Annotated in this window: 115 protein-coding genes (2 of these 115 cut by a window edge); 22 read left to right on the forward strand and 93 right to left on the reverse strand. The window is 62.0% G+C overall.

The features are described 5' to 3' along the window. The 38 genes from tnpC to Mame_RS13075 form a co-directional block, all read right to left on the reverse strand. Positions 1–613 carry the beginning of an IS66 family transposase gene (gene tnpC / locus Mame_RS12895; protein ID WP_079920784.1) on the reverse strand. It extends 980 nt beyond the left edge of the window, so 613 of the gene's 1593 nt are visible here — the first part of the coding sequence; its start codon is at positions 611–613; the stop codon falls past the left edge of the window. Between the two features lie 129 nt (positions 614–742). Further along, positions 743–1087, reverse strand: a complete 345-nt coding sequence (gene tnpB / locus Mame_RS12900; protein ID WP_079920786.1) for an IS66 family insertion sequence element accessory protein TnpB — start codon at positions 1085–1087, stop codon at positions 743–745. Beyond that, positions 1084–1431 (reverse strand): transposase, encoded by a 348-nt coding sequence (locus Mame_RS12905; protein WP_236953503.1) that lies wholly within the window; start codon positions 1429–1431, stop codon positions 1084–1086. Before Mame_RS12905 ends, tnpB begins: the two co-directional genes overlap by 4 nt. Before the next feature lie 70 nt (positions 1432–1501). Next, positions 1502–2056: a hypothetical protein gene (locus Mame_RS12910; RefSeq protein ID WP_018066393.1), complete on the reverse strand. Its 555-nt coding sequence runs from the start codon at positions 2054–2056 to the stop codon at positions 1502–1504. Next, positions 2053–2325: a hypothetical protein gene (locus Mame_RS12915; RefSeq protein ID WP_155122110.1), complete on the reverse strand. Its 273-nt coding sequence runs from the start codon at positions 2323–2325 to the stop codon at positions 2053–2055. The genes Mame_RS12910 and Mame_RS12915 overlap by 4 nt, the downstream gene beginning before the upstream one ends. Positions 2326–2428: 103 nt before the next feature. Further along, positions 2429–3646 (reverse strand): tail fiber domain-containing protein, encoded by a 1218-nt coding sequence (locus Mame_RS12920; protein ID WP_018066395.1) that lies wholly within the window; start codon positions 3644–3646, stop codon positions 2429–2431. After that, complete coding sequence (locus tag Mame_RS12925; RefSeq protein ID WP_018066396.1) at positions 3646–4023, reverse strand: hypothetical protein; 378 nt, start codon at positions 4021–4023, stop codon at positions 3646–3648. The genes Mame_RS12920 and Mame_RS12925 overlap by 1 nt, the downstream gene beginning before the upstream one ends. Then, complete coding sequence (locus tag Mame_RS12930; RefSeq protein WP_018066397.1) at positions 4020–4490, reverse strand: hypothetical protein; 471 nt, start codon at positions 4488–4490, stop codon at positions 4020–4022. Before Mame_RS12930 ends, Mame_RS12925 begins: the two co-directional genes overlap by 4 nt. 2 nt (positions 4491–4492) lie before the next feature. Next, a complete protein-coding gene (locus tag Mame_RS12935; protein ID WP_018066398.1) occupies positions 4493–4933 on the reverse strand; it encodes a hypothetical protein in 441 nt (146 codons plus the stop codon). Continuing rightward, positions 4933–7560: a phage tail protein gene (locus tag Mame_RS12940; RefSeq protein WP_018066399.1), complete on the reverse strand. Its 2628-nt coding sequence runs from the start codon at positions 7558–7560 to the stop codon at positions 4933–4935. Before Mame_RS12940 ends, Mame_RS12935 begins: the two co-directional genes overlap by 1 nt. After that, positions 7560–7985, reverse strand: coding sequence for a DUF6950 family protein (locus tag Mame_RS12945; protein ID WP_026173754.1), 426 nt, complete (start codon positions 7983–7985; stop codon positions 7560–7562). The genes Mame_RS12940 and Mame_RS12945 overlap by 1 nt, the downstream gene beginning before the upstream one ends. Positions 7986–7987: 2 nt before the next feature. Next, entirely contained in the window at positions 7988–8617 is a 630-nt protein-coding gene (locus Mame_RS12950) for a hypothetical protein (RefSeq protein ID WP_018066401.1), read from the reverse strand. After that, positions 8614–9252 carry a hypothetical protein gene (locus Mame_RS12955; RefSeq protein ID WP_155122111.1) on the reverse strand — a complete coding sequence of 213 codons (639 nt, stop codon included), beginning with the start codon at positions 9250–9252 and terminating at the stop codon, positions 8614–8616. Before Mame_RS12955 ends, Mame_RS12950 begins: the two co-directional genes overlap by 4 nt. Beyond that, a complete protein-coding gene (locus Mame_RS12960) occupies positions 9252–13208 on the reverse strand; it encodes a phage tail length tape measure family protein (RefSeq protein ID WP_018066403.1) in 3957 nt (1318 codons plus the stop codon). Before Mame_RS12960 ends, Mame_RS12955 begins: the two co-directional genes overlap by 1 nt. After that, positions 13208–13549 (reverse strand): DUF1799 domain-containing protein, encoded by a 342-nt coding sequence (locus tag Mame_RS12965; RefSeq protein WP_018066404.1) that lies wholly within the window; start codon positions 13547–13549, stop codon positions 13208–13210. Before Mame_RS12965 ends, Mame_RS12960 begins: the two co-directional genes overlap by 1 nt. A gap of 23 nt (positions 13550–13572) precedes the next feature. After that, a complete protein-coding gene (locus Mame_RS12970; protein WP_018066405.1) occupies positions 13573–13947 on the reverse strand; it encodes a hypothetical protein in 375 nt (124 codons plus the stop codon). 56 nt (positions 13948–14003) lie between these two features. After that, positions 14004–14933 (reverse strand): phage tail tube protein, encoded by a 930-nt coding sequence (locus Mame_RS12975; RefSeq protein WP_018066406.1) that lies wholly within the window; start codon positions 14931–14933, stop codon positions 14004–14006. Positions 14934–15075: 142 nt separating this feature from the next. Beyond that, positions 15076–15501 (reverse strand): phage tail terminator protein, encoded by a 426-nt coding sequence (locus tag Mame_RS12980; RefSeq protein ID WP_018066407.1) that lies wholly within the window; start codon positions 15499–15501, stop codon positions 15076–15078. Further along, the gene (locus tag Mame_RS12985; RefSeq protein ID WP_018066408.1) at positions 15498–15923 is read right to left on the reverse strand and encodes a gp436 family protein; all 426 of its coding nucleotides are present in this window, start codon (positions 15921–15923) and stop codon (positions 15498–15500) included. The genes Mame_RS12980 and Mame_RS12985 overlap by 4 nt, the downstream gene beginning before the upstream one ends. Positions 15924–15925: 2 nt before the next feature. Continuing rightward, entirely contained in the window at positions 15926–16420 is a 495-nt protein-coding gene (locus Mame_RS12990; RefSeq protein ID WP_018066409.1) for a hypothetical protein, read from the reverse strand. A gap of 65 nt (positions 16421–16485) precedes the next feature. Further along, complete coding sequence (locus Mame_RS12995; RefSeq protein ID WP_018066410.1) at positions 16486–17418, reverse strand: major capsid protein; 933 nt, start codon at positions 17416–17418, stop codon at positions 16486–16488. A 26-nt stretch (positions 17419–17444) separates the two neighbouring features. Then, positions 17445–17825 carry a DUF2190 family protein gene (locus Mame_RS13000; RefSeq protein WP_018066411.1) on the reverse strand — a complete coding sequence of 127 codons (381 nt, stop codon included), beginning with the start codon at positions 17823–17825 and terminating at the stop codon, positions 17445–17447. Positions 17826–17835: 10 nt separating this feature from the next. Continuing rightward, entirely contained in the window at positions 17836–18942 is a 1107-nt protein-coding gene (locus Mame_RS13005) for a peptidase (RefSeq protein WP_018066412.1), read from the reverse strand. Between the two features lie 236 nt (positions 18943–19178). Next, the gene (locus Mame_RS13010; RefSeq protein ID WP_018066413.1) at positions 19179–19682 is read right to left on the reverse strand and encodes a phage virion morphogenesis protein; all 504 of its coding nucleotides are present in this window, start codon (positions 19680–19682) and stop codon (positions 19179–19181) included. A 212-nt stretch (positions 19683–19894) separates the two neighbouring features. Continuing rightward, complete coding sequence (locus Mame_RS13015; protein WP_018066414.1) at positions 19895–21136, reverse strand: PBECR2 nuclease fold domain-containing protein; 1242 nt, start codon at positions 21134–21136, stop codon at positions 19895–19897. Beyond that, on the reverse strand, positions 21129–22604 hold the full coding sequence (locus Mame_RS13020; RefSeq protein ID WP_018066415.1) for a DUF935 domain-containing protein: 1476 nt from the start codon (positions 22602–22604) through the stop codon (positions 21129–21131). The genes Mame_RS13015 and Mame_RS13020 overlap by 8 nt, the downstream gene beginning before the upstream one ends. Before the next feature lies 1 nt (position 22605). Beyond that, positions 22606–24225: a hypothetical protein gene (locus tag Mame_RS13025; RefSeq protein WP_018066416.1), complete on the reverse strand. Its 1620-nt coding sequence runs from the start codon at positions 24223–24225 to the stop codon at positions 22606–22608. Continuing rightward, complete coding sequence (locus Mame_RS13030) at positions 24222–24806, reverse strand: DUF3486 family protein (protein ID WP_018066417.1); 585 nt, start codon at positions 24804–24806, stop codon at positions 24222–24224. Before Mame_RS13030 ends, Mame_RS13025 begins: the two co-directional genes overlap by 4 nt. Before the next feature lie 3 nt (positions 24807–24809). Next, the gene (locus Mame_RS13035) at positions 24810–25109 is read right to left on the reverse strand and encodes a VpaChn25_0724 family phage protein (RefSeq protein ID WP_018066418.1); all 300 of its coding nucleotides are present in this window, start codon (positions 25107–25109) and stop codon (positions 24810–24812) included. 1 nt (position 25110) lies between these two features. Further along, on the reverse strand, positions 25111–25440 hold the full coding sequence (locus tag Mame_RS13040; protein ID WP_018066419.1) for a DUF2730 family protein: 330 nt from the start codon (positions 25438–25440) through the stop codon (positions 25111–25113). After that, positions 25437–25655 carry a TraR/DksA C4-type zinc finger protein gene (locus Mame_RS13045; protein ID WP_018066420.1) on the reverse strand — a complete coding sequence of 73 codons (219 nt, stop codon included), beginning with the start codon at positions 25653–25655 and terminating at the stop codon, positions 25437–25439. The genes Mame_RS13040 and Mame_RS13045 overlap by 4 nt, the downstream gene beginning before the upstream one ends. After that, complete coding sequence (locus Mame_RS26700; RefSeq protein WP_155122112.1) at positions 25645–25962, reverse strand: hypothetical protein; 318 nt, start codon at positions 25960–25962, stop codon at positions 25645–25647. Before Mame_RS26700 ends, Mame_RS13045 begins: the two co-directional genes overlap by 11 nt. Continuing rightward, a complete protein-coding gene (locus tag Mame_RS13050) occupies positions 25895–26230 on the reverse strand; it encodes a hypothetical protein (RefSeq protein ID WP_155122113.1) in 336 nt (111 codons plus the stop codon). The genes Mame_RS26700 and Mame_RS13050 overlap by 68 nt, the downstream gene beginning before the upstream one ends. A gap of 38 nt (positions 26231–26268) precedes the next feature. After that, a complete protein-coding gene (locus Mame_RS13055; protein WP_026173756.1) occupies positions 26269–26514 on the reverse strand; it encodes a hypothetical protein in 246 nt (81 codons plus the stop codon). A gap of 11 nt (positions 26515–26525) precedes the next feature. Further along, entirely contained in the window at positions 26526–27227 is a 702-nt protein-coding gene (locus Mame_RS13060; RefSeq protein ID WP_018066424.1) for a peptidoglycan recognition protein family protein, read from the reverse strand. An 86-nt stretch (positions 27228–27313) separates the two neighbouring features. Then, positions 27314–27673, reverse strand: coding sequence for a hypothetical protein (locus Mame_RS13065; protein WP_018066425.1), 360 nt, complete (start codon positions 27671–27673; stop codon positions 27314–27316). Next, positions 27666–27938 carry a hypothetical protein gene (locus tag Mame_RS13070; protein ID WP_018066426.1) on the reverse strand — a complete coding sequence of 91 codons (273 nt, stop codon included), beginning with the start codon at positions 27936–27938 and terminating at the stop codon, positions 27666–27668. Before Mame_RS13070 ends, Mame_RS13065 begins: the two co-directional genes overlap by 8 nt. After that, entirely contained in the window at positions 27935–28558 is a 624-nt protein-coding gene (locus tag Mame_RS13075) for a regulatory protein GemA (protein ID WP_018066427.1), read from the reverse strand. The genes Mame_RS13070 and Mame_RS13075 overlap by 4 nt, the downstream gene beginning before the upstream one ends. 104 nt (positions 28559–28662) lie before the next feature. On the opposite strand from Mame_RS13075, the gene Mame_RS13080 reads away from it, so the two are divergent. Further along, a complete protein-coding gene (locus Mame_RS13080; protein WP_026173758.1) occupies positions 28663–28986 on the forward strand; it encodes a hypothetical protein in 324 nt (107 codons plus the stop codon). A gap of 8 nt (positions 28987–28994) precedes the next feature. On the opposite strand, the gene Mame_RS13085 is transcribed toward Mame_RS13080, so the two are convergent. From Mame_RS13085 to Mame_RS13115, 7 genes are all read right to left on the reverse strand, one after another. Continuing rightward, the gene (locus Mame_RS13085; RefSeq protein ID WP_155122222.1) at positions 28995–29612 is read right to left on the reverse strand and encodes a DUF3164 family protein; all 618 of its coding nucleotides are present in this window, start codon (positions 29610–29612) and stop codon (positions 28995–28997) included. 149 nt (positions 29613–29761) lie between these two features. Continuing rightward, entirely contained in the window at positions 29762–30001 is a 240-nt protein-coding gene (locus tag Mame_RS13090) for a hypothetical protein (protein WP_018066430.1), read from the reverse strand. After that, positions 29998–30300 (reverse strand): hypothetical protein, encoded by a 303-nt coding sequence (locus Mame_RS13095; RefSeq protein WP_018066431.1) that lies wholly within the window; start codon positions 30298–30300, stop codon positions 29998–30000. Before Mame_RS13095 ends, Mame_RS13090 begins: the two co-directional genes overlap by 4 nt. Continuing rightward, complete coding sequence (locus Mame_RS13100; RefSeq protein WP_018066432.1) at positions 30300–31328, reverse strand: AAA family ATPase; 1029 nt, start codon at positions 31326–31328, stop codon at positions 30300–30302. Before Mame_RS13100 ends, Mame_RS13095 begins: the two co-directional genes overlap by 1 nt. A 94-nt stretch (positions 31329–31422) precedes the next feature. After that, positions 31423–33381, reverse strand: coding sequence for a transposase domain-containing protein (locus Mame_RS13105; RefSeq protein ID WP_018066433.1), 1959 nt, complete (start codon positions 33379–33381; stop codon positions 31423–31425). Beyond that, complete coding sequence (locus Mame_RS13110) at positions 33378–33836, reverse strand: hypothetical protein (protein WP_018066434.1); 459 nt, start codon at positions 33834–33836, stop codon at positions 33378–33380. Before Mame_RS13110 ends, Mame_RS13105 begins: the two co-directional genes overlap by 4 nt. After that, complete coding sequence (locus Mame_RS13115) at positions 33833–34642, reverse strand: ParB/RepB/Spo0J family partition protein (RefSeq protein WP_018066435.1); 810 nt, start codon at positions 34640–34642, stop codon at positions 33833–33835. Before Mame_RS13115 ends, Mame_RS13110 begins: the two co-directional genes overlap by 4 nt. Before the next feature lie 120 nt (positions 34643–34762). On the opposite strand from Mame_RS13115, the gene Mame_RS26705 reads away from it, so the two are divergent. Beyond that, entirely contained in the window at positions 34763–35032 is a 270-nt protein-coding gene (locus Mame_RS26705; RefSeq protein WP_155122114.1) for a hypothetical protein, read from the forward strand. Here Mame_RS26705 and Mame_RS13120 read toward each other — a convergent pair. The 3 genes from Mame_RS13120 to Mame_RS13135 all read right to left on the reverse strand — a co-directional run bounded on the left by Mame_RS13120 (position 34979) and on the right by Mame_RS13135 (position 36031). Beyond that, a complete protein-coding gene (locus Mame_RS13120) occupies positions 34979–35182 on the reverse strand; it encodes a hypothetical protein (RefSeq protein ID WP_155122115.1) in 204 nt (67 codons plus the stop codon). The two genes, Mame_RS26705 and Mame_RS13120, sit on opposite strands and share 54 nt — an antisense overlap. Further along, on the reverse strand, positions 35179–35532 hold the full coding sequence (locus Mame_RS13125; RefSeq protein ID WP_018066437.1) for a hypothetical protein: 354 nt from the start codon (positions 35530–35532) through the stop codon (positions 35179–35181). The genes Mame_RS13120 and Mame_RS13125 overlap by 4 nt, the downstream gene beginning before the upstream one ends. A gap of 211 nt (positions 35533–35743) precedes the next feature. Further along, complete coding sequence (locus Mame_RS13135; RefSeq protein ID WP_018066439.1) at positions 35744–36031, reverse strand: helix-turn-helix domain-containing protein; 288 nt, start codon at positions 36029–36031, stop codon at positions 35744–35746. Positions 36032–36174: 143 nt separating this feature from the next. Here Mame_RS13135 and Mame_RS13140 point away from each other — a divergent pair, with 143 nt between their 5' ends. The 4 genes from Mame_RS13140 to Mame_RS13155 all read left to right on the forward strand — a co-directional run bounded on the left by Mame_RS13140 (position 36175) and on the right by Mame_RS13155 (position 42806). After that, positions 36175–36858 carry an XRE family transcriptional regulator gene (locus Mame_RS13140; RefSeq protein ID WP_026173759.1) on the forward strand — a complete coding sequence of 228 codons (684 nt, stop codon included), beginning with the start codon at positions 36175–36177 and terminating at the stop codon, positions 36856–36858. 252 nt (positions 36859–37110) lie between these two features. Next, positions 37111–38169: a DNA cytosine methyltransferase gene (locus tag Mame_RS13145; protein WP_085986578.1), complete on the forward strand. Its 1059-nt coding sequence runs from the start codon at positions 37111–37113 to the stop codon at positions 38167–38169. Next, positions 38162–41125 carry an ATP-binding protein gene (locus Mame_RS13150; RefSeq protein WP_033410784.1) on the forward strand — a complete coding sequence of 988 codons (2964 nt, stop codon included), beginning with the start codon at positions 38162–38164 and terminating at the stop codon, positions 41123–41125. The genes Mame_RS13145 and Mame_RS13150 overlap by 8 nt, the downstream gene beginning before the upstream one ends. Continuing rightward, positions 41070–42806 (forward strand): response regulator receiver domain, encoded by a 1737-nt coding sequence (locus Mame_RS13155; protein WP_155122116.1) that lies wholly within the window; start codon positions 41070–41072, stop codon positions 42804–42806. Before Mame_RS13150 ends, Mame_RS13155 begins: the two co-directional genes overlap by 56 nt. Positions 42807–43442: 636 nt before the next feature. Here Mame_RS13155 and Mame_RS13160 read toward each other — a convergent pair. The 4 genes from Mame_RS13160 to Mame_RS13175 all read right to left on the reverse strand — a co-directional run bounded on the left by Mame_RS13160 (position 43443) and on the right by Mame_RS13175 (position 49775). After that, entirely contained in the window at positions 43443–44987 is a 1545-nt protein-coding gene (locus Mame_RS13160) for a hypothetical protein (RefSeq protein WP_155122117.1), read from the reverse strand. Between the two features lie 106 nt (positions 44988–45093). Further along, the gene (locus Mame_RS13165; RefSeq protein WP_018066445.1) at positions 45094–45888 is read right to left on the reverse strand and encodes a DNA adenine methylase; all 795 of its coding nucleotides are present in this window, start codon (positions 45886–45888) and stop codon (positions 45094–45096) included. Positions 45889–46244: 356 nt separating this feature from the next. After that, positions 46245–48974: a DUF2339 domain-containing protein gene (locus tag Mame_RS13170; RefSeq protein WP_018066446.1), complete on the reverse strand. Its 2730-nt coding sequence runs from the start codon at positions 48972–48974 to the stop codon at positions 46245–46247. A gap of 276 nt (positions 48975–49250) precedes the next feature. After that, positions 49251–49775 (reverse strand): DedA family protein, encoded by a 525-nt coding sequence (locus Mame_RS13175; RefSeq protein ID WP_026173762.1) that lies wholly within the window; start codon positions 49773–49775, stop codon positions 49251–49253. 315 nt (positions 49776–50090) lie between these two features. Between Mame_RS13175 and wecB the strand changes: the two genes are divergently transcribed. Genes wecB through Mame_RS13195 form a run of 4 tightly spaced genes read left to right on the forward strand, consistent with a single transcriptional unit; the run spans position 50091 to position 57856 of the window. Further along, on the forward strand, positions 50091–51290 hold the full coding sequence (wecB, locus tag Mame_RS13180) for a non-hydrolyzing UDP-N-acetylglucosamine 2-epimerase (RefSeq protein WP_210162278.1): 1200 nt from the start codon (positions 50091–50093) through the stop codon (positions 51288–51290). Then, positions 51287–53530, forward strand: a complete 2244-nt coding sequence (locus tag Mame_RS13185) for a cellulose biosynthesis cyclic di-GMP-binding regulatory protein BcsB (RefSeq protein ID WP_018066449.1) — start codon at positions 51287–51289, stop codon at positions 53528–53530. The genes wecB and Mame_RS13185 overlap by 4 nt, the downstream gene beginning before the upstream one ends. Before the next feature lie 10 nt (positions 53531–53540). Further along, the gene (locus Mame_RS13190; protein ID WP_018066450.1) at positions 53541–55715 is read left to right on the forward strand and encodes a glycosyl transferase family protein; all 2175 of its coding nucleotides are present in this window, start codon (positions 53541–53543) and stop codon (positions 55713–55715) included. 2 nt (positions 55716–55717) lie between these two features. After that, entirely contained in the window at positions 55718–57856 is a 2139-nt protein-coding gene (locus tag Mame_RS13195; protein WP_033410787.1) for an NfrA family protein, read from the forward strand. Between the two features lie 33 nt (positions 57857–57889). Here Mame_RS13195 and Mame_RS13200 read toward each other — a convergent pair whose 3' ends face one another. From Mame_RS13200 to Mame_RS13230, 7 genes are all read right to left on the reverse strand, one after another. Further along, positions 57890–58738 carry an MOSC domain-containing protein gene (locus Mame_RS13200; RefSeq protein WP_026173763.1) on the reverse strand — a complete coding sequence of 283 codons (849 nt, stop codon included), beginning with the start codon at positions 58736–58738 and terminating at the stop codon, positions 57890–57892. Between the two features lie 13 nt (positions 58739–58751). Further along, entirely contained in the window at positions 58752–59771 is a 1020-nt protein-coding gene (locus tag Mame_RS13205) for a mechanosensitive ion channel family protein (protein WP_018066453.1), read from the reverse strand. Between the two features lie 54 nt (positions 59772–59825). Then, positions 59826–60368 (reverse strand): tyrosine phosphatase family protein, encoded by a 543-nt coding sequence (locus tag Mame_RS13210; protein WP_018066454.1) that lies wholly within the window; start codon positions 60366–60368, stop codon positions 59826–59828. Continuing rightward, complete coding sequence (locus Mame_RS13215; RefSeq protein WP_018066455.1) at positions 60365–60997, reverse strand: YfbR-like 5'-deoxynucleotidase; 633 nt, start codon at positions 60995–60997, stop codon at positions 60365–60367. The genes Mame_RS13210 and Mame_RS13215 overlap by 4 nt, the downstream gene beginning before the upstream one ends. A gap of 4 nt (positions 60998–61001) precedes the next feature. Continuing rightward, on the reverse strand, positions 61002–61829 hold the full coding sequence (gene ygfZ / locus Mame_RS13220; protein WP_026173764.1) for a CAF17-like 4Fe-4S cluster assembly/insertion protein YgfZ: 828 nt from the start codon (positions 61827–61829) through the stop codon (positions 61002–61004). Positions 61830–62021: 192 nt separating this feature from the next. Further along, on the reverse strand, positions 62022–62279 hold the full coding sequence (locus tag Mame_RS13225) for a hypothetical protein (RefSeq protein ID WP_018066457.1): 258 nt from the start codon (positions 62277–62279) through the stop codon (positions 62022–62024). A 126-nt stretch (positions 62280–62405) separates the two neighbouring features. Beyond that, on the reverse strand, positions 62406–62849 hold the full coding sequence (locus Mame_RS13230; protein ID WP_026173765.1) for an NUDIX hydrolase: 444 nt from the start codon (positions 62847–62849) through the stop codon (positions 62406–62408). Between the two features lie 78 nt (positions 62850–62927). Here Mame_RS13230 and Mame_RS13235 point away from each other — a divergent pair, with 78 nt between their 5' ends. Beyond that, positions 62928–63671: an SOS response-associated peptidase gene (locus Mame_RS13235; protein ID WP_018066460.1), complete on the forward strand. Its 744-nt coding sequence runs from the start codon at positions 62928–62930 to the stop codon at positions 63669–63671. 283 nt (positions 63672–63954) lie between these two features. Here Mame_RS13235 and pssA read toward each other — a convergent pair whose 3' ends face one another. The 4 genes from pssA to Mame_RS13255 form a co-directional block, all read right to left on the reverse strand. Further along, on the reverse strand, positions 63955–64839 hold the full coding sequence (gene pssA / locus Mame_RS13240) for a CDP-diacylglycerol--serine O-phosphatidyltransferase (protein WP_018066461.1): 885 nt from the start codon (positions 64837–64839) through the stop codon (positions 63955–63957). Further along, positions 64839–65537 carry a phosphatidylserine decarboxylase gene (locus Mame_RS13245; RefSeq protein ID WP_018066462.1) on the reverse strand — a complete coding sequence of 233 codons (699 nt, stop codon included), beginning with the start codon at positions 65535–65537 and terminating at the stop codon, positions 64839–64841. Before Mame_RS13245 ends, pssA begins: the two co-directional genes overlap by 1 nt. A 96-nt stretch (positions 65538–65633) precedes the next feature. Continuing rightward, positions 65634–67520, reverse strand: a complete 1887-nt coding sequence (locus tag Mame_RS13250; protein ID WP_018066463.1) for an ABCB family ABC transporter ATP-binding protein/permease — start codon at positions 67518–67520, stop codon at positions 65634–65636. A 177-nt stretch (positions 67521–67697) separates the two neighbouring features. Continuing rightward, complete coding sequence (locus Mame_RS13255; RefSeq protein ID WP_018066464.1) at positions 67698–69158, reverse strand: LysM peptidoglycan-binding domain-containing protein; 1461 nt, start codon at positions 69156–69158, stop codon at positions 67698–67700. Positions 69159–69331: 173 nt separating this feature from the next. Between Mame_RS13255 and Mame_RS13260 the strand changes: the two genes are divergently transcribed. Beyond that, positions 69332–69952 carry an LOG family protein gene (locus Mame_RS13260; protein WP_026173767.1) on the forward strand — a complete coding sequence of 207 codons (621 nt, stop codon included), beginning with the start codon at positions 69332–69334 and terminating at the stop codon, positions 69950–69952. A gap of 6 nt (positions 69953–69958) precedes the next feature. Here the strand turns inward: Mame_RS13260 and rarD are convergent, their stop codons facing one another. The 6 genes from rarD to cysS form a co-directional block, all read right to left on the reverse strand. Next, positions 69959–70885 (reverse strand): EamA family transporter RarD, encoded by a 927-nt coding sequence (rarD, locus tag Mame_RS13265; protein WP_018066466.1) that lies wholly within the window; start codon positions 70883–70885, stop codon positions 69959–69961. A gap of 102 nt (positions 70886–70987) precedes the next feature. After that, positions 70988–72607, reverse strand: a complete 1620-nt coding sequence (gene cimA / locus Mame_RS13270; RefSeq protein ID WP_018066467.1) for a citramalate synthase — start codon at positions 72605–72607, stop codon at positions 70988–70990. Positions 72608–72656: 49 nt separating this feature from the next. Beyond that, positions 72657–73127: a GFA family protein gene (locus tag Mame_RS13275; RefSeq protein ID WP_018066468.1), complete on the reverse strand. Its 471-nt coding sequence runs from the start codon at positions 73125–73127 to the stop codon at positions 72657–72659. Continuing rightward, entirely contained in the window at positions 73117–73614 is a 498-nt protein-coding gene (locus Mame_RS13280; RefSeq protein ID WP_018066469.1) for a GFA family protein, read from the reverse strand. Before Mame_RS13280 ends, Mame_RS13275 begins: the two co-directional genes overlap by 11 nt. Beyond that, complete coding sequence (locus Mame_RS13285; protein WP_079920795.1) at positions 73611–73973, reverse strand: endonuclease domain-containing protein; 363 nt, start codon at positions 73971–73973, stop codon at positions 73611–73613. Before Mame_RS13285 ends, Mame_RS13280 begins: the two co-directional genes overlap by 4 nt. Before the next feature lie 566 nt (positions 73974–74539). Continuing rightward, positions 74540–75934 (reverse strand): cysteine--tRNA ligase, encoded by a 1395-nt coding sequence (gene cysS / locus Mame_RS13290; RefSeq protein WP_018066471.1) that lies wholly within the window; start codon positions 75932–75934, stop codon positions 74540–74542. A gap of 389 nt (positions 75935–76323) precedes the next feature. On the opposite strand from cysS, the gene Mame_RS13295 reads away from it, so the two are divergent. The 3 genes from Mame_RS13295 (at position 76324) to Mame_RS13305 (ending at position 79367) form a co-directional block, all read left to right on the forward strand. Beyond that, positions 76324–77031, forward strand: coding sequence for an outer membrane protein (locus Mame_RS13295; protein ID WP_018066473.1), 708 nt, complete (start codon positions 76324–76326; stop codon positions 77029–77031). Positions 77032–77352: 321 nt separating this feature from the next. Continuing rightward, positions 77353–78057, forward strand: coding sequence for an outer membrane protein (locus Mame_RS13300; RefSeq protein WP_018066474.1), 705 nt, complete (start codon positions 77353–77355; stop codon positions 78055–78057). Positions 78058–78215: 158 nt separating this feature from the next. After that, positions 78216–79367, forward strand: a complete 1152-nt coding sequence (locus tag Mame_RS13305; RefSeq protein WP_018066475.1) for an MFS transporter — start codon at positions 78216–78218, stop codon at positions 79365–79367. On the opposite strand, the gene Mame_RS13310 is transcribed toward Mame_RS13305, so the two are convergent. The 16 genes from Mame_RS13310 to Mame_RS13385 all read right to left on the reverse strand — a co-directional run bounded on the left by Mame_RS13310 (position 79368) and on the right by Mame_RS13385 (position 96336). Beyond that, complete coding sequence (locus tag Mame_RS13310; RefSeq protein WP_018066476.1) at positions 79368–79931, reverse strand: DUF1349 domain-containing protein; 564 nt, start codon at positions 79929–79931, stop codon at positions 79368–79370. Between the two features lie 12 nt (positions 79932–79943). Next, positions 79944–80687, reverse strand: coding sequence for an SDR family NAD(P)-dependent oxidoreductase (locus Mame_RS13315; RefSeq protein WP_018066477.1), 744 nt, complete (start codon positions 80685–80687; stop codon positions 79944–79946). A gap of 20 nt (positions 80688–80707) precedes the next feature. After that, positions 80708–82198, reverse strand: coding sequence for an amidophosphoribosyltransferase (gene purF, locus Mame_RS13320; RefSeq protein ID WP_018066478.1), 1491 nt, complete (start codon positions 82196–82198; stop codon positions 80708–80710). Positions 82199–82251: 53 nt separating this feature from the next. Continuing rightward, positions 82252–82842 (reverse strand): CvpA family protein, encoded by a 591-nt coding sequence (locus Mame_RS13325; protein ID WP_018066479.1) that lies wholly within the window; start codon positions 82840–82842, stop codon positions 82252–82254. A 66-nt stretch (positions 82843–82908) separates the two neighbouring features. Further along, the gene (radA, locus tag Mame_RS13330) at positions 82909–84315 is read right to left on the reverse strand and encodes a DNA repair protein RadA (protein WP_018066481.1); all 1407 of its coding nucleotides are present in this window, start codon (positions 84313–84315) and stop codon (positions 82909–82911) included. Positions 84316–84339: 24 nt separating this feature from the next. Continuing rightward, a complete protein-coding gene (gene alr, locus Mame_RS13335) occupies positions 84340–85506 on the reverse strand; it encodes an alanine racemase (RefSeq protein WP_018066482.1) in 1167 nt (388 codons plus the stop codon). A gap of 62 nt (positions 85507–85568) precedes the next feature. Next, entirely contained in the window at positions 85569–87050 is a 1482-nt protein-coding gene (locus tag Mame_RS13340; protein WP_018066483.1) for a replicative DNA helicase, read from the reverse strand. Positions 87051–87295: 245 nt separating this feature from the next. Continuing rightward, entirely contained in the window at positions 87296–88231 is a 936-nt protein-coding gene (locus Mame_RS13345; RefSeq protein ID WP_079920699.1) for an IS110 family RNA-guided transposase, read from the reverse strand. Between the two features lie 329 nt (positions 88232–88560). Then, entirely contained in the window at positions 88561–89187 is a 627-nt protein-coding gene (gene rplI, locus Mame_RS13350) for a 50S ribosomal protein L9 (RefSeq protein WP_018062976.1), read from the reverse strand. Continuing rightward, the gene (locus Mame_RS13355; RefSeq protein ID WP_033409384.1) at positions 89178–90164 is read right to left on the reverse strand and encodes a YybS family protein; all 987 of its coding nucleotides are present in this window, start codon (positions 90162–90164) and stop codon (positions 89178–89180) included. Before Mame_RS13355 ends, rplI begins: the two co-directional genes overlap by 10 nt. Before the next feature lie 188 nt (positions 90165–90352). Next, positions 90353–90601 (reverse strand): 30S ribosomal protein S18, encoded by a 249-nt coding sequence (gene rpsR / locus Mame_RS13360; protein WP_018062978.1) that lies wholly within the window; start codon positions 90599–90601, stop codon positions 90353–90355. A gap of 29 nt (positions 90602–90630) precedes the next feature. Next, a complete protein-coding gene (rpsF, locus tag Mame_RS13365; RefSeq protein WP_018062979.1) occupies positions 90631–91068 on the reverse strand; it encodes a 30S ribosomal protein S6 in 438 nt (145 codons plus the stop codon). Positions 91069–91493: 425 nt separating this feature from the next. After that, positions 91494–92738: a hypothetical protein gene (locus Mame_RS13370; RefSeq protein WP_018062980.1), complete on the reverse strand. Its 1245-nt coding sequence runs from the start codon at positions 92736–92738 to the stop codon at positions 91494–91496. 509 nt (positions 92739–93247) lie between these two features. Then, a complete protein-coding gene (locus Mame_RS13375; RefSeq protein WP_235726782.1) occupies positions 93248–93910 on the reverse strand; it encodes a siderophore-interacting protein in 663 nt (220 codons plus the stop codon). Between the two features lie 143 nt (positions 93911–94053). Beyond that, complete coding sequence (locus Mame_RS13380; protein WP_018062982.1) at positions 94054–94974, reverse strand: calcium/sodium antiporter; 921 nt, start codon at positions 94972–94974, stop codon at positions 94054–94056. 315 nt (positions 94975–95289) lie between these two features. After that, complete coding sequence (locus Mame_RS13385) at positions 95290–96336, reverse strand: aldo/keto reductase (RefSeq protein WP_026173168.1); 1047 nt, start codon at positions 96334–96336, stop codon at positions 95290–95292. A 225-nt stretch (positions 96337–96561) separates the two neighbouring features. On the opposite strand from Mame_RS13385, the gene fabD reads away from it, so the two are divergent. The 7 genes from fabD (at position 96562) to gmk (ending at position 103295) form a co-directional block, all read left to right on the forward strand. Then, positions 96562–97506 carry an ACP S-malonyltransferase gene (fabD, locus tag Mame_RS13390; RefSeq protein ID WP_018062984.1) on the forward strand — a complete coding sequence of 315 codons (945 nt, stop codon included), beginning with the start codon at positions 96562–96564 and terminating at the stop codon, positions 97504–97506. Positions 97507–97555: 49 nt separating this feature from the next. After that, positions 97556–98293 (forward strand): 3-oxoacyl-[acyl-carrier-protein] reductase, encoded by a 738-nt coding sequence (fabG, locus tag Mame_RS13395; protein WP_018062985.1) that lies wholly within the window; start codon positions 97556–97558, stop codon positions 98291–98293. A gap of 277 nt (positions 98294–98570) precedes the next feature. Next, a complete protein-coding gene (locus Mame_RS13400) occupies positions 98571–98807 on the forward strand; it encodes an acyl carrier protein (protein ID WP_018062986.1) in 237 nt (78 codons plus the stop codon). 236 nt (positions 98808–99043) lie between these two features. Continuing rightward, entirely contained in the window at positions 99044–100306 is a 1263-nt protein-coding gene (gene fabF / locus Mame_RS13405; protein ID WP_018062987.1) for a beta-ketoacyl-ACP synthase II, read from the forward strand. A gap of 224 nt (positions 100307–100530) precedes the next feature. Further along, the gene (mltG, locus tag Mame_RS13410) at positions 100531–101682 is read left to right on the forward strand and encodes an endolytic transglycosylase MltG (protein ID WP_051085063.1); all 1152 of its coding nucleotides are present in this window, start codon (positions 100531–100533) and stop codon (positions 101680–101682) included. A gap of 84 nt (positions 101683–101766) precedes the next feature. After that, a complete protein-coding gene (locus Mame_RS13415; protein ID WP_026173169.1) occupies positions 101767–102654 on the forward strand; it encodes a YicC/YloC family endoribonuclease in 888 nt (295 codons plus the stop codon). Positions 102655–102656: 2 nt separating this feature from the next. Next, positions 102657–103295 carry a guanylate kinase gene (gmk, locus tag Mame_RS13420; RefSeq protein WP_018062990.1) on the forward strand — a complete coding sequence of 213 codons (639 nt, stop codon included), beginning with the start codon at positions 102657–102659 and terminating at the stop codon, positions 103293–103295. A gap of 47 nt (positions 103296–103342) precedes the next feature. On the opposite strand, the gene Mame_RS13425 is transcribed toward gmk, so the two are convergent. The 8 genes from Mame_RS13425 to Mame_RS13460 all read right to left on the reverse strand — a co-directional run. Continuing rightward, positions 103343–104743: a sulfatase family protein gene (locus Mame_RS13425; RefSeq protein ID WP_018062991.1), complete on the reverse strand. Its 1401-nt coding sequence runs from the start codon at positions 104741–104743 to the stop codon at positions 103343–103345. Next, on the reverse strand, positions 104722–105690 hold the full coding sequence (locus Mame_RS13430) for a carbohydrate kinase family protein (RefSeq protein ID WP_018062992.1): 969 nt from the start codon (positions 105688–105690) through the stop codon (positions 104722–104724). Before Mame_RS13430 ends, Mame_RS13425 begins: the two co-directional genes overlap by 22 nt. Positions 105691–105699: 9 nt before the next feature. Continuing rightward, positions 105700–106701: an ABC transporter ATP-binding protein gene (locus Mame_RS13435; protein ID WP_018062993.1), complete on the reverse strand. Its 1002-nt coding sequence runs from the start codon at positions 106699–106701 to the stop codon at positions 105700–105702. A 4-nt stretch (positions 106702–106705) separates the two neighbouring features. After that, positions 106706–107539, reverse strand: a complete 834-nt coding sequence (locus Mame_RS13440) for a carbohydrate ABC transporter permease (protein ID WP_018062994.1) — start codon at positions 107537–107539, stop codon at positions 106706–106708. Further along, positions 107536–108480 carry a carbohydrate ABC transporter permease gene (locus Mame_RS13445; RefSeq protein ID WP_018062995.1) on the reverse strand — a complete coding sequence of 315 codons (945 nt, stop codon included), beginning with the start codon at positions 108478–108480 and terminating at the stop codon, positions 107536–107538. Before Mame_RS13445 ends, Mame_RS13440 begins: the two co-directional genes overlap by 4 nt. A 66-nt stretch (positions 108481–108546) precedes the next feature. Next, positions 108547–109815 carry an ABC transporter substrate-binding protein gene (locus tag Mame_RS13450; RefSeq protein ID WP_018062996.1) on the reverse strand — a complete coding sequence of 423 codons (1269 nt, stop codon included), beginning with the start codon at positions 109813–109815 and terminating at the stop codon, positions 108547–108549. A 182-nt stretch (positions 109816–109997) separates the two neighbouring features. Beyond that, positions 109998–111551 (reverse strand): hypothetical protein, encoded by a 1554-nt coding sequence (locus tag Mame_RS13455; protein ID WP_018062997.1) that lies wholly within the window; start codon positions 111549–111551, stop codon positions 109998–110000. Then, positions 111548–112789, reverse strand: partial view of a Gfo/Idh/MocA family protein gene (locus tag Mame_RS13460; RefSeq protein ID WP_018062998.1) — the 3' portion only. The gene runs 24 nt beyond the window's last position; only the last 1242 of its 1266 coding nucleotides appear in the window; its start codon lies off the right edge, out of view; it ends in the stop codon at positions 111548–111550. Before Mame_RS13460 ends, Mame_RS13455 begins: the two co-directional genes overlap by 4 nt.

A 112789-nucleotide genomic window follows, 5' to 3' on the forward strand; every position in this document is an offset into this window, starting at 1 on the left:
AGACGGCAATCTGCGCCAGAAGCGCCTCTGTCGGAATGCCGCTCTCGATGATGTGTGCCGGCGCCGGCGCCTGAACAACACCATCTTCATTTCTGAAGGCATATTTCGGCCGGCGGGTGACGATGACGCGGAACTTCGCCGGCACAACATCCAGCCGCTCGCTGACATCCTCCCCGATCAGCACCTTTTGCCTGCCGGCATGCTCCGGCAGCTCTTCCGGCTCGATCACCACTTCGACCCGTTCCAGATGCGGGGCGAAGCCTTTGCGCGGCCGCGGCGGACGCTTGCCATCAGCACGCTCGTGGCTCTTCTTGAGCCCGGCCTTGATTGCAGCAATGCCGGTCTCGATTTCCTCGAAGACGAAAGCCTGCTGTTCGTTGTCGGCGGCGTGCAGGCCCAGCTTTTCCGATCGCCGGCCGAAGCGGGCACGATCGAACGCTTTCAGGATCTGCATCAGCCGCCCAATGCGCTCATCGGCATCGGCGGTTTGCGCCTTGAGATTGGCAACCTCGACTTCCAGAGCGTCGGCGCGCGCCGCCTTCTCCGCCATGGAAAGCGCAAACGCTTTCAGCGATTCAATGTCATCAGGAAGCTGGAAGGCGGGCGGTGTCATGGAGCTACCAGAGCATACTTCTCGCCGTTTTTCCTGCCTTTTCAGGCTGGTGATTCACTTCGCCGCAGGGCCTTTTGTTTCGGCGCATTCCCGGACGGTAACCCGGTGTCCACTTCACCTGGAATTGCTCTAGCCAACGATCTCCGGCGGCTTGACTGGCCGAGATCGAACCCGCTTCCAGTCCATGCCATCAATGAGAGCCAGAAGCTGGGCGTGGTTGAGATGAATCCGGTTATGGCCGATGCGGGGCCAGCAGAACTGCGCTTTCTCCAGCCGCTTGGCATAAAGGCACACGCCGGACCCGTCCCACCAGACAATCTTGATCCTGTCCGCGCGTTTGGCCCGGAAGACATACAGCGCGCCGTTGAATGGATCGCTGCCGGCATCCCGCACCAGAGACAGCAAACCGTCCGGTCCCTTGCGGAAGTCGACGGGATGGCTGGCAAGGAAGACCTTCACACCCGCGGGGATCATGCCGAACGCACCGCACGGATAACCCGACGCAAGTGCGCTTCGCTGACATCTGCCCGAGCACGTATGATCGCCTCACCGATGACAACTTCGATCAATGTGTCGCTGGCTTCTGTCACTGCAGCTTCACGACGTGCCGGTTCCGTCAGACCCGCCTGGGCATTCAGGACTGCACGACGCCAGCCAAAGAGCTGGGATGGATGGATGTCCAGTCGACGAGAGATTGCCGAAACATTCGCTCCTGGCTCGAGCGCCTCCGCCACCGCTCGGGCCTTAAAATCATCAGACCAGCGTCGACGTAGCTGCCGAGGCGCACCCTCGAAGCGGCCGGCGACAGCTTCAATCATATGGAAAGTTCTAGTTTCAGGACCAGGCGCAGACATAGAAGCTCACTGCAGTTCAATATGTCCGATACTGTTATCCCAACGCCAAACCACTCGGCCAGATGGGGCCAGCTTGTCGCTTACGAAACAGATTGTTCTCGGCGGCGGCGCCTCCTATCAGCGGGCTGCCGATTTCCGCCATATCGGTGACGTCCCACGCGCCGAAATGGCCGCTGTCGCGTCCGAACCGCTGCGCCCCGTTGATAGGATCGAACCCGGTCGTCAGATGAGCGGATGCGCCGTCGCCCAGCATGCCGACATAGGCGGCGAAGGCCGGAGAATTGACGAGCGCTGCCTTGTTGGTAGCCGGGTTGATCAGGTTGACCAGCGAAACCTTGCTATCGTGTCCGCGCAACAGGTGCAGGAAGTCCAGCCGGGACCAGAGGCCGGCCGCGTTCAGGCCATCGACCAGAGCGTTGACGATGCTCTTATAAGCGTCGGGAGCCGCAACGCCGCCATCCGCGATGCCGGCCGCGAAATAGGCTCGGGTCGCGGCCAGCAGGCCGCCATCGCCCCGAGAAAGGGCGTCAGGGAAATCCAGCGGTCCGGCACGCGTGAACAGCGGAAGCGTGAGGGGGAGTGCGCTCATGGCGTATAGTCCACCACCGTCACCTGTTCGCCGCCCTTGTTGCCGATCATCACCAGCTTCAGCGACGGGAACGGCGGCAAGCGCACCATCGGGCTGCTGGTCTTGTGCAGCCTGGCAATGGTTGCGTGGTCGGCCGCCCCGTCGAGCCGGGCCTGCACCTCCACCAGAACGCTGGTTTGCGTCGTGGAAAGCTGCAGATAAGTCTCGCCCTCCGGCGTCCAGCTATCGGATACTTTTGTCTGCTCGGTACTATCCAGTCTCAAGGTCATGTCACGCTCCATTATGTTCAGCCACAAAACCCATGTCCTGGGGTTGCGGCGATCGCCGTAATTCACGTCCCGCCATGGCCGTGAGGTCATGGCCATCTGACCGCTATGCCTCGGAAGAAGCCGCTGCTTCGAGTTCCGCCACGCGATCGCTCAGCGCACACACCGCCCGCCACATATGGGCGATGAGCTGCATGTCTGCGTCGTCGGCAAGCGCGAGGTAGGTTTCACCCGATTTGTCAGGAACGGTTGTTTCCCGCACCATCGCTGGGTCGAAAGCCTGCAAGTCCTGAGCGAAAAAGCCGAGTCTGTCCCCCTCGGGCAGACCGACAGGGATGTTGTCTTTCCGCTGCCAGCGAACGGGCGACAGGCTTTCGAGCGCCTTGTTCGGCTCGCCTTCTTCGACCACGTCCTTGAACTTGGCATCAGAGGGCAGGGAGTTGATCAAGACAAAGTTATTGCCGTCGATCGAGTAATAGAAGCCGCTGTCCCAAGCGAAGCGAACGTTGTTACTGTATATGACGGAAATGCTGGAGCCGCCCTGAAAACCTACCCTGGTTGCTCCTGGAGCAAAAATCCTGTCTCCAGCTGCCTGTGCCAGATTGGCTAGGCTTTTTCCTCCGACCGCCCCTGCATTGGAGGCATAGGCCGCATTTCCGCTTACACTGATCGGCCACAAGCCTCCAAAGTCGGTATTGTCGACTTGCAGGCGTAAAACGCCGGCATCGGACCAGCCTATCTTTACCCCGCTTCCGGGGTTTTGGCCTGCTCCCGTTCCCTGTTGAACCGGCGTATAACCAAGAGCCGCCTGGGCCCCGAGCGTTGTGCGCGCCGCCGCCTGATCGGCGTCATCAAGCAGCGATCGGGCGAAGTTCGAGATCCCAAGCGTGTTTAGCGCAGTGGTGGCGTTTCCCGCGGCAATCAGTGCGCGTCCGAACGCCGTCAATGACGTTAATGTGGCCGAATCTTCGCCATTGAAATACGGCAGCCTGTCGGCCGATGGCGTCAGGGCGGCGATTGCGGAAAGGGACCGGTTGTCGAGCCGCTGGATATAGTCCGCCAGCGCCGCCGCATTGGCGATCACCTGGTTGGCGTCATCCTGCCGCTGAAGCGCGTAGGCATAGGTGCCGGATGCCCCCACCCATTCTGTCGCCGCCGTGATCGCGGTGTCGCTGTCGACGCTTGCGATCGGCAGCGGGTTGCCGGCGGCCTGCGGATAGATCACGCCGCCGGCAATGAGAGCCGTTGCCCAGCCCGTGCCATCGCCGGTCACGGCTCTCGATCCGTTGGTGAGCGTGATTGTGCCTGTGGCGTAAGCGGTCATCAGATAACCTCGTCGAAGATGAATGCGGAGATGGTCAGCGGCCGGCCGAGCAAGTTGTAGAGCCTGATCCGATCGTAATAGGGCTCGAAGCGCGCATAGAAGGTCTTCTCGCCGGGAATGGTGTTGTCGGATGCCTTGAGCACGATGAAGGGCGGAAGCCCGTAGTCTTTCTCCGTGTTGATCATCACCGTGGAGGGCGGGCCGCCGGAAGGGCGTGCGGCAACCCATGCGGTCACGATCTCCTTCGGCGTCAGCGGCGACATGCCCTCCTTGATGGTCAGATGCTGATCGGCCGCCGTCAGGGCGTCGTGACCGGGCATCGAGACGCGAAAGCGGAACGCGCCATTGTCATTGCCGATATAAACCCGTCGCGTCATGTCGCCCTCTTCAGGATGATGTAATAGAAGTCGAAATCCGCGTTGCGCGGGCCGGTGTCGGCGTAGGCCTTGGCCTTGATCGTCCAGTTGTTCTCCAGCCAGACGCCGAAGAAGAACGGCACCTCGCCGAGGGTCGTGTCGCGATTGACGCAACTGCTTGTCGGGTAATAGCTGGAGTCCACCGGGACCGCGTTGGCGTTGTGCGGATTGGCATAGGTCATCGAGCCGTAGAACAGCGGCCTGTATCCGAGGTCGGGAAAATTGACCGTCGCCCACCATGTCGAATAGCCGTCGCCGGTGGTGCGGCCCATGCGAAAGCGGCCTTCGGCGTGCACCGCCACGTTCTGGTAACGGGAGTCGAGCAGCAGCGCGCCGGTCGGGTTGACGACGTCGTCGCCGGGCCGGCTCAGGAACGCGCCGGAAACGCCGAAGGTCGGATGCCTGCCGATGATGATGCGTCTCGCCATCGTCAGACCCCGAACACGCGATAATGGATCAGGCCGCGATATCTGCGATAGCCGCCGCCTGAGATCGACGGCCGGGAAAGCTCGAGCCGATCGGCATAGACTTTGGAGCCGTCCTCCACGGTGCTGTCTTCTATCCGCAGCTCGCCGAAGCCAGCGCCGTCATAAGGCGTGCTGGCGCCCTGGTTCTCGAACGTGACATAGGCGGCCGGCACATAGCCGGGCGATGGAAAATGGATGACCAGCGGCGATGATGTCGAGGTCAGGCCGTCATTTCCGTTGACCGGCGCCGGGTCGGTAATGGTCCCGGCCGCGATCAGAACGCCCGAGAAGTTCCAGTTGGAGTCAAACAGCTTGTGCCTGTCGGAAAGCCCGCCGTCATGGGCATCATATCCCGGCTTCGTCAGCAGGATGCGGCCGGCTGTCATCAGAAATCGCGTTGCCATCAGTCGCTCACCGAAAGGTAGTCATTGTCGAGATCGAGCCGCGTCTTGCCGCTGGAGCCGCGCAACAGACCGGCGACGATCGTGCCGATATGGCTGGCGTTGAGCTTCAGGACGCCGCCCTCAAACAGGAACGGGCGCTGGCCATTGTTGAGCACCACGAACTGGTCGGCGTTGACGGCAAAGCGCGAGCGCTGAACGCCGCCCTCGGTATAGATTTCGAGGTAGAGGCCGCTTTCATGATAGCCGCTGCCCGTGCCGGCTCTGAGAAGGACGGAAAAGCGGGCATTGACGCCGCTCTGGTTGGCGGTGGCGGCGAACTTCACCTGACCGGCCGCGAAGTTCTCGTTCAGCAGCGCGGTCACCGACGATGTCTGCTGCGCTATCGCTTCGTCGGCCGTCACGCGCGCCTGGCGCTCCTCGACAACCGATGCGGAGACGCCAGCGATCTCGGCGCCGACCAGTTCAAGCGTCTGGGCAAGCGCTTCGTCCTCGCTCGCGCGCACCAGCTTTTCCTCGATGATCTGCGCCAAGGCTTCGCCGCTCTGCTGGCGCAAGACCTGACGGTCGAGAAGGCCGACGGAGCCTTGAAGCGAAAGCGCTGCGGCAAGTTCCGACGAGTTTCTGATCGTGCGGTCGAGATCGGCCTGCAGCTCCTCGAAGCGTTTGCGCACGTCCTCGCCGACCGTATCCAGCCTGACGCCAAGCTCCTCCATGACATTCGGCGTTCCGACCTCAAGCCAGTCGGACCATGCCTGGTTCCGCACCAGATCGGAGATGAACCGCCCGCGCGCCTCGACCCATGTCTTCGACGGCAGCGGGCCGATCAGCCAGGAGTAGGGCTCCTCGTAAGCCGTCGTATGACCGGAAAACAGCATCTGGCCGGTGTCACGGACCCGGACCTGCACCACAACGGCCGTCACGCCATCGATGCCGGCGCCGCAGGACACCTTGATCGCGGCAAGCCGGCCGACGCCATTGCCATCGGCCATGGACGCCGGTTCCACGGTCCACCCTTTCATGATCTGCACCGGCGGCGTGCCCCGGCCAAGCAGGCCGGTCGTCGGCGGAATGACGATCGCCGGCGGATCGTAGTCGCCGGGATCGATCTCCTTGATCGTGACCTGGCTGAGCGAGCCGGGCAGGCGCGTCAGCGTGGTGATCTGGAAAGCCTTGTCCTGGTAATTGTTGCGCGCGCTCGTCCAGGCGATCACGTCGCCGGCTTCCAGCAGGCGCGAGGGCGGCGGCAGAACCAGCGTATGCACCCGCATCCGCCGTCCGTCCTCGATCATGGTTTTCTGCAGGTGCTGGACCTGCTCCGACCACGGCACGGCGGTGAAGGTCACCGATTGCGCCAGGCTGCGGCCATCGGCGGCAACCGCCGCGTCCTGGGCATATTCCGGCGCGTCCTTGCGCGCCCATTTGTCGCCCGGCTCGGGATAGGAGGCGGAGATCGTGTTGTGGGTATCGGACAGCGAAGGCCAGGGATCGAGCTGCTGCGGCTTGGTGATGATGACATCGGCGTCGGTGAAGGCATAGACGGCCGCGCCCGGTCCGCCGACCGCGAGCTTCAGCACGCCGCCGCCCTCGACAAAGACGCCGTTGCAGGCGAGCCGGAACTGCTCCAGCACGTCGAGCGGCTCGGCGCTGACATCGATCTCCAGGCCGGCCTGGTATTGCGGCCTCCCGAACACGGAGATGTCGCATTCGTTGGCGGCCGCCATCCAGTCGGACGGCGGAAGCCGGAGCGCCTCGACATTCTGGCCGCCATAAAACCAGCCCCCGGAGTGCCGCATGCCGCGGGCGATATTGTAGGCGATCACCGCCGGATTGAGCGTCGGCGTCCAGGTGGCGGGATTGTCGAAACGCTGCGGGCCGGAACCGCCGACGGTATCGTCAAAGCGCAGGTCGTAGAAGGGCAGCGGCGGCGGCTCGACGAGCACGGCCGGATTGCCGGAAAACAGATCGTCGTTCTTGCGGAAGGTGACGATGACGGCCTGCTTTCCCCGGCCGATCATGGAGGGACGATAGGGCTTTTCGACGTTGGCGAACTTTGCGAGCAGAAAGGCGTCGGCTTCCGTCTGGGCCCCATCGAGATAACGCACCCAGGCATGATCCTTGCCGTCCTGGCGGAACTCTGAAATCGGATAGCCGCGACCATCGCCATGAGGCTCGCCGTAGAGGATCGTGCACTTGTCGCTGTCGATCCAGAGATGCGCAAGCGCCTGGCCGCCGGCGAAGGAAGGCAGGGAGCCGATCTCGATAAGCTTCGTCAAATAGGCGTTGGGCGTTTCGCCGTCATTGCCCCACGTGCCCCAATATTTGAGCTTGCCGGCGGTGGCATAGCGGCCGGCCACGACCGACAGCGGCTTGTCGTCGCCGGTCTCCATGGAAAGCTTGACGCCGAAGCTCTGCTGGCTCTTTTTCTTTCCGGCGAAGGCGCGCGAAATCAGATTGGTGACCGCGCCGAAGGCGACATTGACGATCAGCCCGCCGATCCAGCTCGACGCCGCAAACGCCCCGACCGCCTGAAATATCCCCACGGCCAAGCCGAACACCGGGGCGGCATACGCCGGCCCGGCTCCGAGCGTCAGAAAGACAAGCAGCGTGAGGAGGGTTTTAACGCGCATCAACCCACCTTGAAGGCCGTGTCAGCGGCCGTCAGCCGCATCGTGCCCGTGCCGATCTGGCGCAGCACGACGATCCGCGCGCCAATCACGACGCCGAGCGCGCCGCCGACTTCATTATCGTCGGCAATGAGCGCGATATCGCCGATGCGCGCCATGGCGACCGGCGTCTCTGGCATCATCGACTGCATCAGGTCGGCAAGGCCTTCATGGCCAAGCTCGGCCAGCAGCGCGCCGGCGCTGACGGCATCATGATAACGGCCACGAAGCGGCGCGGCCGGGTCGATCCCGGTCATCGTCTCGACCGCGCCAGCGGCAAGGGCCGCGAAGCAATCGTCGCTGCCCCATTTGAAGTCCATTGTCTTCAGACCGGAGACGAATGCGAACAGCCTCGGCCGCCAGTCGGGTCGTCGTGTCAGATCGAGCATTGTCATTCGCCTTTCTGTCCCCACCAGATCGTCCAGTCGCCGGCGGTCGAGGCGTAGAGCGACCACTCGTCGCCATTCGCATGCGCCTTCTGGTCCTCGTAGGAGCTTTTGCGGGGATTGATGCGGGTCAGCATCGACATCAGGTCGGGCACGCAGGTGAGCGCGATCGCGCCCTCGTCGCCGGCGGCCGGCGTCGACAGCGGCGCCTTGTCGACCTCGCCGACGAAATCGAGCAGCGAGCCGATCATCGCGCCGGTGGCCGGATCGAGATAGAGCGTGTGGACCTCGACGCGGGCAAGCCGGATATCGAGCGTGCGCAACAAGGCCTGGGCGACATCGGCGATCTGCGACAGCTTGATCGTCAGCGGCCGGATGGTCATGTCGGTGGCGCAGACGATATTGCCGACATCGATGAGCGTGCCGCCGCCATAATAGGCGCGCGTCTCGGCAGCGCCCGTCAGGCCGGAAGCGACGGTGATGGAGAGGTCCTCGTCGCCCGCCCAGACGCCCATTCCGCTCACAAGCCCGGTAACGCGATCGCGGGCATGGACATAGACGAGCTTGCGTTCCGAGAGCCCGTTTTCGGCGGCGTTCTCCAGCGCCGCGATGATTGCCTGGCTGGCATAGATCATGACGGCTTCCTTTTCTGGATGATCTCGATTTGCGCGCCGCGCGTCAGCGCCGAGGAGGCCGTTCCGGGCTTGTGGCCGCCCGGCGAGACGACCGCGGCGAAGGCCGGGCGGATCAGCGTGACCACGGCATTGGCGGTGAGCGAGAAGGGCAGCATCGGGAAGACAGGCAGGTTCATCGCGCCCGCGCCATTGGCGGCGACCGTTGCGCCGACCTCGTGATAGCTGAGAAGCGCGCCATCGGTGAGCTGGAGCTTGTCGCCGACGGTCATCACATAGCCCGCCGGAAAACCGGAAAGCTGCGCGACCGACCGATCGGCGCCGACCGTGCGCAAATGGACGTTTGCGCCCGCGAGCGCCGCGCCCTTGAAATCCGCCTGAGGCCAGAGCGATGTCGGATCGCAGACCATGAAGGCGTCGCGCATGCCGCCAAGCGCGCGGATCAGGGCGGCGGCCTGTTTCAGCTCGTTGTTGCGGGCATCGCCGAGCGTGATCGTCGCGGTCCAGAGCGGCGGGGCGAGCTCGACGCCGAGCAGCGCGCCGGAGCCCTGTCCGGACAATTCATCATTGCGCTTGATGTCGAGCTCAAAGCCCGAGATCGGCAGACGGTCGAAGATGGCGGCAAGCGGATGTATCATCAGCGCCACCTCGGTCGATCGACGGCCGCCGCGACCTTGTCATTGAACTGAGCGTCATATTCATCAAGCGCCTGCTTCATGCCTGCATAGGCGGCCTGCCGCGACTTCTGCTCGATCTCCCGGTCGCCCTGAGCGCCGTCAAGCGAGATGCTGATCGCGATCGACGGCCGCGCGGCCGATCCGGCGTTGTCGTTCGAGGCTGGCGCTGCAAAGGGCAGGCTCTCGACCACGCCGCCCTTGGCATAGCCGCGCTTGCCAAGCCGCATGGCCTCGACGACGCGCACGCCGCCAGCGCGGGCGATATCGCTCTGCGACCAGACGACTTCGCCCTTGTGCACGACGCCGGCCGGTTCATGAACGCCGCCTGGTCCCGTGTAGCCACCGACATTATAAAGCCCGGCCGTTCCGGCGGCGATATTCGCCCGCGCGATGTCCAATTGCGAGGTTCCGCCGCCGATGCCAAAGAGCGAGCCGAGCGCCGAAAGCAGGCCGCCGCCCGCGCCGCCCGAAGGTTGGTAGGAGGAGAGAAGGCCACCGAACTGGTTGAGGCCGTTTCCGAGCGTGCCGAGCCCGTCTGTGGCGATCCCCGCATTGCCGGCCAGGCCGGAAAGCGCATTGGCGGCTTCGGTCGCGCGGCGGACCTGAAGATCGGCGGCATTCGCCCAGGAGAGACCGACGCCGTTCGACGTGTTGCCGGAGAGCATCTGAAGCTGCAGCCCGTCATCGAGAAGGCGCGAGGCGCCGGTGGCGAGGCCGACATGGCCGCCCATTTCGCCGGCGCCGAGGCCGCGCGTGTTCAACAAAACGTCGCCGCGCATCAGGCTTGCGGGATCGACCTGAACGCCCCAGTTCTGGAAGGCGTTGGCGACCAGTGAGCCCGAGCCGTCAATACCGACCTGCGCCAGGGCGGAATTGACAAAGCCCGCGCACCATTGCGTTTGCGCGGCATTGATATCGACGCCGCCGGCACGGAGAAACGCATTGATATCCGAAAGCCCGTTGCTCTCTGTCGCGCCGATCAGGCCGAAGGCCTTGTCAACGCCGCTTGCCGCCAGACCGCCGCCGAGACCGGCTGCATTGTCATTGGCGGCAAAACCGGAAAGCAGCCCGCCGGCGCCGGAAGCAATCCCGCCATTGACGATCACGCTTGCCGCCTGGACATTCATGGCGCCGACGCTCTGACCGGTGAAGGCGGAAAACAGGCCGCCCGCCGGCCGGTTCATCACGTCGCCAAGCGTGCCGTAATTGGTGCCGAGCCAGGCGTTCTTCAGCGGATTGTTGAGGGTAAGGTCCATCAGGCTCTGGCCGAGCGACGAGGTGAGATTGTCGAAGATCGAGCCGAAATCGCCGTCCTTGAGGTCCTGGAAGTTGAAGATCGCGTCGATCGCGCTTTCGCCGGCGGATTTAACCTCGCCCCAGGCATCGCGCATGCGTTCCAGTTCCGCCGTCTGGTCGGCAATAACCCGGACATTCTGAATACGCTGCTGCGCTTCTTCGCCGCCAAGAGACAGACCTTCGCGGCGGATCGCCTGCATTTCCTCCAGCACCGCAAGCTCGCGCCGCCGCGCGGTTTCGCTGGCGCCGACAAGGGCGGCCTCAGCGCGGAGCTGCTCGATGCTTTCGGCATGGTTCAGCGCGCGCTCCCGGCTGGCTTCGGCCCGCTCGACGGCGCTCGCGACCTCGGCCTCGGCGGCGGCAAGGCCCAGCCGGGATTGCGCGGCCGCGCTATCGAGCGCGATGCCCTCGCGGATGAGCTTCTGCTGTTCCTCGAATACCGCGATCGCGCGCCGGCGCTCGGCCGAGGTTGCGCCGATCAGGCCGAGCTCAAGCTTCAGCCCGGCAATGCTTTCCTGCCGCGACCGGATTGCATCGCGATTGCTTTCCGCGCGCGCCTCTTCAGCCGCCGCCGCGTAAGCCTCCTTCAGCCCGGTGACGATCCCTTCGAGCCTGCGCTTTTTCTCGCCCTCGGCCTCGGTGGCTGCAGCGATCAAGGGCCGGAGCTGCAGCTCCTCCTGCAGGATGCGATTGGCGTCGGCCGCCGAGAGCGCGCCGGCGGCGACCTGGGCCTCGAGGCTGGCGCGGATCTCGGTCTCGGCATTGATCTGGTCAATCTGGGCTTTTCCGCTCGCGATCGTGGTTTCGATGACCCGGTCATAGGCGCGCTGGACCTCGGCATCGGCCGTCGCCTGGGCGATCTCCTGACCCTGCAGCTCCAGCCGCTTGCGCCGCGCCTCCAGCTCGGCCTGGAGCACTGGATTGCGCTCATTGGCGATCTGGATATCGAGCCGGTCGAGATCGTTGAGCCGCGGCTGTTTGGTCAAAAGCCCGTCGAGCGCGCGCTCCTTGGCTTCGAGCGCCTTGTTGAGACGATCGCCTTCGCCGGCATCGATGTCGGCGGGCGTCAGACTGCCGATCCCGCTCTGCAAGGCGGCGATCTGGTTCTGATAGGCTTCAACCTGGTTGATCGTCGAAAGCGCCGGCGACGCGTCGGCGATCGTCGAGGCCGCCGTCACTCGCTGGCGCGCCTCGGCCTCCGCGCGCTTCGTCTCAGCTTCGTTCAAGCGCGATGTCAGAACGCCGATCTGCAACTCGATTTCCGCGACGTCGCGATACATCTGACCGCGAACGGCGCCGGCGAGAAGCCCGTCATCGGGTCGCCTGATCCGCTCATAGAGCTCGGCCTGCTGTTCCCGCAGCCGCTCCAGCCGCGTTTCATCGGAAGGGCCGTCGATCATATAGTTGACGCCCGCGCCGACCGCGCCAAAGAGATTGGCCGCGTCCTCCCGCATTGCCTTCCACGCCCGGCCGAGACGCGTCGAGGCCTCGCCGGCATCGGCGAGTTTCCCAGGCAGTTGATCGAGGATCAGCGCCTGGGCTTCGATCAGCCGGTTCTGTGCGGAGAGATTGCGCACCTGTCGGGCTGTCGCGGCATCGATCAGGTTATACTGCCGGGACAATGTGTCGGCCGCCTTGGCGGGATCCGAAAACAGGTCGGCAAGCGCGTCACCGGCTTCGGCCGAGGCCATGCCCATCGTCGCGGCGAAGTCGTCGGAAAGGCCGATCAGCTTCTCGAAATTCTCCGATCCGATCTTGCCGGTGCGCAGGAACGCCGTCTGCATTGACCGCGCCGCGGCGACCGATATGCCGGCTGCCGCGGCGCCGGCTTCGGCCGAGGCCTGCATCTCAGCGGCCGTGCCCGCTACCGTGCGACCAAGGCCGGCGGCCGCCGTCTCGACCGCCTTGGTCGACGACAGATAGGAGCCGTAGGCGGCTGCGCCGATTCCGACGGCGGCCGTCAGTCCGCCAATGCCGAGCGTGACCGGATTGATCAACCTTGTCAGCCCGCCGAGGATCGACCCGAAATCCTTCAGCGCCATGTTGACGCCGCCCTGGCCGGCATAGAGCTGGACGATCTGAGGCCCTTGCTGCGCCATGATCATCGCCGGGTTCATGCCCATGGCGGCCGTCTGGCCGATGTCGAAGAGCTGGTAGGTGAGGTTCTGGCGGCGAAAGCGCGCGCCGTTGTCGTTGACGCCCGCGAGGCCGCCCATTGCCGTGCGGCCCTTGATGCTGTCGATCGCGGCAAGCGTCGCCTGGCGCTGGCGGCTGATGGCGGTGGTCATCTCATCGGTCGAGATCGCCCCGAGGCGCTGGGCCTCGCGGATCTCCGCTACCTCCTGACGATAGCGCTGGGTGACCGCGAACAGCGGATTATACTTCGCGCGCAAACCGTCGAGCTGGGCGCCATAGGCGGCAATGTCTTCGCCGCGATTGCGGTTCGCGCTCTGGGCGCGTCCGAGGCCGGTGGTCGCCTCGACCAGGCGCTGGACATGCGGCTCCGCCGATCGGGCCGCCGCGCCCGTCGCATCGAAATCGCTTTGCGTCTCTTTGAGACCGCGCCTTGCGTCCGAATTATCGACGGCGAGGAGGATCGAGGCTTTCATCGGCTGGGCCATCATTCGCCTCCGTTCAGGATGGCAAGTGCCTCGGCTTCCATGGTCCGAAGATCGGCGAACACCGCGTCGGGCATCCCCTGCCGGCGCATGGCGACGTCGACGGCATTGTAATCGAGCCCGAGCCAGATCATGCCGGCCATGGTCGCCGCGACGCGCCATTGCGTCTCGACGGCCAGAAAGCCCAGCATGCTGTCGCGATTGTCCGCCATGATCTCGATTGCCTCGGCCTCAAATGCATCCGGCGCGACCTCGACCGTCACGCCCATTTTCTGGAAATCCGCCGCCGTTTCGTCATCAACCGAAACCGGCGCGCGCGTCTCCGTCTTGCCGGCCCGCGCCAAAGCCCAGGCGCGGGCCGCCGCCTTCAGTTTCCCAGGCGGGCTTCCTCGCCGTTCAGACTGTCGGCATAGGCGCTGTAGACGGCCTGGCGAAACCAGGACTGATTGATGGCGCGGCCGAAATTGTCGGCGTTGAAGGTGAGGGCGCGTTCGTCGTCGTCTTCGACGCCGCGCCAATCCTTGCAGACGTCGAAGAGCTGCTTGCGCTCATGCTCCATGCGCTCGCGCGGCGCGGTCAGCTTGGCGGCCCCCTCCAGACGGGCGATTGCCTTGTCCTGGCTTTCCGGCTCGAACAGGATTTCCAGCTCATAGGTGACGAACTTGCCCGGATTGTCGGTGTCGGGCATGCGCACCTTGACCGGCCACCAGTAGCGATTGGTCTCGTTGAGGATGAATTTCATGACGGCTCTCTTTTGAAAGGGCTTCAAAGGGTCTTTGAAGGGCGCTTGAAGGGGCTTCAGCGGATGGTGATTTTCAGCTCGTCGAGGCCCGCGACAGGGCAAAGGCCAAGCGGCAGCGAATAGTTGACGATGTTGTTGGTCTGGCCTTGCGTCGGCTTACCGATCTCGACCGCCGGTGCTGCGATCTCGACGATATTGCCGGCCGTCGTGCCATGAACGAGGGAAAGCGCGCCGCGCGTGCGGTTGCGGGCGGCGTCAAACCAGTTGATCTCGGCAAGGCTCTTGGCCTCGACAACGGCCGTGCCGGTCGCGGAACGATCCGAGATCGCCACCAGCTCGTCGCCGATCAGGAAGCGCGGCGTGACCGTGTTGCCGAGATCGAGCGCGAGGCTTTCGGCAACCGACGACCAGCCGTGAAGCGTCATCGTCGTGTTCGCCTTGGAGACCGCGAGCGGCGTCTTCCAGCCGACCTGAGAAACGGCCGGCATGGCGCCGATGTCCGAGATCGTGCCGATCAGCCCGGTCATGGTGACGGTGTAATGCGGGATCTGCGATGGCGTGAAGTTCAGCCGCATCGTGCCGCGCGCGCCGAGCAGAACATGCTGGACCTTGTCGGAGATGAAGTAGATCGAGGCAGACTCTTCCTCGTCCTCGATGATCTCGTATTCGACCGAGGTTCCGGCCGTGACCGTCTGGGCAAGGCCGCAGGCCCGCAGGATCGCGTCATATTTCGGGGCGGTGCCCGCTGTGCCGGAGCCCGCGATCTCGATGTCAAACTGCAGCGTCGCGTATTGCCCGGTGATGATCATGCCCTGATTGCCGAGAAAGGGCAGGATCAGGTCGCGGCTCACTTCCTGGCCTTCAAGCGGCGTGAAGGTTACGTTGGAAAAGATCATCGCGTCGGCGGCCGCCGGCGCGGCGTCGCTGGCATAATCCTCCTCGATCTTCACCAGGGCGGCCATTTTCTTGTAGCGGCGGACGGCCATGGTCAGGCTCCTTTGTTCTTCGTCGTCTCGGCCTGAGCCTCAGAGCGGGTTTCCGTTTCGGCGTTAGCCGCGGGCTTTGCCGCCGGCGTCAGCTTTCCGGTCTTCGGATCGCGGACGTAGCATCCGCCTTTGGTCGGTCGTTTCACGTGTCGCTCCCTTCAAGAAACCGGCTTGTCTGCCAGGTCTGGACATAGATGCTCGCGCCGTTTCCAAGTGCCGTTGCCTGTCCGCCGACGAGCTCCAGCGGCTCCTCGGCCGAGGGCGGTGCCCAGCCGGCAAGCGCCCGCTCGATCGCGGATCGGAAATCGTCGAAGGCAAGCGCCCGCTTTCCGCCGCGCGCGTCGTATTGGCGGATGACGAAGGCGACCAGGAACTGGACCGCCACCATCTGCAGATGCCCGCCGGTGGCGCGCTGGTTAGGCTCGGCGCGCTCTCGATAGGGCAGCACGAAGGCCGTGCCGCTCTTCGGCGCCGTTGCCTTCGTCAGACGCTCGATGTCCTCGGCCGGCAGTGCGTCGGCGAGCTCCGGCGCGGCATCCTTCAGCCGAGTAACGATTTCCGCGATCACAACCAGCCCTCCAGTCGATCCTTCGAGAAGGCTGGCTCCGGCCCGGTGATCCCGACATCGCCGGACTTCGAGGAGGCGGGATCGTCGCCGCTTGGAAGCGGCAGTCTGATCCGGCCGGACGAGACCTTTTCGAGATCGGCGTTCGCGGCTTTCCAGTCGCGCACGACATGATCGGGCGCGCCGTCGCGGTGGAGGTGATAGCGGGCGATCGAGACCGCCCAGCCATTGACCTGTGACGGAACGACGGCGAGCGGCAGGCGGTAGCGCACGGCGAGATAGCCGTCGATCGCGCTTGCCGCGTCGGCGATCGCCTTGGCGACCACGTCGGGATCGGCAACGCCATCGCCGTCGCGATCGGCCACCATAAGGATTTCGTCCTGGCCGGCGCGTTCGATCAGATCGTCGAGGGTGGCGTAGTCCATGCTCACTCCGTCTCGACTGGCGTGCCGTGATCCCAGACGGACGAAACCGCGCCGAGGCCGGCGAGCTCATCATGGTCGGCGCGGGTGACGGTCACGCGGCCGCCATGCGGAATGCGCTTGCCCTTGAAGCGGATCGTCTTGAACACGATGAAGCGGCGTAGGTTCGGCTTGGGTGGCGTGCCAAGCACGGCATCCAGGATCGCATTCGCCTGGGACGTGCTCAAACCTGCACTCGGCTGTCCGGAGGGCAAAGCCGTTTCTTCTGGTTTCTCGATCGGCTTATCGGCGGCGTTGTCATCGGCATTCGCTGCCTGGCCTTCCGCATCCGGAGTAACGGAAGCCGGCGTGGCATCCGCCTTTGGACCTTCCGTCTCTGCATCCGCAGGCGCGGCGGAACTACCGTTTGCGTCGGTGCTGACGTTGTCACTCGATGCTGCGGCATCGGCTGTCGCCTTCGCGTCTTCCTCGGGTTTCTCTGCCTTTTTCCGTCCTGCCATTATGGCCTCCTGATCGTAGGGATTGGTGTCGCCCGGCTTTTTTCGCCGGGCGTACGGGTCTGGCCTCAGGCGACGTTTTCGAAGAAGTAGCCAAGGTCCGGCGCGGAGATGACTTCCTTCACGCTCTCGCCGGAGCGGACGCGATCGGAGCCGCGCAGGCCGATCTTCGGTTCGGGGATCGAGCCGGAAACGCGGGTGCCGAACTGCGCCGTCCAGCCGAAGGTCGGCGTCGCCGAAACGCTGTCGGCAAGACCCGCCTTGTGGAACAGCGTGCAGTGATTGCCCCAGCAGCGCCGGCGCTGAACCTGCTGACCGGGCTTGGCGATATTGACCCAGCCTTCGCCGATGATGATGTCGTCGAGCTCAAGCAGGTCGGCGACCGCGCGCTTGTTGGCATAGCCGTCGGCGGCGCCGGACGGGGTAAGCGCCCGCAAGACGCTCTGATTGGTGCGAAGCGCCGTCCAGGAGCCGCGCCCCATCACCGCATTGTTGGGCCGCATGACCATACTGTCGGCGGCTTCGGCAAAGGCGATGATCGGCTTGGAGTCCGGGCTCGTCCATTTGTCCGCGCCGGCAAGCGTTTCCTTGTTGTCGTCGCCGTAAAGATCGGGATCGAAAACCCTATTGGCGACGCGTACCTCGCGATCGAGCAGCACCAGATCGATCAGGCGCTGGGCGGCGAAGGCGCGCGGATCGTAGCCCGCCGGCGCATTGGCGCTGTCGGCGATCGGCACGACGTCATCGAGGCCGTAATCCTCGGTGCGGTCTTCCTTCTCCTTCGCCTCGAACTCGACTTCGTTGGGCGAGGATTTGCGGCCGACTTTGGTGTCGTGCAGCGTGATGAACTGGCCGAAGTCGAAGAACCACCACTTGAACTGCTCGCGCGGCAGAAGCGGGCTGAGGCGCGGAAGAACCTGATCGGCGATGAGCGCGCCATTCTTGTAAGCCTGGACGATGCCGACAAGAACGGGATCGACGGGAAAGGGCTGACCGGACATTGATTGCTCCTGGGAAAGGTTTGGGGTTAGGCCGCAGCGCCAGTCAGCGTGCCGCGTTGAACGATGGCGCGGGCGAAATCACCGCTTTCGGCGCCGGTGAGGAGATAGCCGGCAGTTGCGGCATTCACGCCTTCGGCCGGCGCTGCGGCAATGGCCGCGCCATTGGCATCGGCCGTGATCGGATCGCCCGGCATGATGTCGCCGCCGCAGACCACTTCGGCCGGGCCGAACAGCACGACATCGATGCGCTGGCCGGCGGTCGCGCCGGAGGGAATGTCAACGACGCCGGCGATCGGATCGTCCGGGCTGGTGGCAAGCGCCACCTCGCCATCATTGGCGGTGAAGGCGACCAGGCGGCGGTGGCCGATCGCGCCGGCCGCGACGAAGGTCTTGACGATACGGGTCATGAAAAAATCCTCAGTTGCGCGCCGTCAGGCGCATCGCGGCCTGGGCCGGCGAAAGGGTCTCGCCCTTTTCGGCCGCCTTGGCGATTTCGGTTTCGATGGCGCTGGCGACATAGACCGGGTCGGAGAAGTCCGGGCCGTCGCCGGTGGCGAATTCGCCGGTCATCAGCGGCTTGGGCAGTTTGGCGAGCAGGTCGCGGAAGGCGGCGCGTGGCGAGGTCTCGACCGTCTCGTCGCCTTCGGAAAAGGTGAGATCGTCGTCGCCAAGCTCGGAAAACAGCGCGGTCGCGGTCGCCTGAAGGCCGACCGGAAGACGGCCGTCCTTCACGATCCCGCTCACAAAGGCTGCATCGTCATCGGCGCGGCGCTTGCGCTCGCTCTCGGCAAAGGCGGTCTCGCGATTGTTGAGCTCGGCCTCGCGCGCATCGAGCGCGGCCTGCCGCTCCTCGGCAGTCTTGTCCATGGTGTCGTCCTCGGTTGTGGTCTCGGAAAAGGCGGGCCGGGCCTCCTGGGCGCGGCCCTCGGCGCGCATGTCGGCCGCCGCCCGTGCGAGATCGTCGATCTCCCAATCGGGCAGGAACTTCTCGGCCGTCTCGGCGTCGGTGGTTTCGATGAAATAGTCGCGCAGGCCGCGAAACAGCTTGGTGAGGCTTTCGAGCGCCCAGGCATTGCGGAACACGAGGTCGCTGTCGGAAAATTCGATCACCACGGCGTCGCCATCATCGAACTCGACCGGCTTCAGACCTTTGACGGAGGGCGGCTGGGCGCCGAGGAAGCCGACATGGCGCAGGTGATAGCGGCCGGGCGTCGGATTGCCGGCGCTTGCCGGCGCATAGAACGCGGCCGAAACCTTCTTGAACGCGCCGGTCCTGACGAGTTCCGCGAAATCGGGGTTGAGCTGATCGGGTTCGGCCACCAGCCGGTCGCCCTCGACCTTCAGGCTCTTGATCCAGCCATAGGCCGGCGCATCCTGTTTCGGATGGCCGACGACGATCGGGGCGAGATGCGCTTCCGGATCATAGCCGGTGGCGATCGCGCCGAGATCGGCATCACCGAAAGAGAGCGTTTCGCCCTTCGATGTGGTATGGGTGCCGGTGCGGAAGATTTCGAATGTTTTCATGCCGCCGACAATGCCAGCGGCGCTTAGCGCGAAACATTCACAAGCGCCTTGCGAGAGAGCCCCGATTTGGGCTCAAGGGCCGGTTTCAGTCTTAAACCCGCAGGTCGCCCCTGGCAATCATATGCCGGATCAAATTCGAAGCCCTTTCAAAGCCGCTGGGCGCGCGCGGCCAAATTTTACGGATGACGAAGCGGGCAGGGGAGGCTTCGCGCGTCCTGAGGCAAATATGAGGGTTTTCACTCTGCGCTCGCGAACGGGGCAAAATGGTCCTCGATGATGTCGAGAATATCCGCGCGGTCCTTTTCGGAGAGGCCGAGGAATTGACGCTTCGGAATGGTGACCGATTTCACCTTGATCGTCTTGCCGCCCATCGAGAACACCAGCGCTGGCGCATCCTTCGCCTTGATCACGCCGCCCTTATTGTGGATGCGGGCATAGACTTCATTCGAGCCGACCTCGACGGACGTGTCATCGACCAGTTGCCAGCTGATCTGCGACAGCGACCGGCTTTCGCCCCTGAGGATCCCCGAGCCCTTCTTGGTCTTTCGATAGAGCGGATTGAGCGGCTTCCATGCCCGGCCTTGCGTGTCTTGCTCATCGACGAAGCGCCGGCGCGTGACCTCCGCCTCGTGCTCGCCGATATTCTTCAGCGCCGGCGTGATCGTCTCGGCGGCCTCATAAAGCCGCGCCAGCCCGGCGTCGATCGTCTCGTCGCGGATCGTGAGTGTTGCTCCGGCCATTTGAAACCCTTGCCTCCTGCGGTATGATGCTCGTGTCCGGACGAGGCTTTCGGGAGCCCTCCGTAGGCCGGACGCTGAGCGCGCCGCCCGACACGACGCGTTTGAAGTTTTCCTCGGGTTTGACTACATTTCCTCTTGCGAGCGCGTCTGGCTGTTCCGGCCACGATCCGTAAAGCGCGTCGCCAGGGCGGCCGGGCCGGAGTGGCCGCCCTCTACTTTCTGCGATAGAGCATCGCCCCTTTCCTGAAGTTGCGGATATAGCGCGCGTTCGTCTGAAACCCGGTCGTCGCGATCCAGCCCTTCGAACTCCATTCGAAGCGTACGAATAGCGACTTCTCGTCCGGTAAGAGAAAGCTGCGCAGGTAGGAGCGCTTCAGCACGACGCCCGAGGCAACGCGCGCCCAGTCCGCCCAGATTTCATCGGGATCGCGGATGGTGTCGGCGAGCAGCAGCATATAGGGACCGCGATCGAACTTGTTGGCTTTGCTGCCGGTGATTGCGCCGCTCTGGTCGCGGGTCAGAAACAGGCGCTCCGAGAGGGTGACAATCCCGCCCGAGGCATCGCGGAAATAGCCATACCCGCCCGGATCGATGCCGAATTCCCGCAGGAAGCGGGCGGCATAATCCTCGTCCGAAAGCCCTTCGGACAGCAACCGCGCGGCAGGCACGGCCGTGGCGGCGGGAAGCGGCGGCAGATTGGGATCGGGCTTTGTTGCCGGATCGAAAGGCGGAAGCGGCTTATGCAGCTCCGACGGCACGACGCCATTGAGCCATTCCTCGCCGACGTTGTAGGCCCAGCCGCGATCGATCCCCGGATAACGCGTCTCGGGTTCGCCGGTGCGCGGATCGGCGTCCTGATAGGCGCGAAGGTCCGGCGCCTGATCGGGACCATCCTTTCCGAGTGCCTTTAACTGCCGCTCGGACAGCGCCTCGATGTCGCAGCCGCAGCCCCAGCCATTCGGTGGAAACATGATCCGCCATGCCGGATCGGTGGCGGCGAGCACAAGCCCGTTCCATGAGAGATGCAGCTTGCGCGGATGAAGCGCGCCCGAATGGACGTATTTCCAATAGGGCCGGTATTTCAGGACATCGGAATCGGTGAGCTGCTTGTAGCGCCCGGCCATATAGGACGTGCGCATGTTCGTCGTGTAGATGATGCGCGCGCGCCAGGCGCGACGCTCTTCCTCGGTCTTGCCATGCGAATTGTAGCGCCAGCCCGTTCGGTCGACGATGGCGTCGAAGTCCTTGCGGAATTCCTTGAGGCCGGTTCCTGCTGCCTCCGCTTTTGCCATCGCCGCCTTGAAGTCGGTCAGCATGTCGTCGCGGGTCACGCCGGCGACGGAAAAGCCGCGAACATGGGCGGCGTGCTTCAGGTCGTCATGGCGCCTCGTCGGCAGGTTGACCTTGCCGGTGAAAAACTCGATCGCCTCCTTGAACGGGATCTGATCAGCCATCGGAGCCCGCGCTGTCGTGGCCTTCAAGGCGGGCGAGCATCATGCCCTGTTCCATCAGCTCCGCGAAACCGTCGACGTCCATTTCGGCCGAAAGCCGGGCGAGCCGCAGCGACAGATCGTCGAAGTCGGTTGCCGCGTTCACCTGGTTGCGGATTTCCTCGATCATCGCCGCGATCACCGGATCGCCGAATTCTTCCATCTGATCGGCGATCTCCGACGCAGCGTCGGGCAGGTGCGAGTGTTCGGCGAAGTCCGTCGCGTCTTCAGCTTTCGGCGTCTGCTTTCCAGGAGGAACGGCCGTCGGCTCCGGCGTCTTCCGCTTCACCCAGGCGCCGCCATAGGTCTCGTTGAAATAGTCCTCGTCCTCGGGCTCATAGCCCATCTCATAGATCGTCTTGTCGCGCTCGACCTTCTCGTTGAGGTCTTCGGCTTCCGAGAAGTCGCGCCAGACCTCGGGAACCGCGGCGCCCGGCCAATTGAACTCGACAAACCAGCGGATCAGCGTGTCGCGCACCGTCTCGCAGACGAGATCGGCCGCCGCCTTAGCGATCGCGATGCGGACCTCATTGTGGATTTCGCCAAGGGAGCGCGCGCCGCGTTCGCCCGAATTGGTCGACAACGTCTCGCCCAGCACCGCCTCGCTCATCAGCTCGTCAAGATAGCGCGACAGCGCCTCGAAGACGCCATTGCCGGCATTTTTGGCTTCAAGCAGGCTGACTTCGACCGTGTCCGGCACGGCAAGGCCGGTGTCGCTCGCCATTCGGCGCAGCGCATCGAGCAACTGATCCTGCTTCGCCTGGTCGAAGCCGCCGCTATATTGCGCAAGCGTTGTCGGCGTCGCGTGCTTTTCCGCGCCGCGCAGCCAGTGCGCCAGAACCTGCCGCTTGAACCAGGCCGGCCAGAACAAGACCGAGCCGATGCCGACGCCATAGGGATCGTCGTCGTCATCGTCGATCGAATGGCGATGGACGATGAACTTACGCTCGGGCACGGCCTCGCCGTCCATCGTGCTGGAGCGGGTCAGCATGCGCAACTCGCCCTCGACGGTGAAGCGGAAGCGCCGCTGCTTCTTCACCTTGACAGCCGTCGCCTTCCACAGGCTGTCGTCATGGGTCCAGATGACTTCGGCAACGGCGAAGCCCTTCAGGAAAGCGCCGAGCAAGCCACGCGTCAGTCTGTCAAAATTGATCGCCTTGAGCTGGGCTTCGACGGCCTCGGCGATCTTCTTGTCCGCGCTCGCTTCCGACGCCGGAAACACCGCCCACTCGCGCGAGACGACTTCCAGCTTCAGCTTGGATAGAACCGCATGGGCATGCGGGTCGCGCCTGATCTCGTCATAGAGCTTGAGCGCGCTTGCTCCGCCGCGCGCGGCGAGCACTTCGTCCATCGGCTGCAGCACGCCCTGAAACGAGGGGATGAAAGGGTCGCTTGCCGCAGTCGCGATCTCGGTGCGATCGGGTTTTGCCATGTCAGAACCTCGTGAAGCTAAAGAGATCGGTGAGGCGATCGACGAGATTGAAGCCCTTGCCGAATTCGCTCATGGGCTCGGCGCTCGGCCGTTCGCCGGTCGTTCCCGCGCCGACCTCGCCGCTATCCTGCTCGCTGGCGAAGACCGCGAGCGCGCCGGCCGGGGCCGCGTCGCCATGCCGCTCGAAGCCGTCGGCGCCCATATTGTGGAAATCGACCGGCACCTTGGCGATGCCGCGCTGCATTTTCAGCGCCCGGTAATCGTTGAGGATGTCGTCATCCTTCGGAAGCTCGATCAGCCCGTCGTCAAAGGCGGCTTTCAGCTTCGGCATGTTGACCATGTACCAGACCTCCGAAAGCTTGATTTCGGAGACATAGACCGCGCCGAATTCCTGGCGCGCCAGCTCCGCAAGCGCGGCGCCATTGCCGGTCGCGTCAAACGCCGCATGGAAGAAGCGCGGCAAATGCTCCTTGATGAAGCAGACGATCTGGAACTGCGAGGTATAGGGCACGTCGCGAAGTTCGAGGACGAATGGCGTGGCCAGCGTCAGGTCAGGCCTCACCTGCAGCGGGTGGATGACCGAAAGGTCGGCCGTGCGCCCGAAGTCCTGGCCGAGGCAGGAACGGTAATGCCGATCGAGCTTTGCAAGATGCGGCAGGAGCTGCTCCTTGCAGAACGCCTCGACCTCGGCCTCGCGCAGATCCTTCGGCCAATCGACGAAGCCCTGCGGCGGATGCCAGCGGATGACCGGGATATCGTCCTTCATCCGCGACACGATGAGCGCCCGCGATAGGTAAGCTCCGGAGGACAGCGAGGGAATGCAGAACAGCTCCTCGTCCGCGCCGCTACCATAGAACTTGATGATCGAGGCGCGCCACGCGGCCTCGGCTTCCGGCGACCATTCCTTGCCGGTGACGAGGCAAATGCGCTCGTAGAGCCCGTCGCGCAGCGCATCGTCGAAATCGATCCGAAGATGCGCGTAGCTGGACTTGCAGGCGAGGATATCCTGGACCTGCTCGTTGAAATGGTTCTCGAAGCCGTCATGGGTCGAGCAGACGATCACCTGGCCGCCCCACATGAGAAAGGCCAGCGCCGCCTTGAGGAGCTGTTCCAGGCTATCGACGAAGGCCGCCTCGTCGATCATCACCACGCCCTGCTTGCCGCGCAGCGTGCGCGGGGCGGACGAAAGCCCGACGATCTCGAAGCCGGAGGCGAACTTGATGCGAAACGCCTGGATCGCCCGCTCGCCATCCTTGTCGCTGTCGTCGAAGAGGAATTCCTCCATCTCCATCGCGGCCGAGGAGAAGGATCGCGCCCACATGGCGGCCGCGTCGATGAATTCCCGCGTCATCTCCTGGCTATAGGAGATGTACATGAAATCCATGCCGCCAGCCTCGCGGGAACGCGCCGCGCGCAGAACGGCATAGGCGGCGCAGGCCCAGGTGAGCCCGATCCGGCGCGACTTCTCGACGAACAGGACCGGGCAGACGCCCTCGAGCAGCGAGACCGTGCGCGCCTGATAGGGCAGCAAAGCCTTGCGGCGCTCGATCCTCTCAAGCACCGCATCGGTCGACTGCCTTCGGGCGAGCGCCCATTCTTCCTCGGAGATCGGGCCGCTCATGTATTGACCCCCAGAAGCTTGTCGAGGATCTCGCCGGCGGCTTCATCGGACAGGCCGCGCGCTTTCGCCACCGTCTGAACCGCCTGCTTCGCCTTGTCCGCAAAATCGGCCTCGACCTTCTGGCGGCGCGCGGAGGAAACGCTTTGCGCCTGGACGGCCGAGCGCAGCGCATTGGCAAGCTGCATGGCGCCCTTCGGATCAAGACCGCCGTCCTCGGTCGCCTGCAGCAATTCGTAGATCAGCATCTTGATTGCCTCGGCTGTGATCAGCGTCAGCTCGTCGGAGGCCTCGGCGTCAATGCGTTGGGCAATGGTGGCGGCGATCTCACGAGTCTCCTGGATTCGCTTAGTCATCCTGGCAAGGTTGACTGAATAGCGGTTGAAGGCCGTGAAGGAGGGAATTTCGAAGCTGATCTCGTACTCGCTCTGGATCGCCAGCAGCCTGTCGCGAAACTCCGTATAAATTTCCGTCTGGGTTCGCTTTCGCATCGCCAACTCCTGCGCCGCCCAGGCGACGACGTCGTCGCACTCGGCGGGTAGAAGATCGATATTCGAAAGCCTTCCGCGTCCTCGCTTTGCCATGGCTCAGACCTCCGGGGAGGGGCGGGCAATGCCCTCGATGATTGATCGGCGTTCGACGTGATCGAGGCCGGCCCTGGTGATCGACGGGATCAGCACGCTGCCGGCTTCCGTCACCGTGACAGCGCCGAGCTCCTCCATCTTGCGGATCTGCGTGCGCACGTAATCGCGGCTGCGGTTATGGCCGAAGGTGCGCAAAAGCATGGTCAGCAGCGTCTCATTCAACGTGCCGTCGGTCTCGACCGACAGCCCGCGAAGGATGATCAGACGCGCGTCGCGGGCGGAATATTCTTCAAACGAAACCATGTCAGTCTTCACCCCTCGTCCTCAGATAATCGTCAATGCGGGTTACGGTGGCGCCCATGCCGGCAAGCCGTTCGGTCAATGCCGACATCGCCCCTTCGACCTTCGCCATCGCGATCTTCAGGTCGACCACGCTGTCCTTGTCGGGAAGATGTCGCAGCTCCCCCTCGATCTCCTGAATGCGCCGCTCATGCTCGATGACGATCTTCTCGATGGTCGTGAGCTTCTCGCTGTTGCCTTTCGCCCGCGCCGTCAGCCAGGCGTAGATGAACGAGCCGAGCGCGATCAGGCTGTTGATGGCCGTGAGCCACGGCAGAAGCGGGTCGATGGTCATCGGCAGTAAAACTCCCGCTCGCGCTCCGACTGGCAGGCCGCGCACCGTCTGGCGAAGGGGGCCGCCTTGCGCCGCGCCTCCGGGATAAGCTCGCCGCAATCGGCGCACTCTTTCGCGCCCGAGGCGGCGAGCGCCCGGCGCGCGCTTTCAATCCTGCGCTGGCGCGCTGCGTCATGGCCCTCGGTGACTGCCTCCAGCCTGTCTTCACGGTTCATGCTGTCTCTCGCTCGCTTGTCTCAATGCGGCATTCGCCGCGTCGATCGCCGCAACCGCGCCAGCCCGGCGCTGATCGCAGATCTTCACCGCCATGCGGTCGTTCCCCCATTTGTCGACGACCGTGCGCTCTGACAGGTCGCCTTCCTCCGGCAGTTCGGAAAGCAACGGCCCGCACGGCCGGCGCGCGCTTTCCGGCGCCTCGACAGGCGTTTGAACCAGCTTGATCGTGGGGGCCGGATCATCGGGGGAGGAGCTGCAGGCGGCGAGCGCTAACCCCGCAACCATCGCCGTCAGGCAATGCCGCATTGTCGACCTCCATCTGTTTGAGCTGATCGTGCGCCGCGGCCTCGGCGGCCCGGATTTCGCCATCGGCGCGCATCGCCTGGCGGGCAAGTTCGGCGATCGCGCCGGAAAGCGCGGCATTGGCTTCGGCCACCTCGGCGCGCCAATGGGCATCGCGCTCGGCCTTTGCCGTGGCGATCCGATCGTCAATCATGTCGGAAACCTTGCCGACGGCCGCGCGCGTCGCGATGCCGGCCACAGCCAGAAGCGCTGCGATAAGGATCACAGGCACCATCTGTTTCGTGAAAAGTGCGGACAGCCAGGCCAACGCTATTCGCCCCCTCGGTCATGCCTTTGACGCGCAAGCGTCTGCATGTCCTTCGAGCCCGTGACCCGGTGAATGCCGAGCATGGCGGCAACCAGACCGGCCATGATCGGAATGACGGTCGGCGCAAGCGACAGCGCGCCAGCGGAGTCCAGACAGGCGGCGATCACGATGGTGAAGATCACGATCCAGGCCGCAATCTGCGAAGCCAGCATGTAGCGCTTAGACGTGCGGTAATGGGGTTTTTGCATCAGAGCCCGCCTCATGCCGCAAGCGCCAAGTAGGGCGCCTGACCGGCAAGCGCGCGCTCCATCTCGTCGCGCGTCTGCGGCCCGACGACGCCGTCGGCGAGGATGCCCCGGCTCTTCTGGAACCAGATCGTCACCATCTCGATCGTATGGTCGAAGGCATCGGTCGGCTGGACTGGCCATTCATGCCCGATCAGTTCGCGGTAACGCGCAAGGTCATCGACCCAGGCGGCGACGGTCGGGCCGCGATCGCCACGGCGGAGCATTTCGTCCTTGTCCGGAATGGCGTCGGTCATGCCGCTGAACAGATGACCATAGTCGGCGCGGGCATCGAAGCACGGGCAGGCCTTGCCCTTGTCGTAGTCGCGATGGCCGCTGATCCGGGTGATCCCGAAACGGTCGCGCAGGTCGATGATCTCGGCGGTGAGCGCCTTTTCCTGCTCAAGCGTGCGCGTGTCGGTCGTGCGTTTCATATCGGCGGACCTGCCGCCCACATAGACGACGCCGACCGTGCCGGTGTTATGCCCGGCGACATGCGCGCCGATCCGCTCGATCGGCCGTCCGGCCTCCCGACGGCCGTCGAGATGAACGACGCGGTGATAGCCGATGCCGGACCAGCCGCGCTCAAGGTGCCAACGGTTGATCTCGGCGACGCTGACGGACCGGCCAACCGGCGTGTCGGTGCAATGGATGATGATTTCCTTGATGGGGCGCATGCTGGCTCCGGCTGCCTGTTTGGTGCTGCTCGGAGGATGCAGAAATCGCTTCGGGATTACCTGTCACAAGATGCTTATGACAGAGCTCAATCCTGATCGAAAAAGGAGAGCTGACGCTTGTCTTCGTCCTTGAGATAGGACCGGACGGTAACGTCCGAAACGTGCAGCGCGCGGGCGATTGCCAGAACGGAATAGCCTTTGTCTTTCATGGCCCGCGCGAGCCAGCGCCGGTTGATCGGCACGCGATATAGATGACCCACACCGAGCGTTTCGGCAAGAGCCTTTACCTTATCTGGGCCGATCACTTGCGAAAGGTTCGAGCTCGAGTGAGGGTTTTCCGAAAGGTAGGCAGGCGCGCCTCCGAAATTCAGGAAGAAGGTGATGGCGAGCTCCTCGCCAAGGACCGCGACATAGGGCTCCAGATTGGCAGGGATCGGATCACCCATCCGCGCCTCCCTCGCGATAATCCCGCGAAGGCCAGTGCTTCGGATAGCAGGACACGACAGTGTCGCCGCGCAGGATGAATTTCGCGCCATCGGAGATCACGGCGGATGCGCCATACCTGACGCCATCCACGCATCGCCTCTGGATCATCAGCCGCATGGTCTCGACATCGATGCCGTGAAAGCGTTCGACAAAGCGCAACACCGCGCGGTCGGTGACGATCGGAACGATGAAGCCGGTTTCCGGCATGTGACGCCGGCCGCTCATCGTGCTTCTGCCTTCATCTTCCGAATACCTTCGCCAAGGCTGTTCATGACCTTGATCCATTCTCCACGGGTCAAGTCCCGCACGCCCGGATCAGCGCCCGACAGAAGCGATGCAACGCTCCAGAAATCCTTGGGGTCCTGTTGCAGCAACGCCCATTGCGCCACGGCGATCTTGTAACCTTCGGCCTGACGCCAGAGCGGCATCTTGCGATGAACGCGCCAGTCCACGTTCGCCTCGCGGGCTATCCACGCCTTCAGCGCCTCGATCGCCTTGGCCGCGTCATCGGCGTAATAGAGAAACCGCGTATGATCGATCCCGGTTTGACGCTTGACGAAGGCAAGCAGCGCCTTGTCGTCGCGGTTCTCGACAATCCCGAGGTTCCAGGCGCCGATCCACAACGCCTGGAGTTTCGGTGCAAAAGGACCGGAGAGCTTCTTGCGGCCATCGGGACGCCGATCTCCGCCAAGCCGCCGAAACTCGGCAGCGACGGCGTCTTTCTCCGTGTCACTCATCAACGTGAGCGTCGGCTTGCCGGTGACGCGCTGGTAGATCGTGCGCCTGGCTTCATCATCTAGGCCGAGCGTGTTCGAAATTGCGTGAATTCTTCGATAAACGCTCATTGCATTCCACCGTGTGATAGCGAAAACTGCTGCCCGAAGGCCGGAACTGCGGTAGCGAAGATGTGAAGCTGCTTTATCGCTGTCACCACCATGGGGGAATCGAGATGAATAAACTTGTTATGATTGGAATGACCTTTCTTTTGCTGGGTGCGAACGCACAGGCCCAAGATTTTGAAATGATGCAGCTTGCTCAAAACCTTGGCGACGTTTTGGCTTCGGAAGAGCCTTGCGGCCTGACTTACGATCAGGATGCCATAGCGGCCTTCATCGCGGATAAGGTTCCAGCCGATGATATGGGCTTTAACTCCGATCTCAGCACCATGACGATGGGAGCATCGTACATGTTCGCGAATATGAGCGGTTCGCAGAAAACCGCTCACTGCGCCCAGACCGAGCGCGTAGCGAAGAGCTACGGCTTCATTCAGTAGGCGAGCCATCACGCACCAGCCCTCGCCAAATCGATCGTGATCGCCTGCCAGCGGTCCTCTACCGTGCGCCGGTGATAGAACCGGACATACTGCTTCGATCCCGTCACCCGCATCGCGTCTCGGATCGCGCCCATGGCCCGCTGCCATCGCGCGTCCTCGATGTTGTGGCGGAGCAGGCCGAAGATTTCGGCGCGGTTGATCTGGCCTTCCTTGTCGGTGTTGAAGGCGCGGGTGACGATCGCCTGGATCTCCGGCCGGCTTTCCGCCGACCATTCGTTCAGGCATTCGTCGATCAGCCCCTTGGCAATTTGCAGCTCCGGGCCGAAGTCGATCCGCTCGGCGACCTGCACCTGGACCTTTAGCAGCCCGTCATAGGACTGATAGGTCCGGTTGCCCTTCTTGCCGCCCTTGGTGACCTCGTATTCCTGCGCCAGCAGCGCGTCGAAGCCGTCGAGGTCAATCATGGTGTGTTCGAGGAAACGGCTGATTTGGGCGGAAAGGTCGAAGGCGAAGGCGATGACCTTGCGCACCACCTCGTCCTCAAGCTTGTGCTGCGGCTTGACCATGTCGAGCGGCACCAACCGGGCGCTGGCATCTGTCATGAAATCCCGGCCGTTCACCAGCATCACGCCGGTTCCAATCTCGCGGACCTGCGCCTGGTAAAGCGCCTCCGGCACGAACCGGCCGCGCACGTCCTCGACATAGCGCGCCCCGCCAATCTCGGCGACGCGGACCTGCCGCTCTTCGTTCTCAAGAATGCATGCTTCCATCGCGTTCATGCCGCGTCGCCTCCATTGGTGTCTTCGGTCAGGGTCAGTTTCAGCGGCGGCAGGTGCCGCTTCGTTTCAGCGAGGAGGCGGTGTTCCGCCTCCAGCTCCTCGGTGAGCGCGATGCCGGTGTTGAGCCGCGTGAGGATACCTTCAAGTTCGTTGACCGTCGGGCGCTTCCGCGCGCGGATGAACAGCCGCATCTCGTCGCGCACGCCGCCGAGATAGTCGGATGCCTGCAGGTTCATCTTCTTCCTCCCGTGAAATCCGGCCGGACGATCTTGCCCTCCGGGTCGGCGACGAGCTGACCGAGTTTGCGGCCGGCCTCGTGGTCGAGCATGCTTCTTTGCGCGTTGCGCTGCTCCGTGATCCGATGGATCGCGACTTCTTCTTCCATCGACCGGGCAAGCCGGCGCATCGCCTTGAGCTGCTTGACGAAGCGGAAGGTCTCCTCGGCCGAAAGCGAGCAGCCGGTATGGGAGCAATCCTCGAATTGAATGGCGTAGTGCGCCAGCGTGTCGCTGAGCGTCGTGTCGAGGTGGCTCATCAGGCGATGTCCTCCACGTCACGGTTCTTCCAGGCAGTCTCGACATGACGGGCGTTGATCGGCTCGTCATTGGCCATGGCCAGCATGGCCGCAAGCTTCAGCGTCTTGTCGATCTGCCCGAGCGCGCCGCCTTTCAGCCCCATGCCGATCAGCGTCTTGACCGCGACCGGATCGGTCACGCCCCAGGCATCGATAAAGGCTTCGAGATCCTGCCGGAGCGGCTGGCGGCGATTGAGCCGCTTGCCGATGCGCCGGCGAAGCTGGGCATAGGAGCGGCCCTCGGATTTGCTGGCAAAGCGCCCATAGACCTCGTCATTGCCGACGAGCGCGACGCCGCAGCCATAGATATCGACGAAGTGCCGGAGCTGGTTGATCGCGTCATCGACAAGGTTCTGCGCCTCGTCGATGATCAGCAGCGTGCCGCCGCCGATGCGCTCCAGCTTCTTGCCGATCGCCCGCGTGAGCTTGGCCGGATTGTGCTCCTGCACGTTCAGCTCGGCGGCAAGCTCGATGAGCATTGCATGCACATTCTTGGTGTGCGGGCTTACGGTCGCGAGATAGGCATGCGGGCGGGTCGCGCAGTAATGCCTGCAGGCCATGGTCTTGCCCATGCCGGCGGCCAGCGTGACGATCACGAAATCGGAGGTGACCTGCGCCCAGTTGAGCGTTTCCAGCACCTCATTTGCGGTGCGGGTTTTGAGGAAGGTCGGCGATTGCGGGACTTTCGCCGCGAACGCCGCTTGGTCCTCGACGTCATCGAGCCATTGGCGCACCGTCTGGTTCTGCTTGTCCAGGCGGCCGTTATATTTGCCGGAGACCCATTGCGAGAATGTGCCGTCGGCCATGCCGCAGCGGCGCGCCACCTCGGCCTTCGTCCAGCCGTTGCCGTTGGCCACCTCGATGGTGCGGTCGATCAGCGACCACCACTGGTCGATATCGTCCTGGCTGCGGTTTGCGGTAAGCTCCGGTCCCGCGACGGGGCGTTCCCAGAGTGTCTTGGTTTGGCTTGTGCCGGAATAGATGTTCATTTATGGTTCCTTTGCTACATTCTGGGGCGGGGGTGACCCCGCCCTCTTTTTTTGGAACCGTACGCACTACATTTCGGTTGTCCGCCGGACATGACTAGGCGTCCGACGCCTTCCCTTTCGGGAACTTGATCACCCCGCTATCGCCCCGGATCATGGACATGGCGCGGGAGAAACTCTCTTCGAAGTCGATCTCGTCTTCCTGCTGCCGCGGCTTCATCTGCGGCACGGTGGCAATGCGCGTGACCACCGGGCGCTGAGGCTCGACAGGCGAGGGGGCTTCGGGCTTTTCGCCGCGATAGATGATCTCGCCGAGCTCGCGCGCGGTGAGCTTCTTCTTGGCGGCAAGCGCGGCCTTGTTGGCGCGCGTGAACTCGCTGCGGGTTCTGTTGTGCCGTCTGGCCTCGCCCATAGTGAGGAAGCCCGCATCGTCGATGCAGTTTGCATCGCAGATCAGCCTGTCCTGCAGATCGTAGATCCGCACCGGCTGGTGCAGATTGTCGGGATCGAAGCGGATGGTGACCTTCTTGCCGGCATATTGGGTGAGCTCGGGCGACCAGTAACGGTTCTTCTGGAAATGGATCATGCCATTGCCCTTGGAAGCCTTGATGCCTTCGGAGGCGAGCAGCCAGAGCGAGCGTTGCGCCGCCGATGGCCAGCGAACGATGCTGGTGGGCTTTGCAAGGCTTTCCTCGAACGTTTCGTCGAAACTGCGGCCCTTGCAGGTCTCGGCACGGCGTCCTGTCTGGGCGTTGTGCTCGGCGATCTGAGCGGCCACATGCGCCTTGAACTCATCGAGCGGGATTGCGCGCTCGCGATAGTTTTCCGGCTTTGCATCGGGCTTGTTGCCTGTATAGGCGCCCGAGCAGAACGGATGCTTGCCGATGAGTTCGGCCAGATCCCGCCAGGCGCGCTCGATCGGCTTGGACTGGCCGGAATAGGGCAGGGACCAGTGCAAATTGATCCCGAGCGTCGTCACCAGCCCGCGCGGGTCTTCCTCGCGAACCTTGTTGCGGAAGCGCGTTGGCGTCTGGCCGGAAATCCACTTGCTGGCAAAGGCACGGCCATTATCCAGCACCATGTCATCGGGAATGCCGAATGCCTCAACCATGTCGCCGATGACCAGGCGGACCGCCGTCCATGTCTCGGCCTCCGAAAGCCGCCATGCGACGATCTTGCCGGAGTAGACGTCCTGAATGGCAATCAGATACATGCGCGTCGGGTCTTTCGCCCAAGGTACGGACACGAAGACATCAACCTTGTGGCCGTCCATGTTCACGACCTGCATCGCGTGGAGACCGGCCCGGCTGCGTCGTTGCGCCGGATAAAGTGCCTTCGCCTTTTCCTTGCCGTCGCGGGCAATCACCTGTTCGGCGCGCGGCACTTCCGCCTCCAGCCGGCGGCGCAGCGAACGTTCTCCAGGCACGGGCGTCCATCCCTCGCGTTTGGCAACCTTGGCCATGCGGCGGTAGCAGGCTGAAAATGCCGGGCGTTCCGGCCGCAGATAGTCGGAAATCAGCATCTTCCATGCATCCTCATGGCATTCAGCCGCTCGCGTCGCGGAGGCAAAAGAGGGCGCTAGCGCGGCCAGCCAATCGGCGCGCGGCGCTTTGTCGGCAAGCGACTGCCAGTAGTAGAGAACGCGCTGGCTGACGCCTTCCATCTTCGAGACGACCTCGAAGGCTGTCCGCGCGGTCACGCCCGCGTCGATCATTTCACGGACCTTCAAAAGCGCCTTCAAACGCCTTTCACAGGCCTCTTTATGGGGCTTTGAAAGGGCTTCATATCTCGCCCAAAGCTGCTTGCGGGCGGCAGCGGCTTCCCGGTCCTGCTTATGCTCGGCCTCGAAATGACCGACCTTCAGCCGCGCCTGAGCGGCGTTCGGCAGAAGCGAGATGTGATATTCAAACCCGCCGCCGCGCCCCGCGCGCTTGCGAACATGGGCACTGGTGCGCCAGCCCTGGCGTTCGCCGAACTGCTCGATGCCACGCCGCGTGCCCGGCATGTCCGGCAGCTTTGCCTCGGCGAGCTCGGTAGAGGTAAACCACTCCTTCATGTCCGCCCCCGCCGAATGTTCACGGGCCGCGCCGTCAAGGACTTCAGCTCGGCGGTCAGCTTGCGCCGTTCCTGTTCCAGCCGGGCGATCTCGGCAAGCCGCGCCTCGTCGCCTTCCAGCAACAGCAGCCCGTCATCGGAAACGATCTCGTCCCAAAGCCAAACCGCGCCGGTTGCCCGCACGAATGCCTTGAACCGCGCGAGGCTGATATCGTGGCCGTTCTTGCTTTCCGCCGTATAAGCATCGAGCGTCGCCTTGGAGATGCTGGCGAGCCCGAGATAGAGTGCCATCCGCGCCGCGATCGTCGGCCGGTCGTAAGGGCATTCGCGGATTGCCCGCGCCATCGCCCGCTTCACCCGCGCCCGGAAGCGCTCAAGGTCGATGGATTGCGCGGCCTCGCGCACCGGAAACAGCGGCGCGGCAAAGAAATCGAGCTGATCGGGATCGGGCTTCATGCCGCATCCTCCCGGCCGATTTCCGCCAGAAACGCCTTGCGCGTCGCATCGTCAGCCTTCGACCAGATTTCCAGCAGCGCCTTCAGCATGCCGTCGCGCTTCGCCTCGGGCTTTTCCGAGGGGCGGACGGCTTTGACATGGCCAAGCGCCTTCTTCAGATCGCCGCCCTCGGCGCGAAGCGCGATCGCCGCGCGCCGCTGCTCCTGCGGCTCCATCTTGGCAAGCTTCAAAAGCGCCGCCTGATTATCGGCGACGGGCGTGCCTCGCACGGCTGCGCGGAGATCGGAGTGCAGGCGTTGGGCTATTAAGTTCAGTCGTTTGACGACATCGGTCGAGATGCCCATCCGGGAGGCGACATGCCTTGAAAACCCGGCCTTTGCTTCGCCTTCGATTAATTGGTGCAAGTTGCACCTATTTTCGGGGCGACCACTCGATATCTTGCCGTACTTGCTCTCCCAGACATCGCGGTACGTCTGCACAAACACGGCCCGGTCGATCACCGAAAGCTCATTGCGAAACAGGTTCTCGGTGATTTCCAGAAGAACCGACTCCTGTTGATCCGCATCGACGACAACCGCGTCGATCTCCATCTCGTCCAGCAGCTCCATGGCGCGCAGCCGGTGCGCGCCAGCCACCAGCGTATATGCCCCGCCCTTGGCGGCGGGTGTGGCCCGCACCGTCACCGGGTTCAAAAGCCCGTGCTCCACAATGGAGGCCGAGATCGCCAGCGCATGGTCTTCCTCAACCGCGCGAAGCCGCTCCGGCACATGGATTTTGGCAATGGGAATGGTCTTGGAAACAGCCATCAGAGCCGCTCCTTGCTTGAAACAGATCGAGAATCACTTGAAAGTTGTGGTCCCGGGGCGCTTACACCCGCCCCGGAACCGATCATCCCCAAACCCAAATTCCAATTGGAGACGATGAGAATGAGCGACAAAAAAGAAAGCAAGCAAGCATTCGCGGATCGCGTCGTCCGCACCGTGAATGATGCGAAACGTGGCGATGAGACGCTGTGGCGCCATCCCGTGGCCGAGGCGGTCATGGCTCTATTCGCTGCGGGCAGGCCAGTCACGCCGGAAAGCTTGATCGAGCAGATCAAAAACACAATGCCGACCGGCGACCCAGTCTTGGGTGACAAAACTTCAGGAGCGGCCATTGAACGTCTCCAGCAGTTCGTCGGCATAGAGAAACAGTAGCGTCGTGAAGACGCTAAACGCCTTCTCCTCATCGTCTTGGCAGCCCAGAAGCTCCAGAATGCTGGTGAGCGACTGAAAGCCGTCGTACTCATCACGGCCCTTTCGGTCCATGTACTCGACGATGCCTTCGATGATTGGGGACTTCATCACGCCGCCTCCTCGTAGATCGAGGTCAGTGCCGCGTCGGCGCGCTCCGCCATGGCGGCGTAGTAGGCCAGAAACACCGGGTTTTCGCAGCGATAGTCGATGATGCGCAGAGCCCGGTATACGGACTCTCGGGATCTTTCCTGCATCCGCGCCACGCGCCGTTTCGGCACGTTGAACTTGCGGATCAATATGTGCAGCGCGATCTGCCGCGCCAGCGCCGCGTCGAACATCTCATGCGGCGGGTCGATGATCTCGCTGATCGTCAGATAGGGAAAGCCCTCCCGCACCGCCATGACGCAGGCATGGTAGAGCGCGTGTTCGCGTTCATGAGCGCTGTGGAGATTAATGGTCATGCGTTTCTCCGGCATGTCGAAGTCGCAAACGCCATGTCTAATTCGCCGTGACGATTAGACTTGTGGTTGCGGCGGAAAACGGAAAAGATGCGAGCCGTGGAACGGAAGGACAGCTTGCGTCGGCCGGGCTCAAGCGTCTCGACAGAGATGAGCCTCTTCGGAAAACCGGAGAAACTGGCCAGAACCGTCTGTTCCTTCCGCTCCACGTTCATCAGGCGGCGTCCTTCGTGGTCTTCTCGCCTGTGGACTCTGCCGCGTATTCGCGCGACAGAATGGTGTTCGACCGTTTGGGATAGCGGCCGGGGAAAAGCAGTTCGACGGGAACCTTGAGAAAGCGGGCGATGGCACGCTCCACTTTCTGATTTGGCCGCTTCCATACGGCGCGGAAGGTTCCGGGGTTGAGTTTGTTGATCTCGGCGAGCTTCGTCAGCGTCATACCGCGACGATGAAGCTCCGCCTTGATCGCGAACTGATCCCACGTTCTGGGCTTATCCGGCATCTGTCTCTCCGGTCTGGGGCTGTTGGCGCAGCCCTTATTTTTGGTCAAACAACGCGCATTTGCCGTCAGCGAGTGCGCTACAGACATAGGGATAAGACATAATCCGGACTTTGTAAACCCGGAGTTTGTGTTTTAGGGGTTTTGTGGCACGCCAAGAGATATTCAAAACCGAGCTCGGTCGACGGCTGAGAGAAGTCCGGACGGCTCTTGGAGACCAGCAACGGGATGATTTTGCTAATATTTTAGGAATTCATAACCGTAGCGTCGCCAACTATGAGCGAGGCGATAACCAGCCAAACAGCGACGTGCTTTTGGCCTATCGGCAAAAGCTGGGCGTTAATGTCGATTGGATTTTGACAGGGGAAGGGGAGATGTTCGAAGAACGATCCCCGCGTTTAAAGTCCGAAAAGACCCTTATCACTTTACCATTTTTCGCTGCCGAGGCCGCCGCCGGCTTCGGCCGCATCGCCCTGGACGAACTGCCAGCCGGTTCCGTGGCCTTCGAACGTTCCTTCTTGCGCAGCCTCGGCGCATCGCCAGACAACTGCTTCGTCATGAAATCCCGCGGCGACAGCATGCAGCCCACAATCCCGGACGACTCCATCCTGGTCATAGACCAAAGCCAGACCGAAAAGATCGAACACGGCTGCCTCTACGTCTTCAGAGTATCGGACGTGCTCCTGGTAAAGCGAGCAAGGTGGCACATGGACGGCAAACTGGAACTAAGCTCCGACAACGCGGCCTATCAACCGGAATTCCTCGACCAGACACACGCGGATACGCTGAGCGTGCTGGGGCGGGTAGTGTATTTTTGTCGGGTCCCGTAATTGCAATGCACACTTTTCATTTTTTTATAGACCTGAAAGTGCTGTATAAATGCAGGTTGATACGAAATGACTCTATTGGTTGGGCTGTTGCGGGAAAACTCGAATCTCCTTGGGGTGAAATAACTGGGTGAATGGAGTATTTGGTATCATTATCGTGTATTCCACATGTGTAAACTTTAATGTTCTGGAAATGGGGGTAAATATTGTCTCGAGTTAATTGCGGCGATTGTGTAAACGAGACGCCTGTTTGTCATGATTAATGTAGTGGATTTTTTCTGCGGCTGCGGTGGGACCAGTGCGGGCTTGCGGGCTGCAGGTATGAATATTGTTGCAGGAATCGATATTGATGCGCAGGCGGGGCAGACCTACGCGTCGAATTTTCCGACTGCTCGATTTCTGATGAAAGATATTCAAACCTTCGATCCATCAGAACTCCAAAGTATATTAGGAGGCTATCAAGGAAAGTTGCTTTTTGCAGCTTGTGCCCCGTGTCAGCCTTTCACGAAGCAACATACGCATAAGAAAGTGGGCGACAACCGCAGGCAACTGCTCGATCATTTTCATAAGTTCGTGAGGGATTTAAGCCCAGACTATCTGTTGTTGGAGAACGTCCCCGGTCTGCAGAAAATAGCTTCCACGGATGGTCCACTTGGTCGGTTTGTCGCGCTGCTAAAAGAGTTAAAATACAGCTTTGATATTAAAGTGATCTCTTCACAAGACTACGGTGTCCCGCAGATTCGCAAACGCCTTGTTCTGATTGCGAGCAAGGTTGGTGATATCCGAGTTCCGGTTGCTACTCACGACGGCTCCGAAGAAAGGCCCTACCTGACCGTTTGGGATTGCATCGGAGACCTTCCTCCCATCGAGGCTGGCGGTATCCATCATAGTGTTCCGAATCATCAAGCTGCCAATCTGTCCGACCTTAACAAGGAACGAATTCGAAATACGCCGATCAACGGTGGGCGCATGGACTGGCCAGCGGATCTTGGTCTCCGATGCCATCAAGGTCATTCTGGTCATACCGATGTTTACGGACGGATGTCCAAGGACCGACCGGCATCCGCGCTCTCGACGAGGTGCATAAGTCTTTCGAACGGCCGTTATGGACATCCTACCCAAGACAGGGCGATCAGTGTGCGGGAGGCCGCACGTCTGCAGACTTTTCCCGATGATTTCCAGTTCCAGGGCACGTTGATTTCTATGGCGAGACAGATTGGGAACGCAGTGCCGGTAAAGTTGGCTGAAGCAATGGGCCGTGAAGTCACTAGACATCTGGCTCTCACAGATAATGAAGCGGTGGAAAATGGCTAAATTTCGCGTGCGAGCTCGCACCATTGACATGCTGGGCCGTCAGCAGATCGCCGGTATTCCGACCGCTCTCAGTGAACTTTTCAAGAATGCTCACGACGCTTACGCGAAAAGGGCGGAGGTTGATTACTTTCGAGACGAGAGGATTCTGGTTCTGCGGGATGACGGCCTCGGAATGACCCGCGATGACTTTGAGCAGCGCTGGCTTACTCTCGGTACCGACAGTAAGGTTGATAGCACTTCAGGGCTTACTTTGCCCCCCGTCGACAAGACACAGAAGCGGCGCCCAATCCTTGGTGAAAAAGGCATCGGGCGTCTTGCGATCGCAGTCATCGGACCTCAGGTTCTGATTCTAACCAGGGCTAGGCGCAACGACATCCCTGAAATGACAATAACCGCAGCGTTCATCCATTGGGGCATGTTTGAGTTGCCCGGTATTGATTTGGATGAGGTATCTGTCCCCATCAGAGAAACGAGTGCAGATGCGTTGCCCGATGAGGCCATGGTTAAAGAGATGATTGCAGAAGCTAGGGGCGCCATCGTTGCTCTTGGCTCACGTATTGAAGCTTCTCATAGGGAGCAGATTCTTTGCGATCTCGACTCCTTTAATGCAGTACCCGCAGAAATGGCAGGCTATTTGAATGAACCGAGCCTGACTGGCGAGGGGTGTGGAACACACTTTTATATAACCCCGGCAGATAGCCTTATCGACAGCGATATCGACGCGAGGGATGCCGACAATAAGGCCACCCGGTTCGAGAAGCATCTGATCGGCTTCACCAATACGATGACAGCCTCAGTTCAACAAGCACCCCCCATCATAACGCGGTTTCGAGACTATGTAGACGAAGGTCCGCCAATTGAGCGCCTTGGGGAGCGGGCCTTCTTTACATCCGACGAATTTAAAGAAGTTGATCACCATATCTCAGGGCGCTTCGATCAATACGGACAGTTTCGGGGCGAGATAGGCGTCTACCATCTGCCGCCTGAAGAGTACGTACTGAACTGGCCCGATGGTGACGGTCGAGCTACCAAATGTGGTCCATTCAATATTGAGTGTGGGGTGCTTCAAGGCACACCTAAAGATAGCCTTGTCCCACCTGACGAGTACGCGAGGCTTTCGCGTAAGCTTTTCAAGCACGGTGGTTTATATATCTACAAGGACGGAATTCGTGTTCAACCATACGGCGATTCTGATTACGATTTCATCGACATTGAAAAACGCAGGACGTATGGGGCGTCTTACTATTACTATTCATACCGTCGATTGATGGGTGTCATTGAGCTTGATGGAATTGAGAATGGTGAGTTGTCGGAAAAGGCTGGGCGCGAAGGGTTCAGAGAGAACGTCGCTTATCGCCAATTTCGGTCCATCCTGATGAACTTTTTCTTGCAAACCGCAGCGGACTTCTTCCGTGAAGACGGGCGGTATTCCGAGAAGTGGGAACTCTCACGCAGTGACCTACAGAAAAATGCAGAAATCCGCGCCAAGAAAGCCAAGCAATCGACGCAGAAGAAAAGATGGCTGCAGAGCGAGTTAACTCAGTTCTTTGAAGTATTAGAAAACCATGCGCCGGAGCGCGAGGTGCAGACGAAGATTGGGTATCTAGAGACGCGGGTTGGAGAAATCGCCAACAGTTCGCGAGACGGCCCCTCGAAGGCGCTTGCTCTGATGAGGGTCGAGAAAGAAGCCAAGGACGTTATCTATGGCTTGCAGTCGTCCCTCATCATTCAAAAACCTCGCGGAGTCGGTCTTAACAAGCGGTTGAACAACGAGTGGATCGCCTATCAAGCGGAACGAGAGCGTCTCGATGAAAAGATCTTCAAACCCGCAGGCGATGCCATTTCTCAAATTGTTTCGAAAGCTGCCACTGAATACAGCATCGAGGTCGACCCTGCCAGTCGCTTCATAGGAAATGTAAAGGCGACGGCAGATCGCGCACGAGACGAGATGAAGGCGACCAAGAGCAAGGCTGATGGAGACCTGGCGGCTTTCCATTCGCTTGCGAAAGCAAATAATTCGGATGCGCTTCGAACCTTGAATAAGGCGTACGACGAACTGATGGTAACTGCCACATCCATGGTGGGGACCACGAAGCCGGAGAATCTTGACTCGGGCCGAGACAGTCTTTTGAAGGACTTCGAAGATCTATTTATTGAGCAAAAAAATCGGATTCTCGGACTTCAAAATCAAGTCTCACAGATTCAGCTTTATCTTGAAGGCGACGGCTTCGACATCGACGAACTGACTGAATCGCTCGAAGAGGAACTGGAAGAACTGCGCGATCGCAGGGCTTCCGAACTCGAGCTTGCTCAAATTGGCCTCGCGATCAGCGCGGTGAATCATGAATTCGACAAAACCGTACATGCTTTGCGGGACGGTTTCCGCAGGCTCGAAGGGTGGGCGAAAGCAAACGACGATCTTGCTGAATTATATCAGTCGATGTTCTCAAGCTTTGAGCATCTCAACGGATTTCTTTCGTTATTCACTCAGATGGACATAAGGTTCAATCGCGATGAAACAGTTATACTAGGTAGTGACATAACTAATTTTTCGCAAAACTTGTTTGAGATGGCGCTGAAAGAAAGCGGTGTAGAGCTTACGTCGACCGAAAAATTTGAACATTTTGAATGGAAAGGTTTTACATCGACGTTCTATCCAGTTTTCGTGAACTTAATAGATAATGCTATCTACTGGTTGCAGGACCGGAAGATAGAAGACAAGCGCATTACGCTGGATGTAGAAGGACAAGATTTACTAGTAATCGATAACGGACCGGGCATCAGTGCTCGCGATCGGGAAAATGTCTTTAGTCTGAATTTCACAAGGAAACCCGGAGGAAGAGGGATGGGGCTTTACATATCGCGGCAAGCTCTTGAGAAAGTAGGATACTCGTTGGACCTTGATCCAACTGAAAGTGGAACAGTATTCCGTATTTCTTCCAATGAGAAAGCCTGATGCCATGCGTAACTTCAGCGAGTTCCAGCTAGAGGCGACAAAGCAGTTTGCTCATACTTTGATAGTGGTCGACGACGAGGCGGCAGCAGATCTGGATGAGCCAGTGAAGTCAGCCGCTAAGATAAAAAAGCCAAGCCGACGAGACCTAGCAAAACCGGTTGCTGTAACACCTTCAAAGTCGACTGATCTGAAACACCCCTTGCGAGCTGACGTGCTCGTAGAAACCTCAATGTCGCTTGGCCTAATCTGCTCGGTCGTTAAGCCGAAGCCAAACGACGGGGCACCTGAGCGTGTAGCGAAGGCTTCGCAGAAAGCAGATATATTGTGTGTAGATTGGGAAATGCATAGAGACAATGGTAAAACCGCAGTTGATATCATAACCAGAGTTATTGCTAGCGACGAGGCCAACGGCGGTCGGTTCAGGCTGATTGCAATATACACTGGTGTGGCCGACAAAGTGAGGATTCTGAATTCGGTCCTTAAGTCAATCCCGAAGACGACACGCGATCGAAAGTGCCTGGCGATCAGGGAAAACTATATCGAAAGTGCAGACGGTCTTCGGATTGTTTGGCTATTTAAACAAGGCGGCACTTTTCCAGCGAATATGGCCGAATTCGCGATTCCCGAGTCAGCGCTACCTAGTAGATTGCAGAAGGAGTTCTCCCTGCTTTCACGAGGTGTCCTCACGAACGTAGCGATCGCGACAATCGCCTCCATCCGAGCAGCTACGCACCATGTTATTTCAAAGTTTGGGAAGGAAATGGATGGTCCATATTTTCAGCATAGGAGCACTATTCGCAGTCCAGAGGACGCTGAGGAGTACGCGACCGCTATCATCCTAAGCGAACTAAAAAATGCGATCGATAGGTCTTCAATCGCGGCAAAATTTGCAGGAGCTGAAGCGCTCGACAAAGCTCTCGACGATTTGCCGGCAGATGTGGAGCTCGGCGACGGTAACAACTTCTCAACAATAGACCGAAGTCTTTATAAAAAGCTTATTATCGATGGTATCAAGCCAACTCTCAAAACGAACCAGCCGTTACAAAACAAGGGCGCAAAATTTTTCACGGAGCATCTCGCTCAGCCTCTTCGTGCTGACGAAGACGGACGGAAGCTCGATCTGCTCAAATTTGCTGCGTTGACGGGGCTCTCCGCAGATGCAGAGGCTCCCTACGCCTACCATAAACCCAGCCTTTCACTGGGCACATTGGTGCAAGATGCAAGTGGTAACTATTATCTTTGTGTGCAGGCATCATGTGACTCCGTCAGAGTAATTGCCCCGCAGCCCTTCCTTTTTGCAAAGCTCGAGGTCGTACCTGAAGAGTCAATCAGTAGCCATAAGGATAAAATTGAATTTGTGGTGCCCCGAAAGAACAAGGGTATAGGAAAAAGCTTTGTTTGCCTGAAGCTATCGGACAAAGCACCATATGCTGCGCTAATTTCGATTGTGTTTCCTCCAACTGAGGACGAAAAAGTTGTAGCAAAAAAAGCGCGAGACGGCACGCTTTATTTTGAGGCCGCTACGCTTCCCATAGGGAAAAGGGCAGAGAAACATAAACGCTATCTATGGATAGCCGATGTTAAGAGAAAAAGGGCGCTTCGCACGGTTCAGTTTATTGGCCAAGAAATGGGCCGGATCGGTTTCGATGAATTTGAGGCTTTCCGCCGGAAATACCGCTAATCGATCGGGCGCAGCTGGCGGGTGATGCGCTCGCATGGGCAGAGATCAGTGCGCTGAATTGCCTCAGTTTGGGAGTACATCAGTCAAGTTTCCTGTGAACAGTGACCAACCGTCACTTCCATGTTTGGCGGACGATTTTTTTAACTAAGGCATTGAAATGTTTAATAGACCTGTGAAGTTGGTAGCCGCTTCCATGTCTAGGTTGGAATTTGGCTTTGATTGTTGAATTTTTGGGTCTTTTTCGAGAGTTTCCTAGGCCTCTCTGAAGCGCGTTTGAAGCAGGTCCGTGAAAACGCCGCCAGAGTCCGTGAAGCCCTATATCACGGGCGCTTGGCGGGCAGGGGGCTGCTCAGTTCCATAAGCAAGCTTATCGCGCATCCGCGGCGGATGCTTCTGTTTTCACGCTTTTTGAAAGGGTGGAGTCCGGCCGGGCCATGATCGTGCTGAGGGCGGGCCCCTCAAGCCCTCAGCTGTCAAAGGCGATGCCCGGTGCCGCCGCCCGGAATATTGACAGATCGCTTGAGAAATAAGGCATTCGCGTGGATTCCCGCCTGTTTCCGCATATTCCCGGTCATTGCAGCCTCATCTGTCAAACAACAACCAAAACATCAGTTGAAGGGCGACTGTCTACTGCATTTAAGTCTTTGTATTCGGAAGATGCCGGCCGACGTGCCCTATCGCGATCTTTTTTCGTTCTGAATCGAAAAGGAAGTGAATGGAAGCGCATGAATTCGTGTCGCCTGCGCCGATTGTAATATGTGGCTCGAAAAGCTGCTTTTCCCCGCGATATTCAAACTCATAGTGATTCTTGTATTTTCCTTTCGTCGTATCTGAGATGTGCATGCTACTCCGTTTGCCCCACCCTCTATTCCTCAGGTGCAGGAGAATATCACCTCCACTTCCCTTTTCGCGACGGTTTCGCTCCCAATCGTCGACAATTTCACTAAGGTCTTTTAGCGCCCTGAATATATCGTCCGGGCGCTGAAATGGACAATCATCGGCAGAGGATAGTGCTGATGGCAAAATTTCTAAGTTGCTAAATTTTGTAGCTGCTTCGCGCGTTGCCTCTGCCACCGAGTGGAAAGAAACGACATCATCGTCTCCGCCATCAAGCTTGTCGTCCGGCCCATCTTCCAGGGAAAAGAAGACCTGCTGGTTTGCTTTCAGGTTGGCATTCTCCGCCTCAAGTTGCTCAATTTTCTTCTCTGCTAAATCAAGGCGTTCCAGATCACGTTCGTAGTCCGCCCAGAAATTGTCCCCTGTCTCTCTCTTCTCTGATAAGAGCCTTTGCCGCTCGGCCGCCTCAGCCCTTCGGATGAGATCGGCTATGCGAGGATCTGGAATGTATCGAAAGGCTGTGACGGCAAATATCGATTGTTCGATTTTGCGGGAGGCAGAATTTGAGCCGATTTGGTCAATCCAACTGCCAAGAAACAAGCGATGACTACGAGGAGACGATTCTGTTGAGAAACCGGGCCAATAAATCCGCGCAGCGCCGTTGAAGCACGAAAGTTCGCGACCGACCTCGTCAACGAAGTCCCACGTAAGTTCAGGATCTTCAATGCAAACAATGACGGCCACTCCGGCAAGATTTAGAGCGAGTTTTTGAGGATCAATTCGATTGAGGTCACCTCGTGCGTAAGGGGAGAGGAGCACGATAGGGAGCTTCCTTAACTCGCTATTCAGCAAGATCAGGAAATCCTGCAAGCTCTCACGCCGAACAATATAGGGCTCCGCTTGAATTTGCATATCGCCCACAAAAGCTGGCGATCGGGAGCAGATATCGCGAACAACCCGCGGTGAACCGAACGCTAAACGGGCCGGCGAAACGCTATACTCCACAGACTCGATGGAGATCAGGTGTTCGACACCACATCGATCGTTAAATTGTCCTACTCGAATTTCGTTTAGCCACCTAAGCCCTGCGTCTTGATCGTGAGGCAAAACCCACCTTATTCGCACAGCGCGCTCGCTACCGTCCTGAAACAAGGCGGAAGCAAGCTCATGTCCCTCTGGAAGGTCTATGAGAGGTTCCGACGAACTGGGATCAAAATCGAACTCGGGCATATTCCTCCAGTCCCGATAATGTCCGACTACCCAATCACGATAGCTCGAGAGCACCTCTTGCATGCCTGCTTTCGTCTGAACTTCAAAACGAGATGCGTATACCAGTCTCGGCATTTCTCCTCCCCCTTGAGAAATAGATTCTTTACGCGATCAATCCCTGAATACTGTCCGTCAAGTATTCTGGGCGCAACATGTAAATTGTCTAATTTACTAAAGCACTTCATCCGACGATAATGACCTCCTTCACGCCCTTCCCATTCCCCTCCGAGATTGAATAGGTGCAGTCGACCTCCTCGATGTCGAACCGTGAGAAGGTTTCGAAGACGCCTTGAACGGCGTTCAAGGACAGTATGAAGGTGCCTTGAAGGCCGGCTAAAGCCTCCGCCATCGCCTCGAAATCCTTGCCGCCGAAGACGTCCGCGCCATAGTCGGCCTCGTTTCCCCAATAGGGCGGATCGAGATAGAACAGCATGCCCGGCCGGTCATAGCGGCGGATGAAGTCCTGCCAGGGCAGGCATTCGATGACGACGCCGGCGAGGCGTTCGTGGATGTCCTCCAGCGTCGAGGCGAGCTTGACCAGGTTGAAGCGGGCGCCGGTGGTCTTGCTGACCCCAAAATTCCGGCCGGCGACCTTGCCGCCGAAGGCGAGACGCTGGAGATAGAGGAAGCGGGCGGCGCGTTCGAGATCGGTCAGCGTCGTTGGATCGGTCTTCATCAGCCGCTCGAATTCCCGCCTTCCGGAGATCTGGAAGCGGAGCGTATCCATGAACTGCGGAAAGTGCCGCTGCAGGATGCGGAAGAAGTTGGCGACGTCGCCGCTGATATCGTTGATGACCTCCGTCCTCGGCTGGCGATCGCGGCGCAGGAACACGCCGCCCATGCCGACGAAGGGCTCGGCATAGCCGTCATGCGGGGTCGCGTTGATCCTGGCGATCACGGTCTTCGACAGGATGCGCTTGCCGCCGATATAGCCGGCTGCGGGAACGGTCGGAGCGACCGGGCGCTGATTTACCATTTCAAATATCCTACGAATCGCTCACAACGCGCAGGCCCTTCGGGGTGCGGGTGTGGCGGTTATCGTAATGTGCTGCCCGGCGGGTCCTTGACGCCAATCTTTGGCCCGTCGCGCCTTGGCCTCGTCGGCTGACGATGTCGCGGTTTTGACCTTTAGACAGCATGGGGCGTAGAGCGCCATGCCCATGGCGTCGGGCACGATTTTCAAAAGGCCTTTCAGTTGATAGTGAAGGCCGGGATATAGCTGCCGTCAGATCATCCGCGGCGGATACTGGCACCATCCCAACAAGGGCTCGATTTGTCCCGCGCTGCCTATTCCCGTGGCGGATGAAACCGGGAGGAACGGCGGCGAATTTGTTATAAGTCTCCACCTTCGCCAGGCGTTTCGGCCTTGTCTGACATCCTGTTCCAGCGCTGGTTCATGGCGCGGTCGAGCCAGCCGAGGCCGGCCAGCGCCAGGCCGAGGCCGATGAAGGATACGACGCGCAGGAGCCCTTCGAGGCCGGAAATATCCACCAGGAAGACCTTCGCGATTGTCAGGCCGGTCGCGGCCATGGCGACCTTGCGCAGGGCATGGGAATGGCGGGAAAAGCTGATCAACAGAAGAACCGCGCAGATGATCACCAGCGCGATCGTGTAGCTGTAGAGTTCCGGCTGGGTGACGCCCGGGACCGAAAGGTCGTTGCCGCGCCAGAACCGCCGGATTTCGCAGGCGACATAGAAGCCTGCAAGCAGGCTCGAGACGCAGGTGAAGGCAATCCGCAATCGCCGGCCGAGCGTGTCGATCTTCCAGGCGCCGATCGCCAGCACGGCCGCGAGCGGCAGGTAGCTGAGCGCCAGGCTGTCGAAGATCGCCGGCCCCGCTACCGGGTTGAGGCGGAACAGAACCGGATTGGTGACTGTGAGCGGCACGGCAATCAGGGCGGTGGCGACAAGGCCGAACAGCACGGCAAGAGCCGCCCGGAAAATCCGCAGCCACCTGCCGGTCGTCGGCAGGCGGTTGATCTGGGCGAGCATGGCGATCGCCATCACCGCGGCGAGCAGCCCCGGTTCGTCCGGCACCAGCCGTTGCAGCAATGCACAGGCGAAGACGGCTGCAATCGTCCATGTGGCGGTCTCGATCGCCGCCTGCACGGATAGCCGCGCGCGGGAAACGGTCAGCCGCCACCCGACATATAGCAAGGCCAGCGTGCCGCCATAGGCCTCGATGAAGGCCAGCCATGGGGTGGTGCTGCGCACCGCCCAGAAAAAGCCGGGGCTCGCGATCAGGCGGAAGGCGATGATGGCGAGCGCCACCTTGGTGAAGATGCCGATGAGCGCAAGATCGAAACGCCGGTCGAGCCAGATGGTGAGGATCACGACCACGCCGAGCGCCAGCGTCAGCGCCGTCTGGGTCAGCACCACGAACAGCGCCAGCGCCAGCATCGACAGCGCGGCGATTGCGAAGAGCGCCGCGCGAAGCTGTCGCTGGTTGGCATCGCCGCTCCGCAAGGTTCGATCCGTCAGCACGGTCATGACCGCCGCGATCGCGAGAATGTGGAGGCTCCAGAGATAATCCCCGAAGGCGGCCGCCGGCGACCAGAGAAACTGGAAGATGAAGGCGCTCGCCGGCGCAAAGGTCGCGGCCCCCAGGGCAAAACCTAACGCCGCGCGGGCATCATCCGCGGACCGGGGCATCCGCCAGAAGGCCATGATCGATGCAACTGCCGAGAGGACGAGGGCCAGTGTTATGAAGGAGGTCGCGGGTGTCGTCGCAGCTTCCCGCATTGCGAGGAACTGAGCGAAAAGCGGACCGTATTCGACCGCTTGCAGCGCAAGCACGGCCAGAAACGCGGCGGTGGGCAGGAGCGGGATGTCTTTCAGCGCCTCGGCGCGGTGCATCCATATCAGCGTCGCGCCAAGGACGAGGGCGACGAGCAGGAAGGCGACAGTCGCCTCTGTCGCGGACGGCGCTTCGAGAGACAGGTAAATGCCGGCCGCGCTGACGAACAGCGTCATCGCCGCGACAACCCGGGTCGGGAAATCCGCGCGCGGGCGAAGGCCGGCAAGCGTCGCCAGAACCGTCTGGCCGGCATGCGTCGGCACGAAGCTTTGAACGGGGATGGTGACGGACGCCAGCCAGGAAAGCGCGAGAAACGCCGTATAATGGATCAGGCCGCCGGTCGCGACATAGAGCAGCGTGGCCGCGCTTGAGGTCGCGATCAGCACCACGGCGGAGACCCAGGCCCAGCGCTTGACGCTGTCGACGGCAAGGCCGGCAATGGCGATGAAGGCGAAATAGTAGAAGAACAGCCAGCCGCTCTCGGATTCGCCGCCGACAAGAAAGGGCGCGGCTGTGGCGCCGATAATGCCGACGGCGCTCAGCACCGAGCCATAAAGCCAGCCGAGCGCCACCGCCAGTATGCTGACCAGAACCAGCCCGGCGAGCGTGGTTTCGGGGGAAACGAGGCCGTAGAGAAGACGGGCGGCGAGCACGGCGGAAAAGAGCGTCACCAGTCCCGCCCCGGCGAAGACCGAGGGGAGGGCTGCCGTGGAGGCCGTCCGCTCGTCGCCGTAGCGGCGGCGGATCGCCTCGCCGACGGCGATCATCAAGGCGCCCAGCGCCAGCGCGCCGACCACGCGCCAGACCGGCGTCAGCAACCCGTTTTCGACGCCATACTGAACCATGAATACACCACCCAGCGCCAGCGAAAGCGCCGCCAGAGCGATCGTCCAGTTTTGACGAAGCCACTGTGTGAACTGCCGCATGACCTCGCCGGTAAAGACAAAGGCGCGCGGCGGCCCCTTGACGGCGCTGGATGATTTTTCTGCTTCGGCCGGCGGCGCACCTTCCGGCGGCGCGACGGTTTCGACTGCGGGCGGCTCCACGCTTTCGACCGGTTTTCCGGTTGGCGTTTTTTCCGTGCCGTCTGCGACGGCGGCAAGGTTTTGTTCCGCATCGCCCTGCGCCTGGCGCTCCAGTAGTTCCAGCCGTTGGTGGGTTCGCTGCTGCTGATCCTCCAGTTTCTTGAGACGGCTCCTCACCCTGGAATGCGACATGGCGAACGCCACGAGGAGGATCACAAGAAGCCAGAAAACCGAAGTCATATCAAAATATTCCACTTGCAGCACAATGCGACAGTTTAACGGAGGCAACTGTTACCGTGCGCAGAACACGTTGTCGACTGGCCACAAAACCGCCTGACGGTCGTCTTCTGTTTCCAGTGTCTCATGCCGTCGAGCGGCAGAACGGCCAGCCATGCAAGACGCGTAGTTTCACTAACGAAGCCACCGATCGCAGCGGACGCTTCATGCTGGTCGAGCCGGAAGGCCCGCCGGGCAGGATTGCGCCGGTCCGCGCGCCTTCGCCTTTCCGCCAGGCTATCACGACGGCGCGCCGTGCAGGTCGAGGTGGAGGCGCTCGGCGATGACGTCGCCGAACATATAGGGCCCGATGGTCCAGACCGCGGCCCACAACAGGCCGCCGACGATGTTGGCGGCGAGGAAGGACGGCCAGCGCATGCCCATCGAGCCCGCCGCGATTCCGTTCAATTGCCGCAGGATGACGACGAAGCGGGCGCCGACCACCACCCATGCGCCGCGTTTTTCATAGAGTCCCTCGATCCATTTCTGACGGTCTTCCGTCATGCCGACGTAACGTCCGTAGCGCGAGATCACCGCCCGGCCGCCAAACCGGCCGATCAGATAGCCCGTGCTGTCTCCCATTACGGCCGCGCAGACAACGACGAAGAATATGCCCACGATCGATAGCTGTCCGTCTGCCGCCAGCAACGAGGCGCCGATCAACGCGCTTTCGCCCGGCATCGGCGCGCCGAGCGATTCGAGATAGATGATGATGAAGAGCGCGAGCAGCCCGTAGTGGTGGAGGTAAGGTTCGATGAAGGTGATCGAGTCTTTGATGAAATGCGCCATGGGACCTGCTTGCTTGAGACGCCGGCATGTACTTGACGGCCGGTTTGGTTGTCCTTTGGTTGCTCGTGGCTCACCTTGCCCGATTTTCGTCCACGACGCCACAACCCTGTTTCGCCTGCGAGACCCACGGTCTGGCGCAAACTTCTGCCGGCTTCCGATCTGGTGGCGATTTCCGACGCGCAAAGCGGAAGGTTAACAAAAAGTAACCCGCACAAAAGACACGTTTCCCCAATAGCAGGGTCTCCCAATCCGGGCTCACCGGAAGCATCTGTTTTGGATCGGAGTAAGAATTTGACCAGGATTCTCTGTGTTTTCGGCACCCGCCCTGAGGCCATAAAGATGGCCCCGGTGGTCAATGCTCTGAGGTGTGATAGCGCTATCACAACTGAGGTTTGTGTTACCGGCCAGCATCGCAGCATGCTTGATCAGGTGCTGTCGCTTTTCGCAATCAAGCCGGATTTCGATCTTGCGGTCATGGCGCCCAACCAGGGGCTGAATGCGCTCAGCGCGAAGATGATCGCCGGTCTCGACCAGGTATTCGAAGAGGCGCGGCCTGATGTCGTCCTGGTTCACGGCGATACCACCACGGCAATGGCGGCGGGCATTGCCGCCTTCCACCGCGGCATTGCCATCGGGCATGTCGAGGCGGGGCTGAGAACCTATGATCTTTCGAAGCCCTGGCCCGAAGAAATGAACCGGCGGCTCGTCGATGTCGTCTCGGCCTACCATTTCGCGCCGACGCTTTCGAGCGCGCGCAATCTCGCGGGCGAGCATCTTCAGGGCAGGGTCGTCGTCACCGGCAATACGGTGATCGACGCGCTGACGGAGGTTGCGGCCCGCATTCGCGGCGACGCGGCCCTCGGGGCCCGGCTGGACGCCGATTTTCCGTTTCTGGATTCCGAGCTGAAGACCCTGCTGGTCACCGGGCATCGTCGCGAGAGTTTCGGCGGCGGTTTCATCAATATCTGCAAGGCGTTGCGCGAACTTGCACGGCGCGAGGATCTGCAGATCGTCTATCCCGTGCATCTGAACCCCAATGTCGCGGGGCCGGTCCAGGATATGCTGGGCGGGCTGAACAACGTGCATCTGATCGCGCCGCAGGCCTATCTCGAATTCGTCTATCTGATGGAACGATGCCATATCATCCTGACCGATTCGGGCGGCGTGCAGGAAGAGGCGCCTTCGCTTGGAAAACCCGTCCTGGTGATGCGCGATGTCACCGAGCGACCGGAGGCGGTTGCGGCCGGCACGGTGAAACTGGTTGGAACCGACACCGCGAGAATCATGCGCGAGGTCGTGCACCTTCTGGACGATCCCCGAGCCCATGCGCTCCAATCCGCCGCGATCAATCCCTATGGCGACGGCAAGGCCGCGCAGCGCATCGTCGATACGCTTGCCGGACGCGCCGTCATTCCCTTCGCAGCGGAGGCTGCCCCGCATGCCCGCCCGCGCCACCTGCGCGCTGTTTCCTTGAGGACTGCCACGAAATGAAGAACACCAAAACCGCCCTGTCCAGGAACGCCGTGATCGCCACCCTTCTTGCGGGCACGGTGGCGCCAGTCCTGCTGGTTCCGCAGGAGAGCCATGCCGGCGCCATCGCCGATACGCTTGCGGCGGGGACCAAGGATCGGGTGATCACCCGCAAGGTCACGCTGGAGGAACTCGGCATCGGCACGCCGCTGGCGCTTGGATCGACCGGGGCCGAACGCGATATCTATATTCCCGTTCCGGCGGGCGTCGAGCTCATCGACCCCACGCTTAATTTCGAAGGCCGTTACCTGCGGGCGGATGGCGGACAGACCACCTATACGCTGTCGGTTGACGATCGCATGCTGCTTGCGCGCTCGCCGACGGATGACGGCGGCGCGACCGATACCAGCATCGGCATCGATGGCGCGGCCCGCGACAACGGCTTCGTGCATCTGAAGGTGAACTGGTCCTCCGCCACCGGGCAATATTATTGCGACGATGCGCGACCGATCGGCAACATGCTCGAGATCGAGCCCGACACCTATCTGGAATATGGCTATGCCGCCTCCGCGGTGAAGGATATCAGCACGGCATGGTCGGCGCTTCCCACAGAGGTGACGCTGCTGGTTTCGGGTAGCCGCCTCGACAAGAGCAGCTATGATGCCGCATGGCGCATCGGAACCGCGCTGCAGCGCGACGGCAAGACCGTCAGGACCATCGCCCTGCCGAAGGTGGGCGACCAGATACAAACCGCCGCGCTGACGGTGCCGCCATCGCTTGCCGGCATTCCGGCGTTCAAGAGCCTAGCGGGCGGCGGTGAGGTGCAGATCGCCAGCGAAGCCGAGATCGGCGCGCTGATGCTGCTCGACGCCCCGCAATTCAGCGCCGATATCGCCGTTGCCGACGGCGCGATGGCTGAGCAGTTGAAAGCCGCGCTCGATGCCGTTTCGGCGGAAATCGTCGCCGCCGATGGCGCCGCTTCCGCTGCTGTCGCGACCATCCGGCAGGATTTCAACGCGCTTGGCCAACCCGTCGGCTCGCAAACCGTCGGGCTGCGCACGCTTTCGGGCCGGCCGGTCATCGCGGTTGCGCCGGATGCGGCCAATGCCGCGGTCGGCCTGTTCGATACGTTGTGGCGTCAGTCGGCGGTGTCGGGAGATCTTACGCTTGCCGCTGCGGCGATGCCGCCGGGTGAGGGCGACGCCATTGCGCTTGGTGCGCTCGGTAAGGCGCCGAGCCGGCTCGACGTCGTGGCAAGGGGCGACTGGTCGACGCAATTCGACCTCGGCACGGCTGCGCCCGGAAAGGTGCCGAGCCGCCTCGACCTCAACGTCTCGGCGGCCCCCGGCGCAACCGCGACGCTGCCGGTCGCTTCGGTTTCGATCAACGGCTATCTGCTGGGGGCCAAACAGTTGAAGGCCGACGGCACGCCCGAACAGATTTCAGTCGCCATACCCGCCTATACCCTGCTGCCGCGCAATGTCATCAACGTCGAATTCCAGCGCCAGCCCGCGAGTGATCAGTGTCGCGAAGTTCCGCAGGCCTATCCCGCCGCGGTGCTGCCGGATAGCCGCGTCGTGTTCAAGGACGCGCCTGCCGCCGATGGCTTCACCACGCTTGTGGCGAAGCTGGCGGGCGACACAGAGGTGGCCGTGCCGGCGGCTTGGCTCAACGATGCGCTGGAGACGCTGCCGACGGTGATGAGCGTGGCCGATGCCGCGGGCATCGCGCCGGCGCGCGCCGAATTCGCGGTCGTCGATACGGCCACGGCGCCGGTGCCGGACAAGCCCTTCCTGTTCTTCGATATCGCGCCTGAAAAGGGCGCGGATCGCGTCAGCGTCACGGGCGACAAGATCACGATCGACTCCGCGCGCGGCGAGCGGCTTTTCGATGCCGCCGGGCTTTCGGACGTTTCGGTAGCCGAGGCCGAGCTCGACCAGAGCCAGCCGGGCCTTTACTACCGCACGGTCGGCGCCGGGGCCGATCTTGGCAAGCCGTTCAGCTTCGGCCAGGGCGATGTCGCCATCATCGGCGAAAGCGGTGTTCTGACGGCGCTGAATGCCAGCGGCAACACGGTCTATGCCGCCTCCGGTGCGCCGCTCGACGAAAGCAACGGGTCGACGCTGCGTCTGATCACGAGCCCGAAATTCTGGCTGGAGCAGGCGCCGTGGGCGCTCACCACGCTGATCATCGGCGGTTTCCTCCTTCTTCTCCTCCTGGCCGGTCTCGCGCGCCGCAGGAACCGGGACAAGCGGGACTAGGCCGACAATCATGCAGCTTTACTGGCCATTCCTGTTCGCCGACTATTATCGGCTGCTGGAGGATTTCACCGCGATCGTCGCGGTGATCATCCTGCTGTCGTGCCTCGACGATCTTTTCATCGACGCGATTTTCTATGGGCGGGCGATCAAGCGGCGGTTCGCGGCCAGGAAGCACCACTACCAGCCGCTTCAGCCGGAACAGCTTCATAACCGCCCCGAACAGCATATGGCGATCATGGTGCCTGCCTGGCTGGAGCACGACGTGATCGCGGCCATGATCGAAGGCATGGTGCGCACGCTCGACTATCGGAACTACACGATTTTCGTCGGCACCTACCGCAACGACCGTGCGACGATCGACGAGGTCGAGCGGATGCGCAAGCGCTACCGCCAGCTTGTGCGCGTCGAGGTTCCCCATGACGGGCCGACCTGCAAGGCGGATTGCCTCAACTGGGTGGTGCAGGCGATTTTCGCCCATGAGAAGACGCACGGCATTACATTCGCCGGCACCATTCTGCACGACAGCGAGGACGTTCTTCATTCGCTGGAACTGCGCTTCTTCAACTACCTTCTGCCGCGGATCGACCTGATCCAGATTCCTGTGAACTCGCTGGAGCGCAACTGGTACGAGCTCGTGGCAGGCGTATACATGGATGAGTTCGCCGAATGGCACGGGAAGGATATCGTCGTGCGCGAGGCCTTGTCAGGGATGGTGCCGTCCGCCGGCGTGGGAACATGTTTCTCGCGCAAGGCGCTGCTGACCCTTTCGGCCGAAACCGACAACCAGCCCTTCAACACCCAGACGCTCACCGAGGATTACGATATCGGGGTGCGGCTTGCCGAACACGGCATGCGCTCGATCCTCGCGCGGTTTACCGTCGATTATAAAATGCGGCGCAAGTCCTGGTTCGGCTTCGGGCCGGAGCGCGAGAAGATTGTGCGAATGCCGCTTTGCGTGCAGGAATATTTTCCCAACAGGTTCCGCACCTCCTATCGCCAGAAGGCGCGGTGGTCGCTTGGCATCTGCTTCCAGGGCTGGGCCTATTTCGGCTGGTACGGTTCGCTGGTCGACCGCTATTTCCTGCTGAGGGACAGAAAGGCGATCGTCACCAGCTTTGTCACCGTTTTCGCCTATCTGCTGGCGCTCCAGTATATCGTTTTTCACTTCGCCATCAGCTTCGGCCTGTTTACCACGACATATCCGCCGCTGCTTTCGGTTCATGGCTGGGTCGGTGTCGTGCTGATCCTGAACGCCATTGCGCTGGTGGCGCGGGTCGTGCAGCGCTTCTATTTCACGTCGCGAACTTTCGGCTGGGAGCATGGATTGCTGTCGATCCCGCGCATGGTGGTCGGCAATTTCGTGAACTTCATGGCGATGGCGCGCGCGCTCAAGCAGTATGTCACCCACCTCGTGACCGGCAAGCGGCTGGTCTGGGACAAGACCATGCATGACTTTCCCTCGGGCGACGGGCTGGTGGAGCGCAGCGCCAGGCTCGGCGATCTGCTCGTCACCTGGCAGGCGATCGACGACGCCCAGCTTGATGAGGCGCTCGCCAAGCAACGGCAGCAGCGCCGCCCGCTCGGTCGTATCCTGATCGATGAAGGCTGGCTTCAGGAGGAGGTGATCGCCGAAGCCGTGGCTTTCCAGGCGGGCTACGAGATGCGGGCGATCGCAGAGGACGATGTGCTGAACGCCCGGGGCCGGATTTCCACCGATCTCTGTGTTCGCTTGCGCGTCCTTCCGGTGCAGGATGCCGGGGACGGGCGCTTGATGCTGGCAGCGGCGGTGCCGCTGGAGCCGCAGGCGCTCGCCGAGATCGTCGCGGCGTGCGGCGAAACGCCGAAAGTCTGCATTGTCCGCGACAGCCAGATCATGGCGGGTCTGGACCTTCTTTGCGAACGCGATGTCGCGGACGGCAGGCGCGTTTCGCCCCTTCCCAATGACGTGTTGCCGCGCCTTGGCGATATTCTCGTCGAACGAGGCGATATCTCCCCGGAAGCGTTGCGGGCGGCGCTTGCCGATTATTCTCCCCAGCGCGACGGGCTGATCGGCGCCTATCTCGCCGCCCGGGATGTAGTCTTCAACCAGGCGATCGAGGATGCGCTGGCCGAGCAGCGCCGCAGGATCGAGCGATTGCGCGGGAACCGGACGCTCTCGCCACCTGTTGCCGGAAAGGCGATTTGAACATGGCAGCGACAAACACGAAACGCCCATACCGCAATGCTGTGTCCCGGCTCGCGCTGTCGGCGGCGGTTGCGGCAATCGCGCTCTCACTGGCTGCGCCCTCCGTTCTGGCCGACGACCAGTCTCCGGCGCCGCTCTCGCAGAGCAGTCCAGCCTATCAGGCGGCCGATGCGGCCTATCGGGCCTATGGCGCGGGCGATTATGACAAGGCGGTGGAGGAGGCCAGGAAGGCCGTTGAACTTGCGCCCGATCATGAGGCTTACAAGACCCTGCTGAAGAATGCCGAGGCCGCGCGCGACCTTGAAAATAGTAAGAGCGCGCCAAGCGACAGCGTTTCGGAAACAAGCCCCGCCTATGAGGCTGCCGATGCGGCCTACAAGGCCTATGCTGCGGGCCAATACCGGACCGCCGTGGATCAGGCCAGGAAGGCCGTGGAACTGGCACCGGACAATGCCGACTATCGCACGCTTCTGAAGAATGCCGAGAGAGCGGCCAACCGCCCGCCCGCCGCGAAGGCGAGCCCTGCCGACCGGCAGGCGGACGCGGCCTACGCCGCCCAGCGCAAGGGCGATCTGGCAAGCGCTGTCGACCATGCCCGCAAGGCCGTCCGGCTTGCGCCCGGCAATCTGTCATTCCGCCTGCTGCTGATCGACCTGCTGAACGGCCAGAGCGACACCGCCGCCGCGCTGGCGGCGACGGATCAGGCGATCGCAGCGCTTGGCGACAACCGTGAGCTTCTGCGCCGGCGCGGCGTGCTGGAACAGAAGAGCGGCGACCAGACCGCGGCGCTCGCCGATTTTTCGCGCGCGCTGGAGCTTCCCGGCCCGGCGGGCGCCGAGCGCCAGCTCAGGCTGGACCTCGCGGCCGCCGCGATGGCGACCGCAGACCCTTTGCTGGCCTATCGGACGCTGCAGCCGCTCGGCGACGATGCCGGTTACGGCGTCTGGCTGCAACGCGGCACTGCCTTGACCGCGATGGCGGATTATGATGCCGCCGGCAGCGCGCTCGTCCGGGCCGGCGCTCTGGCCGCAAGCGAGGCCGAACGGGCGGACGTTGCCGCGGCGGAAATAAGGCTTGCCGCCGCGCAGGACGGCAAGCGGCAGGCGCGGGCGATGTTTGCTGAGGCCTCGCAAGACGGATCTCTTGCGCCGCTTGGCTCCGCCGATATCGCCTATCTTGCCGCAAGCGTCGGCAATAAGGACATCGCCTATCAGTCCTTCAAGGATGCCTATGATCAGGGACAGTTGCGGGGCGCGCAACTGATCGACGCAGGCTACGCCGCCGTCAGGGACTATCGCAATGAAGAAGCGGTCGACCTGTTCAAGCAGGCGATCGACCAGGCCGATGCCGGCGTCTTTCCGCTTTCCGAAACCGAACGCTTCAATCTGCGCCGCCAGATCGGCGACGTCTCGCGCCAGTGGGGCGCCTATGCCAGCGTGATCTATGGCACCAGCGGCATCTCGGACGGCTATCTGTCTCCGGCGGCCTCCGCCGGCGAGGTGATGCAGGTGGGGACGGAAATATACTGGCGTCCGCCGATGTTCGGCTATCGCGACGGGCGCACGGTCGACCTGTTCCTGCGCCAATTCACCACCCTCTATGATTCGCTCGACGGTCCGGTTGGCGCTTCGACCATGCAGGGTGCGGCAGGGATCCGGATCAAGCCGTTCTCCGATTACAATTTCATTGTGGAGGGGGCGCGCTACTTCAAGATCGGGCGCGACAGCCGCGACGATTACCTGCTGCGGGCGGCGATCTCCGGCGGCTTCAATACAGACCTGATGCCGGAAATGTCCTCATGGTGGACGGGCCAGTATTTCGGCGAAGTCGGGCGCTATCTCGAAAGCAACCAGAACTTCGCCGACGGCTACGCCCAACTGGGGCGCAGCTTCAAGCTTGGCGGCGACGACGGAAAATTCGTGCTTACGCCCTATCTCGGCATCGCCGCCGACTACAACAGCACCGACGCCAATGAGTTCGCGCTCGGCGCCGGCCCCGGCCTCAAGCTCAGCTACTGGTTCCGCGAAAACAAGTACGAGGCGCCGATGTCGCATATCGACCTCAATGTGCAGTACCGCGCGCGCCTGGGCGGCGATAACAGGGCGCAAGGTTGGTTCGCCAGCCTCGGCCTGTCATTCTGAAGGCAGTAAGGCGGTTCTGCCCGACGCCGTATTTCACGCCCGCTTCTTCACCGGCCAGCGCTCTGCCGTGCTTTTGGTGACGGTGACCGGGTCGCCGACGCGCAGCATGCCTTCGCCGCGTGGCACCGCATTCCAGCCGAACAGCGGGCCGGGGACGCGACGGTCGGCGGACATGCGCAGGCGGCCGAGCGCCGGCAATGGATTTGCGCCTTCGCGCGAGCCGGTGGTCTGGTCCTGCGTGGTCATGATGCAGCGGGTGCAGGGCTTGACGAAATCAAACGCGATGCCGCCGATTTCGATTGCCGCCCAGCCATCCTCTGCCCAGGCCTCGTCGCAATCGACCACGATATTGGGCCGGAACCGCTCCATGCCGACTTCTGTCGCGCCATGGGCCTTCAGATCGGCGTTGAGCGCGGCGAGCGATCCGGTGGTGGTCACCAGCACCTGAAAACCGTCCGCGAAGGAAACCGGCGTCTCATCGCTTACCCAGTCTCGGCTTGCGATTCGCTCTGCGGCGCTGTCGAAGAAGGCAAGGCGGACCGGACGGTCGAACCAGTCCGAAAGCATGTCATCGGCCGCGCCGGTGCTCGCCGCCGCGTTGACGGTGTCTTTCCAGACGGTGACATCGATCCGCTGTTCGCTGGAAGGCCCGGTTTCGATCGCGTCCTTGCCGTCCATTGACAGCATAAGGCCATCCGGCCCCGGACGCGCCGTCACCCGTGCCAGGGCCGGAAGGTCGCGCTGGGTGATGAAACGGCCATCCGGCTCCGTCAGAACCGCTATGCGATCGCCCTCGAGGCCGGTCGCACGGCAAAGCGCGGCATCGAGAGGGATGCCGCGCGCGCTTTTCATGGGATAGATGTTGAGTTCTGCGATTTTCACCGGCGGGTTCCGATCATTCACGTTGTTTCTTCGCGCCGGCCCTGGCCGCCGGCTTGTTCGCCGCCCTGCTTGCCGGCTTGCTGCCCGCCTTGGCTGCCGACTTGGCTGCCGGTTTGTCTTCTGCCGTGTCAGCCTGTTCGTTGTCAGCCTGCTCGCTTTTTTCCGGCTTTACCGGAAGTCCATCATCGTCGAGCGTCGAGAGCGTGACCTGCGGGAACGGTATCGAGATGCCGGCGTCGTCGAAGGCGAGCTTGGCGTCGCGGGTCATCACATGGGTGGTCTTCCACCACAGCGGGCCGGGCACCCAATAGCGCATGGCCACGACCACGGCGCTGTCGCCGAGTTCCTTGACGAAGGCATAAGGCTCGGGATCGGAGAGTACGTTTTCGTTGTTCTTCGCCAGATCAAGCATGATGTCGATCGCCTTGCGAAGATCGTCCTCATAGCCGATGCCGATGGCGAGTTCGTGCATGCGCTGGGCAACGCGAGAATAATTGGTGATCGAGACATTCCAGAGCGTCGAATTCGGCGCGAGCCGGTAGAGGCCGTCGAAGGTCTTGAGCTCGGTCGCGAACAGGCCGACCTCCTGCACCGTGCCGTCGATGGAGCCGGTCGAGATATACTCTCCGACCTTGAACGGCCGCAGCACCAGCAGCATGATGCCGGCCGCGATATTCTGCAACGTGCCCTGCAGGGCGAGACCGATGGCGAGGCCGGCGGCGCCGAGAGCGGCGAGGATCGACGCGGTCTGCACCCCGAACTGGCCGAGCACCATGACGATGACGATGGTGAGAATGCCGTAACGCGCGATCGCGCCGAAGAACCCGGCCAATGTCTTGTCGACATTGTCGAACTTCATGAAAGCGGTTTTGACGGAGCGCTGGGCAATCGCGGCGACGATCCAGCCGACGATCAGCAGGATAATCGCTCCCAGCACCGAGAATGCATAGGTGACGACAAGCGCCATCATCGCTTCGGCGAAATCGCTGGATGCATTCAGAAGATCGGAGGCTTGCTTCTCTATCGAATCCATCAATCAGTCCTTATTAATTCATCTCAAATATCGTGGGCCAAGGGTACGGAGACTCTACCTATGGCGCAACCGCGCGATGGCAAGATCGTCGAGATCGAGTCTGAAAGGCGCGTTGAGCCGGCACTCTCGGCCACGGCCGATGGCCTTGACGGCGGCAGTAAGCCGGCAGCCGCGCTGAAGCGCTTCATCGCCCAGCGCCACAAGCCGCTTGTTCGGCGTGGCGGAGGGGGAGGCAGCGCGCAACGCCTGTGCAAGCCGGTCGTCATCGATGCCGGGCGCGACCGCGAGCGCGGCGATCATCGCCGCCGCGGGCGAACGCGACACGCCCAGCCAGCAATGCACCAGCAGCGGGCCATCGTCCGCCCATTGCCGGGCGAAATCGATGATCTGATCCACATGGGCCCGTTCCGGGGCCACGAGGTCGCCGGCGCCGGCAAAGGCGATGTCGTTCATGCGCAGCACGAGGTGTCGGTCGATCATGCCGGGGCGGGCGAAATCATGGCCGGCGGCCATCAGCGAGACCATCTGCCGGCAGCCGTGACGCGCCGCCATCTCGCCGATCCGTTCCAGCGGCGATACGATGATCGCGCCGCTCATTTGGCGGCTTTCCTGGCCGTTTTCTGAAGTTCCGCGCGGGCCGTCTCGATTTCGCCGAAGCGGTCGAGAAAACGCTGCTGGGCAAGCGCCGTCGGCATCGGCTCGATCGGCAACAGCTCGATCGAGACGCCATTCGGCTCCCCGAAGAAACGTTTCGCCTCGGCGATCGAAAAGCCGGCGAGGCTCACCGATTCGAAATAGGCCGCGATCCTGTCGGCCGCCTTGATCTTGGCCTTCAGCGCCGAGCGGGGATGCGGCGGCAGGGCGAAGCGGAGATGCACGGCCGCCTCCAGCCGCTTTTCCACCGCCTTGTAGCCGCCCCCGACGACGGCCTTGAACGGCGAGATCATGTCGCCGATGACATATTCCGGCGCGTCGTGGAGCAGCGCCGCCTGGCAATCGTCGGCATTGGCCTGGTTGAGATGGCAGAACACCGCCTCGACCACGAGCGAGTGCTGCGCCACCGAGTAGGCATGCTCGCCAAGCGTCTGGCCGTTCCAGCGCGCCACCCGCGCAAGCCCGTGGGCGATATCGGAAATCTCGACGTCGAGCGGCGAGGGGTCCAGGAGGTCGAGCCTGCGGCCCGAGAGCATGCGCTGCCAGGCGCGTGTGTCATTCTTCGGCGGCATCGGCCTATTCCGCCTCCGCGCCGGACGGCTCGAGCGTGATGCCGCTCCAGGCATAAGGCGTGACGGTCACCGCCACATCGCCGGCCGTCAGGTTTTCGGCGGATGCCGCCCGGTCGATCCGAAGAATGGCCATCGCCGCATCACCCGCGACCGAGCCGAGCTCGCCGGCGGGCTTGCCGTCCGCATGGATCGTCGTGCCGGCGGCGGGCAGGGCTTCCGCGCCGCGTACCAACACCAGCCTGCGCCGCGCGGTGCCACGATGCTGCATCCGCGAGACCACTTCCTGGCCGACAAAGCAGCCCTTCCTGAACGAAACCGCGCCGTTTCTGTCAAACAGAAGATCATGCGGGAAAGCGTCCTGCGGGCCGTAGTCGGCATGCATTTCCGGCACGCCGGCTTCGATCCTGAGCGCCTTATAGGCCTCGGGGTCCGGATTGCCATGGCGGCCGGGCAGACGCTTGACGGTTATGCTGGCGGGCGAAAAACGCATGTCGGTCACGGCGGTGTCGGGGGCGTCGTCGCCCGTAAAAACCGTCACGCCGTCGGTCTCCTCAGCCGCGATCGTCACCTTGGCGCGCAATTTGTAAAGCATCAGCCGCTGCAGCAGGCTAGCGGCGTCCTCGGCATGGGTTTCGATTGCAAATCCCGTATCGGTGCGGCTTATCAGGAAGTCGAACATCACCTTGCCCTGCGGCGTCAGCAGCGCGCCGGGCCAGGCCTCGGCGGGGCCGATGCGGTCGAGATCAGTGGTGATCAGGTTCTGCAGGAAATGTTCGGCGTCATCGCCGGCAAGCGTGATGACGGCCCGTTCCGGAAGGTGGATCTCAGCCATGATCGTATCCTCTGGCATGCCGGCGATATTCCACCGGCCCGAGTTCAAGATGTAGGGTCGCAGACGAGGCCCGCAAGGCGCTCGTACGGCAAACGTCCCGGTCAACGGGGCAATTGCCCGTGTTGTCACGCGGCGCGACGGATTCGTCAATGGTGGAAGGCTCGGGTTGCTTATGCCCGAAGGACGGTGGCGCTATTGCAGGATGCGTTCGGGCGAAAACTCGCCTGCGAGCATGCGTTCGCGCAGCGATTCGAGCATGGCTTCCGCGCCTTCCTCGCCGATCATCCGCACGGTTTCGCGCATGGCGAGCGCAAGCGCAGCATCGGCGATGATCTCAGGCTCGATGCCGTCGGCCACGCCATCGGCCCAGGCTTCGTTCTGATATTCGAGAGCCACCTGCATCTTTTCGCGCACGATCATGTCGTCGATCTCGTTGGCGTTCGGCTTCATCGCATATCCTTGTAGGCTTTGTCTTCCGCAATCATGCTATCAATTTTTTCGGCCTTGTGGCAGCGCGGCCGTCCGAAAAAGTGAATTTCCGGTTAATCGCAGCGTGTTGGCGCATATTTCCCGGGACTAATGTGCTTCTTTCGCCACAGTGTCGCGGCGCTCCCGGTCGAGCGCCTCGGCGCATTCGCGCACGCTGGAGGGCACGTTCAGCCGGGCGATATCGGCGAGCGTGAACCAGCCGAGATCGTCGGCGTCATCGGCCTCCTTCGCGATCGCGCGGTCATCGACCTCCGCCAGGAAAACGCTGAGTCGGTAAAAGCTGGTGACCGCGCCTGTCTCGTTCCTGTCGATCAGGTCATAGACGGAAAACAGCGTTATATTTTCGGCGGTTAGGCCGGTTTCTTCCTTCAATTCGCGAATCGCCGCCTGTTCCGCTGTTTCGCCCGCTTCCGCCTTGCCGCCCGGAAAGGCGTACATGGCTCTTGCCGGCGGATTGGCGCGGCGCACCAGCAGGAAGGTGTCTTTCCTGCGGATGATCACCGAGGAAGCGGGCTTTGGCGTCTCTGTCATGCTATATACGGGCGGTGATCGCGAATGGATTTTCTCGGAAGGCGCGCCTTCCGTTTTCAGGATGAGTTTCAAAGCGCAATGTGTGGACGTTTCGGCCTGATAGCAACCCCTGACGAGGTCGGCGAGGCTTTCGATATCACCGGGATCGATCCGTTCCCGCCGCGCTACAATATCGCGCCGTCGCAGCCGATCCTGATGATCGTGAGCGCTTCGGAACTGACCGGCGGCGGGGAGGGACGCAACGCGCTGCTGGTGCGCTGGGGGCTGATTCCGGCATGGGTGAAGGATGCGCGTGAATTCTCGCTGCTGTTCAACGCACGCGGCGAAACCGCGGCCGAAAAACCGGCCTTTCGCGGCTCGATGCGTCATTTCCGCACCCTCGTTCCGGCCTCCGGTTTCTTCGAATGGCGCAGGACCGGCGAGAAGGGCGGGGCGCAGCCCTACTGGATCCGCCCGCGCCACGGCGGTGTGATCGCCTTTGCCGGCCTGATGTCGCCGTGGCTGGGGGCGGACGGCACGGAGATCGATACCGGCACGATCCTGACCACGTCTTCCAGCGGTTTGATCGCGCATATTCACGAGCGCTCGCCGGTGGTGATCGCGCCTGCGGATTATGAACGCTGGCTCGATTGCCGCAATTACGAACCGCGCGAGGTCGCCGACCTGCTGGCCCCGCCGCCCGCCGATTTCTTTGAGGCACTCCCGGTCGCAAAAGCCGTCAGCAATGCCCGCAATATGGGCGCAGACCTGATCGAGCCGATCGGTCCGCCGTTGGAGGGCGAGCCGGAGGATGAGGGGCCGGGGCAGATGGATTTGTTTTGAGAGTGGGCCGTCGCCCGACAGACTCACGGTCCGTCTCCGATTTTCGGTTCGGGAAACCGGGCAGCCTCAATCTCCTCCCTTGAGGGGGAGATGTCGCGAAAGCGACAGAGAGGGGTATAAGGCATAAGCCCTATAAGCCGAATTCGCCGAGAGGGTTCACCCCTCTCTGCCCCTGTCGGGGCATCTCCCCCTCAAGGGGGGAGATTGTTGGCGGAAAAGCTTCTGTATGTAACCGGCGCCTGGCGACGGCTGCGTTGCATCGGTCACCGATGCCGCCAACACATCAAATATCCAGATCCAGCCGGTTCTTGCGCGGCTGGCCGTCGTCTTCGTCGTCCTCGGTGTCGTCCTCCATCACCAGCGTGCCGTATTTGCGGTGCCAGGCGCGGGCGCCCAGCGGCAGGCTCAGGAGGTAGAGAACCGAGCCGGCGATCATCACGTGCCAGGTATAGGCGAACAGCAGCGCGACCGAGAGCACGGCAACCAGCATCATCGGCAGCGCGAAATCGCGCCTTACGGTGAAGCCGAGGCTCTTGCCGGACCAGACCGGCAGGCGGCTGATCAGCAGGAAGCCGATGAGCACGGTATAGGCGGCGGAAACCAGCGCCACGCCGCGACCAAGTTCCATGCCGAGAAAGCCGAGATAGACCGGCAGCAGCACGATGATCGCGCCAAGCGGCGCGGGGACGCCGACGAAATATTCGCCCTGCCAGCTCGCCTTGCGCTTGCGGTCGGCCATGACGTTGAAGCGGGCGAGGCGCAGCGCCGCGGCGATCGCATAGGTCAGTGCCGCGATCCAGCCGAGCGTACCGCCGTCATTCAGCAGATAGGTATAGGCGACGAGCGCCGGCGCGATGCCGAAATTGACGACATCGGCGAGCGAATCCATCTGTTCGCCAAATTTGGAGGAGGCCTTCAAGAGCCGCGCCAGCCTGCCGTCGACGCCGTCCAGAAAGGCGGCGATCAGCAGCATGGCGACGGCCTTGGGAAACTGGCCGTCGATCGCCATCCGGATGCCGGAAAGCCCGGCGCAGATGGCAAGCACGGTCACCAGGTTGGGGATGATGAGCCGGAGCGGTATTTCGCGCAGACGGGGTCCACGGCCGGATTTGTCGCCCGTGGGCTTCACCCGTGGCTCCAGCGCACGCTCCTTACTGCCTTCATCCATCAGATTTTCCGTCCGACGGTCGGAAGATCAAAACCGCCGAAACCCGCCAGCACGGTCTCGCCGGCCGTCGCCATCTGTCCGACGGCAACGCGCGGCGTGGCGGTGGTCGGCAGGTAGACGTCGAGCCGCGAACCGAAGCGGATCAGGCCGAAGCGCTCGCCGGCATCAAGCACATCGCCGTTCTGCGAGAAGCAGACGATCCGGCGGGCGACGAGGCCCGCGATCTGCACCACGCCGATCGACCCATGGGCGGTTTCGATCACCAGACCATTGCGCTCATTGTCCTCGCTCGCCTTGTCGAGTTCGGCATTGAGAAACTTGCCGGGGCGATAGTGGATGCCGGTGATGCGGCCGGCCATCGGCGCGCGGTTCACATGGCAGTCGAACACGTTCATGAACACGCAGATGCGCAGCATCGGCTCTGCGCCGAGGCCCATCTCGGCCGGCGGAATTTCCTCGCTGATCGCGGAAACGCGGCCATCGGCCGGGCTGATCACGAGATTGTCGTCCTGCGGCACCATCCGGTCGGGATCGCGGAAGAAATAGGCGCACCAAAGCGTGGCGATCAGGCCGATCCAGAACAGCGGCTGGGCAATCCATCCAAGGATCAGGGTCGCCACCAGAAAGATCGCCACAAAGCGGTGGCCTTCCTTGTGGATCGGCGCCATCGAATGCCGGATGGAATCGATAATGGTCATTGGTCCTCGCTTGGTTGCCCGGGTTCTGAAGGGCCACATTACAGGCTGCGCGCGGCCTTGGGAACACGGCCGTGCGTCGGTTTTACGGCAGTCTGCTCAGTTGGCGGGGTCGAGCCGCATGATCACGCCCATATCGTCGCTCTCGCGCACCTTGCGCAACTGCTCCTCGGCAAGGGTCGCCTCGCGCTGGCGCTCCCACATCTGGGCATAGAGCCCGTTGGCGGCAATCAGCGCATCATGAGTGCCGCGCTCGGCGATCTCGCCGCGCTTGAGCACGATGATCTCGTCGGCGCCGATCACCGTGGAAAGCCGGTGGGCGATCACCAGCGTGGTGCGGTTTTTCGAGACCACATCCAGCGCCGCCTGGATTTCGCGTTCGGTATGGGTGTCGAGCGCGGACGTCGCCTCGTCGAGCACCAGGATCGGCGGGGCCTTGAGGATGGTGCGGGCGATGGCCACGCGTTGCTTCTCGCCGCCCGAAAGCTTCAATCCGCGCTCGCCGACCTGGGTGTCGAAGCCTTCCGGCAATTGCCGTATGAAATCGCCGACCTGGGCGAGTTCGGCGGCGGCGTTGACCTCCTCGTCGGTCGCCGAGGTGCGGCCATAGCGGATATTGTAGGCGATCGTGTCGTTGAACAGCACGGTATCCTGCGGCACCATGCCGATCGCCTCGCGCAGGCTCGACTGGCGCACCTCGCGCAGGTCCTGCCCATCGATGGTGATCGCGCCCTCGTTGACATCGTAGAAGCGGAACAGCAGGCGCGAAATCGTTGACTTGCCCGCGCCCGTCGGGCCGACGATTGCCACCGTCTTGCCGGCCGGCACCTCGAAGGACACGCCTTTGAGGATCGGGCGGGCGGGGTCGTAGGAAAAATGCACGTCCTTGAAGGCAATCGCGCCCTGGCGGATCTGCAGGTCCGGGGCATCGGGCTTGTCGGTGATCTCAAGATCTTCCTCGAGGATATCGAACATCTGCTCGATATCGGTCAGGCCCTGGCGGATTTCGCGATAGACCGAGCCGATGAAATTAAGCGGGATCGCGAGCTGGATCAGCATGGCGTTGATGAACACGAAATCGCCGATGGTCTGGGTGCCGTTTTTAACCGCGATCGCGGACAGCACCATCATGATCGTCATGCCGATGCCGAAGATCACGCCCTGACCGAAATTGAGCCAGCCAAGCGAGGTCCAGATGCGGGTCGCCGCGTTCTCGTAAACGGCCATGGAGGTGTCGAAGCGGTGCGCTTCCATCTTCTCATTGCCGAAATATTTGACGGTCTCGTAGTTCAAAAGCGAGTCGACGGCCTTGGTGTTGGCGTCGTTGTCGCTGTCGTTCATTTCGCGGCGGATGGCGATGCGCCAGTCGCTGGCCTTGATGGTGAACCAGACATAGAGCACGACCGTGACGGCAGTGATCGCAAGATAATCGAAGCCGTAGCCCCACCAGAAGATGATCGCGACCAGGATGAATTCAAGCACGGTCGGCAGCGTTGCCAGGATCGTGAACCGCACGATCGTCTCGATGCCCTTGGTGCCGCGCTCGATGATCCGCGACAGCCCGCCGGTCTTGCGCGAGAGGTGAAAGCGCAAAGCAAGCTGATGCATGTGCACGAAAACCCGGTGGGCGAGGCGGCGCACGGCATATTGACCGACGCTGGCGAACAGCGCATCGCGCAACTGGTTGAAGCCAAGCTGGCCGATGCGAGCCAGATTGTAGAACAGCACCAGCGTGACAGCCCCGAACAGGACGGCCGGCAGGACGGTGTTGATCTGCAACTCGCCGGTCAGCGCATTGGTCGCCCATTTGAAGGAATAGGGGACCAGCAGAAGGATAAGCTTGGCGACCACCAACGCGATCGTGGCGAGAACCACGCGACGCTTCAGGTCCGGGCGACTTTCCGGCCAGATATACGGCCATAGATTGATGATTGTCTGAAGCGGATTGGATGAATCCGCTGACACGGTTTTGCCGCGATCTGCCATGCTTGTCCCCGCGCTCAAGACCGGAAGGCCGAGCCGAAATAGAAGAATTTTCAAAACAAAAGGCGCCCCGCGGGGCGCCGCTTTACCCGCGACATAAGGTCGCCGCGCGGATATTGCAATGGCAGCGGGCCGAAACGAATTTCACCGTCGCCGTTTTTTGGACCGCGTTTTATGCGGCTACTGGTCGCCCGCCGGAAGATGGTATTCCGGGCCGATCGGCATGCCCTCCAGCAGGCGGCGGTGGATCGTTTCGGCTTCCCCGATCGGCAGCGGCTCCTTGGGTACGGAGAAGACCTGGCCGGGCAGGATCAGGTCGGGATTGACGATCTGGGGTTCGTTGGCGAGGTAGATCGTGGTGTAGCGCACGCCGCGTCCATACATGCGCCGCGAGATGCGCCACAGATTGTCGCCGCGGCGGATGATGACGGCATTGTCGCTGCTTTCAAGCTGCGGCTGGGTAAAGGTCTGCGTGCCATCCTGCTGCTGCTCGCCGCTGGTTGCGGGTGCGCCTGAAACCGCCGCCACCTGATCGCCCGGCGGACGGTCGAAGGGCACGACGGCGCGGGCGACGACCCCGCCGTCCGCGTCAAGCATATCGACGCGGATCGTGTGCAGGCCTACCGAAACGTCGATCTCCGCATCGAGGACATAATTGCCCTCGACGTTGATCTCGGCATCGCCGATGAGCGCGTCGTCGATATAGCCGCGAATGGTGGCGCCCGGCGCGCCGCTTCCGGCCACGAACAGGCGGTTGCCCTCGATTTCGACAGCCTTGATGCTGACAAGCGCCACGACCTCGCCCTGGCCGCCGTTCCGGCCCGTCTTTTCCGCGTCGGTCTCGACCGTAACCGTCTGAAGCTGGGTCTCCGCCTGATCGCTGGCGCTATCCGTGCCGGACCCATCCTGTGTCTGCTCGTTGGCGCTGGTCTGCGCTGCGTTTCCGCCCGTCGGGGTTGTGTTGTCCGAGGCCATGCCGCCGTCGCGATTCTGCTGGGCGGACGGCTGTTCGCCGTTCTCCTGCTGCCCTGATGAACCCGGCGCGCGCGCGATCACCGTACCTTCGGGTGCGCCTCCGTCGCCATCCGGCGCGGCGATGATTTCGGAAGCCTTGCCGGGCTCGGTGATCAGGGCCAGCAGGTCGCCATCCGGGGTTTCGGGGATCGAGATCGTCGCGGTTTGCAGCGAGCGGGCGGTGCGCCCGTCGGGCATGGTGACGTCGAGATAGATGAGGTGATCGCCGGGCGTCAGCGGGGTCTCGATGATGGCGACAAAATCGCCGGAATCGCCGACACTGGAGGAGGCGACCACGGTATCGCCCTCCTTGACGTCGAGCACGCCAAGCGGCTCCGCGGCGCCTGCGATCACGGCCGTGCCGTCGGGTTCCACGCGCAGCACGTCGAAAGTGGGGATCCGCAGGCCCGTCTGCTGCTGCTCTTCGTTGGCGTCGCTGTCGCTGTCCGGGCTGCTCGCGCTCTCGCCGGATGCGTCCGCGGGCTCGCTCTGCTCGGTTTGGGGCGCGCTGCCTTCCGTGCTGCTGCCAGTCTCGCCACTATCCTCGCGGGTATAATAATAGAGGCCCGCTGCAAGGAGAACGAGCAGGATGACGGCGATGACAATACCGGACCGGTTATTTTTCATTCAGAGCTCCGAAGAGGCGACGACGCCAATTGGCTGAAAACGCTAGCCATAGTGCCGGATATATACAAGAGTTCATTGGCTGTCTCGGCAAAGCGTGAACAGGGTAAATCTGCGATTGTGTTCGAAATGCAATGAACTTGACCTGTCGCGGGCTAATGGGATTGATTGACGTCATGAAAAAACAAGACAAACCGATTCGCAGCATCTGCGTCTATTGCGGCTCCAGGCCGGGCGCGGCGCCGGAATATATGCGCGCCGGCAAGGCGCTTGGCGCGGCGATAGCCGCCGCCGGCTACGGCCTCGTCTATGGCGGCGGAACCAAGGGCATCATGGGCGCCGTCGCCGAGGGCGTCCTGGAAAACGGTGGCCATGTGCTCGGCATCATCCCGGAATTCCTCGTCGACATGGAGGCGACCCGAGACCAGCTCGAGGCGCTCGACGAGCTCATGATCACGCCGGACATGCATGTGCGCAAGCACACCATGTTCGAACGGGCGGACGCCTTCGTGGCACTACCCGGCGGGATCGGCACGCTTGAGGAGATCGTCGAGATCATGACCTGGGCGCAGCTTGGCCGTCATACCAAGCCGATGATTCTCGGCGATATCGGCGGTTTCTGGCAGCCGATGATCGAGCTGCTCGATCATATGCTGAAGGAAGGATTCCTCCACACCAGCCATCAGGTGCGCCCGCAGCTGATCGCCAATGTCGAGGACATGATCCCGGCGATCGAGGCCGGCTGGGCGGAAACGGCCGACGACGACGGCGACGCCCGGATCATCGGCAAGATGTAGGCATCGCTATTCCGCCGATGCCTTGCGTCTGCGCCGGACCATGGGCGCGGTGTAGATCACCAGCGCCACCCAGATCAGCGCGAAGGCAGCAAGTTTCGCGGGCTCCAGCGGCTCGCGGAAGATCAGCACGGCGATCAGGAAGATCACGCTCGGCGCGATATACTGCATGATGCCGATGGTCGACAGACGCAGCAGTTTGGTCGCGTTCGCATAGATCAGCAGCGGAATGGCTGTGACCGCGCCGCAACCGATCAAGAGCAGCGCCGTGACCGGCGAGCGCAGGAAATGCCCGGCGCCAGTCGCTTCCAGATAGATGATGTAGCCGAGCGCCGGGCCGCTCAGCACCATGGCCTCCAGCGTAAAGGCGGTGGTGCCTTCCACCGGCATGACCTTGTGCAGAAAGGCATAGAGCCCGAAACTGAGCGGCAGCGCCAGGGCGACCAGCGGCAGACGGCCGAGCTCCACCGTCAGAATAACCACCGCCGCGAAGGCGAGGACGACGGCGACCATCTGCCCGCGCCCGAGCTTTTCCCTGAGGATCAGGGCCGCGAGCGCAACCGAAAACAGCGGGTTGATGAAATAGCCGAGGGCCGCGTCCACCGTCTGGGCGGTGCTGACCGCATAGATATAGGTGCCCCAGTTGAGCGTGATGAACAGGCTGCACAGCACCACAAGCCCCATCATCTTCGGCTTGCGCAGGACGCCGGTGACGGTGCGCGACTGGCCGGAATAGGCGACCATCGCGCCTGCGAACGGCAGCGACCAGACGATCCGGTGCGCCAGAATTTCGTCTGTCGGAAGGTCGATGACGAGCTTCATGTAAAGCGGCAGCACGCCCCACATCATGAAGACGATGAAGGCGAGGACGAAACCCTTGGTGCTATCGCCCTGCGGCGCCGGCGCTTCGTGGGCGGCTGTGATTTCGGCGGACATGGTGTTTCCTTGAAGTCTTTTGATCAAACGCAATAGACCTTCGCTAGCGCCGCCGCCACACGAAACTTGCGCTCAAACCATCAAATGAATTGAACCAACCGCCTATTCCGCGGCCGCGCGGCCGGCGAGCTTGCGGTTTTTCATCAGCTTGAAGGTGATCGAATCCATCAGCGCCTGGAACGAGGCGTCGATGATGTTTTCGGAAACGCCGACCGTCCACCACCTGACGCCGTCATCGTCGACGCTCTCGATCAGCACGCGGGTGATCGCCTCCGTGCCGCCATTGAGGATGCGCACCTTGTAGTCGGCAAGCTTGAGGTCGGCGATCTCACCCTGGAATTTGCCGAGGTCCTTGCGGAACGCCTTGTCCAGCGCGTTGACCGGGCCGTCGCCCTCCGACACCGACATCACCTTGCGGCCATCGATCTCGAGCTTGACCACGGCTTCGGATACCGTCTTCACCCGCCCGTGGCTGTCGAAGCGCCGCTCGACCATCACCCGGAAACTGTCGACGCGGAAGAACTCCGGCACGCTGCCGAGTTCACGCAGCGCCAGAAGCTCGAAACTGGCATCGGCGGCCTCATAGGCATAGCCCATGGCCTCGCGCTCCTTGACGATCGCAATAAGCTTGTCGAGGCGCGGATCGTTTTTGGCAACGGAAATGCCGAGGCGATTGAGTTCGTTGATGAAATTCGATTTTCCACCCTGGTCGGAAACCATCACCCTGCGGCTGTTGCCGACGGCTGCGGGATCGACATGCTCATAGGTCTTCGGATCCTTGAGAAGCGCCGAGGCGTGAATGCCGGCCTTGGTGGCGAAGGCCGAGGCGCCGACATAGGGAAGCTGGGGATCTGGCGCGCGGTTCAGCAGCTCGTCGAAGCCGTGGGAGAGGGCGGAGATTTCGGTCAGCCCTTCGGCATCGATGCCAAGTTCGAAACGGCTGCTGTAGCGCTCCTTCAGCGCCAGCGTGGCGGCAAGCGTGATGATGTTGGCATTGCCGCAGCGCTCGCCGATGCCGTTCAGCGTGCCCTGGACCTGGCGCACACCGGCGTTGACGGCGACAAGCGAATTGGCGACCGCCTGTCCGGTGTCGTTATGGGCATGGATGCCGAGGTTTTCGCCCGGGATTCCGCCCGCGATCACGGCGGCGATGATTTCCGCGATCTCGTCCGGTTGCGTGCCGCCATTGGTGTCGCACAGCACCACCCAGCGCGCGCCGGAATCATAGGCGGCTTTGGCGCAGGCGAGCGCATAGGCGGGGTTGGCCTTGTAGCCATCGAAGAAGTGTTCGCAGTCGAGCAGCGCCTCCTTGCCGGAGGCCGCAACGGCGGCGATGCTGTCGGCGATGCATTCGAGATTGTCCTCGTTGGAGATGCCGAGCGCGACCTTGACGTGATAGTCCCAGCTTTTGGCGACCAGACAGACCGCGTCGCCCGCCGCGCCGATCAGCGCTGCGAGGCCTGGATCGTTCGATGCCGAGACGCCGGCGCGCTTGGTCATGCCGAACGCCGTCATCTTCGCCCGGCCGGTGCGCCGCTTGGAGAAGAAGGCGGTATCGGTGGGGTTTGCGCCGGGATAGCCGCCCTCGACATAATCGATACCGAAATGGTCGAGCATATTGGCAATCGCAATCTTGTCCTCGACCGAGAAATCGACGCCCGGCGTCTGCTGGCCGTCGCGCAAGGTTGTGTCGAACAGGTAGATGCGTTCGCGGTCTGACATTGTCGGGTCTCCATCCCTAGGGGCCTTCGCGGCCATTCTTATGGGTCTGTTATGCGTCCGGGCCGTCTTCGGGCGGCCATTGGTCCGTGTCGTGGTCGGGGTGCTGGCGCGAGATGATCTCGCTTTCCTCCAGCGTCTGCGGGCGTCCGGGCTTTTCAAACAGCGTATCGATCCACGGCAGGCGATGATCGTGGTTGACTTGGATCTGCGGCTCGAAATGCTCCGGCTCGTCAAATGCGCCGATCGCGAGTTCCACACCACCCGAAAACTGATAGGTCAGCGGCGTGCCGCAGTTCTCGCAGAACCCGCGCAGCGCCTTGGCGGAGGAGCGAAACATCTTCGGCTTGCCGCGGGTCCATGTGAGATGCGCAATATCGGCCGTCACCAGCGCGCCGAAGAAATTCCCGAACGCCTTCTGGCACATCCGGCAATGACAGATCGAGGGGCGACCGAGATGGCTTGCGCGAAACCGCACCGCGCCGCACTGGCAGCCGCCGGAAAAACTGCGTTCATCGCTCATTGTCACGTTCCTTCGGCCAATGGTCGGTGTCATGATCGGGATGCTGACGGCTGCTGCCGGCCACGCCTTGCGTTCCGCCGGGAAGGTCGGATCGGTCGGTCAATCGCTCGGGAAGGCCGGGCAGGGCATGGAAGAACGGCACACGCCCCTCGACGCCATCCTGCGTTGCCGGAACCACTGCGGAGGGATCATCAAGACTGCCAAGCGTCACCGACACATGATCTCCGCCCTCGGTCATGAAGAATAGCGGCGTGCCGCAATCCTCGCAAAAGCCGCGCTTGACGAATTCGGACGAAAAGAACCACCGCGGCGCGCCGCGCGTCAGCGAAAACGCCTCGTTGTCCGCGCTCGCCAGCGGCATGAAGTAATTGCCGGCCGCTTTCTGGCACATGCGACAATGGCACAGATGCGGCGACGAAAGCGCGCCCTCGACGCGATAGCGAACGGCGCCGCACTGACAGCCGCCGGAGAAGCCGGGTTCGGTCATGGCGCATGCCTCCCGATGGTTCTGAGAATATGGGTGCAGACCGCGTCGATATCGCGCAGCACATCGTCGTTCCAGACGCGGAGGACGGTCCAACCGAGAGCGGTAAGGCGGGCCGTGCGCACTGCATCTTCAGCAAGCCTTTCGCCGTGCTGCGAGCCATCGACCTCGATGATCAGCTTATGATCGGGGCACGCGAAATCGGCAATATAGCGGTCAATCGGCATCTGCCTGCGGAACGCCAGACCCATTAACCGTTTGGCGCGAAGTTCGTTCCAGAGCTTCAGTTCCGCGTCCGTCATGTCTTTGCTCATTCGGCGTGCGTTGGCCCGCAAGCTTTTTGAGACGGCATGATGCGGCATGTTGATGTTCCCCTCGATTTCCTTGCGAGGGTAAGAGTGCGGCGCTTCTGCTATCTGGCCAATAGTATTTGCAGGTCGGCCGCCAAAAACGCAGGCTAATCTGTCACTGTGGGCGCCCGCAACCCCCAATCTCCCCCCTTGAGGGGGAGATGCCCCGACAGGGGCAGAGAGGGGTGAACCCTCTCTGCGAATTCGGAGTATGCGGCTTATGCCCATTACCCCTCTCTGTCGCTTTCGCGACATCTCCCCCTCAAGGGGGGAGATTGTTTGGAGCGATACGGCGCGCGCAGTATTCACCGCTTCACCTCCCACGTGGTGATGCGTTCGCCTGTTTCCATTCCATAAAGTCAGATCCCGCGAACCGGGCGTCTTCATGCAAACCGAAGCGTCCGCAACCCCCAATCTCCCCCCTTGAGGGGGAGATGCCCCGACAGGGGCAGAGAGGGGTGAACCCTCTCCGAGGGCACGGTGTTTGCGGATTATACCCGATACCCCTCTCTGTCGCTTTCGCGACATCTCCCCCTCAAGGGGGGAGATTGTTTGGAGTAATACAGCGCGCTCGGTGTTCACCGCTTCACCTCCCAAGTGGTGATGCGTTCGCCGGTTTCCTTGTCTTTTGAATCCTTTAGCTGGATTCCCTGAGAGGCGAGTTCATCGCGGATACGGTCAGCTTCGGCCCAGTTCTTGTCGCGGATGAAGGCGAGGCGCTGATTAACGCAGGACTGGACATCGAAATCAGTCTGTATCGGCCGCAGATCAAGTCCCAGAAGGTCGCCCGCGGCTGCCAGCGACGACGGCGATACTCCGGCACCCAGCATATGACCAATGAAGTCTGGCGTGTTGAGATCGTCTTCGATGGCCTGCCGGAACGGCGAGGTGATTTCTCCGGCGGCGGCACCTTCGGTTTTCCGGCGAAGCTTCACCAGAATGTTCTCCGCCTCCTCAAGCCGCTTCACCGAAAAATCAATCGGCTCGCGGTAATGCGTCATCAGCATTGCCAGCCGCAGCACCTCGCCGGGCCATTTCCGGCCGCCGAATTTCTCTGTTCCCAGCAAATCGTGGATCGTCACGAAATTCCCCTCCGACTTCGCCATCTTACGCCCCTCGACCTGCACGAAGCCGTTATGCATCCAGACGTTCGCCATCACGTGGTTGCCGTGGGCGCAGCAGGACTGGGCGATTTCGTTTTCGTGGTGGGGAAAGATCAGGTCGAGGCCGCCGCCGTGGATGTCGAAAGTCTCGCCGAGATGCTTTTCCGACATCACCGAGCATTCGATATGCCAGCCGGGGCGGCCGTGGATCGCGATGGACTGGCCGTCGACCGTAAACCGGCCCTCCCAGCCGGGTTCGTCGCCAGCGCTTTCCTTCCACAATACGAAATCGGCGGGGCTCTTCTTGTGGCTTTCGACGGCGATGCGGGCGCCGGCTTGCTGATCCTCAAGATTGCGGCGCGACAGCCTGCCGTAGTCAGGCATGGACGGCACGTCGAACAGCACCTCCTTGCCTTCCGGTCCCTCCGCGACATAGGCATTGCCCTTGTCCAATAGCGTCTGGATCATCGCCACCATGCCGTCGATATGGTCGGTGGCGCGCGGCTCGACGGTTGGCGGCAGCACGCCGAGGGCTGCGATATCCTTGTGGAACTGGTCGGCGGTCTTTTCGGTGACGGCGCGGATCGCCTCGTTCAGCGGCAGGTCCGGGTAGTCGCGCTTGGCGCGCGCGTTGATCTTGTCATCGACGTCGGTGATGTTGCGGACATAGGTGACGTGGTCCTCGCCATAGAGATGGCGCAGCAGCCGGAAGAGCACGTCGAACACGATCACCGGGCGGGCATTGCCGATATGGGCGAAGTCATAGACCGTCGGTCCGCAGACATACATGCGCACATTGTCCGGATCGATCGGCTCGAAAGCCTGCTTCTCGCGGGTCAGCGTGTTGTAGAGTCTGAGGGCATTGCCCATGTCGTCTCTCCCGAAATCCGTATTGACGAGCCGCGCCCAGAAGCCGGGTCGTCTGTCTGGGATGGATTTTCAGGACAAGAACGGCCGGCCAGCGAAGCGCTAGCGAATAATGATGCAGATCGTGCAGATGGCCATGTTCATGCGCGGAGTTATGGCGAGTCGGGGTGCCGGCGTCAAGCCCGCATGGGGGATTCTGGATTTGTGGATGCTCAAGCATCATTCTAAAACTTGTATCACTAAAATATAAAGTAATAAATTAATATAATTTACAGATAGTTGCGTTTTTATGATGTAAAAATCAGTTATATATGGGGATATAATTAAGTTTTAAACTTTACCTATATATATTTCTCTGTAATCATCTTCTTGAAGCAACAGGGGGCTTTCAAATGATCAAGAGATTGACGGTTTGCGCGGCGACGTTCCTGTCCGCCGCTGCCAGCCAGGCTGCGGATGTGGTGTTTACGCCGCCGCCTGTAAACGACGAAGTCATTGTGGTCGAGCGGACGGGTTTCAAATGGACCGGTTTTTATCTCGGCGCACTAGCGGGTTATCACTGGACTGATACCGAAGCCGATACGTGGCGGCTGGTGGACAGGGATTTCCAGCTCGACAACTGGCTCGCCGGCGGGTTCTTCGGGTTCAACTATCAGTTTGATAACGATCTGGTTCTCGGCCTGGAGGGTGAGTTCGACTATTCGGCCGGCGCCAATGACCAGACCCTTGATATCATTATTGCCGGCGTGCCCGAGGCCGGGACCGGTGATTTCGACCTCGGCTGGGGTGGTTCGCTAAGGGGCCGGCTCGGCTATGCCTTCGACCGCACGCTGGTCTACGCAACGGCGGGCGGCGAGGTGGCTACGGGCAGCGTGACCGGCAGCGTCCCGTCCTATTCACTGCACACCGGCGAAAAGGTGATGTTGGGCTGGACGGCCGGGGCGGGCATCGAGCAGGCGTTTACCGATCATCTGTTCGGCCGGCTCGAATACCGCTACTCCTATTTCCCGTCGGTCCATCATAGCTTTCGCTGGGACCCGGACTTCAGCATAAAGGCAAGCCAGAGCCTGCTGAAAGCCGGTCTTGGCTACAAGTTCTAGGCCCGACCGCTCCTCGCATTGGCCGGAAGTGCAGGGCGGTCGCGTCCTGCCGGTTGTTGCTGCCGGGTGTCTACTCTGGCCCGGCAGATTTGCGCCGCGATCGCGTCCGCACAGGCGAAGATCGATTTAAAGTAGTATATCAGGTTTTTTTTACTTAAGGTAGAGTTTATAAATTATTTTTGTTAATCAATAAGATAGATATGTATGTGTGCTTTTTATGTACCAGTGTCCGCTTTTCCGAAAATAATAATCTAATTTAAACTATACTAATGCACTCTATGCCCTACCTTTTAATCTGGAAGAGCAACAGGGGTGCATAAAATGATCAAGCGAATTTCAATTCTCGCGGCGGCGTTCGTGCCCGCCATCGGTGCTCAGGCGGCTGACGTGGTTTATACGCCGCCGGTCGTTGAGGATGTCGTTATCGTTGAACAGCCGGGCTTCACCTGGACCGGCTTCTATCTGGGTGCTGCCTTCGGCTATCACTGGACGCAGGCCAATGCCAATACCTACCGCCTCGTCGACAACAGTTTCGATTTCGACAACTGGGTCGGCGGCGCCTTCTTCGGCTACAACTACCAGCTCTCGAATGATGTCGTTGTCGGCGTGGAAGGCGAAGTCGATTACTTCGGCAACTCGGACGACCAGTCGGTTCAGGTGATCATCAGCGGTGCGCCGGAACCGGCGGTCGGCAAGTTCGAGCGCGGCTGGGCCGGTTCGCTGCGCGGCAGGCTCGGTTACGCCATGGACCGGACCCTGATCTATGCCACGGCGGGCGGCGAAGTTGCCAGCGGTAAGGTGGTAGGCTCGACAGCGCTTTATTCGCTCGACACCGGCGAACAGGCAATTCTTGGCTGGACCATAGGCGCGGGCATCGAACATGCCTTCAACGACAACCTGTTCGGTCGCATCGAGTATCGCTACAGCGATTTCCCGAAATACGACAAGAGCTTCAGCTGGGACCCCAATTTCAGCATGGATGCATCGCAGAGCGTCGTGAAGGTCGGCCTCGGCTACAAGTTCTAGCGCCGAAGGATCTGGATAATCAGGCGGATCACCGGGATCACCTGATTATCCCAGCTTTCCGATGAAATACGGTTGGCTGTCGCGCCGAAGGGCGGGTTGCGTGGCAGAGTGATCGGGCGATAATGTTTGCTCGTGAATCACTTGTCACAGGTCCTTCCTTGCCAAATCCGCTCACATTCCGGCTGCGGCTTGCCGCATTGGTTATCGGCGTCTTTCTGATCGGCGCCAATTCGTTCATCCTCAGCCCGATCCTGAGCGATGTCGCCGCATCGCTGAACACCACCGCCGTCCCGATCACCTGGTCGATCTCCGCTTTCGGCGGCGCGACCGGCCTTTCGGCGTTTTTTCTTTCGCGCGTGATCGATCGGTCGGATGCGCGGCTGGTGTTTTCAGCGGCTTTTGTCGTGATGGCGCTCGGCTTTATCGGCTCGGCGGCGACGCCGGTCTGGCAGGGGCTGGCCGCGGGTCAGGCGCTGGTCGGCGTGGCGACAGGCATCCTGCTGCCGGCGATCTATTCGGAGGCGGTGCGGATCGCGCCGGAAGGTCAGGGCGCGCGGTCTCTCGGCATTGTGCTGTCGGGCTGGTCCATTTCCCTTATACTTGGCGTGCCGGTCTCCGCGGCGCTCAGCGATATGCTGGACTGGCGCACCGCCTATTTCGCGCTCGGCGGCATAGCCGCGCTGCAGGCCGTGGCCTTCGCGATGTTCCGTCCCTCCCGGCCGGTTGAGCCAGGCCGCGCGAAGGGGCCGGCCAGACTTCAGGTGTTGCGCATTGTCGGGGTCCGCAGCCTGCTGGTCACCTGCCTGTGCTTCATGAGCGCCTTTTACGGCACCTATGCGCTGCTCGGCCACCATATGCGCGAAACGCTGGGCATCAGCGCCACGGCGGCCAGCATGGCGGCTCTGACCTACGGCGTCGGCTTCGGCATCGGCGGATTTGTCGCCCGGCAGGTGGACCGGCTGGGGCCGAGGCGGGTCTTTCCCTATTTTCTGGCGAGTTCGTGTTTGATCTACCTGATGCTGATCGTCGCAACCCAGACCTTCTGGACCTCGCTTCTGGCAACGCTGGTGCTGGGCTTCGTCAACCATTTCGGGCTGAGTCTCACCGTTCTACTGCTGGCGCAGAGCAAACCTGACGCGCGCGGCATGTTGATCGGCCTCAACATCACGGTGACCTATATCGCCGTGTTCTGTGGCCCTTTGCTGATGAGCGCGCTTTATGCGGCGGATGGTTTCGGCGCGGTTTCGCTGATGGCCGCCATCCTGGTCGCGGTCGCGGTCATTCTGAACTGGCGCATCCGCCGGATCTGATCAGTCGTGAAGTTGCCGCGCGATCGGCGGCCCGACCTCGAAGGCGCTGAAGCGGACGTTCAGCCCGGCGCGTTCCGGCGTGCAGGCGGTCATGCCGACAAGGGCATCGGCGGCCGGGAAGGGGCAAAGCCGCGCCATCTGCCATTTTCCGTCGCCGAGATGAAACTGGACACGAACGGCATCGTCATGCCGGGTGATCCGGATAGAAACCGGCGTTTCCGGCGTTGCTGAATGAAGCGGGATCACCGACCAGTCGGAGACATCGCGGGTCACGACCGTCGAAAAATGCATCAGGCCGTCAGTGAATTCGATCCCGGCCTTGATCCAATGGGTCCCATCGATCCGGAGCATGATGCCGGCCTGATCGTAAAGCGCCTGATAATCGGCGCTGACGGTGAGGCTGGCGGAGAAATCGCCGGTCACCGGTTCCAGCCAGGCGTGGCCGCTGTCACGGGTGAAGCCGTAGAAGGTCTCGCGCCAGAAATCGGTCGCCTTTTCGGTGACGAGCGTCAGCGTTGCCCCATCCGCGGACCACTCGGCCGGCTCGTTCAGCCATGTGCGCATCGCCCGGTCCCCTTATTGCGGCAGTTGATAGTCCTTGAGGCGGTCCTCGCGGACGGAGTAGAGCTTGCCGCTTTCGGTGAAATCGGGCCGCGTCAGCCCCACGATCTTTGCCGCAACCTCGCTTGGATGCGGCAGCGTCATCGGGTCCTCGCCGGGCGCTGCCTGGGCGCGCATCGCGGTGCGGGTGCGGCCGGGATCGACGCTGTTGACCTTGAGCCCGGTATGAGCGGTTTCGCCGGCCCAGGTGCGGGCCAGTGCCTCGACGGCGGCCTTGGACGCCGCATAGGGCCCCCAGAACGGGCGGCAGGTATGGGCGACGCCGGAGGACAGCAGCACCGCGCGCCCGGCATCCGACTGCGTCAGCAGCGGCTCCAGCGAACGGATCAGCCGCCAGGTGGCGGTCACGTTGACGGTCATGACCTGTTCGAACACCTTGGCTTCGACATGGGCGAGCGGCGAGACGACGCCGAGCACGCCGGCATTGGCGACCATGATGTCGAGCTTGCCCCAGCGCTTGAAGATCGAGCCGCCGAGCCGGTCGATAGCGCCCATATCGGCAAGATCCATCGGCACCAGCGTGGCCGAACCATTGCCGTCGGCCTTGATCGCATCATCGAGTTCTTCCAGCCCGCCGACGGTGCGCGCGCAGGCAATCACATGCGCGCCTTCGCTAGCGAGCGTGAGCGCGGTAAAATAGCCGATGCCGCGGGAGGCGCCGGTCACGACGGCCAGCCGCCCTTCGAGTGGTTTGGACATGGTATGCTCCGGAAGTGTTTTCAGCCGTTGCCGGCCAGAAGCTCTACTCTCGAAAACTCGCCCTCATGCTCCTTGTCGAGCAGCCGGGTCGGGTAATCGCCGGTGAACTGGTGATCAGTGAACTGCGGCAGCGCGTTGTTGCGCTTCTGGCCGCCGACTGCCTCGTAAAGCCCGTCGAGCGACAGGAATTGCAGCGAATCCGCGCCGATGAAGCGGCACATGTCGGCAAGCGTCTCGTGATTGTTGGCGAGCAGCTTGTCGCGGTCGGGCGTGTCGATGCCGTAATAATCCGGATAGTAGATCATCGGGCTCGCGACCCGGATATGCACTTCCTTGGCGCCGGCCTCGCGCAGCATCTGCACGATCTTCACCGACGTGGTGCCGCGCACGATCGAATCGTCGATCAGCACCACGCGGGCCCCGGCGATCACCGCCTTGTTGGCCGAATGCTTCAGCTTGACGCCGAAGGCGCGGATCTGCTGGGTCGGCTCGATGAAGGTGCGGCCGACATAGTGATTGCGGATGATGCCGAGTTCGAACGGAATGCCGCTTTCCTGGGCGTAGCCGATCGCGGCCGGCGTGCCGCCATCGGGCACCGGCACCACGACATCGGCTTCCACCGGCGCTTCCCTGGCAAGGTTGAAACCCATATTCTTGCGGGTCTGGTAGACATTGCGGCCGCCGACGATCGAGTCCGGGCGCGCGAAATAGACATATTCGAACAGGCAGAGCCGTTCGGGCTGTTTCAGCGCCGGCTTGCGGCTGTCGATCGAGATCGAGCCGTCGGGCTGGACTTCGCAGATCACCACTTCGCCGTTTTCGACATCGCGGATGAATTTCGCGCCGATAATGTCGAGCGCGCAGGTCTCCGAACAGAAGATCGGCTTGCCGTCGAGTTCGCCCATCACCAGCGGGCGGATGCCCGTCGGGTCGCGCGCGGCGATCAGCTTGGTACGGGTCATCGCGATCATCGAATAGCCGCCTTCCATCTGGCCGATGGCATCGATGAACCGGTCGGAGGAGGTCTTGGCGCGCGAGCGGGCGATGAGGTGCAGCACCACCTCGGTATCGGAGGTCGACTGACAGATCGCGCCGTCGGAGATCAGCTTGCGCCGCATCGACAGACCATTGGTGAAATTGCCATTATGGGCGATCGCGATGCCGCCGACGCCGAGTTCGGCAAACAGCGGCTGGACGTTGCGCAGCACGGTTCCGCCGGTGGTCGAATAGCGCACATGGCCCATCGCCATCGAGCCGCCGAGGCTCTCCAGCATGGCGGGATCGGTGAAGTGATCGCCGACGAGGCCGAGATGGCGTTCGGAGCGGAACTGCTGGCCGTCATAGGAGACGATGCCCGCCGCTTCCTGGCCGCGATGCTGAAGCGCATGCAGGCCAAGCGCAGTCAGCGCCGCCGCATCGGGATGGCCCAGAATGCCGAATACGCCGCATTCCTCATGCAGCGTATCGTCATCAATGCTGAAATCGTCGCTCACGTCAAAACTGGTGCTCATCATCTGGTCCGGATAAGGCGGGGCAGGGCGGTCCGCTGTAAATTCATATCGACTTATATAGTCTCGGTCGAAGCCTGTACATCGGGCGGAAGGATCACAATCGTCTTACCATCGATTTCGGCCACCACGCGGCCTTGCGCGGGCACAAGATAGGTCTCGATCTCTTCGCCGCCCGGCAGAAGGGCCTCGAGCTTGTCGGCCAGTATATCGAGCAGCGGCTTGGACTTCGCGTTCCTGATCCAGTCCGGGCTCTGCGCGTCGCCGACCAGCCAGTTCCAGAAGGCAACCGCGACGGCCAGAATGAGAACGCCGCGCAAGAGGCCGAAAACGAAACCCAGCGAACGGTCGAGCACGCCGACGCGACTGTCGATAATATAGTCGGCAAATCGCGTTGTAACCAGCGAAAGAAGCAGCAGCGCCACCAGAAAAATAATGGCGAAGGCGGCAGCCATCGCCAGACGCGGGTCGCTGAGCAGGTTTTGAAGCATCGGCGCGAGATAGGGATAGCCGAGATAGGCGATCACGGCGGACAGGCCCCAGGCCAGAAGCGCCAGGATCTCGCGGGAAAGACCTCGGACCATGGCCAGAAGCGCGGAAAACAGAACGACCAAAACGACGATCAGGTCAAACAGGGTCACTGGCATTCATTGCTCCGCTCGTCTTTCGGCCATGCCTGCGGCCAGATTCTGGTTGGATCGACGCCGGAAACCTCAAAAATCGCCGTCGTCATTCGTACGCTCCACCATTTTTCCGCCCGCAATCTCAGCTACAAGCTCCGGTAGAGTCTCGAATCCTTTTAACCCGTTTCCCGTGACTGTTGCAATTTCAACCGTGCCGGCCGGAAGAACGGCACTGGAAAAGCCGAGTTTTGCGGCTTCTTTCAGTCGCTGAACGGCGTGGGCGACGGGTCTGATCGCGCCGGACAGGCTGATTTCGCCGAAATAAACAGAATCAGCGGGCAGGGCAAGGCCGGCCAGCGACGAAATCAGCGCCGCCGCCACCGCGAGATCGGCGGCCGGCTCGGTGACGCGATAGCCGCCGGCGACATTGAGATAGACATCGTGATTGCCGAGCCGGACGCCGCAATGGGCTTCCAGCACGGCGAGAATCATCGAAAGCCGTGCCGAATCCCAGCCGACCACCGCGCGTCGCGGCGTGCCGAGCGAGGTGGGCGCGACCAGCGCCTGAATTTCCACCAGCACCGGGCGGGTGCCTTCCATGCCGGCGAACACAGCCGCGCCCGGGGCCTTCTCGTTGCGTTCGCCGAGAAATAGTTCGGACGGATTGGCGACCTCGCGCAGGCCCTTGTCGCCCATTTCGAACACGCCGATCTCATCGGTCGCGCCGAAGCGGTTCTTGACGGTGCGCAGGATGCGGTAGTGATGGCCGCGCTCGCCCTCGAAATAGAGCACGGCATCGACCATGTGCTCGACCACGCGCGGCCCGGCGATTTGGCCTTCTTTTGTGACGTGGCCGACCAGCACCATGGCGGCGCCCGTCTGCTTGGCGAAGCGGATCATCGCCTGCACGCCGGTGCGCACCTGTGTCACCGTGCCGGGGGCGGCTTCCGCCATGTCGGACCAGAGCGTCTGGATCGAATCGATGATCACGAGGTCGGGACGATCACCGTGGGCAAGCGTTGCCAGAATGTCCTCGACATTGGTTTCGGCGGCCAGCATCACCTTTGTGTCGGCCGCGCCCAGCCGCTTTGCCCGAAGCCTGACCTGCGCGATCGCTTCTTCGCCGGAGACATAGATGATACGCTGGTTCTGACGCGAGAGAGCGGCGGCCGCCTGCATCAGCAGCGTCGACTTACCGATACCGGGATCGCCGCCGACAAGCACCGCAGAGCCGCGCACGAAACCGCCGCCGGTCACCCGGTCGAGTTCGGCAATCCGGCTCTGGACGCGCGGCGCTTCCTCGCTTTCGCCATCCAGCGGAACGAGGGCGACCGGACGGCCCTTCTTCGGGGAGCGGGCAGGCCCGCCGCCGATGCCGGCGGTCGGATTTTCCTCGACGATGGTGTTCCACGCGCCGCAGGCATCGCAGCGTCCGGACCAGCGCGGCGTGACCGATCCGCAATTCTGGCAGATGAACTGGGTTTTCGGTTTGGCCAAGGTCTCGTCTTTTCGGGAGCGGTTTCAGTCCGGCTGGATATAACGGCGGTTATAGCGCAAGCCAAGGGAGGTCAGCAATTCATACCCGATCGTGCCCGCCGCCGCCGCTGCGTCGTCCAGCGCGATATTGGGGCCGAACAGCTCGACATAATCGCCGGCCCTGACCGCGCCTTCGGGCAGATCGGTAATGTCGAAAATTGTCATATCCATGGTGATGCGGCCGAGGATGGGCACGCGATGACCGGCTATAAAGCCCATGCCGCCTGAAGGAACGGCGTCGCGCAGCGGCACGCCGGTGCCCGATTTGGCGCGCAGATACCCATCGGCATAGCCGGCCGAAACGATGGCGAGGCGGCTTTCGCGGTCAAGCTGCTGGGTCGCGCCATAGCTGACATTCTCGCCCTTTTTCGCAAACCGCGTCTGGATGATTCGGGCCTCGGCGGTGGCGGCCGGTTGCAACTTTTTCGATGCGCCCGGCGCCGAATCGCCGCCGTATAGCGCGATGCCCGGCCGGGTCAGCTCGAAATGATAGTCGGCGCCGAGCAGGATGCCGGCGGAGGCGGAAAGGCTGGCCTCGACCCCTTCGAAGGCGTTTGCGACATCGCGGAAGCGCGCCAGTTGCTCGCGGTTCATCGGCGCTGCCGCATCATCGCCGCAGGCGAGGTGGGAGAGCACCAGAACCGGCGAAAAACTTGCCGGCCTGGCGTCATCGGCGGCCAGCCGCAGCGCCTCGTCATGGGAAAGGCCGAGCCGGTTGAAGCCGGTGTCGACCTGCAGCGCGCAAGGATAGTCGCCATAATCGGCGATCGCGGCGAAGAAGAAGGCGAGCTGTTCCTCGCTCGCCAGCACCGGCACGAGGCCGTTTCCGAAAAACATCGCCTCGGTGCCCGGCCACATGCCGGAGAGCACGAAGATGCGGGCGTCTGGCGCGAACCGGCGCAGGGTCGCGCCCTCTTCGGGAACAGCGACGAAGAAATCCGCCGCGCCCGCCTCATAAAGCGCCTCGCCGACATCCTCGATGCCGAGCCCGTAGCCATCCGCCTTTACGACTGCGCCGGTGCGGGCCGTGCCCGAGAGTGCGCGCATGGTCCGCCAGTTGCTGACGATTGCCGAAAGGTCGACCGTCAGCCGGGCAGGGGCGGCATCGAAACCGATTTCGGTCTCCATGAATTCATTCGAATATTCAGTCATGAAACTGCCGTTCGTTGCGTTGTTACGGCATGTATAGCGCGTTTATCGCGTCTGACACAGAATTATTCGTCAAAACTTGAATAGGATGGATCCGCCAGATCGGCAAAGCGGGTATAGGCCGCCTGGAAGGCGAGGTTGGCCGTGCCGGTCGGTCCGTGACGCTGCTTGGCGATGATCACGTCGGCGGTGCCCTTGACCTTGTCGAGCTTCATCTTCCACTCGTCATAAGCAGGGTCATCAGGATCGCGCGGCTCGAGATTCTGGACGTAGTATTCCTCGCGGTAGACGAACAGCACCACGTCGGCGTCTTGCTCGATCGAGCCCGATTCGCGAAGGTCGGAAAGCTGCGGGCGCTTGTCCTCGCGGTTTTCCACCTGTCGGGAAAGCTGGGAGAGCGCGATGATCGGCACGTTCAGTTCCTTGGCGAGCGCCTTCAGCCCGGTGGTGATTTCGGTCACCTCCTGCACGCGGTTCTCGCCGGATTTTTTCGAGCCGGTCATGAGCTGCACATAGTCGACCACCAGCACGTCGAGCCCGCGCTGACGCTTCAGCCGCCTTGCGCGCGCGGAAAGCTGCGCGATCGAGATGCCGCCGGTCTGGTCGATATAGAGCGGCACTTTCTGCATGGTCTGCGAGCAGGCCACCAGCTTGTCGAAATCCGCCTCGGTGATGTCGCCGCGACGGATCTTGGAGGAGGACACCTCGGTCTGCTCGGAAATGATACGGGTGGCGAGCTGCTCGCCGGACATTTCCAGCGAGTAGAAGGCGACGACGCCGCCCTGCTTGGCCTCGATCGTGCCGTCGGGCAGCACTTCGGGCTCATAGGACGAGGCGACGTTCCAGGCGATATTGGTGGCAAGCGAGGTCTTGCCCATGCCGGGACGACCGGCAAGGATGATCAGGTCGGAGCGCTGCAGCCCGCCCATCTTGGCGTCCAGCGTGGCGAGCCCGGTGGAGATGCCGGAGAGGTGGCCGTCGCTCTCGAACGCCTTGCCGGCCATGTCGATCGCGATCGATACGGCGTTCTCGAAGGTCTGGAACCCGCCCTCGTAGCGGCCGGTTTCGGCGAGCGCGAACAGCTTGCGCTCGGTCTCCTCGATCTGTTCGGACGGCGGCATGTCGATCGGCGCGTCATAGGCGGTGTTGACTACGTCCTCGCCGATCTCGATCAACTGGCGGCGGATCGCCAGATCGTAGATCGTGCGGCCGTAATCCTCGGCATTGATGATGGTCACGGCTTCCGCCGCAAGGCGCGCCAGATACTGCGCCACCGTCAGGTCGCCGACCTTGACGTTGGCGGGCAGGTGGGTCTTGAGCGTGATCGTGTTGGCGATCTTGTCCATGCGGATCGTATCGCCGGCAAGCTCGTAGATCTTGCGGTGGAGCGGCTCGTAGAAATGCTCGGGCTTCAGAAAGTCCGAAACCCGGTAGAAGGCCGAGTTGTTGACCAGGATCGCGCCCAGAAGCGCCTGCTCGACTTCCAGATTGTTCGGCGCTTCGCGTTGCGGTGCGGCGGCTTGGAAGGATGGCGCAAGATCGTTCATGGTGACTTTCCGGAGGTTGGGTGACCCAAGCATAGACGAATGAAGGCGGAGTTGAAGGCCCGACGTGGTTCTCAACACCAATTCACAGGTCATGAAAATAAACGTCGTCTTTCAGCGCCGCAGCCTTGACATGATTCGTCGCCGACACTCGATGAAAATGATACACCCGCAGGCCGGAAAACGAAAAACCCGGCCTTTCGCAAGACCGGGTCGGTATTCTCACTGGACGGCCCATCAGCGTGTCATCAACTCTGTTGGATGACTTTCTCTGTGAACCTTGCATTGAGGGTCACGACGATTTTTCGCATGACTGCTGCGATCGCGACGATTGGCTTTTTGCCGGCTTCGACAAGGCGCTTGTAGAAGGCGGCGAACTCGCCCCTTCCGCGGGCGGCCTGCATGGCCGGCATGAACAGGATGGTGCGCATGACGGGTCTGCCGCCGCGCATTCTCCGGTAACCGATCTTGTTGCCGCTCTCGTTTGGGTGCGGCGCCAGGCCGGCCAGCGCCGCCGCCTTCTTTCGATCCAGCGTCCCGAGTTCGGGCATTGTGGCGATCAGGGCGGCGGCGGTTGTCTCCGCGATGCCGGTCATCGCCATTGCGATGCTGGCCCTGGCTGCAAAGGCTTCGCTGCGCATGAGCATGCGGATTTCCTTGTCGAGCAGCGCGATCTGGCGATTGATGGCAGCGAGCATGGCCTTGAAGGTGACGGCAAGTTCACGTCCGCCCGGCGCCATGGCGCGGTTTTGCTCGGCGACCCTGATGGCGACCAGATCGGCGCGGCGGCGCACAAGGGCCTTGAGCCTTGCCTCTTCAGGGTTTTCAGCCTGCCACAGGGACAGGCTTGCCCAGCGTTCCATGCCATAGGCGACCATTTCCCGGGCATCGATCGCATCGCTCTTGCCGACCCGTCCACGCGAACGAATGAAGGCCTTGAGCCTGCGCGTATCGGCCCGGTGAACGGCAAGGCCGCGCCGCAGGCACTCTTCGATCAGGACGGTTTCATACCCGCCGGTGGGTTCGCAGATGACCAGATCTGCCTCGCAGTTTCGCAGGAAGCGACGAATATCCCTGCTGCGATTGGCGATGACGGTGGCCGGACCGCCGCAGGAAACGGCGATCGTGTCCTTTGCAACGTCGCAACCAAGACAGATGTGCGGAGGGTGATGCAAAACGACCATGGCGATGCTATCCTTTCAAGGCATGCTTGGGATTGTTTGCGGGCGTGGCAATCAGCGGCCCAATCAACTCTTCAAGCGGTTGCTCGGTGCAACAGTGACCTTGATGACAGCGGGTATTCCACCCAATGCTCGGACGGTCGGCTGTTGCAGCAGCTGCGGGCAAGCCAACGGCCCGCAGCTGCATCACAACAATAGCGCAGATCCGACAAACAATGCTCGGGCTTGACCCGAGCATCCAGGCCACACGGAAAACGCGGCCTGCACCCTCGGGTCAAGCCCGAGGGTGACGCCCCAAGTGTGGGGCGAGCCATGCGGCAAGGCCAAAAGCCTTACTTGTCTTCTTCTTCGCCGGCTTCCTCGGAAGCTTCCGGGGCTTCTTCGGTTTCCTCGTCCAGATCGTAATCGGCATCCGGGTTGAAGAAGTCTTCCGGGCGCAGCGCGTCCTCGTCGACGCCGTAGATCGCGTCGGCGGAGGTGAGGTCTTCACCCTTGGCCTGGCGCTCGGCTTCTTCCTTGGTGCGGGCGACGTTCAGCTCGATCGAGATCTCGACTTCGGCATGCAGGTGCAGCTCCACATTGTGCAGGCCAACGGTCTTGATCGGGGTGTGGAGCACGACCTGGTTGCGGCCGACATTGAAGCCTTCCGCGGCGAGGATTTCAACGACGTCGCGGGCTGCGACCGAACCGTAGAGCTGGCCGGTTTCGCCGGCGGCGCGCACGGCGATGAAGGACTTGCCTTCGAGCACGTCGGCAACCTTCTGGGCTTCGTTCTTGCGCTCGAGGTTGCGGGCTTCGAGCACCGCGCGCTCGGCCTCGAAACGGGCCTTGTTGGCGGCGTTGGCGCGCAGCGCACGGCCGGTCGGCAGCAGGTAGTTACGCGCATAGCCATCGCGAACCTTAACGGTTTCGCCCATCTGGCCAAGCTTGGCGATGCGTTCAAGCAGGATTACGTCCATGGTTCATTCCTTTCATCATCATCATTATTGGTGGGCGCGCCCGGTGAAAGAGCGATCGCCCGACGCGTGTCGAGAAGGCCCATGGTGATGAATACCAGGGCCGGGAAGGTAAAGATCAGCGAGAGGTAGGAGAGAATGATCACCGGCACGGCCCAGCTCTTGCCGCGGGCGGCAAGATGCATGCGGGCAAGGCCGGAAAGCAGGAACCCGCCGCCGAAGGCGCCGAGGCAGGCAGCACCAATCAGTCCGATCGTGCCGCCGAAGAAGGTCGCGACGAGGGCCGCCAGAAACACGAAGATCGCATTCGTGCTCATGCGCAGCGCTACGGCCACATCTTCGCGCGGACGGTTGGAAAGCCCGGATGCGATGGCGATGCGGCTGGCGAAATGGAAGGCGACGAACAGCAGGATCACCGAGGTCGCGCCCTGCACCATCGGCAGCAGCAGGGTGAACATGCTCTTGAATTGCGCGATCACCGCCGCGTCGCCGGCCAGTTCGGGGTTTTCGGCGGTCAGCGCCGCGGCGAAGGCGTCGATGATCTGGCCGGTGGTCTCCGGGCCGTAGCCCGCGACCGCGCCGACCACGATCAGCGCCAGCGTGACGGCGGCGCAGAGATGCATCATGATGTCGGCGAGCGGATACCAGGCCATCTGGCCTTCCGGCCCGCCGATCTCGGTGGCCGGGCGGGCGAGATTGCCGAGATGGCTGAGCCAGCCGGCCGGGATCAGCGTGACAGCCAGCGTATAAAGCGCGAAGAACGGCGAGGCGAGCGCAAGGCCAAGCGCGCCGGCAACCACGATGCCGACGATCGCGGGCAGGAGGCCATAGCCGAGACCGGCAATCAGGATGGGAAGCGCGGAGGCGGCGGCAAGCAGCGTCGAAAACAGCACGGTGACGCCGGCGGCATAGGCAAGCGCGAAGGCCGCGACGCCGGAAAGCGCACCGATCAGCAATGTTCTTGCGTTAAGCGTCTTCATCTCGCTGTCCTGCCGTTCAAGCAGTTAGGGAAAGCCTCGTTTCCCAACCTGGGTCTATTTTTCGGCTGCTGCGCGCCCACCGCGCCGGAGCCAATCCCTCATGCGTCATGCTCGGGCTTGAGCCAAGGATGACGCGGAGAGTGCGGAAGGCGAGGGGCATAGCCTCCCGCCTTCCATAAGCATAAACCTTACGAAACGACGTAGGGCAGAAGGCCGAGGAAGCGGGCGCGCTTGATGGCGCGGGCCAGTTCACGCTGCTTCTTCTGGCTGACGGCGGTGATGCGCGAAGGCACGATCTTGCCGCGTTCGGAAATGTAACGCTGCAGCAGACGTACGTCCTTGTAGTCGATCTTGGGCGCGTTGGCGCCGGAGAACGGGCAGGTCTTGCGACGGCGGTTGAACGGGCGACGCGTCGGGATAGAAGCGATGGCTACCATTTTCTTGATCCTTTATCTCGTAAACGCGATTAGAAGCGCGGGCGGCGTTCGCCGCGGTCGCCGCCGCGATCGCCACGGTCACCGCGATCACGGTTGTCACGGCCGCCTTCGCGTCCGCCGTCACGGCGGGGACGGTCGTCGCGGTCGCGCTTCTGCATCATCGCCGACGGGCCTTCCTCGTGCTCCTCGACCTTGATGGTCATGTAGCGCAGGATGTCTTCATTGATGCGCATCTGGCGTTCCATCTCGTGGATCGCGGCAGCAGGTGCATCGATGTCCATCAGCGCGTAATGCGCCTTGCGGTTCTTCTTGATGCGGTAGGTGAGGGACTTCAGGCCCCAGTTTTCGATACGGCCGACCTTGCCGCCGTTTTCCTCGATCAGTCCCTTGTACTGCTCGACGATGGCGTCAACCTGCTGGGCCGTGATGTCCTGGCGGGCCAGGAACACGTGTTCGTAAAGTGCCATTGATATTTGCCTTTCTTGCGTTTCCAGGACCCGGAATTCGGCGGCTAAGCCTCAACGACTGCTCCTGAGGGGAAACCCCGGCAAGAAAAGCGTTAGACGAGACGGTCGAGAGCGGCGACACGGGAGGCAGGCGCTTTTACCGCGCCAGGCATTTCCGCCACAGCGAAAACAGCCCTCCGTTCAGCCACCAGCCTGAAGACCGGACCTTTGGATGAGCGGCTTATACGGATTTTCGGGCGGAATGCAAGGGGGGGTGGAGTTGGCGGGGTGGCGGGGAAATCAACTTCGTGACTCCATATCGCAGGATCGCTCCAGTAGTTGATGCTCCCCGCAATCTGCCATTTCGTCTGCACAGAATTTCCGTAGTCTTGTTCTAAAAATACGGACCTCACAATACTAGTATTAGACCGTGTTAGCTATCGCCGCTACATCGTCCACACTTTCGCCTCTCGCAGATAACTAGGAACTTCATGGTCACGTGCTGCTGGATGATTTTCCAGTATCATTCGCAACGTACGCACAGCATCAAAGGCTTGGATGATTAAATTTCTCTGTTCGGCGACATATTTTTGGTCGAAATCATTTTCTTCTACTGTGTGTGCCGGTTTCTGACGTATTTTGCGAACCGCTCGGAAGTTGCTAAACATCTCTGCCGTCCCTGTTGGTTCTGCTGGTCTGAATTTCTTCCTTGTCCACTCTTCAAGGAGTTGAATCGTGCCTTTCGGCTGCGTGACTCGGTTTCCATCTTCGTCGGTCAAGTTTCGATTGAGCTCCAGGTCACCCTTAAAGAAATCTCGGTTCAGGTCGTCGCTCAATAGCTGATCAAGTAGCAATGCAAATTCGCGAAATTCTTTCTTTGTGGGCCTTATCAATATCCCGAACCCGCTTATACGTTTCGCCTCGGTTCGGAAAAGTTTGGGCTTTCTCATGAGTACGCAAATCTGATTGATTTCGATTTTCTCTTGCAAAAATGCATTATAAATTGATATTCGTTCAGGGAATTCTCCCATGATTTGGGTTCGGAAAAAGTCCGGATGCAATTTATAATTGCCGGGCAGCTCATGTTTCTGCATTTCGATTTGTAGTACCTCGGGCAAGTCGTGCAGGTATCGTAGAAAGGCAGCCATCGCCCGATGCATGTCTTCATCATACGCAAAGCCGAATTCAAAAAACTCCAAGCCGTCTAGAACTACTGCGCGGTCTGCTATCTGCGTACCTTCCTTCTGTAGGATTCGCCCGTGAATATCGTCGACATCAAAGTCAAACCGAGGATCATTTCTATACCACTCGAGGGCACGCAGGTCGAACGCTCGGTAGCTGAGTTGGGGCGCACCTTCCTTAAGGGCTCGGGTGAACGGTGCCGTCTCGCTGGCCCCCGCTTTTCGCTCTTTGAGCAACTCTGGGGAGGGATAGAGACAGCCTTCAAGACCGTCGGCCTCAATTTTTCTGAGTTGCACGTCGATCGGTTCCGCCGGGAAAGCCTTGATATGGGGATTGGGATGTCGGTCGCCACGCACCAAGTCCAACCTACTCTCGGCTATTAGCTCGCGAATAGCTTCGACATCACTAACGTTTGCTAACGGGAACACACCTAGACCGTTGAAATCACCGGACCCTAGATATTGGGATACTACCTTCTCCAAAATAGCGTTCTTGCGGTCAGCGCACATGGTCCAAATCCATTTTCACTGTGGTTTGCTAATTAATGCAGATACGGCTGATGTTCATCGGCAATGCCAAACCATTCTCCGCGCAAAGACCACGAATCACAGACCCTCCAGAGTACAGTGTCACCTGATTGTGAATGCCCCCAAATTCACGTTTTTTGTTGAACAACTCAACGGTCTTTACGGCCCGAAAACTATTCTTCTCGCGGCCAGCGCGAAAGTCAATTTATCTAGTTTGGAATCGAGGCGAGACAGCAGTACGTTGAGAACAATTAAGACTTACTTTGATGAGGAGCGCTTTAAGCAAAAGCACACACATGCATGTGTATGCCGCAAGCAACACCGAAACGTGGAACGTCACAAGCGGCTTTTGGGAAGCGGCCCCATCGCTTCGGCTGGCGTCGATAATGTAGAGGAGGTTGATGATACAGAAGCCGGTGTCATTGCTGCTCGGCACATCGGAATAGCCGCAGCGATGCTGATGGTCTTGTGCCACAGTGCCGCCTTGTACCTCACCCCACCGCCGTCTCCGCATCCGCCCGTTTCACCACCCGATGCTGATCCTCCCCGAGCCCCTGTTTCCAGTAGCTGGAAATATAGAGCTGGTCCGGCCCAAGCCCGCGTTCCTGCCTCAGATACGCCCGCACACGCCGCATGGTTTCGAATTCGGCGGCGCACCAGGCGTAGACGCGGCCCGTTCGCCAGGGGAGCGCGCGGACGAAGGTTTCGAATTTTTGCGGGTGATGGCCGGGTTCGGGGTTGATGAGCCAGTGCAGGGTGACGCCGTCGGGGTGGGGGAGGTCCTGGCGGTCCGCTTCGCTCTGGATCTCGATCACCGCGTCGCCGACGGCATCGGCGGGCAGCGCCTCCAGATTGACGGCGATGGCGGGGAGCGCGGTCATGTCGCCGAGGACGAGATACCAGTTGGCCCCGGGCGCAAGCGGCTTGGCCGGTCCCGGTCCGCCGACGGTGATCGTCTCGCCGGGCTTTACGGTCTGCGCCCATGACACGGCCGGTCCGCCGCTGCTGTGGTCGCCGTGGAGCGCGAAATCGATGTCGAGGGCGTCCGCCGTCTGGCGGCGGATCGTGTAGGTGCGCACCAGCGGCTTTTCATCCGGGCCGGGCAGCATCAGCTTCACATAGCCGCCGTCCTGCTGAAGGGGGAACTCTGCCATGGCCGGCCCGCCAAGGGAAACGCGGCGCATGTTCGGGGTGATTTGCGCCGTTGAGATGACCTCAAAGCGCTTCGGTTCTGGTCTTTTGTTCATGGATTTAATATGACTATTTTAGTCCAGTTTGGCAATATCCCGCGCGAGGCCTATACCAGCGCCCAGATATACGCCGCATAGGCCGCCAGCATCGCCGCCCCCGTCGCCCGGTGGAATTTCGGGGCGAAGAACAGCATCAGCGCGAAGAACACGGTCGCGGCCAGCATCACCGGCACGTCGAATGTGGCGAAGCCCTCCGGCACGGGCAGCGGCGCGATCACGGCGGTGGCGCCGATGATGCAGAGCACGTTGAAGATGCAGGAGCCGGTGACATTGCCGATCGCCACGTCCGAGTGGCGCTTGAGGGCGGCGACGACGGCGGTTGCGAGTTCCGGCAGGCTGGTGCCGAGCGCGACGACCGTCAGCCCCACCACCGCGTCGGATATGCCGAAATGGGCGGCAAGCTCGGTCGCGCCGCGGATCAGCAGTTCCGCGCCGATGATCAGCAGGATGAGCCCCGCGACGATCAGCACTGTCATCTTCCACACCGGCATCGCGCCATCGGCCGGCAGTTCCGGCGCGGTGTCCGCGGCGGCGGCGAAGCGATAGGTTCTGAAAAGGTAAAGCGCGAGCAGCGCCAGCAGCACGACGCCGGCAAGCCTGCCGATCACGTCAAACTGCACCAGAAGCAGCAGCAGCACGGCGGAGGCCGTCATGGCGATGGCATCGCGGCGCACATTCCTGTCCCAGGCGGAAATCGGGAAGATCACCGCGGCCGCGCCGACGATCAGCAGGATATTGGCGATGTTGGAGCCGACCACATTGCCAAGCGCGATGCCCGGCGAGCCGGTGAGCGCGGCGCGGACGGAAACCAGAAGCTCCGGCAGCGAGGTGCCGAAACCGACAATCACCAGCGACGCCACCAGCGGCGATATCCCCATCCGTCGCGCGGTCGCAACCGCACCTGAAACCAGCCATTCCGCCCCGAAATAAAGCCCGATCAGACCGAGCGCGATATAAAGAAAATCCAATGCAAGTCCCCATTCTGGCCGGGCGTCGCCGGCGTTTGGGTTGGATATGGGGGCTTACGCGCAAGAGACAATGCGTCGATGAGGAAATTGGGTGGGGAAGCGCCGCGATCTGGGCGAAAGTGCTGCGCACCGCGCCGCAGCCATCAATCTCCGCCCTTGAGGGGGAGATGTCGCGAAAGCGACAGAGAGGGGTAAAGGGCGCAAGCCCTAAAAGCCGCATACGCCGTGCTCTCGGAGAGGGTTCACCCCTCTCTGCCCCTGTCGGGGCATCTCCCCCTCAAGGGGGGAGATTGTCTGGGGGCTATGCGGCCTCTCTCAGATCGGCGCGGGGAAGGTCCGGTGCACCCGTGCGATATCGCCGAGAATATCGTCGGTCATGGCGACGTCTGCTGCGGCGATGTTGGTCTTGAGTTGCTCCATCGAGGTCGCGCCGATGATGGCGGCGGTCACGAAGGGGCGGGACAGCACGAAGCCGAGCGCCATCTGCGCCGGGTCCAGCCCGTGGGTTTCGGCGAGCTTGCAATAGGCGTCGACCGCCGGTTCCTGATGCTCCTGCAGCCGGCCGCCGAGATCGGCAGACGAGACCGCCGCGCGCGAGCCGTCCGGCAGCTTCCCGTTGCGGTATTTGCCGGTCAGAAGCCCGGCGGCGAGCGGCGAGAATGCCAGAAGGCCGACATCCTCGTGATAGGCGAGTTCCGCCATGTCGAGATCGTGGTGGCGGTAGAGCAGATTGTACTCGTTCTGGACGGTCGCGATCCGCGCCCGGTCCTTCGCCTCGGCGCGTTCGAGGTATTTCATCGCGCCCCAGCAGGTCTCGTTTGAAAGCCCGATCGCGCGGATCTTGCCGGCCTTCACCAGCTCATCCAGCGTATCCAGCGTCTCGGCGATATCGATGCGCGCCCGGAACCGGTCCTGCCCGAAGGGGGAATAGGACCACGAATTGCGGAAATGGAAATGGTTCCGGTTCGGCCAGTGCACCTGGTAGAGGTCGATGTAATCGGTCTTCAGCCGCTTCAGGCTGTCGTCGAGCGCCGTGCGGATGCCCTCCGGCGTCAGCGGGCTGCCATTGCGCACCCAGGGGCGGCCGGGGCCCGCCACCTTGCTGGCGAGCACGATATCGTCGCGCTTCTTGCGCGCGCTCAGCCATGCGCCGATGAATTCCTCGGTGCGGCCGTAGGTTTCCGGGCCGATCGGGGTCACCGGATACATCTCGGCGGTGTCGAAGAAGTTGACGCCGTTTTCCACGGCATAGTCCATCTGGGCGGAAGCTTCCTCCAACGTGTTCTGCGTGCCCCATGTCATGGTGCCGAGACAGATTTGCGAAACCCTGATGCCGGTGCGGCCCAAACTTTTGATTTTCATGAATATACCTTGAGAAACGACTTGCGTGATCAGTGACGCGACTTTAGCCGGAACCATCCGGTACGCAAGCGTATCCGGGCTTTTTTCGGTGTCGGCCTTGTGGAACCGCATTGTGGCGCGCCCTTGACTTGCGCGATCGAAACGTCAATTGGAGAACGAAAACCGACGCGATCCGGTACTATAAGGAACGCGCGGGGAGGTTTCACGGCAAAGAGGCTGATTGAGATGAGCGTTGCATTCACCTTTCCCGGTCAGGGAAGCCAGACCGTCGGCATGGGCAAGGCGCTGGCGGATGAGTTTACCGCCGCCCGGCTGGTGTTCGAGGAAGTCGACGATGCGCTCGGCGAGAAACTCTCCGCCATCATCTGGGAAGGTCCGGAAGACCAGCTCCAGCTCACCGCCAACGCCCAGCCGGCGCTGATGGCGGTGTCGCTTGCAACCGTCAGGGTGCTGGAGGCCGAAGGCCTCGATCTGGCGAACGACATTTCCTATGTCGCCGGCCACTCGCTCGGCGAATATTCGGCGCTCTGCGCCGCCGGCACCTTCTCGCTGGCCGATACCGCCCGGCTTCTGCGCATCCGCGGCAATGCCATGCAGCGCGCGGTCCCCGTCGGCAAGGGCGCGATGGCGGCGATCATCGGTCTCGAATTCGAGGATGTCGAGGCGCTTTGCGAAGACGCCTCGGCTGTGGGTGTCTGCCAGATCGCCAATGACAATGGCGGTGGACAGGTGGTGATCTCCGGCAGCAAGGACGCCGTCGAAAAGGCGGTCGGGATCGCGACGGAGAAGGGCGCCAAGCGCGCGCTGCTGCTGCCGGTCTCCGCACCCTTCCATTGCGCGCTGATGGCGCCGGCCGCCGACGCGATGGAAGAGGCGCTGGCCGAAGTCCGCCGCGGCGAGCCGGTGGTGCCGGTGATCGCCAATGTCCGCGCCGCGCCTGTTTCCGACCCCGATGAGATCACGAAGCTGCTGGTCGAGCAGGTCACCGGCCGGGTGCGCTGGCGCGAGACGGTGAGCTGGTTTGCGGCAAACGAAATCGAAACGCTCTATGAAGTTGGCGCCGGCAAGGTGCTGACCGGTCTTGCGCGGCGCATCGAGCGTTCGCTCTCCGGCGTCGCGATCAACGAGCCGGGCGATATCGACGCGGCGCTGAAGGCGATCAAGGGCTGAAACCGAAACGGCCCGCGATTGGCGGGCAAACATCTGACGAGGTTATGACATGTTGGATCTGACTGGCCGAAAGGCGCTCGTTACCGGCGCCAGCGGCGGCATCGGCGAGGCGATCGCCCGCATGCTCCACGCCCAGGGCGCGACCGTAGCACTCCACGGCACCCGCGCGGAAAAGCTCGAGGCGCTGGCTGGCGAGCTTGGCGAGCGCACTCATGTGTTTCCCGCCAATCTTTCCGACCGCGCCGCCGTCAAGGAACTCGGCGAAAAGGCCGAGGCGGATCTCGGCGGCATCGACATCCTGGTTAACAATGCCGGCATCACCAAGGACGGCCTGTTCGTGCGCATGAGCGACGCGGACTGGGAAAGCGTGCTGGAGGTCAACCTCACCGCCGCCTTCGTGCTGACCCGCACCATCATGCATCCGATGATGCGCCGCCGCTTCGGCCGGGTCATCAACATCACCTCGATCGTCGGCGTCACCGGCAATCCGGGCCAGGCCAATTATTGCGCCGCCAAGGCCGGCATGATCGGCTTTTCGAAATCGCTGGCGCAGGAAGTCGCGCCGCGCAACGTCACGGTCAATTGCGTCGCCCCCGGATTCATCGAAACCGCGATGACCGACAAGCTGAACGACAAGCAGAAAGAAGCGATCCTCGGCGCCGTTCCGATGAAGCGGATGGGCAGCGGGGATGACATTGCGGCCGCCGTCACCTATCTTGCCTCCAACGAGGCCGGCTATGTCACGGGCCAGACCTTGCATATCAATGGCGGCATGGCCATGATCTGACATCGCGGTCCGCTCCACGCGGGCCGTCGAAAATGCTGGAGAGACCGGCAACGCGGTGTTTTTTGGGCTTTGCGCTCAGAACAAAGCATGGTAAGCGGGCCGGGACTGCCAAGAACAGTCCAATGAACGAAGCCCGGTCCATCGGCCGGGATTTCGGTTTAAGTGGGCGTTGGTTCACATATCTGCCGCGGCGTGTTTCCTTTTGGAGGGCCGGCGGCTTTCACATAGCGGATGTCAAGGCATCCGGTAGAACTTGAGACAGGTCGAGGAAACCGACATGAGCGATATCGCAGAACGCGTTAAGAAAATTGTAGTTGACCACCTGGGCGTGGATGCCGACAAGGTTGTCGAAAGCGCAAGCTTCATCGACGATCTCGGCGCCGACTCGCTCGATACCGTCGAGCTGGTCATGGCCTTCGAAGAAGAGTTCGGTGTGGAAATCCCCGACGATGCCGCTGATTCGATCCTCACGGTCGGCGATGCCATCAAGTTCATCGAAAAGGCTCAGGCCTGATCGACTGAAAATTCAGGGCGGCGTTCGGGTCATACCTGCAACCCGCCTCGAACGGCCCGGTGATACGGGCCATTTTTTTGTCCTGCGTTCCGGGACGGGAACGCATCAAGGACGGTTTTGCGCTTGTGGCGAGAGCGTTTATAGTCGGGCGAATGTCGATTCCACTCGGCATTGGCCGGCATGAAACGCTGGTCATGATGGCAAGAAACTTGAGAAAAATGGGGGGCGATCCACCAATGAGGCGTGTCGTAATCACCGGTCTGGGCATGGTAACGCCGCTTGGCTGCGGGGCCGAGGTAACCTGGTCGCGTCTGCTGGACGGCGTCAGCGGCGCCAGCAAGGTCACCGCGTTCGAAACGGAAGATCTTGCAGCCAGGATTGCATGCTCGATCCCGCTTGGCGACGGCAGCGACGGAACCTTCAATGCCGATCAGTGGCTGGAGCCGAAGGAGCAGCGCAAGGTCGATCCGTTCATCACCTATGCGATCGCCGCCGCCGACATGGCACTTGAGGATGCCGGCTGGCATCCCCAAAGCGATGACGACCAGATCGCGACCGGCGTGCTGATCGGCTCCGGCATCGGCGGGCTCGAAGGCATCGTCGAAGCCGGCTACACGCTGCGCGACCGCGGCCCCCGCCGCGTTTCCCCGTTCTTCATTCCCGGCCGCCTGATCAACCTTGCCTCCGGCCAGGTCTCGATCCGGCACAAGCTGCGCGGCCCCAATCATTCGGTCGTCACGGCCTGCTCCACGGGCGCGCATGCGATCGGCGACGCCAGCCGGATCATCGGCTTCGGCGATGCCGATGTGATGGTTGCCGGCGGCACGGAATCGCCGATCTGCCGTATCGCGCTCGCCGGCTTTGCCGCCTGCAAGGCGCTCTCCACCAATTTCAACGACGAGCCGCAGCGCGCCTCGCGCCCCTACGATGTCGACCGTGACGGTTTCGTCATGGGCGAGGGCTCCGGCATTGTGGTGCTCGAGGAGCTGGAACACGCCAAGGCGCGCGGCGCGAAGATCTATGCCGAGGTCGTCGGCTACGGCATGAGCGGTGATGCCTTCCACATCACCGCGCCGAGCGAGGACGGCGAGGGCGCGTTCCGTTGCATGACCTCAGCGCTGAAGCGCGCCGGGATCGCCCCGTCCGATATCGATTATATCAATGCCCACGGCACCTCGACGATGGCCGACACGATCGAACTCGGCGCCGTCGAGCGGCTGCTGGGCGATGCCGCCGGCAAGGTGTCGATGTCCTCCACCAAATCCGCGACCGGCCATCTTCTGGGCGCGGCGGGCGCGATCGAGGCGATCTTCTCGACGCTGGCGATCCGCGACAATGTCGCGCCGCCGACGCTCAACCTCGACAATCCCGAGCGAGAGACGGCGATCGACCTGGTGCCGAAGGTGGCCCGCAAGCGCAATATCGACGTGGCGCTGTCGAATTCCTTCGGCTTCGGCGGCACCAATGCCTCGCTGGTATTGCGGCGCTACGCGGATTGAGCCTACCGCCATTGTGGACATGGAAAAGAAACGGCTGACATTTTGCAGCCGTTTTTTTATTGAAGAGCAGGTTTTGGCAGCCGTTGACGACGAATCAGCGGCTCGACCGGCTAAGCTTAGACTGGCCGTTTTCATCCGGTTCGCCGGCAATGTCGGACATTGATAGAAACAGCGATACCGGCAATTCATTTGGGTCAGGCGGCTTTCCAAAGTCGTCGAGGAACATGCGAAAAGGGGGTCCGGTGAGCGGCTCGGATCAGGATAGTGAGCGCGGTTCAGCGCCGGAACGCAGACCGGCGTCGGTCAAGTCCGCCAAGCAGGCGTTGCGGCCCGAGCGCGTGCCCCAGCCGAAGGCGCGGTCCCACAAGGCCAAAAGCCCGGTCGTCATCTTCCTCAACTTCATGATGACGCTGCTGGTGCTGTGCTGCCTCGGCGCGATCGCGATCTATTACTACGCCATGTCGAGCTATCGTGACCCCGGTCCGCTTGCCGGCGATACGGAATTCACGGTGAAGAGCGGCGCCGGGCTTGCGACGATCGCGCGTGACCTGGAGCGCGAGGGCATCATTTCCGATTCCCGGATTTTCCGCTATGTGACGGCCGCGCGCATGCGCGACGGCGAGACGCTGAAGGCCGGCGACTACGAGATCGAGGCGGGCGCTTCGATGGAAGAGATCGCCGATCTGTTCGAATCGGGAAAATCGATCCTGTTCAGCATTTCCTTTCCCGAGGGACTGACGGTGCGCGAAGTCTTCGACAAGCTCGCCGCCGACCCGAACCTGTCCGGTGACCTTCCCGAGGAACTGCCGCCGGAAGGCAGCCTGATGCCGCAGACCTTCTCCTTCGCGCGCGGAACGCCGCGCACCGAGATCGTGGAGCAGATGAGGGAAGGGCAGGCAGCGCTGGTCGATGAAATCTGGCTGCAGCGCGCCAGGGACCTGCCGATCGAGAACAAGGAGGAATTCCTCACGCTGGCCTCGATCGTGGAAAAGGAGACCGGCGTGGCGGAGGAGCGGCCAATGGTGGCGGCGGTGTTCCTCAACCGTCTCAAGCGCGGCATGCGCCTTCAATCCGATCCGACGGTGATCTACGGCATCTTCGGCGGCGAGGGAAAACCCTCCGATCGCCCGATCTACCGCTCCGATCTCGACAAGGAAACACCGTACAATACCTATCGCATCAATGGTCTGCCGCCGGGACCGATCGCCAATCCCGGACGCGATGCGTTGGAGGCCGTCGCCAACCCCGCCGAGACCGATGCGCTCTATTTCGTTGCCGATGGCAGCGGTGGCCACGCCTTTGCCGAGACGCTGGATGAGCACAACGCCAATGTGCGGGCCTGGCGCAAGGTCGAGGCAGAGCGTTCCGCCAACTAAAAACGGTGCGTTTGCCCGTCTGTTGCGTTCCGGCGGCGCGTCAAATCCTGTAGTGTGCCGCCACGCGAGCGTTAGCGAGGGACCATGACACAGCAATCGATGACAGGTTTTGCCCGCAGTCAGGGGCAGTTCGATCGCTATCGCTGGACCTGGGAGCTGCGTTCCGTCAACGGCAAGGGCCTCGATCTGCGTCTCAGACTGCCGCAGGGTTTTGATCATCTGGAAAGCGCTGTCAGAAAGCTTGCCGCCGCAAGGCTGACGCGTGGCAATGTGCAGGTTGCGCTCAACCTCAGCGTATCCGACAGCAAGCTGGAACTGGCCGTCAATGACAGCGCGCTCGAGGCCGTGCTCGATCTCAAGTCCCGGCTTGCTGCCAGGCTGGATGATTCGCGCCTGTCGCTCGAAGGATTGTTGGCGATTCGCGGCATTGCCGAACTGCGCGAGGCGGAGGAGCGTGGCGAAACCTTGCAGAAACGCGAAGCCCTGATCTTGCACGATCTTGAACTCGCAATCGATCGGCTGGCTTCGATGCGTGCGGAGGAGGGCGAGAAGATCGTCGCCGTGCTGCAAGGGCAGGTCGACGCGATCGAGGCGCTGACGGACGATATCGAGGCGGATCCCTCGCGCCAGCCCGCCATGATCGCGGCAAAACTCTCCGAACAGGTGCAACGGCTTCTGGAGGCGGCCCCCTCGCTCGAAAGCGATCGGCTCTATGCCGAGGCGGTGCTGCTGGCCACGAAATCAGATATCCGCGAGGAGATCGACCGGCTGCGCGCCCATGTGACGGCCGCCCGCGCGCTGCTCGGCGAGCCCGGCCCCTGCGGTCGCCGGCTCGACTTTCTCGCGCAGGAATTCAACCGCGAGACCAATACGATCTGTTCCAAATCCAATTCGGTGGGGGTTACGGCTGCCGGGCTTGAATTGAAAACGGTGATCGATCAATTTCGCGAGCAATTGCAGAATCTGGAGTGAGCATGGACGTGAGCGAAACGGTGAGACGGCGGGGCGTGATGCTGGTGCTGGCGGCGCCTTCGGGCGCTGGCAAATCGACGATCGCGCGGCGGCTTCTGGCCGAGGACCCGATGATCGATCTTTCGATCAGCGCCACCACGCGGCAGATCCGCCCGAGCGAGCGCGAGGGCGTGCATTATTTCTTCATGGATCCGGAAGGCTTCATGAAAAAGCGCGACGAGGGCGCCTTTCTCGAATGGGCCGAGGTGCATGGCAATTATTACGCCACGCCGAAGGCCGCTGTCGAACAATCCCTTGCCGCCGGGCGCGACGTGCTGTTCGATATCGATGTGCAGGGCGCCGAGCAGTTGAAACAGGCCATGCCCGGCGATGTCGTCGGCATCTTCGTGCTGCCGCCCTCGATGGAAGCGCTGAGGGCCCGGCTTCTGGCGCGCGCGGAAGACAGCAAGGCCGCCATGGAAGTGCGCCTCAAGAACGCCACCGGCGAGATTTCGCACTGGCGGGACTACGAATATGTCGTCATCAACGATGACCTTGACGACGCCTACGACCTCGTCCGTTCGATCCTGCGGGCCGAGCGCGCCAAGCGCGAACGCGAAACTGCAATCCCGCGTCACGTCGAGCGGTTGCTCGGGAACTAGAGCTCAGGTGATCTCGGCGGGCAGACCGGCCTCGGATATCAGATAGGTTATCGCGAGCCGGGTTTGTCCGGGTCGAAATCGAAGCGGTCCGGCACCGCGAGGCCGTTTTCGAGGTGTTTTTCGATGGCGCGCAGCGATACGCCGTCGCGATAGAGCCAGGGGTCGCGGGTGCCCCGCTGCCAGGCTTCTGTCGCGGCCCGCATTTCAAGCAGGCGGTCGCGGTGGTCCGGGTCGTCGGCCAGGTTGGTTACCTCATATGGATCGGCCTCAAGGTCGTAAAGTTCCTCGGGCGGGCGGCGGACATAGTCCTTCACAGTCCGCCTGCCGATCATCGCCGGGTTCTGATTGCGGATACCCTCCCATGTCAGCGAGCCGTAGAGATCGCCCGAGAAGGGGAAGTCGAGCTGCCAGGCGACATTGCGGTGATATTTGTAGCGGGTGGTTCGCATGAAGCGCGTCGGCCAGTAATTGGTGATCTCGTGGAAGGTGTGCGAGCCGAACACGGCCTGCCATTCCTCTTCGAGCGTTTCGGATTCGAGGATCGGTAGCAGTGAACGTCCCTTGCGCGGGCCGGGCGGCGGCGTATGACCGGCCCAGTCTAGAAAGGTCGGCAGCAAATCGGTGAATGACACCAGATTGGGGTTTTCGACGCCCGCGTGACCACCGGGCCTGCGGATGATCAGCGGCAGATGCACGCCGGCATCGTAGAGCGTGGTCTTGGAATTGAGGAAGGGGGAACCGTTGTCGGAAAGGAAGACGACGAGCGTCTCATCGGCAAGTCCGGCCTTTTCCAGTTCATCGAGCACCATGCCGACGCCCTGATCGAGGCGGTGGATCGAGCGGTAATAATCGGCCAGTTCGTGGCGCACCTCCGGCAGGTCGGTCAGGAAGGGCGGCACGGTCACTGCTTCGGGCGCAAAGATGCGATCCTCGACGCCGGGATAGGCGCGGTCATTGCCGAAGCCGCCGCGGGTCTCGTCGCGATGCGGATCAATGAAGCTGATGGTGAGGAAGAAGGGCTTTTGCTCCGCTTTCGCGTCCCGGAAAAAGGCAGCGGCGCGGTCGGCCGCCCAGCGCACATCGCGCTGCCAGCTCTCCTCGCGCACCTGCCATGGATAGACCGCATCCGGGCCGACATGGATCTTGCCGATAATCCCGGTCTTCATGCCGGCGGCGTTCAGAAGAGCCGGGGCGGTTTCCACATGATCGAAGGTCATGAAGTGGTGATTGTCGTGGTTGAGGCCGTATTGTCCGGTCTCATGCGTGTGCAGGCCGGTATAGATCACCGAGCGGCTGGCCGAGCACGAGGCGGTGGAGGTGAACGCCATGTCGAAGCGTGTGCCGGTTTCGGCAAGCCGGTCGATATTGGGCGTCGCGATCGCGGCCTCGCCGTAGCAGCCAGTCATGCGTCCGAGATCGTCGGCGATCAGGAGGAGGATGTTGGGCATGGTGCCAGACTCTTTTCCGGGAAGATCGCAGCGCCGCTGCGGGGAAATTCGCTGATCACGGCGGAGGCGACATCAATGCCGCGCCTGAGCGCCGCGCGTTCGGTTTCCCCCTCCGCGACGGCGCTCAGATAGCCCGCGTTGAAGGCGTCGCCGGCGCCCACCGTGTCGATGACGTCGAGAGGGAGGGCCTGTTCGATAATATAGTTGCGATGCCGGTAGCAGGCGGCGCCTTCCGGACCGCGTTTCACAAGAAGGGCGGCATCGGCGCGCATATGGGGGGCGAGCGTCCGGCAGGCGGCGTGCACGGCGTTCTCGCCGGATAGCCCGAGCGCTTCCTTGTCGTTCAGCAGGACATGGTCGGCGAGGCCGATCCATGCGTGGGCTTTGTCGACTGCGTCATCGGTCCAGCCTCCGCCCGGCCAGCCGGGGTCGATGGCGATGGTTGCGCCGCGCGCTCTCAACCGCTCCAGAAACGCCGTGTGCTCCGCCATCAGGCCGGGCAGGGCGAAGCCGCCGGAGACCAGCGCGATCGCGCCAGCAAGCGGCCAGTCTTCAAGCGCTGAGGAGAAGAAGGCGGCATCGAGCCCGTCGAGATGGCCATTGGTGGAAAAGAAGCTGCGCTCGCCGCCCGTCTGCAAGATGCCGACGGACATCGATGTCGGGCCCGGCCGGGCGGCGACCCAATCGAGCGCGCTGGCGAACTGGTGGGTGATCATCGCGCCCGCCGCGTCGCTGCCGGTCGCCGAGACCAGGCCGACGGGATGGCCGAGACGCTGGAGCGCGAGCGCGGTATTGGCCGCCGATCCGCCGATGCGGAAATCCGAGCGTTCCAGAAACACCTCCGTTCCCCATTCCGGCCAGTCATCGACGCTGCCGGTCACGAGGTCGAGATTGGCATTGCCGATGACGCAGATCGGGCGCGGCGGTTCGGTTGGTCTGCCGTTCATGCCAGCCTCCTAGATCGCCGCGCCGGCCGCGTCGAAGCGATGCAGCGCCGTCTCGTCGGGCGTCACGAAGACCGTTTCACCGGCTTCGAAATCCTGCGCGCCTGGCGCACGGACATTCAGCATGCCGGCATTTTCGGTTTCCACGTGAATGTAAGTATCGCTTCCAAGTTCCTCTGAAAGCAGCACTTTCCCGCTCCAGAGGCCATCCTCGCGCGAAATCGCGAGATGCTCCGGGCGGATGCCGCAGGCCGCTGCGCCGAACCCTTCCGCGATGTCGCCCTCGATCACATTCATGCGCGGCGAGCCGATGAATTCGGCGACGAAGCGGCTGGCGGGCTTCATGTAGAGCTCCATCGGCGTGCCGACCTGTTCCACATGCCCGGCGTTCAGCACCACGATCCGGTCGGCGAGCGTCATCGCCTCGACCTGATCATGGGTCACATAGATCATGGTCACGCCCTTCATACGCTTGTGAAGCGCGGCGATCTCGATGCGGGTATCGACCCGGAGTGCCGCGTCGAGGTTCGACAGCGGCTCGTCGAACAGGAAAATGCGCGGCTGGCGGGTGATCGCCCGGCCGATGGCGACGCGCTGGCGCTGGCCACCGGAAAGCTGGCGCGGCTTGCGCTCGAGATAGGGCGTGATCTGCAGCATCTCGGCCGCCTCGCGAATGCGCTTGTCGGCCTCGGCCTTGTTGAGCTTCGCCTGTTCCAGGCCGAAGGCCATGTTCTCATAGACCGTCATATGCGGATAAAGCGCGTAGGACTGGAACACCATGGAGATGCCGCGCTTTGCCGGCAGCACGTTGTTGACGCGCTCGCCGTCGATCATCAGGTCGCCGCCAGAAATATCCTCAAGGCCGGCGATCAGTCGCAACAACGTGGACTTGCCGCAGCCGGACGGGCCGACGAAGACGACGAACTCGCCTTTTTCGAGGTTGAGGTCGATATCCTTCAGCACCTCGACATGGCCGAAGGACTTGCAGATTTTCTTCAGTTCGATGGAGGCCATGAGACTATCCTTTCACGGCGCCGGCGGTGAGGCCGGAAACGATTTTGCGCTGGAAGACGAGAACGAGCGCGATCAGCGGCACGGTGACGATGACGGACGCCGCCATGATGTTGCCCCACGGCACCTCGAATTCCGAAAGGCCCGAGATCATCGCGATCGCCACCGGCACGGTGCGCTGGCTGTCGGTCGACAGGAAGGTGAGGGCGAACAGGAACTCGTTCCAGGCGTGGATGAAGGCGAGCAACCCGGTGGTGACCATCGCTGGCCATATCAGCGGCAGGAAGATGCGGCGGATGATGGTGAACGACGAGGCCCCGTCCATGATCGCCGCCTCCTCGATCTCGATTGGCATGTCGCGCATGAAGGTGGTCAGCACCCAGACCGTGAACGGCAGGGTGAAAATCATGTAGGAGAACACCAGCGACCACAGCGAATTGAACAGGCCGAAATTGCGGATCAGTTCGAACAGGCCGGAAAGCACGGCGATCTGCGGAAACATCGACACCGACAGGATGGTGAACAGCAGCAGTCCGCGCCCCCTGAAGCGGATGCGGCTCAGCGCAAAGGCCGCCGTGACGCCGAGAGACAGCGAGAAGATCACGACGACGGTGGCGACGAAGATCGAGTTGAAGATCTGGTGGCCGAAAACGCCGTCGGTCAGCATGTGTTGGTAATTGTCGAAGGTGACCGCCTTCGGCAGGTAATTGACCTCGAACAGCGCCTGGCCATTCTCCAGCGAGGTCAGGATCGCGTAGTAGAACGGAAACAGGGCCTGAACGAGAATGACCAGAACGAGCGCGTAGAACGCGATGCGTTTGACGGGAGTGGGGATGGTCATCGCTCACCTCCAAGGTTCATGCGGGTGGCGCGGATGAAGCCGATCGTCAGAAGCGCGATGATCAGGAACAGCAGGGTGGAAGCCGCCGAGCCATAGGCGAACTGGTCGAAATCGAACAGGTTCTCGCGCGCGAACACCGACATGGTGGCGGTATTGGGATTGTTGGGGGTCAGCACATAGACGATGTCGAAGACGCGCAGCGCATCCAGTGCGCGGAACACGATCGCCACCAGCACGGCCGGCATGATCAGCGGCAGCGTGACCTTGCGGAACACGCGCACGGGATGAATGCCGTCAAGCTTCGCCGCCTCATACATGTCCTTCGGCACCATCTGCAGGCCGGCGAGGATCAGCAGCGCCATGAAGGGCGTGGTCTTCCAGATATCGACGATCAGCACGGCGAGAAGCGCGGTGTCGGGATTGGCCGTCCAGGCTACTGGCTCGGCGATGATGTGCAGTTTCATCAGGATATCGTTCAAAATGCCGAACTGGTCATGCATCATCCACGCCCACATCTTGGCCGAGACGATGGTGGGGATTGCCCAGGGGATGAGAACGGCGGCGCGCACCAGCGCGCGGCCGGGAAACTGGGTGTTGAGCACCAGCGCGATGACCATGCCGAAAATGGTTTCGAACAGCACCGAGAAGAAGGTGAAGCGCAGCGTGTTCCAGACCGCCCGCCACCAGTCGGGGTCGGCGAGAAGCCCGTAGAATTCGCCGGTTCCGTCGCCAAAGTCGAGATATTCGAGGTAGTTGCGGAAGCCGATCCATTGCGCCTGGCCGGGGAAATCGATCGACGCATCGGTGAAGCCGAAATAGATCGTTCTGACCAGCGGATAGACCGCGACCACGGCCAGCACTGCCAGCATCGGCGCCAGGAACACCCAGGCCGAGACGACGCGCTGATGCGACAGGGTCGATTTTTCGACCGGTTCTGCCATGTTCCGTTCCCTTCTTCTCTTGCGCAAAACGGCGCCGCGCCGGGGTGCGGGCGGCGCCGTTATGTCTTACCAGCCGTTGCCGCGCAGGCGCTTCAGCTTGGCTTCCAGCTTGGCGAGGTTCTGCTCGGCGGTGCCGTCGCCTGAAAGCGTATCATGCACGGCGGTCCAGAATTCCGAGGAGACCTCGTTATATTTGCGCTTGGTGGCGGCCGACGGGCGCGGCAGGGCGTTGAGCACCACCGGCTTCCAGCGCGGAATGAAGGGCTGGGCCTCGGCCACTTCCGGATCGTCGTAGACGGCCGTCACCGTCGGCGGACGCGAGGTCTCGATCGCGCGTTCCTTCTGGTTTTCGAAGTTGTTGAGGAACTTCACCAGTTCGATCGCTTCGTCCGGGTTGGGTGAATATTTGGAAACGGCGAGATGCCAGCCGCCCAGCGTCGCCGCCGAACTGTCGCCCTCGCCGCCGACGGGCAGCGTGGTCACGTCGAACTTGCCCTTGACCGGAGAATCCGGACCATCGGCCAGCGCATAGGCATAGTTCCAGTTGCGCATGAATACCGCATTGCCCGACTGGAACACGCCGCGCGCATCCTCTTCCATGTAGTTGAGCACGCCCTGGGGCGCGATGGTACCGACCCAGGATTTCGCCATGTTCAGCGCTTCGGCCGCTTCCGGATTGTTGATGCCGATCGAGCCGTCAAGCTCGACGATCCGGCCGCCGCCATAGGAATAGATCCATTCCTGGCCGTTGCAGGTCAGGCCCTCATAGGGCGCGCCCTGGAAGACGAAGCCCCACATGTCGCCATTGCCCTCGGCCCGCTCGCCATCCATGATGACCTTCGCGGTTTCGGTCATCTGGTCCCAGGTCTCGGGAACCGGTTGATCGTATTTTTCCAGAAGATCCGTTCGGTAGTAGAGCGCCGGGGCGCCGAGGAACATCGGCAGCGCGACGAGCTTGCCGTCGACGGTCTGCGATTCAACGGCTGCCGGAACGAACTGGTCGATGATATCGGCGGTCGCCTCCGTCAGGTCGACGAAGTGGTCGGCAAGCTGCGGCGCGCCGATGACGTCGATGCGGTAGACGTCGATATCCGGCGACTTGGCCGAAAGCCAGAGCTTGTACTGGCCGAACTGGTCGGTCGTCGATTCCGGCATGGAGACGATGTTGACCGTGTTGCCGGTCATCTCCTCATAGCGGTCGAGCTCCTTGCGCAGAACCTCGTTATCCTTGCCGATGGCGCCATGGACGATGTTGAGTTCGACGGCGCCGGCCGAGACCGCCATCAGCGCGCTTGCGCCGAGCAGCACGCCCGTGAATTTTCCAAAATGCTTCATTGCCTGTTCTCCCTCCGGCCTTTGTCAGGTCCGGTTTTCAAAAGTTCCCGCGGTTGAAAGCCGGTCCATCGGGGGCCGCTTTCCTGTTGTCCGGGCAATCCGGCGCATCGCCGTATCACGGCCTTGCCGTCATTGCCCGTATGGGCCCGATCTTGCGATCCGGCGGTTTCGCCTGTCTCGTCTCACGCCTCCCTTCTGCAGAAAATCGGCGAGGTCCAGGCCATCTGCCCGGTCTTCTCGCGCAGCCTCACATAGATGGTCTCGCCGTCGGCCAATGCGCCGAGCGCGACCGTGCCATGCCATTGCCATTGGTGCGGTCGCGGCAGGGCGTGGAAGCGAAAAGCGGGGCTGTCGATCGGGCCGAGATTGCCCGAAAGCGCGCCCTCGAAAAGCTGATCGAGAGCAATATCGAGCTGCTTGCCCGAAAGCGTCGCCTTCAGCCGCGCCCCGGGTCCGGTCTTCATTCGGATGGCAAAGCCCTGGGTGGCGGAGGTGACGTTGTTGGGGTTGGCTGCGGCGGTGACGGAGAACCGGACCTCGCCATCTTCAAGGTGCAGGCTCGGCAATCGCGCCGCCTCGTCCTCGCCCTCGAGCGGTGAGACGATCTCCGCGCCGCGAAAACGGGGCTCCAGCCCGGTGATCTCGCCGCCTTCCAGCGTGATTTCGCCGGACCAGTCATGGCTCCTGCCGCGCGCGCCCCAGCCGAGTTCGACAAACAGGATGGTTTCCGCTTCGCTCCCGGCCTCGATCGGTGCGGGGCTCAGTTCGGGCGAGATACGCTCGAACAGTTCGCCGTTTCGGAAGATATCGATGCTATCGATGAAACCGCCGCCGATCGCTTCGATTTCCAAGGCGGCGTCGGGCGAGGGCGCTGTGATACCGCCCTGCACGGTGTCGCCGATCGCCGTCAGCAGGTGAATATTGTCGCCGGTCAGCGCATTGGTGCGACGCGCGCGCATCGCCTTGAAGATCGCGTCCCGACTGTCATCTGCCGCGTAGACCGCCATGCGGCCATGGCCATAGGAGCCGGGGAATGCGGAATGATGGTCGGTATTGCCGACGATGCCGAAGACCGCGCCGCGCTTCAGCCCCGCGCGCATGGTCGATGCGCCGTCCACCGGACCCATGGAATGCAGATAGGAGCGTTCGGATTCGGATTCTTCCGCGCATCCATGCATCGAGAACATCTCGACGAAGGGCGACAGTTCGGGATCGAACGTATCCCAGTTGATGCCGCGCGCGCCCTGCCGGTAGCCGATATGATGCGGAAAGGCGAGGGCGCTGTCGCCCTTGGCGCTGCGAAGCGCCTGCTTCAGTTCGGCCGGGCTATCGGCAAGTTCCGGTTCGGCGACATCGAGGTCGCCATAGACGATCGTGTAGTCGCCATGTTCCGACGAGTGGATCTCGTAGCCGGGAAACACGGCGAAGCGGCCGGGATTCTCGAAGGCTTTCAGCACTTCGAAATGGTCCTTCCAGTTGGCCTTGAGTTTGGCAAAACCCTTGACGTGGAAATCGACGATATGGGCGACCTCCGGCACGTCGACCGGCATATCGGGCCAGGCGGCATGTCCGGTGATGGAGACGAAGTCGAGTTGCAGGGCGGCGCGGGCCAGCGCGTCCTCCAGCCGGCCGTGGCCGTAAGAGAGGGCGCAGTGGTTGTGGATGTCGCCGAACAGCGGCTGAAGGCCGAGCCGGTTGGCAAGTGGGGTCAGGCGTTCGGGGAAACGGCGGGTCATTTCGCAAACTCCTGGGTTTCGGGATCGACGGGCATGCCGCCATTCTTCATGGATTTCTGCGCCGCCAGAACGATCCGCAGCGAGGCAACGCCATCATCGATGCCGACGGGCGGGTTTTCGCCGTCCATGAAGCGGCGGAGCGTGCGCACAAGCTCGAGATCGGCGCCAAAATGGGTCGAGCTGCGGTCCGGGCTGGTAAAGCCGAGCGTGCCGTGCTTGCGGCCGTAATCCTCGACGATATCGATTTCGCCGGAATGACGCTCCATCCGGATACGACCCGAGGAGCCGACGATTTCCAGCGTTTCCTGATCCTCGGCCCAGGGGCCGAAAATGGCGAAGAACAGACAGGCCGACACGCCGTTTTCATAGCGGATGGTGACGATGGCGTGGTCGTCGATGTCGGCGCCCGGCCGATAGACGCAGGTATCGTTGCGGTCCTCCGGCAGCGCCGCCTCGCCCCAACTCGGATTGGCGATGGCGCCTGCGCCCTCGAAGCGGTCAACCAGCGTTTCATGGCGGCGATAGGGACAGTCCCGGTCGCAGAGCGAACAGCGCTCCGGCGCGTTCGGGTCGGGCGGAAACACATTGCTGCGGCCGCCAATGGCCGTGACGGAAAGCGGGCGGGCCCGCGCAACCCAGTTCAGCACGTCGAAATGATGCGAGCACTTGTCGTTGAGCGCGCCGCCCGACAGCGCCTGCTTGCGGTGCCAGAGCTGGAGATAGCGGGTATAGGGGATGACCGAGCGCAGAAGGATCATCTGTGGATCGCCAATGCGGCCGGAATGGGCAAGCTTCACCGTCTCGACCCACGGCTTTTCGTAGCGTCGGGTGAATGCCATCAGTACTGGCTGACCGGAGCGCCTTTCCGCCGCCTGAATGGCTTCCGCGTCATCGAGCGTCACCGAGATAGGCTTGTCCAGATAGACACGCTTGCCGGCCGCGATCGCCGCCTCGACCGGCGCGCGATGGGCGTTGGTATGGGTGGTGACGATTACGAGATCGACGGCCGGATCCGCGACGGCGGCTTCCAGGCTTTCAAATATCCGCACGGCTTGGCGGATGCCCGCCTTGCCGTAGAGCCCGTTCAGATGGTCGGCGGCATAGCCGGCGCGGTCTTCCAGCCGGTCGAACACGCCGATGATGCGAAAGCCGGTCTCCGCCGCGATTTCGGCCATGCGCGAGCCGACATAATAAATGCCGCGCTCGCCGGCGCCGATGATGGCGACGCCCGTGGTTTT

The organism is Martelella mediterranea DSM 17316 (assembly GCF_002043005.1).
Lineage (GTDB): Bacteria > Pseudomonadota > Alphaproteobacteria > Rhizobiales > Rhizobiaceae > Martelella > Martelella mediterranea.

Excerpts from the sequence above, each read along its gene's own strand:
- Mame_RS13300 (WP_018066474.1), top strand. The coding sequence starts at position 77,353 with ATGATCAAGCGAATTTCAATTCTCGCGGCGGCGTTCGTGCCCGCCATC.
- Mame_RS12960 (WP_018066403.1), bottom strand. The coding sequence starts at position 13,208 with ATGGCCCAGCCGATGAAAGCCTCGATCCTCCTCGCCGTCGATAATTCG.
- Mame_RS13295 (WP_018066473.1), top strand. The coding sequence starts at position 76,324 with ATGATCAAGAGATTGACGGTTTGCGCGGCGACGTTCCTGTCCGCCGCT.
- Mame_RS13285 (WP_079920795.1), bottom strand. The coding sequence starts at position 73,973 with ATGCCGCATCATGCCGTCTCAAAAAGCTTGCGGGCCAACGCACGCCGA.
- Mame_RS13005 (WP_018066412.1), bottom strand. The coding sequence starts at position 18,942 with ATGAAAACATTCGAAATCTTCCGCACCGGCACCCATACCACATCGAAG.
- Mame_RS13210 (WP_018066454.1), bottom strand. The coding sequence starts at position 60,368 with ATGAGCGGCGCGATCATCGTATCGCCGCTGGAACGGATCGGCGAGATG.
- Mame_RS13440 (WP_018062994.1), bottom strand. The coding sequence starts at position 107,539 with ATGACCATCCCCACTCCCGTCAAACGCATCGCGTTCTACGCGCTCGTT.
- Mame_RS13165 (WP_018066445.1), bottom strand. The coding sequence starts at position 45,888 with ATGGTAAATCAGCGCCCGGTCGCTCCGACCGTTCCCGCAGCCGGCTAT.
- mltG (WP_051085063.1), top strand. The coding sequence starts at position 100,531 with ATGCGAAAAGGGGGTCCGGTGAGCGGCTCGGATCAGGATAGTGAGCGC.
- Mame_RS13280 (WP_018066469.1), bottom strand. The coding sequence starts at position 73,614 with ATGACCGAACCCGGCTTCTCCGGCGGCTGTCAGTGCGGCGCCGTTCGC.
- Mame_RS13455 (WP_018062997.1), bottom strand. The coding sequence starts at position 111,551 with ATGACCCGCCGTTTCCCCGAACGCCTGACCCCACTTGCCAACCGGCTC.
- Mame_RS13325 (WP_018066479.1), bottom strand. The coding sequence starts at position 82,842 with ATGCCAGTGACCCTGTTTGACCTGATCGTCGTTTTGGTCGTTCTGTTT.
- fabD (WP_018062984.1), top strand. The coding sequence starts at position 96,562 with ATGAGCGTTGCATTCACCTTTCCCGGTCAGGGAAGCCAGACCGTCGGC.
- Mame_RS12950 (WP_018066401.1), bottom strand. The coding sequence starts at position 8,617 with ATGATCTATGCCAGCCAGGCAATCATCGCGGCGCTGGAGAACGCCGCC.
- Mame_RS13025 (WP_018066416.1), bottom strand. The coding sequence starts at position 24,225 with ATGAGCGGCCCGATCTCCGAGGAAGAATGGGCGCTCGCCCGAAGGCAG.
- Mame_RS13315 (WP_018066477.1), bottom strand. The coding sequence starts at position 80,687 with ATGTCCAAACCACTCGAAGGGCGGCTGGCCGTCGTGACCGGCGCCTCC.
- Mame_RS13340 (WP_018066483.1), bottom strand. The coding sequence starts at position 87,050 with ATGAACGATCTTGCGCCATCCTTCCAAGCCGCCGCACCGCAACGCGAA.
- Mame_RS13195 (WP_033410787.1), top strand. The coding sequence starts at position 55,718 with ATGGCAGCGACAAACACGAAACGCCCATACCGCAATGCTGTGTCCCGG.
- Mame_RS13045 (WP_018066420.1), bottom strand. The coding sequence starts at position 25,655 with ATGAACCGTGAAGACAGGCTGGAGGCAGTCACCGAGGGCCATGACGCA.
- Mame_RS12985 (WP_018066408.1), bottom strand. The coding sequence starts at position 15,923 with ATGGACTACGCCACCCTCGACGATCTGATCGAACGCGCCGGCCAGGAC.
- Mame_RS13260 (WP_026173767.1), top strand. The coding sequence starts at position 69,332 with ATGAAAAAACAAGACAAACCGATTCGCAGCATCTGCGTCTATTGCGGC.
- Mame_RS13100 (WP_018066432.1), bottom strand. The coding sequence starts at position 31,328 with ATGAACATCTATTCCGGCACAAGCCAAACCAAGACACTCTGGGAACGC.
- Mame_RS13095 (WP_018066431.1), bottom strand. The coding sequence starts at position 30,300 with ATGAGCCACCTCGACACGACGCTCAGCGACACGCTGGCGCACTACGCC.
- Mame_RS13160 (WP_155122117.1), bottom strand. The coding sequence starts at position 44,987 with ATGCCGAGACTGGTATACGCATCTCGTTTTGAAGTTCAGACGAAAGCA.
- Mame_RS13080 (WP_026173758.1), top strand. The coding sequence starts at position 28,663 with ATGAATAAACTTGTTATGATTGGAATGACCTTTCTTTTGCTGGGTGCG.
- fabG (WP_018062985.1), top strand. The coding sequence starts at position 97,556 with ATGTTGGATCTGACTGGCCGAAAGGCGCTCGTTACCGGCGCCAGCGGC.
- Mame_RS12910 (WP_018066393.1), bottom strand. The coding sequence starts at position 2,056 with ATGAGCGCACTCCCCCTCACGCTTCCGCTGTTCACGCGTGCCGGACCG.
- Mame_RS26705 (WP_155122114.1), top strand. The coding sequence starts at position 34,763 with ATGAGCGACAAAAAAGAAAGCAAGCAAGCATTCGCGGATCGCGTCGTC.
- Mame_RS12995 (WP_018066410.1), bottom strand. The coding sequence starts at position 17,418 with ATGTCCGGTCAGCCCTTTCCCGTCGATCCCGTTCTTGTCGGCATCGTC.
- rpsF (WP_018062979.1), bottom strand. The coding sequence starts at position 91,068 with ATGGCACTTTACGAACACGTGTTCCTGGCCCGCCAGGACATCACGGCC.
- Mame_RS13070 (WP_018066426.1), bottom strand. The coding sequence starts at position 27,938 with ATGAGCGGCCGGCGTCACATGCCGGAAACCGGCTTCATCGTTCCGATC.
- Mame_RS12905 (WP_236953503.1), bottom strand. The coding sequence starts at position 1,431 with ATGATTGAAGCTGTCGCCGGCCGCTTCGAGGGTGCGCCTCGGCAGCTA.
- Mame_RS13375 (WP_235726782.1), bottom strand. The coding sequence starts at position 93,910 with ATGGCAGAGTTCCCCCTTCAGCAGGACGGCGGCTATGTGAAGCTGATG.
- Mame_RS12975 (WP_018066406.1), bottom strand. The coding sequence starts at position 14,933 with ATGGCCGTCCGCCGCTACAAGAAAATGGCCGCCCTGGTGAAGATCGAG.
- Mame_RS13015 (WP_018066414.1), bottom strand. The coding sequence starts at position 21,136 with ATGGCTGATCAGATCCCGTTCAAGGAGGCGATCGAGTTTTTCACCGGC.
- Mame_RS12920 (WP_018066395.1), bottom strand. The coding sequence starts at position 3,646 with ATGACCGCTTACGCCACAGGCACAATCACGCTCACCAACGGATCGAGA.
- Mame_RS13345 (WP_079920699.1), bottom strand. The coding sequence starts at position 88,231 with ATGGTCGTTTTGCATCACCCTCCGCACATCTGTCTTGGTTGCGACGTT.
- Mame_RS13445 (WP_018062995.1), bottom strand. The coding sequence starts at position 108,480 with ATGGCAGAACCGGTCGAAAAATCGACCCTGTCGCATCAGCGCGTCGTC.
- Mame_RS13185 (WP_018066449.1), top strand. The coding sequence starts at position 51,287 with ATGAAGAACACCAAAACCGCCCTGTCCAGGAACGCCGTGATCGCCACC.
- Mame_RS13385 (WP_026173168.1), bottom strand. The coding sequence starts at position 96,336 with ATGAAAATCAAAAGTTTGGGCCGCACCGGCATCAGGGTTTCGCAAATC.
- alr (WP_018066482.1), bottom strand. The coding sequence starts at position 85,506 with ATGACTGAATATTCGAATGAATTCATGGAGACCGAAATCGGTTTCGAT.
- cimA (WP_018066467.1), bottom strand. The coding sequence starts at position 72,607 with ATGTCAGACCGCGAACGCATCTACCTGTTCGACACAACCTTGCGCGAC.
- Mame_RS13215 (WP_018066455.1), bottom strand. The coding sequence starts at position 60,997 with ATGCCGCCGAAGAATGACACACGCGCCTGGCAGCGCATGCTCTCGGGC.
- Mame_RS13085 (WP_155122222.1), bottom strand. The coding sequence starts at position 29,612 with ATGCTGGTGAACGGCCGGGATTTCATGACAGATGCCAGCGCCCGGTTG.
- ygfZ (WP_026173764.1), bottom strand. The coding sequence starts at position 61,829 with ATGGCTGAGATCCACCTTCCGGAACGGGCCGTCATCACGCTTGCCGGC.
- Mame_RS13435 (WP_018062993.1), bottom strand. The coding sequence starts at position 106,701 with ATGGCCTCCATCGAACTGAAGAAAATCTGCAAGTCCTTCGGCCATGTC.
- Mame_RS12915 (WP_155122110.1), bottom strand. The coding sequence starts at position 2,325 with ATGACCTTGAGACTGGATAGTACCGAGCAGACAAAAGTATCCGATAGC.
- Mame_RS12930 (WP_018066397.1), bottom strand. The coding sequence starts at position 4,490 with ATGGCGAGACGCATCATCATCGGCAGGCATCCGACCTTCGGCGTTTCC.
- Mame_RS13255 (WP_018066464.1), bottom strand. The coding sequence starts at position 69,158 with ATGAAAAATAACCGGTCCGGTATTGTCATCGCCGTCATCCTGCTCGTT.
- rarD (WP_018066466.1), bottom strand. The coding sequence starts at position 70,885 with ATGTCCGCCGAAATCACAGCCGCCCACGAAGCGCCGGCGCCGCAGGGC.
- Mame_RS13090 (WP_018066430.1), bottom strand. The coding sequence starts at position 30,001 with ATGAACCTGCAGGCATCCGACTATCTCGGCGGCGTGCGCGACGAGATG.
- Mame_RS13040 (WP_018066419.1), bottom strand. The coding sequence starts at position 25,440 with ATGACCATCGACCCGCTTCTGCCGTGGCTCACGGCCATCAACAGCCTG.
- rplI (WP_018062976.1), bottom strand. The coding sequence starts at position 89,187 with ATGGACGTAATCCTGCTTGAACGCATCGCCAAGCTTGGCCAGATGGGC.
- Mame_RS13370 (WP_018062980.1), bottom strand. The coding sequence starts at position 92,738 with ATGTGCGCTGACCGCAAGAACGCTATTTTGGAGAAGGTAGTATCCCAA.
- Mame_RS13065 (WP_018066425.1), bottom strand. The coding sequence starts at position 27,673 with ATGGGTGATCCGATCCCTGCCAATCTGGAGCCCTATGTCGCGGTCCTT.
- Mame_RS13055 (WP_026173756.1), bottom strand. The coding sequence starts at position 26,514 with ATGCAAAAACCCCATTACCGCACGTCTAAGCGCTACATGCTGGCTTCG.
- Mame_RS13020 (WP_018066415.1), bottom strand. The coding sequence starts at position 22,604 with ATGGCAAAACCCGATCGCACCGAGATCGCGACTGCGGCAAGCGACCCT.
- fabF (WP_018062987.1), top strand. The coding sequence starts at position 99,044 with ATGAGGCGTGTCGTAATCACCGGTCTGGGCATGGTAACGCCGCTTGGC.
- Mame_RS13190 (WP_018066450.1), top strand. The coding sequence starts at position 53,541 with ATGCAGCTTTACTGGCCATTCCTGTTCGCCGACTATTATCGGCTGCTG.
- Mame_RS13235 (WP_018066460.1), top strand. The coding sequence starts at position 62,928 with ATGTGTGGACGTTTCGGCCTGATAGCAACCCCTGACGAGGTCGGCGAG.
- Mame_RS13310 (WP_018066476.1), bottom strand. The coding sequence starts at position 79,931 with ATGCGCACATGGCTGAACGAGCCGGCCGAGTGGTCCGCGGATGGGGCA.
- Mame_RS13115 (WP_018066435.1), bottom strand. The coding sequence starts at position 34,642 with ATGGCTGTTTCCAAGACCATTCCCATTGCCAAAATCCATGTGCCGGAG.
- Mame_RS12970 (WP_018066405.1), bottom strand. The coding sequence starts at position 13,947 with ATGAAATTCATCCTCAACGAGACCAATCGCTACTGGTGGCCGGTCAAG.
- Mame_RS13400 (WP_018062986.1), top strand. The coding sequence starts at position 98,571 with ATGAGCGATATCGCAGAACGCGTTAAGAAAATTGTAGTTGACCACCTG.
- Mame_RS13010 (WP_018066413.1), bottom strand. The coding sequence starts at position 19,682 with ATGGCCGGAGCAACACTCACGATCCGCGACGAGACGATCGACGCCGGG.
- rpsR (WP_018062978.1), bottom strand. The coding sequence starts at position 90,601 with ATGGTAGCCATCGCTTCTATCCCGACGCGTCGCCCGTTCAACCGCCGT.
- Mame_RS13105 (WP_018066433.1), bottom strand. The coding sequence starts at position 33,381 with ATGAAGGAGTGGTTTACCTCTACCGAGCTCGCCGAGGCAAAGCTGCCG.
- Mame_RS12990 (WP_018066409.1), bottom strand. The coding sequence starts at position 16,420 with ATGGCAGGACGGAAAAAGGCAGAGAAACCCGAGGAAGACGCGAAGGCG.
- Mame_RS13110 (WP_018066434.1), bottom strand. The coding sequence starts at position 33,836 with ATGAAGCCCGATCCCGATCAGCTCGATTTCTTTGCCGCGCCGCTGTTT.
- purF (WP_018066478.1), bottom strand. The coding sequence starts at position 82,198 with ATGAGCACCAGTTTTGACGTGAGCGACGATTTCAGCATTGATGACGAT.
- pssA (WP_018066461.1), bottom strand. The coding sequence starts at position 64,839 with ATGGATGAAGGCAGTAAGGAGCGTGCGCTGGAGCCACGGGTGAAGCCC.
- Mame_RS13225 (WP_018066457.1), bottom strand. The coding sequence starts at position 62,279 with ATGAAGCCGAACGCCAACGAGATCGACGACATGATCGTGCGCGAAAAG.
- Mame_RS13415 (WP_026173169.1), top strand. The coding sequence starts at position 101,767 with ATGACACAGCAATCGATGACAGGTTTTGCCCGCAGTCAGGGGCAGTTC.
- Mame_RS13125 (WP_018066437.1), bottom strand. The coding sequence starts at position 35,532 with ATGACCATTAATCTCCACAGCGCTCATGAACGCGAACACGCGCTCTAC.
- Mame_RS13075 (WP_018066427.1), bottom strand. The coding sequence starts at position 28,558 with ATGAGCGTTTATCGAAGAATTCACGCAATTTCGAACACGCTCGGCCTA.
- Mame_RS12945 (WP_026173754.1), bottom strand. The coding sequence starts at position 7,985 with ATGCTCGATCTGACACGACGACCCGACTGGCGGCCGAGGCTGTTCGCA.
- Mame_RS13250 (WP_018066463.1), bottom strand. The coding sequence starts at position 67,520 with ATGGCAGATCGCGGCAAAACCGTGTCAGCGGATTCATCCAATCCGCTT.
- Mame_RS13355 (WP_033409384.1), bottom strand. The coding sequence starts at position 90,164 with ATGAAGACGCTTAACGCAAGAACATTGCTGATCGGTGCGCTTTCCGGC.
- Mame_RS13205 (WP_018066453.1), bottom strand. The coding sequence starts at position 59,771 with ATGGATTCGATAGAGAAGCAAGCCTCCGATCTTCTGAATGCATCCAGC.
- cysS (WP_018066471.1), bottom strand. The coding sequence starts at position 75,934 with ATGGGCAATGCCCTCAGACTCTACAACACGCTGACCCGCGAGAAGCAG.
- Mame_RS13275 (WP_018066468.1), bottom strand. The coding sequence starts at position 73,127 with ATGAGCGATGAACGCAGTTTTTCCGGCGGCTGCCAGTGCGGCGCGGTG.
- Mame_RS12925 (WP_018066396.1), bottom strand. The coding sequence starts at position 4,023 with ATGACGCGACGGGTTTATATCGGCAATGACAATGGCGCGTTCCGCTTT.
- Mame_RS12940 (WP_018066399.1), bottom strand. The coding sequence starts at position 7,560 with ATGCGCGTTAAAACCCTCCTCACGCTGCTTGTCTTTCTGACGCTCGGA.
- Mame_RS13145 (WP_085986578.1), top strand. The coding sequence starts at position 37,111 with ATGATTAATGTAGTGGATTTTTTCTGCGGCTGCGGTGGGACCAGTGCG.
- Mame_RS12955 (WP_155122111.1), bottom strand. The coding sequence starts at position 9,252 with ATGATACATCCGCTTGCCGCCATCTTCGACCGTCTGCCGATCTCGGGC.
- Mame_RS13060 (WP_018066424.1), bottom strand. The coding sequence starts at position 27,227 with ATGCGCCCCATCAAGGAAATCATCATCCATTGCACCGACACGCCGGTT.
- gmk (WP_018062990.1), top strand. The coding sequence starts at position 102,657 with ATGGACGTGAGCGAAACGGTGAGACGGCGGGGCGTGATGCTGGTGCTG.
- Mame_RS26700 (WP_155122112.1), bottom strand. The coding sequence starts at position 25,962 with ATGCGGCATTGCCTGACGGCGATGGTTGCGGGGTTAGCGCTCGCCGCC.
- Mame_RS13245 (WP_018066462.1), bottom strand. The coding sequence starts at position 65,537 with ATGACCATTATCGATTCCATCCGGCATTCGATGGCGCCGATCCACAAG.
- Mame_RS13150 (WP_033410784.1), top strand. The coding sequence starts at position 38,162 with ATGGCTAAATTTCGCGTGCGAGCTCGCACCATTGACATGCTGGGCCGT.
- Mame_RS13135 (WP_018066439.1), bottom strand. The coding sequence starts at position 36,031 with ATGCCGGATAAGCCCAGAACGTGGGATCAGTTCGCGATCAAGGCGGAG.
- Mame_RS12935 (WP_018066398.1), bottom strand. The coding sequence starts at position 4,933 with ATGGCAACGCGATTTCTGATGACAGCCGGCCGCATCCTGCTGACGAAG.
- tnpB (WP_079920786.1), bottom strand. The coding sequence starts at position 1,087 with ATGATCCCCGCGGGTGTGAAGGTCTTCCTTGCCAGCCATCCCGTCGAC.
- Mame_RS13230 (WP_026173765.1), bottom strand. The coding sequence starts at position 62,849 with ATGACAGAGACGCCAAAGCCCGCTTCCTCGGTGATCATCCGCAGGAAA.
- Mame_RS13430 (WP_018062992.1), bottom strand. The coding sequence starts at position 105,690 with ATGAACGGCAGACCAACCGAACCGCCGCGCCCGATCTGCGTCATCGGC.
- Mame_RS13425 (WP_018062991.1), bottom strand. The coding sequence starts at position 104,743 with ATGCCCAACATCCTCCTCCTGATCGCCGACGATCTCGGACGCATGACT.
- Mame_RS13035 (WP_018066418.1), bottom strand. The coding sequence starts at position 25,109 with ATGGTTTCGTTTGAAGAATATTCCGCCCGCGACGCGCGTCTGATCATC.
- Mame_RS13000 (WP_018066411.1), bottom strand. The coding sequence starts at position 17,825 with ATGACCCGTATCGTCAAGACCTTCGTCGCGGCCGGCGCGATCGGCCAC.
- Mame_RS13170 (WP_018066446.1), bottom strand. The coding sequence starts at position 48,974 with ATGACTTCGGTTTTCTGGCTTCTTGTGATCCTCCTCGTGGCGTTCGCC.
- Mame_RS13450 (WP_018062996.1), bottom strand. The coding sequence starts at position 109,815 with ATGAAGCATTTTGGAAAATTCACGGGCGTGCTGCTCGGCGCAAGCGCG.
- Mame_RS13030 (WP_018066417.1), bottom strand. The coding sequence starts at position 24,806 with ATGGCAAAGCGAGGACGCGGAAGGCTTTCGAATATCGATCTTCTACCC.